This window comes from Streptomyces sp. NPDC001902 (genome assembly GCF_042891295.1).
Lineage (GTDB): Bacteria > Actinomycetota > Actinomycetes > Streptomycetales > Streptomycetaceae > Actinacidiphila.
The window spans coordinates 1-110,503 of record NZ_JBIATA010000017.1; the positions used below are offsets into that span (position 1 = coordinate 1).

Consider the following 110,503-nt stretch of genomic DNA (forward strand, 5'->3'; position numbering starts at 1 on the left):
CGTCCGGTCTCGGTCAGGGGTGCATTACGGTGTGGCACGAGGGCCTTTCTGGTCGCCGGTGCAGATGTCGCAATCCACACCAGGCCAGAAGGCCCTCACCCATTTCAAGATCCCTCAACCGAGACCTACATCACCCGTCCACAACCTCCCCGGACAGAACACCTAGGCCGGGCCGCTAGGGTCGCGTGCCATGGCGATACAACTCTTCGGCGCCGACGAGGCCTTCGTGGACCGGATGATCGCTCTGGCGGACCTGCCGTGGAGCTGCCGGGCGGTCGAGGACGCGTTCGTGGCCAACGGCTGAAAGGTCCCGGAGGACGAGGAGGAGGGGCCGGTCATCGGCTGGTGGGAGGTCCAGTTCCTCCCCGGGCGTGAGGAGGGCGTCGACGACTGGTGGCTGGAGCTCGGGGAGGCTCCCGGCTGGATGGACGACGGCTCCCCCGACGCGGCGTGCGCCCACCCCGGGTGCGGTGAGGGGAGCTACGTCCTGCACCCCTTCGCGTACTTCGCCGACCCGGAAGACCCGGCCGAGTGGGACAACGAGTTCGGGCCCTGGCACAGCCGCCCCGACGTGCGGCGCGAGGCGACGGCGGAGGACTACGACGCCGAGTACCGGCGGGTGGCGGCACTGCTGCGCGACCGCCTGGGGGAACCGGAACCTGCGGGCCCCTGGCCGTACAGGGACATCGACGCCACCCGGCACGTCCGCTGGTCGCGGGGCGAGGCGTACGTGATCCTCCTCGACGGGAACGACGTCATGTCGTACGGCGCCTACCGCCGCGCGGGCGTCGCCGTCCGGCCGAAGCGGTAGGGGCGGCCGTGGCCGTGCACCTGCGCGACGTCGAGGACGACCTGCTGGACCGGCTCCTCGGACTGGCCGGCCTGCCCTGGAGCTACCGAGCCTACGAGGACGCGTTCGTGCGCAACGGCCGGCACCACGTGGGTGCGGCCGACGAACCGTTCACCGGCAACAGCCTGGACGGCGTGGGTTTCCTCAAGCTGACCCGGGGAGGCGAGATCCTCACCCGGTACGAGGCGACCGCGTCGGGTCTCTGCCGGGCTGGGGCGGACGTGGCGGCTGCGACCGCGCTGGAGGATCCGGAGCTGTGCTTCGCCGGCAGCCCGGGATTCCTCGACCGGCACCGGGTGCTCGCGGCGGTCGCGTACGACATCTGGCCGGAGGAGTCGCGGCACCTCCTGCTCGACGCGACGTCCCTGGAGCCGCTGGCCGAGATCGCGTACCCCTTCGCCGTGAGCCCCGAACCGGTTTCCCTGGGGGACGGCACCTGGATCACCGTGCGTGACGACGACGTGCTCAGGTGGCGCGCCCGATAGACAGCCCGGCATTTCCAAGCCAGTTGAGGAACTGGAGCCTCTCACGTAGCGTCAAATTCTCTGCTGCTGCAGTCAAGAAAAGACACGGGGGTGTCCGCGGTGGGTGTCGTACTGCCCGACGAGCTGGCGTACGTGCTCGACCTAATCGGCATCGCGTGGCCGAACGTCGACGAGGACGACTACCGCGAGATGGCCACGTCGTTGCGGGACTTCGCGGACGACATCGACGGCGGCGCCATGGACGCCCACACCGCCGTGCAGGAGCTGCTGGGCGCGAACGCGGGCGCCGCGATGGACGCCTTCGAGGCGCACTGGGGCAAGGTCAAGGGCACACATCTGGCCAATCTCGCCGAGGCCGCGCGGATGGGGGCGACAGCGCTCGACGGGGTGGCGATCGCGATCGAAGTCGCCAAGGTCGCGGCGATCGTCCAACTCGGCATCCTGGCGGTGGAGATAGCCGCGACCATCGCCTCCGCGCCCGTCACGCTCGGCCTGTCGAGCTTCGCCGGGGCCGCCGCGACGCAGGCGACCCGGATGATCGTGAAGAAGATCTTCCGCGAGGTCATCAACCAGGTCGTCGACCAGCTGATGTCCATCGCCACCGCCCCGATCTACGCCGCCTTGGAGTCGATGGCCGCCGACCTGATCATCCAGGTCGGTTCCAACGCCCTCGGCCTGCAGAAGGGCGTCGACCTCGGCCGGACCGCCGACGCCGGCAAGGAGGGCTTCGGCGAGGGCGTCGACGGCGCCAAGAAGCAGGCCGACAGCTTCACCCTCGCCAGCGCCGGAGGCGGCGGTGGCGGTGGCGGCGGGGGCGGGGGCACCGGCGGTGGGGGCGGCGGGGGCACTCATTTCCAGAGCGACGGGGACAGCTTCGACCGGATCGACACCCAGCTCGACGGCATCACCGGCTCCCTGCACGGCAAGTCGAAGGGTCACATAAGCCGAGCCCGCGACGCCAAGAACCGCACCGGCGGCCGCGGCGAGATCGCCGGGCACATCATGCCGATCGCCACGAAGATCGTGGACGGCATCGGCGAGGCGGCCGAGAAGGCCGTGGGCCATGTGCGCAACGACATGCGCAAGGGCCTCAAGCAGATGCACCAGAACCACCGCGACAACGACGACAGCATCGCGACCGAGCTGCAGCAGTTGCAGAAGACGGGCAGGGGCAAGCCGGTCTACGTCCTCGAGTCCGACGGGCAGATCAAGCGCCTGGACGACCAAGGCAAACTCGTCGACCTCACGGACGACGACAAGAAGTCCGGCATCACACGGCTCCTGCAGGACCGCGACGGCAACCCCACGGACCGGACGAGCGTCCCGAAGCCCGGCAAGCGGACCGTGGGCCAACTGCCCGGCGGCAAGCCCGCCAAGAAGAAGGAGTCCACCGAGGTCCCGCTGTCGTCCACGCCCCTCGCGGACGCCACCCGCAGGGCCCGCCACGCGAAGGGCCACTACGGGACGTACGAGAAGCAGGGCACCGACGAGGAGACCTTCAGCAGCAACAACTACGCGGCCGCCCACTACCGCGACGAGGCGAACGACCACGAATTCGTCCTCGTCACGTACAGCGAACGCCCGTACCACTCGGAGAAGCGCCTGGCGACACCGTTCATGGACAGGGGCATGGACGGAGACGTCACGCACATGTACACGGAGCGCGAACCGTGTTACGACAAGTCGCCCACCTGCGCCTACTGGCTGGAGGGGTACATGCCGCACGTCGACGTCAGCCACAGCGTGGAGTACGGCGATGCGGATTCCCAGGACCGGGGCAACGCGATCATGAAGGGCTACCTCGACGACCTCCGGGCGGGCCGCCGGTAGGATCGGCAGCCCGCGAACGACCGCCCACACCCATGACGTGCAGGAGAGGGGATCATGCCACCGACGGTGACACGCGCCCTGTTGGAGTCCGTCTTCCCTCCCGGTGAGCTGGTCACCCTGGACGACCCGGCGATGTCCCTGATCACCCACGAGCCTTCGCGGGAGTTCCTGCGGGACATCGGCCTGCCCCTCCAGGAGAGCGGCGTGTTCGTGCTGGACCCGGACTTCCCGACGCACATGACGACCATCCACGACTGGCACCTGGCCGACGACGCCCCTCCAGGCGCCGCGGGCTTCCTGTACCTGGCCCAGCTGCACTACGACCACGTGGTCCTGGACGGGACGTCCGGGCGGGTCTGGGCACTGCCCGAGGCGGAGCCGGAGGTGTTCCCCCTCCACGAGGGCCTGCATTCGCTCGCGTACTTCCTCTGCGCCGCCGAACGCGAACGCCCGGCCTACGACCCACAGTTCCCGGACGCCGCCGTGCGGGCGGCGCGTTGGGACCCGCGGGGGGCGGCGGACCGGCTCCTCGCAGAACTGCGTCCGCTGGAGCCCATGGCGTTCGAGAACGAGAACAGCCCGTGGTCCCTGTTCCTCCAGGACGCCTCGAAGGGTTTCGACGGCGTGGCCGGCTAGGGCGGCGCCGGAGGACCAGGAGAAGGAGACGACAGGCAATGGACGGCCGCCCAGAGGTGACGGCAAGCGTGGTGGCCCGGTTCGGCGACGGCGGGGTGCGGCGGTTCGCGGGGGCGCCCGAGGTGGTGGTGCCCCTGCAGGTGGGACCGTACTTCGCCACGTCGCCCGAGGAACCGGAGACCCTGGCCGCCTTCGCCGACGCATTGGAAGCGGAGGTGCCCGAGCGGGCGCGGGAGTACCTGCGCCTGGGCACCGACCGGGGGTACGAGATCTGCCTCGCCCCGGACGGCGCCGTGCGCGGGGTCCTCGTCGGCTACGACGAGCCCGAGCGGCATGTGAGCGGCACAGCGGAGGCGTTCGCCCGGAGCCTGGTGGCGCTGGACGAGGCCCTCACCGCGATCGCGGGCACCGACCGGCCCGAGGCGGCGTCACAGGCGTTCGCGGCGCTGGAGACGCGGCTGCGTGAACTGGACGCGACGGCGTTCGCTGACCGCGAGGACTGGTGGCCGCAGGTGCTGGACGACATCCGGGACACCGCGGGCGCGGAGTGGTTCGCGGCGTTCGAGGTCGTCGACGCCGACGGGGAGGCGAAGATCCTGACCTCCTCGGGCGGGATCTGCGTGCACCCCGAGGAGCGGCTGTGGGCGAACCTGCGGGCCGCCGGGGTGGAACCGGAGCAGGTCAAACGCATCCACACCGAACTGGAGTCGTGCTTCATGCCGGGGCACTACTGCTCGATGATGCTCGCGGACCTCTTCCCGGAGGCCGGGCTGACGCACAACTTCCCCTACGGGGAGACGGCCGAATCCCGGGCCGCCGGCATCCGGAAGTTGCGCGAGGCGGCGGCACAGGAGGGCTGAGGAAGATGACGGGGGAACTGGGGACGGCGGACCGGCCCGCTCTCGGGGCCGGCCGGGGGCCCGCCGGGCGGCGGATCCTGGAGTGGGCGACGTCGGGCACCAAGGCACCGCTGGCGGTGACCGGTTCCCCCGGGGCCGGCAAGAGCCATCTGCTGGCGTGGTTCGCGGCCGGCGCGCACCGGGACCCCGGCACCATGGTGCACGGGCTCGCCCCCGCCCACGGCCTGACCGCGGACGCCGTGTCCTGGGAACTGGGACGGCAGTTGGGGTACGGGCCGCTGTCCACGGAGGACCTGCTGGGGCGGATCCTGGTCGACCCGCGTCCGCTGACCCTCGGCTTCGCCGACCTGCACGGTGCCCGGCCGGGCTGCCGGGAGGCCCTCGTGGACCCCCTGCTGGGCTTCGCGCACGTGCGCGTGCTGCTCGAAGCGGGGGACACCGGGAACGTTCCGGACGGGGCCTTCGTGGTCGACCTGGACGACCCCGCGCTGACCGATCGCGCGGAGTTCACCGCCTGGTACGCCGGGCTGGTCCCCGCCGGCGCCGCCTTCACCGCGGACCAGGTGTTCCCGCACCCGGCGACGGCCCGCCTGGCCGCCACGGTCCCCGGGCCGCCTGCCGAGGGAGCCGTACCGTCCGTGTGGTGGGCGCGGCTGCCCGAGACGGCTCGTCCCGCGTTGCACACGCTGGCCGCGCTGCGCGGGCCGGTCCCCCTGGACGTGTGGGAGTTGCTGCACGCGCACCTGACGGGCGACCCGGCGGCGCGGGAGGCCGTCGCCGCCGCGGTGGAACGCCTGCCCGGGGGAGCCCGGTACGAGGTGCCGTCCGGTGGGCCCGTCGTCGCGGGCCTGGACCAACGCATCGTCGACGTCCTCAAGTCCCGTGCCCTGACCAGCTCCTACTCCCGGGAGCACGTGCTCGGCCACGCCGTCGCCGCCGGTACGGCGGACCGGCTGCTGCGTGACGCGGGCTTCCTCGTCCACGGCTCCGCGACGGCCGTGACGGCGGCCCTCTCGGACCCGGACACCGCAACCGCGGCCCCCGCGGTACTGGTCCCCCTGTGGCGCCGCGCGGCGCCCGTGCTGACGAACACCGGCATGAGCGACCCCGAGCGCGCCGCCGTCCTGCACGCCGCCGCGCTCGCCGACGCGCCCCAGATGGCCGCGCTGCTGCGCCCCGTCGCCGAGCGGAGCACCTGGACCGCCGAGTGGTTCCGCCCCGGCGAGTCCTTCACCGCCCTCGGCCCCGGCACGGTCGAGGGGGAGCTGCTCGCGGCCGATCCCCTCGGCCGGCTGCACGCCCTCGACCCCGTCACGGGCGCGGACCTGCGCAGGGTGCCCTCCCCCACCGAGGTACGGCCGCTGGCCCTGGCGGCTCTCGGCGATGGCATGCTGCTCCTCGACCGCGACCAGGTCCTGCATGCCTTCCCGCCCGGCACGGTCGCCTTCGGCGAGGCCGCCCACCGCCACAACCAGGACGGCCCCTCGGCCCTGGCCTCGGTGCCCGCCGCCGGTCTCCTGGCCGTCGGTGACGCCGAGGGCCGCGTCCACCTGTGGCGCTCCCCCGCGTACGACCCCGAGCCCCTCAGCCGCCCCCTGCACCAGGCCCCCGTCTCCACGCTCGCCCACGTCCACTCGGCCCGGCACGACCTGTCGTTCTGCCTCAGCGGTGGGCTGGACGGCACCCTGCGCCTGTGGGCGACCTCGGGCGAACCGATGCCGGACCCCGTGGAGCGGCGCGACTGCGTCATCACCGCCCTGGCCGCCGCGGACACCCCCGCCCACGGCCCGGTCGCCGTCGCCGCCTGGGCCGACGGCCGGGCCAGCGTCTGGAACCTGCTCGGCGCGCGCGTCCACCCCCTTCCGTTGCTGCACCGGGCCGACGGCATCGCCCTCACGCCCGACGGTGCCCTCACCGTCACCGGCCCCGGCGGGACGTACGGCCTCCGGCTCCACTTCGACCGGCTGTGGGCGTAGCGGTGGGCGAACCGTACGCGGGATTCCTCGACCACATCCAGGCTCACCTGGGACCGGTCCAGGATGTGGAGGGCCCCACGGCGGGAGGCGGAAACCGTGGTTTCGGCCTGTTCTTCTGCCGATCGGGAGACAGAGATCTGGTCACCGCCGTGACGAACGGTCTGAGGTTCCGGAACCTCACCGCGATCATGCCGTTGGAACTCGCCTGCACCCTGAGGTTGGAACAGCGGGCGGCCGCCCGCGCGTTGACTGTGCTGGCCGCGGCGCTGGCCCTGCGCACGGGGGAGGGGCCCACGTTCGACCAGGTCGTCCCGGCGCCGGAGCCGCTCGTCCCGGGCACCCGGATCGAAGGGGTGATGATCGCCCCGCATCCCTATGCCCTGGACGGTTTCGAGTCCCTGGTCAACGCCGACGGCCGCCCCGAGTTGCAGCTCCTCACCGTGGTCCCGGTGACCGCCGACGAGATCGCGTACGTGGGGGAACACGGCCCTGACGCGCTCTACGAGCAGTGGGAGGAGCAGGAGACCGATCTGCTCGACGTGACAAGGACGGCGGCGGTTTGACGCACGAGGCGACGGTCCGGCCGTGGCTGCGGGAGCACGGCTGGTACCCCGGGCGGGACGTGCGGGACCGGATCGGCGAGCATCTCGCCTTCCGGCTGCACGAGGCCGAACGCCAGGGGTTCCCGCTCACCACGTTCGCCGCCGCCCTGGGATTCCTGGGCTCCTACGGGCTGTTGCGCCTTCCGTACCAGGCGGCACCCGAGATCGCTCTCGTCGTCCGTCCGGACGTCGGTTACGAGGGCGACGCCGAGGATTTCGACGAGCTCGGCGGCAAGCTGCGCCGGCCGGTGTTCCCCGTCGGCTACGAGACCTCGGAAGGCGGGATCGTGCTGGTCGACGACCTGGGCCGGGTGTTCTGCCAGCACTCCACCGGGCCGTACTTCCTGGGCCACGACGCCTACGAGGCCTTCGCCCGCCGCCTTTCCGGGAGCGTCCTGCCGGACGCGGAGGAGTTCTACGTCTGACGAGGCCCCCGGCACAGCGGGGCGCGCCGGTTCACGCCGGCCGCGACTGCGCCTGCCTGCGCAGGAATTCGGCGACGTCCTTGCGCCGGGAGTACGGCTGGAGGGTCTGGGCCGTGGAGGAGAGCATGCCCCGCACGCGCGGGGACTGGACGCGGCCCAGGAGGTCCAGGACGCGGATGCCGGCGTCCGTGGCCTCGTCGACGAGTCGGGCGGAGGCGAGGTTGTCGGCGAGTTCCGCGGTGTACAGCGCGGCGTTGCGCGTGAAGTGCGGCGCCTGCAGGCCGACCGCGCGCCGCGCGTGCTCGACCGCGCGGTGGTGGTCGCCGAGGGCGGACCAGGACTGGGCCTCCAGCCCGGCGAGTTCGGCCTCGCCGTAGAAGGTCATCCACTCGGGGTCCGCGGCGCGGGGGCCGCTGCCGAACAGCGTCTGGGCGCGGGCGAGGGCGCGTTCGCAGCCGGGGCGGTCACCGAGGCCGGCCCAGCCGCCCGCCTCGCGGAGGGCGAGCAGCGAGAGCAGGCGCGGCGAGCCGAGGTGGCGGGCGGCCTGCTGGGCGGCCTGGGCCGCGCGGACGGCCTCGCGGGGGCGCCCGGCATCGCGGGCGAGGAAGGAGGCGTTGCAGAAGGCGTGCGCCTCCAGGGCGCGGTCACCGGCCATCCGGGCGGTTGCGAGGGCCTCGCCGTAGAAGGAGCGGGCGTCGGCGAGGCGCCCGGAGTCGTGGGCCAGCCAGCCCACGGAGATGGCGAGTTCACCGGCGCCGCCCATCAGGTCCTCGGCGACGGCCTGGCTGTAGGTGCCCTCGTCGAGGAGGCGGTAGGCGGCCCCGAGGGAGTGGCCGGCCTGGCGGTAGAGCGCGCCGGCGCCGTGCCGGTCGTCGTGCAGGCGGATCTCGCGGACCGCCGCGCGGACGGCCCGGGCCTGGGGTCTGCCGACCTTGTGCACCGGCTCCGCCGCGGTGGCGGGCCCCAGCATCAGGGTCGTGGCGATGGCGGCCGGGCCGCCGGTCATGAACGCGCGACGCAGCACGTCGCTCTCCTCGTCGGTTTCGGTCTCGTACGGGGCCGGCCGGGGAGCCGGGACCGCCGTGCCGCGCCGGCCGCGGACCAGCTCACGGGGCTCGAAGCCCATGTCGGCGAGGTCGCGGCCGGGGAACATGTGCCGGAAGACCCGCTCGTAGGCGTAGTTGGGGCAGCGGATCTCCCCCGACTCCACGCGGCCGATGTAGCGGGCGTCGCAGCTGACCTGTTCGCCGATGTCCCGCCCCGCGCGGCGCACGGCGGCGGCGAACTCACCGGGGGACCGGTCTCCGCGCAGGCGCCGGAAGGCTGTGTTGGGGGTGGAAGGTGACGAGTGCATCGCCGGGCTCCCGTTGGACGGTCGGTGCGGTGCCGGTTGGCGGCGCGACGACCGTACTCGCTGTGAGGGCCCGAGTACCGTGGGTTTGGCTACAAAAGGGATATCTCACCCTCCATTCGCCATGAAACGCCACCCCTGTCGGCGTCAAGCGGGCGTAGCCGTTGACGTCCGCGCGCGTTGGACACCGTGCAACCCACCGTCCGACCCCAAGGAGGATTCGCCTTGTTGGACGAACCATGGGATCTGGTCACCGTCCCGACCCGGCAGGGACTGGAGGCCGTGGACATCCTGCGCATGCGGACCGGTCTCGGACCCGTGCTGCACGACAGCTCCGGTCACAGCCTCGGCTTCCTGGTGCCGCCGGGCACGGCCGACGGCTGGGACATGCCGGGCAGCGCCTGCACGCAGACCGAGGGCGGCGGCTTCACCGTCCCCGGCGAGCTGCGGGAGCCGCCGGTGGCGGGCACCGGCTGGCTGGTGCCCCCGCACGACGACAGCGCCGTGACGGACCCGGCGGTGCTGCGCGACGCGCTGGGCGAGGCCGCCCGGATGATCGAGCTGGCCGACCGGCTCTGAGCCCCGCGTCGCCCGCCGCCCATACTGGGGTGCATGGCACCACGCAGGACGAGGACGACGAAGGCACCGGACGGCATACGCGAGCAGGTCGGCGGGGGTCTCGCCGAGCTCGTGCCGGACCGGGACCGGCCGCGGGGCTGGTCGCTGCTGATCGACGGGGCGCCGCAGTCGCACGTCGACCTCGGCGACCCGGAGCACCTGGACTTCTCCTACCAGCGCAGGCTCGGCCACGTCGTCGACCTCGCCGCGCCGCCCGGCCGCCCGCTGCGCGTGCTGCACCTGGGCGGCGGCGCGCTGACCCTGGCCCGCTACACCGCGGCGACCCGGCCGCGCTCGACGCAGCAGGTGGTGGAGCTGGACACCGCGCTGGTCGAGCTGGTGCGGCGGGAACTGCCCTGGGACCGCACCTGGCGCATCAAGGTGCGCGGCGGCGACGCCCGCGAGGGCCTGGCGAAGGTCCCGGAAGGCTGGGCGGACCTGGTCATCACGGACGTCTTCGGCGGGGCCCGTACGCCCGCCCACCTGACCAGTACGGAGTTCCTCGCGCAGGTGCGGCGCGCGCTGACGCCCGGGGGGCTCTACGCCGCCAACGTGGCGGACGGCGGACGGCTGGAGTTCCTGCGGGCGCAGATCGCGACGGTGCGGGCCTGCTTCCCGCACGCGTGCCTGGCGGCGGATCCCGCCGTCCTGCGGGGGCGGCGCTTCGGCAACGTCATCCTGGTGGCCGCGGACGGCGAACTGCCCGTGGCGGAGTTCACCCGGCGGGTGGCCTCGGACCCGCATCCGGGGCGGGTCGAGCACGGCAGCGAGCTGGACGCCTTCGCGGGCGGCGCGGCGCCGGTCACCGACGCCACGGCGGCGGCCTCGCCCGCTCCCCCGGAGTCGGTGTTCCGCTAACCGCCCGTGTTCTGCGCCTTGTAGGTGTCGACGGTGGGCGGATGCCCGTTCCAGGTGCAGAAGAGCGACGAGGTCGTGGTGGCCGAGACGAAGTCGACGCGGATCCACTCCGGTTGCTTCCAGACCTTCATCTCCCAGCCGGAGTCGGGCGTCGCCGAGACCAGGGTCGCCGAGGTCTCGCCCAGGTCGAGCACGACCCGTCCGCCCTCGACCGTGTAGCCGTGCACGTTGCCGGTGTCGGCGGAGGAGGTGGTGGCGGGGGTGGCCGAACCGGGCGGCCGGGCCGGGACGGTGGACGGGGTGCGCGGCGTGGCGGGGGCGGTCCGGGCCGGGCCGGTGGCCGTGGGCCCGGCCGCGCGGTGGGTGGCTCCGCCGTCCGGGGACTGCGTGGGGGCGGGGACCTTGTCGGAGACCGGCTCGGAGATCGGCAGGGCCCGGGGCGGGTCGTAGGCCGTGCCCGCCAGCACGTGGTGGACGCCGAACCACGACAGTGCGACGGCGGCGCTCGTGGCGAGCGTCCACGCTCCGGCGTGCGCCAGTCCTTTTCGCATCCGCCCATAGTGCCGGAAGCACCCGCCGAACGGAGCCGGGGGTTGCGCTTCAGGTTCTGACGTGCTCGCGCCCACCCGGCATCCCCCTCATGGGCTAAGTTGCGGGCCATGGCAAGTGTGCTCGTGGTCGAGGACGACCAGTTCGTGCGCTCCGCCCTCATCCGGCACCTCACCGAGGCCGCGCACTCCGTACGGAGCGTGGGCACGGCCCTGGAGGCGCTCCGGGAGGTCGCGCAGGTCGGCTTCGACGTGGTGATCCTGGACCTCGGCCTGCCGGACCTGGACGGGGCCGAGGCGCTGAAGATGCTGCGCGGCATCACGGACGTGCCGGTGATCATCGCGACGGCGCGGGACGACGAGTCGGAGATCGTGCGGCTGCTCAACGCGGGCGCCGACGACTACCTCATCAAGCCGTTCTCGGTCGAGCACCTGTCGGCGCGCATGGCGGCGGTGCTGCGCCGCTCGCGGTCGGCGGAGGCGGACCGCGTGCTGCGGGTGGGCGGCCTGCAGATCGACGTCCTGCGCCGCCAGGCCGTCCTGGACGGGGCGCCGCTGGACCTGACCCGCCGTGAGTTCGACCTGCTGTCCTTCCTGGCGGCCCGGCCGGGCGTGGTGGTGGCACGGCGCGAGCTGCTGTCGGAGGTGTGGCAGCAGTCGTACGGCGACGACCAGACCATCGACGTCCATCTGTCGTGGCTGCGGCGCAAGCTGGGGGAGACCGCGGCCCGGCCGCGCTACCTGCACACCCTGCGCGGGGTGGGCGTGAAGCTGGAGCCACCGCGGTGAGGTGGGCGCTGGTCAAGGTCTGCGTCGCGGTGACGGCCATGGTCGTCGTCGCCTTCGCGGTGCCGCTGGCGCTCACCGTCAAGGAGATGGCCCGGGACCGGGCGATCGGCAACGCGGAGCGGCAGGCCGCGGCCATAGGGCCGGCGCTGGCGATCACCACCGACCGCACCCAGCTGGAGCGGGCGGTGGCCTCGACGCAGGCGGGCGCCGACGGCCGGATCGCGGTGCGGGTGCCGGCGACGGAGGGCACGGCGGGGGTGGAGATCGGCGACCCGCACGCGCCGGACGCCGACCTGGACCGGGCGTCGGAACTGGGCCGGGCCTCCACCGTCCCGGTGGCCGGGGGCTACGCCCTGCTGCAGCCGACCGCGGTCGGTTCGGGCTCGGTGGCGGTGGTCGAGGTGTTCGTGCCGGACGGCGAGGTCAGCCGCGGGGTCACCGCCGCCTGGGCGGTGCTGGCGCTGGTCGGCGTGGGCCTGATCGTCGGCGCGGTGGCCGTGGCGGACCGGCTCGGCACGCGCCTGGTGCGGCCGGCCGAGCGCCTCGCGGAGGCGGCGCACGGCCTGGGGCGCGGTGACCTGACCGTACGCGTCCCGGAGGACGGACCGGCCGAACTGCGCTCCGCCGCCGTCGCGTTCAACGCGATGGCGGACCAGGTGGTGCAACTGCTCGCCAACGAAAGGGAGCTGGCCGCCGACCTGTCGCACCGGCTGCGGACCCCGCTGACCGTGCTGCGGCTCAACGCGGCCTCGCTCGGCGACGGCCCCGCCGGGGAGCAGACCCGGCACGCGGTGGCCCAGCTGGAGCGCGAGGTCGACCAGATCATCCGCACCGCGCGGGCCCAGCAGGCGCAGAGCCAGCCGGTCGCGGTGGGCTGCGACGCGGCCGAGGTGATCCGGGAGCGGATGGCCTTCTGGTCGGCGCTCGCCGAGGACCAGGGCCGCGAGGTGAGCACCGCGGGCGTCGAACGCCCGGTGCGGGTGCCGGTGGCGCGGGCCGATCTGGTGGCGTCGCTGGACGCCATGCTCGGCAACGTCTTCCGGCACACCCCCGAGGGCACGGCCTTCGCGGTGGACGTGCACAGCAGCCAGGAGGCGGTGATCGTGCTGGTCTCCGACGCGGGCCCGGGCATCAAGGACCCGGCGGCCGCACTGCGGCGCGGCCAGGGCGCGGGCGGCGACGGTTCCACGGGCCTCGGGCTGGACATCGTACGGCGCCTCGCGGAATCCACCGGGGGCGACGTCCGGCTCGGCTCCTCGGTGCTGGGAGGCGCGGAGATCCGGGTGTGGATCGCGCTGCGGCCGCTCGCCGCGGGCGGGAAGCGGAACCACCGCGTGGTGCGCCGCAGGCGGCTGAAGCGGACCGCCGCGGCCACGGGGCTCTGAACGATCGAGGCCGGGTGGCTCCCACCACCCGGCAGGTATGCGAGCCGGATTTCGCGACGGCCGTTCCGGGTCAGCCCCAGTAAATGTCGCAGGCCTCTTAGTAGTAATAGTATGCGTCCTCCCCGGAATAGCAGTAGTCGTCACTGACGTAGCCGCTGACGGCGCCGGCCCGCTGCTGGGAGGTCTGCGTCACCACGGAGCCGGCCTGCGCCGACGCCGGGGCGGCGAACGCCGTGGTGGGGATCAGGGCACCTCCCGCGGCCAGGGCGGCGGAAGCGGTGAGGACCACCAGACGTCGTGTGCGAGTCATCGGGATTCTCCTTGCGTGAGGAATTACGGGGAGGGATGTACGGCGAACGGTCCTGTCCGGAATTTCACTCCGAATTCCCGGCTCTGCGTGCACCCATGTCTCCATTAGCCCCGGCCCGGCGCCCCGCGTCATGCCCCCGGATTTCGGGGCTTGACAAAGGCCGCCTGCCCCCCGGGCGGCGGGGACCGGCCGACTGGCCGACCGGCCGCGAGCAGCACCGCGCCGCCCGCAGAGGTCTGAACCTTTAACCGGCCCCGATGGCTCCCTTAAGCGCGCCATAAGAAGTCGAACGCCCGCACGGAACTGGGCATTTGTCCGAATCGGCATCGCTAGCGTGCGGCCTCATGAGGAACTCACATCGTCGTCGTCCCACCCGCAAGGTCGCCCTCCTCGGGAGCGTGACCGCGGGCGCGGTCGTCGCGGCCGGGGCCTTCGCGCTCGCGGGCTCGGCCCAGGCCGCCACCGTCGGTGCCGCGTACAGCAAGACCAGCGACTGGAGCACCGGGTACACCGGCCGGTACGAGATCACCAATTCCTCGAACGCGACGCTGTCCGACTGGACGCTGAAGTTCGACCTGCCCGCGGGCACGAGCATCAGCTCGCTCTGGAACGCCACCTACACGGCGTCCGGGCAGCACGTGACCGTGCGCCCCGCGAGCTGGAACAAGGACATCGCCGTGGGGAAGACGGCCGAGTTCGGCTTCGTGACGAAGTCCGCCGCGAAGGCGGGCGATCCGGTCAACTGCCGGATCAACGACGTGAAGTGCTCCGTCGACGACGGCGTGACCGCCTCCCCCAGCGGGCGCCCCACCGCCACCATGAGCCCGACGGCGACCGCCACCCCCACGAAGACCTCCTCGCCCACGGCCACCGCGACCCCGACCACGACCGCGACCGCGAGTCCGACCTCGGGCACCGGCTCGCCGTCCTCCGCAGGCTTCGCGCCGTACGTCGACACCTCGCTCTACCCGGCCTTCGACCTGCTCGCCCACTCCCGGGCGACCGGCGTCAAGCAGTACAACCTGGCCTTCGTCACCGACGGCGGCGGCTGCACGCCCAAGTGGGGCGGGGTCAGCGACCTGGCGAACGACGGCGTCGCGGCCCAGATCGGCGACCTGCGCAGGGCGGGCGGTGACGTACGGGTCTCCTTCGGCGGCGCGTCCGGCTCGGAGCTGGCGACGACCTGCTCCTCGGTCTCCGCGCTGACCGCGGCGTACGCCAAGGTCGTCGACACCTACAAGCTCACCAAGGTGGACTTCGACGTCGAGGGCGGCGCCATCGCCAACACGGCCGCCAACACCCGCCGGGCGCAGGCCGTCTCGCAGCTCCAGGCGAGCCACAGCGGCCTGGAGGTCTCCTACACCCTGCCGGTGATGCCGACCGGCCTCACCCAGGACGGTGTCGGCCTGCTGGCGGACGCCAGGTCCCACGGTGTGCGGATCACCGCGGTCAACATCATGGCGATGGACTACGGCGCCTCCTTCAGCGGCGACATGGGCGGCTACGCGATCGACGCCGCCACCGCCACCCAGGGACAGCTCAAGGGCGTGCTGGGGCTGTCGGACGCCGCGGCGTGGAAGGCCGTCGCGGTCACCCCGATGATCGGCGTGAACGACGTCACCACGGAGGTCTTCAGGGTCGACGACGCGACGCAGCTGGTGACCTTCGCCCGGTCCAAGGGCCTGGGCTGGCTGTCGATGTGGTCGGGCACGCGGGACAAGCAGTGCCCCGGGGGTGCCAAGAACGTCGCCGACGCGACGTGCAGTTCGATCCTCCAGGAGGCGGGCGCCTTCTCCAAGGCCCTCGCGGCCTACGGCGGCTGAGGCCGCACGCGACCATCCCCCTCCCCCCACACGGGCGCCCCGGCCGGCAGTTCAGCACCCCGCCCCGGCCGGGGCGCTCCCGTGCGCGCCGCGCTCAGGAGCGGAGCAGACCGTCCAGCAGCGCGGACAGCCCGGCCTCGTACTGCGCGCGGCCGGACTGCTGCGCCGCGACGAGTTCGGGGGCCAGCCCCACGAGCGAGGGGTAGCTGTCCGGCGGCAGGTCGGCGAGCCGGCTGCGGATCCTCTCGCGCAGCCCGGCCTCGGCCTCCTCGCACTCCGCGCGTTTGCGCCGCACCACCCACAGCGCGGCGCCGACCGTGTACTGCATCAGCGCCACCTGGGCGCGCGCGGCGGCGGGCGGGTCCAGTCCCGCCGTGATCAGCAGGCAGAGCATCCGGTCGATGACGGCGATGGCCTCGTCGCCGCGGAGCGGGCGGCTCGTCAGCAGTTGCAGCGCGGAGGGATGCTCACTGAAAAGCCGGTACACACCGACACAGAGTTCAATAAGCTGCTCGCGCGGCACGCCGGAGCCGGGGGGCATCTCGATCTCGGCGAGCAGCCGTTCGTTGACCGCGTCGATGATCTCGTCCTTGCCCTTGAAGTGGGAGTAGACGGCCATGGTCGCGACGCCGAGCTCCTGAGCGAGCACGCGCATGGTGAAGGCCTCGGGCCCGTGGCGGTCGAGGAGCCCGACCGCGGCGTCGAGGATGCGGTCGGGGTTGAGGGTGTTGCGGGGGACGCGGCGCCGTGGGGAGCGGGCCGGCGGGGTGACAGTCATGAGGGATGTGTGTCCGGTCGGGGGGAATCCTGCGCGAGCGGTCGGAAGGTCGAGCGGTTTCCTTGATTCTCCCGCGTTTTCGGGCAACCCGGGGAGGAAGCGGGGCGTCTTTTCGCACGTCTTCCCGAGCACGGCTCCGTGAATCCAGGACGAATCGGTGGTGAAGGGAATAGTCGGGGGCGCTGCCCGGGTTGCCTAGCGTACGTCGTACGGTAGATCGAAGCGACTCTCAATGGGAGAGATGGGGGGAGAACGGCCGGATGACGATGAGCACCACCGCCCCACGGGCGTCCGCCTACCGGGGCGGGCTCCGCTGGTGGACCGAGCTACCGCTGATCGCGGTGGTCTACGGCCTCTACACCGCGGGCCGCCTCCTCGTACGCGGCGACGTGGGCCGGGCAGTCGACCACGGCATCGCCATACTCCACCTGGAACGCGCGCTCAGCATCGACCCCGAGCGCTCGCTCAACTCCCTCTTCAGCCGCTACCGGTCGCTCGGTGTTCCCGCCGACTTCTGGTACGCCTCGCTCCACTACCTGGTCACCCCACTGGTGCTGGTCTGGCTGTGGCGCCGGCGGCCGACCGTCTACCGCTTCGCGCGCACATGGCTGCTGATGTCCACCCTCGTCGGGCTGATCGGCTTCACGCTCATGCCGACCGCGCCGCCGCGGCTGCTGGCCGCAGGTCACGGCTTCGTCGACACCATGGCGCAGTACGGTTCGTACGGCTGGTGGGGCGCGGAGGCGAGCGCGCCGCGCGGGCTGGGCGGGATGACCAACCAGTACGCGGCCATGCCGAGCCTGCACGTCGGCTGGTCCCTGTGGTGCGGCATCATGCTCTGGCGCCATGGCCGCACGCCCTTCGTCCGCGCCCTGGGCGTCCTCTACCCCCTCGGCACGACCCTCGTGGTCATGGGCACCGCCAACCACTACCTGCTGGACGCCCTCGCCGGGATCGCCGTGATGGGGATCGGCTTCCTGCTGGCGCGGCCCGCGCTGCGTGTGGTGGACCTCATACGCGACGGGGCGCGCAGCCGGTTCGCGACGCCGCGGCCCGCCTCCTCCACCGTCGTCGCGACCTCCCGCGACGTCGCCCCGGCGGACGTGGGGTTCCTGCCGGGAACCGCGGTCGAACCGCGGCGCTGACCCTCCGGCGGAGGCCGCGGACCCGCGGCCTCCGCATTGTGGCCCGCGTTGTCGGTGGGGGGTGCGAGACTTGCCCGGGTGAGCACTACGCACGATCTGCGAGAGCGGCTGGCCGCGTTGCGCGGCCCGACGACCGTGCCGCGCCCGATGGACGCGCGCGCCCTGGCGGCGCTCGCCGCGAACCCCGGGTGCCGCCGCCGGGCGCTGCTGGACGCCGCCGGGGTGGACAAGGCGGCGGTGGCGCGCGTCCTGGGCAACCCCGCGCCCTTCGGGCAGTCGCAGTTCGCGTTCGTACGGGGCCATGCCTTCGAGGCCCGGGTGAAGGCCGCGGGGTGCGCCGAACTGCTGCGCCTGCTGGGCGCGCCCGAGACCGCGGACGCCGTGCTGCCCGATCTGTCCGCCCCGGGCCCCGAGGGCCGGGTGGCCCGTACCCGCCTCGCGCTCAAGGAGGCGACCGCGGCGGGCCGGTGGACGCTGCTCGACCACCCCCTGCTCGTGCTCGAGGTCGCCGATTCCCCGGTCTACCTCGAGCCGGACGCCATCGCCGTGCGGCCGGACGGCTCGTGGACCGTGGTGGAGGTCAAGTCCTTCCCGATCCTCGACGGTTCCGCGGACGCCGTGAAGGTCGGCGCGGCGGCCCGCCAGGCCGCGGTGTACGTCCTGGCGCTGGAGCGGCTGGGGTTCGGCACCCCGGAGCACCGGGTGCTGCTGGTGTGCCCCAAGGACTTCTCCAACCTGCCCGCCGCCGAGTTCGTCGACGTGCGCAAGCAACTGGCGGTCACCCGGCGGCAGCTGGCCCGGCTGACCCGGATCGAGGAGATCGCCGCCGCCCTCCCGGAGGGCACGACCTTCGACCTGCGGCTCACCGACGACGGACGGACCGCGACCCGCCCCGCCGCGGAGCTCTCCGATGCGGTGGACCGGCTGCCCGCGGCGTACGCGCCCGAGTGCCTGGCCAGTTGCGAGCTGTCCTTCCACTGCCGCGACCAGGCCCGGGCCTGCGGCGCGGTCGAGGTCCTCGGCCGCGGCGTGCGCGGTGAACTGGGCGCCCTGACCGAAGTGGAGCAGGTGCTGGCGGCCGCGCTGGGCACCGAGGGCGATCCGGCGGATCCCGCGGTCGCCGCGCTGCGGCGGGCGCAGGCCCTGCGGGAGGAGGCGCTGGGATGTCGCTGATCTCGGTGCTGGCCCGCGCGGAGGCCATGGCGACCGGCCGGGCGACCCCGCTCGCGACGGTGCGCCACCGCCATCTGTCGGACCGGCCGCTGGTCCTCGTCCCGCTGACCACCGCGGGTGAGGTAGGCGCCCCGCTGGGCGCCCTGGTCGGCACGGACCGGGACGAGCCCCGGCTGCTGGCGGTGCCGCAGCCGCGCGACCGCGATCTGCGCTTCGCCTTCCTGGCCGAACTGGCGCAGGTCGTGCTGCCCTACCTGGAGTCCTACGCGGACGACACGGAGACCGAGCCGGCGACCCGCAACCGGGAGGAGTCGGAGGTCTGCGCCGACGCACCCCAGATCGTGGTCGCGAACACCCCCGCGGTGGAGTACGTGCGCCTGCTCGGCCGCTCCACCCGCTTCCGCCGCACCGCCGAGGACGACCCCGACGAGCCGCACCCGGTCCCCGCCCGGGTGCCGCTGCTCGGCCGCTGGCTCACCCACTACGGGGAACGCGCCCGCACCCCCGGCTCCGCGCTGCTGCTGTCCGCCACCGAACTGCTCACCCGGCACTGGGCGACCGGCCAGAGCAACCTCGAGGACCAGCACCTGGGCGCCCTGCTGGCCTGGATCGAACCCACCGACGGCATGACGGGCATGGAGGCGGCCCGCCGCGCGGAGTCCCACCGCGGCCCGGACGGCCTGCTGACGTTCCCGCCGGCCGGCCCCGCGACGGACCCGGTCTTCGACAACACGGTGCTCGCCCCGGCCACCGCCCGCTACGACGCCGGGATCACCGGGGCCGGCGAGGACATCGCCCGCCTGCTGGCCTGCCAGATGCGCCCCACCTGGGACGCGGTGTGGCGGTCACTGGACCTGCTGCGCGAGCTGCCCGAGGGCGCCCGCGTCGCGGACCGCTGGAAACGGGACCGCTGGTCGTACACCTCCCACCGGGACCGCGTGCGCGCCGGGGAGCCGCCGCAGCCCCGCCGTGACGACGCCGTGTCGGCGGCGCAGAAGCTCGCCGGCCGGGAGACCGCCCAGGTGCGGCTGGAGGCCCAGGAAGCGCTGGACGACCCGCTGGTGATGGCCGGGCGGCGACTGGCCGGCGAGGCCTTCGCGGGCCGGGTGGACCGGGTGGAGATGGCGATGAGCGAGGGCAAGGTGCCCAAGCCGCGCCCGCTGGTGACGGTCCTCACACAGGACCGGCCGCATCTGGACGAGGACGCGAAGCTCTACCGCGCGCTGCCGGACGGCCGTACGCAGCAGGCGCAGTTCGTGGAGTGGGCCGGGCCCGGTGCGGTGCTCCTGCGGGTGGTGAACGGCATGGGCCGCGGCAAGGTCCCCGAGCCCGGCACGGTGCCGGAGGAAGGGGACGAGGTGTGCTGGACGTTGTTCGAGCACGCGCCGCGTGGCGGCGCCGGGCTGCCGGAGCCCGAGGACACCCCGTGGACGCACGGCGGACCCCCGGGCACCGCGGCCGCGAGCGTGACCGCCGGCACGACCGCGGGCACGACCGCGGCCGCCGTCGCCGAGAGCCCTGACCCCGCGACCACGGAGGACTATCTGTGAGCCCGGTGAGCGACGCCGCCCGGGCGGCCGGCACCGCGACCGAGCGGATCCTGCACGACACCCTGCACGGGACGCACCGCGGCGTCGTGGTGGACTCGCCGCCCGGCGCGGGCAAGTCCACGCTGGTGGTGCGCGCCGCCCGTGAGCTGGTCGCGGCGGGCGAGACCCTGATGGTGGTCGCCCAGACGAACGCCCAGGTGGACGACCTGGTGGACCGGCTGGCCACCGCCGAACCCGGACTGCCGATCGGCCGGCTGCACGGCAGCGACTCGCCCCCGGACCCGGTGCTCGACCGCCACGAGGCCGTGCTCAAGTCGAGCAAGGCGGCCGACCTCGCCGGGGCCAAGGTGGTGATCGCGACCGCCGCGAAGTGGGCCTTCGTGAAGGACACCGAGCCCTGGCGGCACGCCATCGTCGACGAGGCCTACCAGATGCGCTCGGACGCGCTGCTGCAGGTGGCGGGGTTGTTCGAGCGGGCGCTGTTCGTCGGCGACCCGGGTCAGCTGGATCCGTTCAGCGTGGTCGGCGCCGAGCAGTGGGCGGGGCTGAGCTACGACCCGTCGGCGAGCGCGGTGGTCACCCTGCTGGCCCACAACCCGGGACTGCCGCAGCACCGGCTGCCGGTCTCCTGGCGGCTGCCGGCCTCCGCCGCGCCGCTGGTCTCCGACGCCTTCTACCCGTACACCCCGTTCCGCAGCGGCACCGACCACGGTGACCGGCGGCTCTCCTTCGGCGTGCCCGGTGACGGCTCGGGCCCGGACCGGGTGGTGGACGAGGCCGCGGCGTCCGGCTGGGGCCTGCTGGAGCTGCCCGCACGGCGCACCCCGCGGACCGACCCCGAGGCGGTCCGGGCGGTCGCACTGGTCGTACGGCGGCTGCTGGACCGCGGCGGCGTGGCGGTCTCCGAGCAGGGCACCGCCCCGGTGGGCCCGGACCGGATCGCCGTGGGCACCGCCCACCGCGACCAGGCGGCGGCGGTCCGCGCGGCGCTGGCCGACCTGGGCGTGACCGGGGTCACCGTGGACACCGCCAACCGGCTGCAGGGCCGCGAGTTCGACGTCACCGTGGTGCTCCACCCGCTGTCGGGGCGTCCCGACGCCACCGCGTTCCACCTGGAGACGGGGCGGCTGTGCGTGCTGGCCTCGCGCCACCGGCACGCGTGCATCGTGGTGTGCCGTGCCGGGGTCTCGGAGCTGCTGGACGAGCACCCCTCGACGGAGCCCGTCCAGCTCGGGGTGACCGTGAAGTTCCCGGACGGCTGGGAGGCCAACCACGCCGTGCTGGCCCACCTGTCCGAGCACCGCGTGGCCTGGCGGCCGTAGCGCGCCGGCCGTCGCCCGGGGCACTCTTGCGCGGGGCGGGACAATGGAAGGCGCTGACGATCCTGGAGGTACGTTCATGTCCGAGCCGCAGTCGGCTCACAGCGCGGCGGGCAAGCAGCCCGCCCCGCGCCTGAAACCCGCCCAGCTGCTGTTCGAGCCCGCCGCCCTGGCCGAGGACGAGGAGCACTTCTTCGACCTGGAGTCCATCGAGGACCCCCGGGAGCTGCTGGCCCGTTCCACGGAGCTCACCCTCGCCTTCCGCGCGGCCGCGGACCGGGCGACGGAGTTCCAGGCCATAGCAGCGGCCCAGCTCGCCGACCCCAAGCGGTTCGACCGGCTGACCCCCGCCGCCATCGGTGCGCAGGCGGGCTGGTCGGAGGACTACGCCAAGCGGATGATCGAGTTCGGCGAGGGCCTGATGCGGGGCGGGGACGCAGCGCTGTCCTGACGACGCACCTGGCATATGCGTTGGGGGCAAGGTACCCGACACATGGCGGGCGTGTCCGGCCTTCGGGCGATGTCGCGTAGCGAAACGTTCACTCACGGTAGTTGTATGGGTCATGAGTGATTGGCAGTGGCACACATGGCCGGGGGGCGTGCCGGAGTCCGCCTCCCACCCATATCCGTACGCGCAGTACCCCACCCCCGACGGGGCCGACTGGCTGGCCTCCGCCAGCACCTTCCCGCGCAGCGTGCGGGCACTGTGGTCCGCACGGCCCACGGCGCCCAGCGTGCTGCCCTGCGGGACGGCCTTCGACGCGGTGAACCTGCCGGCCCTGTTCGGACGCCGGGTCCTGGAGCAGCTGTGGTCCTCGGGCCCCGGCTCGGGCCCGGCCGCCATGCTCCGCGGCAGGGTGCTGCTCCTCGCCGAGCCGGGCACCGCCGCACGCCTCCCCGGGCTGCTGACCTGGGAGGAGTGGGGGCTGACGGTGCCGCCGGTGCTCTGCCACGGCGAGGGGGACTCGGTGGCGCTGCCCCCGCCGTACGGCGACACCGGCCACGGGCGCTCCCGCTGGCTGGTCGCCCCCGACACGCGCCGCCCCTGGCTCCCCGGGGCCGACGTCCTGCTGTGGGCCTGCGTCCGGGCGGCCCGCGCGGAGGCCGGTTGATTATCGATTTTCACCCGCCCGCAAGCGGATGCTAATCTCTACGACGTCAGCGAGCGCCGCTAGCTCAACTGGCAGAGCAGCTGACTCTTAATCAGCGGGTTCGGGGTTCGAGTCCCTGGCGGCGCACTCACGGCACAGCCGTTGACCTGGGCGCTCTCCCATCGGGAGGGCGCCTTTCGTCATGTCGGGGCCATGGCCCTAGGGGCCGTCCCACAGGGGGCGCGAGGTGGTGATCCGCACCGTCCAGCCCTCGTCGTCCGGGTCCCGGCCGAGGACGTCGACGGTGAGGCCGCGGCCGCGGTCGGTGAAGCGTTCGCCGGAGGAGAACGGCGCGTCGTTGAGCGCGTTGAAGGTGGCGCTGCTGTACTCGCAGGCGGTGGTGCGCGGATGGGCGTCCTCGACGGTGACGGGTCCGTGTCCCGAGTCGACGTCGGTGCGCACCTGGTAGATCAGCACCCCTTCGCGGCAGGCCTCGCTGTCGTTGCCGCGGGCGGCGCGCGCCTCGATGACGTACGCGCGGGTCCGGCCGAGGGGGATGACGGCCACCTTGCGGCCGCCGGGCACCTCGACCGGCGTGAGGTGCACCGAGCGGGCGCCCGGGTCCCGGACGCAGACGACCTGCCAGTCCTCGAGCCAGCCCAGGCGCCACTTGTGCCAGGCGAAGAGGTCGCCCTGCAGCCCCCAGTCCAGGGACATGCCGTCCCACTGGCCCGCGAGGGTGTCGGTGTGCCCGAAGTCCTCGACGGAGTACAGGTCGGGCAGTCCGAAGGCATGGCCGTTCTCGTGGCTGAGCACCCGCGCGCCGGACTGGTCGTGGCCGTAGACCAGGGAGACCCGGTCCAGGCTCGTGCCGTCGTCGGTGGTGGCGGCCGAGGCGCCGGTCCAGGTCACCGAGAGGACGGCCTGTTCGGCGGGCGGCCCGGCGTTGGGCGTGACGAGGACGTTGACCAGGTCGTACCCGGAGAAGTCGATCTTCCGGTCGGCGACGCGCAGCAGGTCCCGCATCATGGCCGTGTGCGTGCGCCAGCCGTAGCCGCGCCCTATCCCGTACGACGTGAAGGGCTTCGGCATGCGGATGTAGCGCAGCACCGGCGTGGAGACGTAGCGCAGCTTCCCGTACGAGGCGCGGTAGAACCAGTGCCGCACGGCGGGGAAGAACTCGCGGTAGCGCTCGGCGGCGCTGTACGGGGCGGGCTTGTCCGGGAAGTCGACGAGCAGGGTGAGCGCCCGCACCTCGCCGGTGGCGCGGGCGAACTCGCTCCCGTCCGCGCCCCCGAACCCCTCGGACATCGTGACGCCCGGCGCGGCGCGCAGCGCGCAGGGACGGTCGGCCGGCGGGGCCGCTGCGGGTGCGCCCTCGGTGGCGGCGGTGCTGCCCGCCGCGAAGAGGAGCACCGATGCCAGGACCGCGAGCGCCCGGGGTCCTCGCATCGGCTCAGCCCTGGGTGACCTGGACGGTCCAGGACCCGTCGGAGTGGCGGTCCGCCACGTGGACGTGCGCCGAGCGGCCGATGGCGTACGTCTCCCCGCTGCGCAGCGGCGCGTCGGCGAGCGGCGGGTACACCGAGGACTCCCAGCAGTCGCCGCTGCCCGGGTGGCCGTCGATGACGTCCACGGGGCCGTCGCCTGACGACACGTCGGCCCGGACGCGGTACATCAGGACGCCCTGGCCGCAGCTGAGGCGGTCGTTGCCGAGGGCGGCGCGGGCCTCGATGGCGACGGCTCCGTCCAGGCCCGCGGGCAGCACCAGCAGCTTGGTGCCGCCGCGCTGCTCGACGGGGCTCAGGCGGAAGGTGTGCGTGCCGCCCTCGGTGACGCAGCGGACCTGCGAGCGCCCGAGCCAGCCCAGCTTCCACTTGTGCCAGGCGAAGAAGTCCGGGGCCAGCCCGAACTGACTGCCCATGAGGTCCCAGTCGCCGACGTGGGTGTCCCAGTCGGCGTTGCTGCCCTGGGGCGGCCGGTAGTAGAGGTCGGGCAGGTCGAAGGCGTGCCCGGTCTCGTGGGCGAGCACGTTGACGTCCGGCGGGTGGCCCTCGAAGACGGTGACGAAGCGGTGCAGGTCCGCACCGTCGACACGGACCGGTCTGCCCAGGTTGACCACCTTGGTGGCGTCCGGGTCGACGCCGGGCGCGTCGGGGTCGGCCACCAGGTAGACGACCCCGTACCGGGAGAAGTCCACCTCCCGGTCGGCCGCCACCACGGCGTCCCGCAGGTAGCGGGCGCGCAGGGCGGGGCTCCAGTCCCGGCCGATGCCGTACGCCGTGGACGCCGCGGGCATGCGCAGCCAGTGCGGCAGGATGCGCGGCCGCAGCCGGAAGGTGCCGTACGAGGCCCGGGCGAAGAAGTCGGCGGTGGCCGGGAAGTGATCGGCCGCCAGTTCGCCGGGGCTGATGGTGGGGGCGGCGTCGGGGAACGCCAGGAACACCATCAGCGCGTCAACGTCGCCACGGGCCCGCGGGTAGGCGGTGTTCCAGGCGCTGACGCCCTCGGAGTGGTGTGCCCGGGTCCGCGGCAGGGCGCACAGCGAGGAGTCGGAGCCCCCGGCCGCGGGGCCGGTGACCAGCGTCCACGCGACGACGGCCGCGAAGACGCTGACGGCGGCGATGGCCGCCCGGAGCCCGTCGGGGGCATGCCCGCGGACGCGCCGGCGGAAGCGCCGATGCGCACGTATGGGTAGCCCTGACAGCGGCACGTGGACCTCCCGTACGGGGTCGGGACACCCACATCACGCTGCTACGGTTTGCTATGTTTTGCCCTGTTGTGCTGCGCCGCCCGGGTTACCGTCCGATCACTACAGTGCGTAATGAGTGACGAAAAGCGATCAATGGAATTCAGTGGCCAATCACAAATGATCAAGATCGCATCCCACGTGCCGAGAATCACCACGACGGCGGTGGCCGCGGCAATTCCCCAACGTCTATGATCGGCACATTTCCAGCATGAACGCCGCCTCTTGGCGGCCATTCGATTCCTCCACGACCATGTGTGCGAGACGACACCTATGCGGGAGCAAGCGGTGGGCGGACCCTCGGGAAGCCCGGACCTCGAGCCCGAGGCGGCGGCCACGACGGTCACTCAACGTCACGCTTCGGCCCCGGAACGGTCAGCCCCGGAACGTCCGGCCTCGGAGGTGCGCGACTACCGCGCCGCCTTCAACGTCGCCCGGCTGCCGATGGCCCTGGTCGGTCCCGACGGCCGGGTGCGCGAGGCCAATCCGGCGCTCGGCGCGCTGCTCGGCGCGGACCCGGTGCTGCTCACCGCCCGCACCGCGGCGGAGCTGGTCGGCCTCACCGGCGCCGGCGGCGAGGTCCCCCCGCTCGGGGAGAACCCGGAGTACGCCGAGTACGAGGACGTGCTGACCGGCCGGCGCGGGGAGTTGCGCCGCACCAGACCCGTCCGCGGACCGGACGGCAGCACGGTCTGGGCCGAGGTCGTCGTGGTGCCCGTGCCCGGCGGCGCCCTGATGTCCGTCGAGGACCTGGGCGAGACCCGTGAACTGCGCGAGCAGCTACGGCACTTGCGGATGCACGACCCGGTCACCCGGCTCCCCAACCGGCAGTTGTTCTTCGAGCGCCTCGCCACCGCGCTGGAGGGCGCCGACAGCCGCACCGGCCGGATCGGCCTGTGCTACCTCGACCTCGACGGCTTCAAGGCCATCAACGACACCCTCGGCCACCGGGTCGGCGACCGGCTGCTCAAGGCCGTCGCCGGACGGCTGTCGGACTGCGCGGGCCGGCTCGGGCGCAGCGGGACGCTCGTCGCCCGGCTGGGCGGGGACGAGTTCGCCGTCCTCGTCGAGGACTCCACCGGCACCGGGCAGGCCACCGGGCTCGCCGAATCCGTACTGACCGCGCTGCAGCTGCCGTTCGACCTCGCCGGGCAGCGGCTGGCGGTCTCGGCGAGCATCGGCGTCGTCGAGCGCGAGGCCGCCGGGGCCACCGCCACCGGCATCATGCAGGCCGCCGACACCACGCTGTACTGGGCCAAGGCCGACGGCAAGGCCCGCTGGACGCTCTTCGACCCCGAGCGCAACGCCCACCGGATGACCAAGCAGGCGCTGTCCAGCACCCTGCGGCAGGCCGTGGAGCGCGGGGAGTTCACGCTGGAGTACCAGCCCCTGGTGGAGCTCGGCAGCGGCAGCCTGCGCGGGGTGGAGGCCCTGGTGCGCTGGCGGCACCCGCACTTCGGGCTGCTCGGGCCGAACCGGTTCATCCCGCTGGCGGAGGAGAACGGCTCCATCGTCCAGCTCGGCCGCTGGGTGCTCGCCGAATCGTGCCGCCAGGCGCGGCAGTGGCAGAAGGACTGGCCCGACGACCCGATCTTCGTCAGCGTCAACGTCGCCGTGCGCCAGGTCTGGGACTCCGACCTGGTCGCCGACGTCGCGGAGATCCTGGACGACACCGGGTTGCCGGCCGGGCTGCTGCAACTGGAGCTCACCGAGTCGGCGGTGATGGGCTCGGCCGGACGGCCCCTGCAGGCGCTGCACGCCCTGCAGGAGATGGGCGTGCGCATCGCCATCGACGACTTCGGCACCGGCTACTCCAACCTCGCCTACCTCAGCCGGCTGCCGGTCTCCGCGCTCAAGCTCGACGGCAGCTTCGTGCACGGCTTCCGCGACGGCCTGCACCCCAACCCGGCCGACGAGACGATCGTCGAGGCGCTGGTGCAGCTCGCCCACCGGCTCGGCCTGACGGTCACCGCCGAGTGCGTGGAGAACGCCGAGCAGGCGGAGCGGCTGCGCCGGATCGGCTGCGACACCGGGCAGGGCTGGCTGTACTCGCGGCCCGTGCCGCCCGAGGGGATCGCCGCGCTGCGCGGCTACGGCCCGGCCCCCGGTTCCGCCCTCGGGGAATAGCCGCAGCCGGTCTCCGGTTGCTCGTTGCCGTAGACGAGGAACCGGCCGCAGGAGGCGACGCAGGAACGTGGACACGAACGACCCGGTACGAGGCACCACCCTCGGCAGCGCACCCGTCCCGCTCTCCGTCCTCGACCTGGCGGGCGTCGGCAGCGGACTGACCGCGGGGGACGCCCTCGCCGCCGGTGTCGCGCTGGCCCGGCTCGCCGAGGCCCGCGGCTACCACCGCTACTGGGTCGCCGAGCACCACTCGATGCCCGGGGTCGCGTCCTCCTCCCCCGCCGTGATCCTCGCCCACCTCGCCGCCCACACCGAGCGCATACGCCTCGGCTCCGGCGGCGTCATGCTGCCCAACCACGCGCCGCTGGTCATCGCCGAGCAGTTCGGCACCCTGGAGGCCCTGGCGCCGGGCCGGATCGACCTCGGCCTCGGCCGCGCCCCGGGCACGGACGGCGCCACCGCCGCCGCGCTGCGCCGCACCGACCGGCTGAACGAGGGCGCCGACGAGTTCCCGCAGCAGCTGTCCGAACTCATCCGCTTCCTGGACGACGACTTCCCCGACGGCCACCCCTACGCCCGGATCCACGCCATCCCCGGTCCCGTGCAGGGCACCGTTCCGGGCGGCGTGCAGTCCGCCGCGCGGCCGTCGATCTGGCTGCTCGGCTCCAGCACCTTCAGCGCCCGGATGGCCGCGGTCCTCGGGCTGCCCTTCGCCTTCGCGCACCACTTCTCCGCGGCGAACACCGAACCGGCGCTGGAGCTGTACCGCAGGTCCTTCCGGCCCTCGGAGGTGCTGGACGAGCCGTACGCGCTGATCGGCGTCGCGGCGCTGGCGGCGGACGAGGAGAAGGACGCCCGCCGGCAGGTGCTCAGCGGCGCCCTGGCCATGCTGCGGCTGCGCATGGGACGCCCCGGCCTGGTGCCCACCCCGGAGGAGGCGGAGGCGTACGAGTTCAGCCCGGCCGAGCGGGACTTCGTGGACGCCTGGCTCGGCAACGTGGTGCACGGCACGCCGGACGCGGTCCGGGACGGCCTGGACGCGCTGGTGCGCCGCACGGGTGCGCAGGAGCTGATGATCACGGCCAACGCCCACACCCCCGCCGCGCGGCTGCGCTCCTACGAGCTCATCGCCGACGCGTACGGCCTGCCCGGCGGCGCCTGACCCCGCGGGGTCCGGGCCCTAGACGTCCACCGCCACGTACTTTGTCTCCAGGTACTCGTCGATCCCCACGGCGCCGCCCTCGCGGCCGGTCCCGGACTGCTTGACGCCGCCGAAGGGCGCCGCGGGGGTGGAGACGACGCCCTTGTTCAGGCCGAGCATGCCCGTCTCCAGTTCCTCGGCGTAGCGGATGCCGCGCCGCAGGCTCTCCGTGAAGACGTAGCCGACCAGGCCGTACACGGTGTCGTTGGCCAGCCGGATCGCCTCGTCGTCGTCCTCGAAGGTGACGACCGGTGCGACCGGCCCGAAGATCTCCTCCCGGAGCATCGCCGCGTCCGGCGGCACGTCGGCCAGCACGGTGGGCGGGTAGAAGTACCCGGGGCGGTTCGAGAGCGGGGCGCCGCCGGTGACCGCGCGGGCCCCGGCCGAGACGGCGTCCTGCACGAGGCGGTCCACCTTGTCCAGGCCCGCGCCGTCGATGAGCGGGCCGACCTGGGTGCCGGGCTCGGTGCCGCGGCCGACGACCATGGAGCCCAGCTTCTCGGCGAGGCGCCCGGTGAAGGCCTCGGCCATGTCGCGGTGGACGTAGATCCGGTTGGCCGCCGTGCAGGCCTCCCCGATGTTGCGCATCTTGGCGATGGCCGCGCCCTCCACGGCCTTCTCCAGGTCCGCGTCCCGGCAGACGATGAGGGGGGCGTTGCCGCCCAGCTCCATGGAAGTGCGCAGCACCTGTCGCGCGCTGAGCTCGATGAGCTTCTGCCCGACGCCCGTGGAACCGGTGAACGAGAGCTTGCGCAGCCGCGGGTCCTCCGTCAGGGGGCCGCTGATCTCCGCGGGGTGCGAGGTGGTGAGGACGTTGAGCACGCCGTCCGGCAACCCGGCCTGGCCGAGGATCTCGGCGAGGGCGAGCATGGACAGCGGCGTCTGGTGGGCCGGCTTGACGATCATGGTGCAGCCGGCGGCGACGGCGGGGCCGATCTTGCGGGTGCCCATGGCCATGGGGAAGTTCCACGGGGTGATCAGCAGCGCCGGGCCCACGGGCTGGCGCATCACCCAGATCCGGCCGTTGCCGTCGGGCGCGGTGCGCCAGCCGCCCTCGATGCGCACCGCCTCCTCGGAGAACCAGCGGAAGAACTCGGCGGCGTAGAGGATCTCGCTGCGGGACTCGGCGACCGGCTTGCCCATCTCCAGGGTCATCAGGAGGGCGAGTTCCTGCTGCCGCTCCACGATGAGCTCGAAGGCCCGGCGCAGGATCTCCCCGCGCTCACGCGGCGCCGTGGCCGCCCATCCCTCCTGCGCGGCGGCCGCGGCGTCCATCGCGGCCTTGGCGTCCTCGGCCCCGGCGTCCGGCACGGCGCACAGCGGTCGCGCGGTGGACGGGTCCTCCACCTCGTACTCGCGCCCGTCGCTCGCAGGCCGCCAGCGGCCGCCGACGAGCAGTGCCTTCGGCACCCGCTCCACGACCAGTTGCTCGCGCTTGCCGTTCCCTTCGGTGCTGTCGCTCATGGCAGCTCCCTGCCTCCCGCGGACGTTCCGTACATCGGGTACCCCACCAGATTCGCATGAATGCCCCCTGTGCGCCGGGGTAGGCGCGGCCCTCGTGCGGTCACCGCACCGCACGGAAGCGAACTACCGGAGGTCTGGTCCATGTCCGAGCGCAGTCCCCTGTCCCGCAGGGGTTTCCTCTCCCGTACCGCAGGCGTCGGCGGTCTCGTGGCGGTCCCCGGGCTGCTGGCGGCGTGCAGCCGTACGCAGGCCGGCACCGGCGCGCCCACCGGCGACGGGGACCTGCTGGCCAAGCTGAGGAAGCAGGGGTACGTGCGGGTCGGCTTCGCGGGCGAGGCGCCGTACGGGTACCGGGACGGCGACGAGCTGGCCGGCGAGGCGCCCACCCTGCACCGGGAGATCTTCACGGCGCTCGGGGTGCCGGAACTGCGGCCCACGCTCACCGAGTTCGGCGCGCTCATACCGGGCCTGACGGCCGACCGCTTCGACGTGGTCAGCGCCGGGATGGCGATCACGCCCGACCGCTGTCAGAAGGTGATCTTCTCGGAGCCGGAGTTCGTCTCGCCGACCGCCCTGATGGTCCGCGCGGGCAACCCCAAGGGGCTGAGCGACCTGGTGTCCTGCGCCCGCCAGAAGGTCACCGTCGGCGTGCTGAGCGCGGCGGTCGAGGCGGACTACGCGGATGCCGCCGGGGTGCCGCTGACCTCGGTGAAGTCCCTGGCCAAGCAGCAGGACGGGGTGGACGCGCTGCTCGCCGGCCGGATCGACGCCTTCGCGCTGACCGGGATCTCGCTGCGCTGGCTGGCCCGCACCAACAAGGGCGCCGCGGTGGAGGTGCTCGACCCCTTCCTGCCGGTGGTCGGCGGCCGCAAGCAGTACAGCCCGGGCGGCGCGGTGTTCCGGCAGGACGCGACGAACCTGCGCGACGCGTTCAACAAGGAGCTCAAGAAGATCACCGCCGACCCCGGCCGCTACACGTCCCTCATCGGGAAGTACGGCTTCACCAAGGCTGAGGTCCCGCCGGCGACGCTGCGCACGGCGCAGCTGTGCGCGGCGTGAGGCGGCGCCTTGTCCTCGTACCCCTTCCCCGCCGGTGACCTCGCCGGTGAATCCATGTCCGGCTTCACGCAGTTCACGCACTCGCTGCCCAGTGTGGGCGCGGGTCTGTGGGTCACCGTGCAGGCCACCGTCCTCGGCGCGGCCCTCGCGCTGCTGATCGCCTTCGTCCTCGGCTTCATGGCGCGCTCGCGGCGGATGCCCGTGCGCGGGACCTCCCGGGTGGTCGTGGAGTTCTTCCGCGGCACCTCGCTGTACGTCCAGCTGTTCTGGCTGTTCTTCGCGCTGCCGATCCTCGGCTTCAAGCTCGTGCCGCTCGCCTGCGCCGTGGTCGCCTTCGGGCTCAACTACGGGGCGTACGGCTCGGAGGTCGTCCGGGGCGCCCTGGACGCCGTGCCCCGCGGGCAGCGGGAGGCGGCCGTCGCGCTGAGCATGACGCCGTGGCAGCGGATGCGCCTGGTCGTCCTGCCGCAGGCCTGGCCGCAGATGATCCCGCCGTTCAACAACCTGCTGATCCAGTTGCTGAAGTGCACCCCGCTGATGTCGCTGATCACCATTTCGGACGTCACCTTCCAGATGGACCAGCTCCGTTCCACGACGGGCGACACCGCGACGGCGTACCTGCTGCTCCTGGTGATCTACTTCGTCCTCGCGTACGCGCTGACACTGGCCATGAACGGCCTGGAGGCCGTGGCCAAGGCACGGCTCGGACAGCCGGCGGGAGGTCGGGCCTGATGTGGGACTGGGAGACGGCCCGCGAGGGCCTGCCGCTGATCCTGCACGGCTTCGGGATCACCCTGCTGGCCACGGTGCTCGGCTCGCTGCTCGCCGTCACGCTGGGGCTGGGCATCGCGGTGCTGCGGCGCACCCCCAGCCGCTGGGTGACGCTCCCGCTGCGGACGGTCGTGGAGTTCGTGCGCTCCACTCCGGTGATGATCCAGCTCTTCGCGGTGTGGGTGCTGGTCCCGCGACTGGACCCGCTGGTGATCGGCATCACCGTGCTGGGCGTGCACTACGCGACGTACACCTCGGAGGTGTACCGGGCGGGCATCGAGGCGGTGCCGAGGGGGCAGTGGGAGGCGGCGGTCGCGCTGTCGCTGCCGCGGGCGCGCACCTGGTCCGCCGTGGTGCTGCCGCAGGCGGTGCGGAAGATCGTGCCGGCCCTCGGCAACTACGTGATCTCGATGTTCAAGGAGACACCGTTCCTGTCGGTCATCACCGTCGACGAGATGGTGCACGAGGCGAATCGTTTCGGCAGTGACCACTTCGCCTACCTGGAGGCGTTCACCATCGCCGCCGTGATCTTCCTGGTCGCGAGCTGCCCCACCTCGGTCCTCATGCGGAAGCTGGAGATGCGCCTTGCTCACTGACGAGTCCCCCACCCCCGCCAAGTCCGGCCCGGCGGCGCCCGCCGTCCGCTTCGACCAGGTGGTCAAGCGGTACGGGGACAACACCGTGCTGGACCACCTCGACCTGGAGGTCCGGCGCGGTGAGCGCGTCACCCTGATCGGCCCGAGCGGTTCGGGCAAGACGACCATCCTGCGGCTGCTGATGACCCTGGAGCGGCCCACCGAGGGCGTCATCCACGTGGACGGCGAGCCCTTCTCTCACATGCCGGGCCGCGGCGGCCGGCTCGTGCCGGCCGACGAGAGGCACCTGCGCGGCACGCGCCGCCGGATCGGCATGGTGTTCCAGCACTTCAACCTCTTCCCGAACATGAAGGTGCTGGACAACGTCACCGAGGCCCCGGTGCACGTCCTCGGCCTGGACCGGGACGAGGCCGCCGAGCGCGCCCGCGGGCTGCTGGAGCTGGTGGGCCTGGCCGACAAGCAGGACGCCCACCCCACCCGGCTCTCCGGCGGCCAGCAGCAGCGGGTGGCCATCGCCCGCGCGCTGGCGATGCGGCCCGACATCCTGCTGCTGGACGAGGTGACCTCGGCGCTCGACCCCGAACTGGTGGCCGGGGTGCTGGACGTGCTCAGGGACGTCGCCCGCAGCACGGACATCACCTTGCTCTGCGTCACCCACGAGATGGGGTTCGCCCGGGACGTCTCGGACCGCGTACTGATGTTCGACGGCGGACGGGTCGTCGAGTCGGGTCCGCCGGAGCGCATTTTCGGCTCCCCGGAGCACCACAGGACCCGGGAATTCCTCGGTGCGGTGCTCTGAGGAAAAGTGGGCCGTGCCGTTGGCATATGCCAGAGTGGCCCGTTCCTGCGTATACGCCTGCGGCCGCCCACATAAAGCTTCAACGGGCTCTACTGCAAACCGCATTGAGGCTATCGTGGAATCCGGCCCAGCTGCCGGGCCCGCTGTCGTGCCCGGCAGCCGTGACCAGTAGCTACAGCAAGGACGCAAACGGTCACACCTGTAGGGGGACACCGTGGCGCTTGAGCACCGACAGGTCGCGCCGGTCTACGCGGTCCAGCACGCGCTGCGCGTGCTGGAGACCGTGGACAAGCACAGGAACGGCGTCACCGCCGAGCAGCTCGCCCGTGAGATCGGAGTGCCCATCGGCTATCTCGGCCAACTCCTCGCCATGCTCAACCGCGAGCGCTACCTCAACGCGCTGCCCGGCGGCGGTTACGCCGTCGGCGAGTCGCTGGTCCTGCTCGGCAGCGCCAGCCGCGACCTGGCGCTCGGCGAGAAGATCAAGAAGATCCTGGCGGCGCTGCGCGACGAGGTCGGCGCCGCCGTCTACTTCAGCCGTTACGACGACGGCGAGGTCAAGATCGTCGACTTCGCGGACGGCCCGGAAGCACCCAAGGTCAACGAGTGGGTGGACTTCCGCTTCGCCGCCCACGCCAGCGCGGTCGGCAAGTGCCTGCTCACCCAGCTCGACCACAACGGGCGCCGCGACCACCTGTCCCGGCACAAGACCGTACGGCTCACCTCCAAGACCACGATCAGCGAGAAGGTGCTGCTGACCAAGCTGGAGAGCCAGCCGGCCAGCGCCCCCACCCTGGACCTGCAGGAGTACGCGATCGGCACGGTCTGCGCCGCCATCCCGATCACCGTCGGCAGGACGGTCGGCTGCCTCGCCCTCTCCCTCCCCGTCACCCAGGCCCACCGCCTCAAGGGCGCGGCCGACACCCTCAACGAACGCGCGGCGCCGGTGCTGCTGTCACTGGCCATCTGAGGCCCGGGGCCGTCCGGCGGACGAGGCACGACGCCCACCGGAACACGACGAAGGGCGCCCCTCCCGAAGGAGGGGCGCCCTCTCGCTGTGCGCCGCCAGGGACTCGAACCCCGAACCCGCTGATTAAGAGTCAGCTGCTCTGCCAGTTGAGCTAGCGGCGCGTGCAGGACAATCATACGGGGTCGGAGGGGGTGCTCATGACCGCTCCCTCCGACCCCGTACCGGACCGGATCAGCTCAGGCCGAACGCCCGGACGACCTCCTGCTCCACCGTGCCGCCCCGGCCGTCGGAGGCCGTGGCCCGCAGGGACACGAACCCGCCCGGGGTACGGGGAGTTCGCAGCTCGGCCGACCAGTGGCCGGTGCCGCCGGCGGCACGCCGCAGGGGCACGGGCCGCCAGGTCCTCCCGTCGTCGTACGACACGGACAGCGTCGCGGACGTGGCCCGCGTCACGTCGTCGAGCCACTCCTGGGTGGCGGCGGACAGGCCGAGCGGCACCTTGGCGCCGGCCCGTACGTCGCCGGCGAGGTCCGTGGTGACGTCGTAGTCCAGCTGGAGCAGCTCGATGTCCTGCTCCCAGACGCCGTCCGGGACCGCGCCGGAGCGGAAGCCCCACTCCGTACGGCTGCGCACCGAGGTGCGCCAGCGGTCGGCGTCGCGCGAGGCGTCCAGGACGAGGCGGTACGGCAGGGTCTGCGCGGGGACCGGGTCGAAGAGGTACAGCGCCCGGCCGGCGGACTTCCGCAGCAGCGTGTCGCCCTGGTACAGCGCGATGGTGCCGGTGTCGTACTCGTCGTCCGGCATGGAGCCCGAGTGGCCGGCGCCCGAGTCCGTCCACGGCGTGATGTTGAACTGCAGGCCACCGGCGGCGTCACGGCTGGGGCCCCAGAAGCCCTGGCCGAGGCGCGGACGCTGGACGGGGGCGAACCACTCGGTGCGGTAGTGACGGCCGGCCGTCACGCGGTCGTTGCCGCTGCGCATCTCCTGCAGGGTCTCGTCCTGCGGGCCGAGGACGGAGTGGTCCTCGTACCAGAAGGCCGCGCCGCGCAGCGGGGTCAGCCACTCGGTGCGCAGCGAGGGGTAGCTCTCGCGCTCGCCGAAGCCGAAGCCGGGGCCGTAGGCGGGGATGTTGTAGCGGAAGCCGCCGCCCGGGGCCTCCGTCCGGCCGTAGTAGGTGGCGTCGACCCGGGCGAGGTCGCGGTCCGGGTCCGGGGCGTAGGCCAGGGAGCGGTCCGGGATGGCGCCGTCGTGCTGGGAGACCAGGTCGTACAGGAAGCGGCCGTGGGCGCGCTGGGTGACGGTGACCCTCTTGCGCAGGACGCGCTCGCGGTCGCCGCGCATGGCGGAGACGACGGGCAGCCCGGTGGCCTCGCCGTAGTACTCGCTGAGCCTGCCGTCGCCGTCGTTGACGACGATCAGCAGGGCGGCACCGGCGGCCACCGCCGCGGCCGCGCGGTCGGCCGGGGCGACCGCGTCGGAGCGGTCCACCACGACGGCCTTGCCCTTCGCGTCCAGTCCGGCGTAGTCGGCGGCCGCGCCGTGGCCCGCGTACACCGTGGCGAGCTCGCGCCTGCCCTCCCGCAGGGTGCTGCCGGCCTGGACGACGAGGTCGTCCACGGAGTCGACGGCGACCTGCTTCTCGGCCAGCCGCCAGCGGGTGGAGAAGCTCATGGAGGCGCCAGTGACCTTGCCGGTCGGCTGGGCCCACAGAGTGTCGTACTTCAGGGGCACCTGGTAGCCGCTGCGGACGACCCCGCCGGCGGCGGAGACCACCGCGAAGTCCATCTGCCGCTGCGTGTCCGCCGTGTCCTTGGGCACGGAGGCACTGATCCTCCGCGCCCTGCTCGCGTCGAGCGAGACGGTGGCCGGCTCGTCCAGCACCGTACGCGGCGCGGACAGGAAGGCCAGGCCCAGCGAGTCCGGCTCGTCGCCCGGGACGTCCATGTAGGTGTACGCGGTGTACGTGCCCGGGGGCAGGCGCAGGGTGCGCCGGCCGTCGACGGCGTACTGGTACTGGTAGAAGTCGTTCTCCACGCCCAGGTACACCGTGCCGGAGGCGGGCTTGCCGTCCCGGTCCTTCAGCTCGACCGTGTAGTCGTAGAGTTCCTGCTCCTTGACCAGGGCGAAACCGGTGTGCGCCACGAGGGTCCCGGTGGCCCGGTCGGTGGCCAGGACCTGGCCGGAGAAGGTCGTGGCGGGTTCCACCGCGGACGGGTCGAGGCGCAGCGTGACGTCGGCGGTGCCCCCGGCGGGAACCGTGACCGACGGCGCCGAGAGCGTGTAGGCGGCCGCGTCGGCGTCGGTCGCCAGATCGAGGGTGACGCCCTCCGTGCCGGTGTTGCGGTAGGTGACGGTGCGGGTGGCGACCGGGTCGTCGGCGCCGTGCGGCCAGTCGTAGAAGGCGGTCGCGACGGAACCGGTGGCCTGGACCGTGCCGTCGACGGCCTTCAGCACGTCCACCCGGCCGGTGCCCTGCTGGTAGGGGGTGTAGCCGGTGAGCGGCGTGGACGAGCTCATCAGCGCGTCCTTCAGCTGCCGCCCGGACCAGTCGGGGTGGCGCTGCTTGAGGACGGCCGCCGCCCCGGCGACGTGCGGGGTGGCCATCGAGGTCCCGGACATCGTCTGGTACCCGCCGCCGGGCTTGGCGGCGGTGATGTCGGAACCGGGCGCGGAGATGTCCGGCTTGAGGCCGTAACTGCCGGTCAGCGGGCCCATGCTGGAGAAGTCCGAGCGCTCGTCGGACTTGGTGACGGAGGCGACCGTCAGGGCGGACACGGCCGAGCCGGGCGCCCCGATGGTGAACTCCCCGTAGGAGTTGCCCGCCGCGATGACGAAGAGCGGCCCGCCGTCGGCGGACAGCGTGTCGACGGCCTGGGCCATGGGGCTGGTCCCGTCGTCCGGCACCTGGGAGCCGAGGCTCATGCTCACCACGTCGGCGCCCTGGGCCCTCGCCCACTCCATGCCCGCGATGATCCAGGAGTCCTCGCCGTAGCCCTCGTCGGAGAGCACCTTTCCCACCAGCAGTTCGGCGCCGGGCGCGACGCCTCGGTAGGTCGAGCCGTCGCCCGCGACCGTGGACGCGACGTGCGTGCCGTGGCCGTTGCCGTCGGCGACCGCCTGGTCCGGTACGAAGCTCCGCTCGGCGGCTATCCGCCCCTTGAGGTCCGGGTGGGTGTCGTCCACGCCGGTGTCGAGCACGGCGACCTTCCGCCCGGTGCCGTCGTAGCCCTCCGCCCACGCCTGCGGGGCGTTGATCTGCGGCACGGACTCGGCGAGGTCGGCCTCCACCCGGCCGTCCAGCCACAGCTTCTCGACGCCCCCGTCCAGCGACCGGGCCCGGGGCGCGGTGCCGGCGACGTCCTTCCAGAAGGTGCGGGCGGTGGCCTTGGCGGCCCGCAGCGCGGCACCGTCGATGCTGGGCAGACGGCGCTCGACCGTGCTGCCCGCGGGTGCCGTCACGCCGCCCCGGTAGGTGGCGATCAGCGGGACCCCGCCGGTGCGGGTGTCGTCGTACCCCATCGCCACCAGCGTGGTCACGTCGAACAGCCGGCGGTCGAGCCTGCCCGCGGTCAGCAGGGCCTCGGCCTCGTCGGGGACCACCGAGAGGCGGCCGCCGCTCTGCTGGATCTTCACGCCCCCGGTCGCGCCCTCGGGGCGGTCCACGGTGACGGTGTCCTGCGCGGTACCGGGCCGGTCGGTGAAGTGCACGACGTCACCGGTGACGAGGGTGATGTCGTGGGCGGCGGCGCGCGGCACCGACGCGGCCGGGTCCTTGACCGGGGCCGCCGCGGCGGTCGTGGCGGGCAGCACGAGGGTGCCGCCGACCAGCGCGCACGCGGTGGCGGTCGCGGTCAGCAGGGCATGACGGGCAGCCCGAACGGGTCGTGCGTCTCGGGCACTTGGGGGGTGGGCGAATGTCATGCACAGGAGGTCTACCGGTGCCGCAACCGCTTGCGCACCGCTTCCGTGCGGCGTGAATCCGCCGTGGCGGATACCCGCCTCCTCCTGCACGCGGGCATGCTGAGGGGCCCGGCAAGAGGGGGGAGGTATGCCGGGCCCATCAGCGTGGGGGGAGGGGGTGTGGCTATTTGGGGGGTGTTGTTGTCTTTGGGGGTACTGCCCGCCTGATTTACCAGGTGAGGTCGTTGGCTACCGCCCAGGTGAGGTCACCCGGCATGGGCTGGGCGGAGGCCGTGGCCGCTCCGATCAGCCCCAATGAGACGGCGGCTACGACACCCACTACGGCACGAATGACGTTGCGGCGAATCGATGACATGGCAGACCTGTCCAGGAGGTGTGAGCTGGGGTTTTGCGGGGCCGAGGGCGCTACTCCGGTCTGGAGGAACCGTACGGCTGACTGAATTCTGTCGGATCACAAGCCGCTGGTCTGTAGTTTTCACGTTCCGGATTCGGACATGGCCCTATGCGGACACATGGGACCGGATGGGCCCCGAAGGGTTCATACACGAGCCCCGCCCCTTAACCTGATCGAAGCCGGGGGTGACGTGAAGCATTGGGGGTGCGGGCAGTGACCGACGACGACCTTCTGCGCGCCCGGGCGCAGGAACTCTACGCCCTGGCGCTGGCGGACGCCGACTGGACGCCGGAAAGCGTGTGTTCGCTCACCGGCTGGTCCCGCGCCGAACTCGACGACGCCCTCCATACCCTCGCGTCCTTCGGCCTCACGACCAGGTTCCCCTCCTCCCGCAGCGGCTGGTCGGTGCACTCGCCCGCCACGGCGATGGCCCAGCTGGTCGAGGGCAGCCGGCGGCGCACCGAGGAACTGGTCAGGACGATCACCGACGCGCACGCCGCGCTCAGCCAGGTGGCCGGCGAGTTCCAGCCAGTGCACATGCGGCACCTGGCCGAGGCCCGGATCGAGGTCGCCGCCCAGCCGGCACAGATAGCGGCGATCCTCGACGAGGGGGCCAGCACCGCCACCACCGAGATCCTCTCGATGCACCCGACCGTGCCGGGGGAGATCCCCCTGTTCAAGGCCGACGACCGCAACCGCGAACTCTTCAACCGCGGGGTCAGGCAGCGGTCGATCTACCTCGCGACGGCGGCGGCCGTGCCGAACGTCCGCGCCCATCTGCGGACCTACGCCAACGACGGCGGTGAGGTGCGGACGGCCGCGACGCTGCCCATGAAGCTGATCATCGTGGACCACACGCTCGCCGTCGTACCGGCCCTGGGCCTGGACGACCGGGCCGGCGAGGGGGTCGAGGGCTCCGCCATGGTCCTGCGCAGCCCCGCCATGGTGGCCGTGCTGCGCCAGATGTTCGAGCACTGCTGGGCGGCAGCCTCGGACCTGTTCACCGACGACGTCGGCGCCGCGCCCGCCGCACGGCACCGGGAGGTCGTCCGGCTGCTCGCCTCGGGGCTGACGGACGAGGCCATCGGCCGCAAGCTGGGCCTGTCCGACCGGACGGTGCGGCGGATAGTGGCCGAGCTGATGCAGCAGATAGGGGCCGACAGCCGGTTCCAGGCCGGGGTGAAGATGGTCCGCCTCGGCTGGCTGGACGACGACCCCGCGCTCCTGGACGAGGTGGTCGGGAGCACCGCCACTGGTCAGGTAGGATCCTCTCTGTCGGTGAGCGCCGCTAGCTCAACTGGCAGAGCAGCTGACTCTTAATCAGCGGGTTCGGGGTTCGAGTCCCTGGCGGCGCACAATGTGAGGGCGTCCTTCCTTCGGGAAGGGCGCCCTCGCTCATTTGTGGGGGAAGGACGGCGCCCAGGGTGACTCAGTGCGAAAATATCCCCTAACGATGATGTGAGAGCTCTACGGGGGCTCACGAGGAGGCCATGCGCGAGCACGATCCGCCGCCGCCCGGCACGGGCAGGGAGGCCCGGCCGAGTCCAGGGGCCGCCTCGCCCGGAGGTCTGCTCGACCTGCTGCAGGTGGCGGCGATGGTGCTGGACCGCACCGGCCACATCGTGCTGTGGAGCCCGGAGGCCGAACGCCTGTTCGGCTACTCGGCGGAAGAGGCCCTGGGCCAGAACGCCGGCCTGCTGCTGGTGGCGCCCGACAAGCTGGAGCTGGTCACCGAGCTGTTCAAGCAGGTCAGGGCGGGGGCCATCTGGCAGGGCGTGTTCCCGATCGTGCACGCCGACGGCACGACCCGTGACGTGGAGTTCCGCAACATGCGGATGCACGACGTGGACGGCGGCGTCTACGCGCTGGGCCTGGGCGCCGACCTCTCCACCGTGCGGCGCGTGGAGACGGACATGGCGCTGTCCAGCAGCCTCGTCGACCAGTCCCCGATCGGGCTGGCCGTCTTCGACACGGACCTGCGGATCGTGCGCGTCAACCGGGCCATGGAGGAGCTGCACGGCCTGCCCGCGGCGGCCATGCTGGGGCGCCGGGTGCGCGAGATCTCGCCGGGGGCGGAGTTCCGGGCGATCGAGTCCCGGATGCGGCAGGTGCTGGAGACCGGGGAGCCGCTGCTGGACCTGGACACCGTGGTCAGGACGTACGCCGACCAGGAGCACGACCACGCCTGGTCGATCTCGTACTACCGGATCCAGGACCCCACCGGGCGGGTGCTGGGCCTGGCCGCGTCGATCGCGGACTTCACCGAGCGCCACCAGGCGGCCGAGGAGATCGCCGAGGCCCGTGGCCGGCTCGCGGTGATCGCCGAGGCGGGGACCCGGATCGGCACCACGCTGGACCTGCAGCAGACCGCCAGGGAACTGGCCTCGGTGGTGGTGCCCACGCTCGCCGACATCGCCACCGTCGACGTGCTGGACGAGGTGCTGCGCGGCGGCCCGGTGCCCAAGGTGCGCGCCCAGCAGTCGGCCGAGTTCCGGGCGCTGGCGGTCGCGGCCGCCGAGTCCAGCGAGGCGATCGGCGCCGTCGACCCGGTCGGGGAGCTGGCCCGGTACGCGGACGACCGGCTGATCACCAAGGCCGTGCGGGAGGGCCAGCCGGTGGTCGTGCACCGGGTGAGCAGCCGCATGCTGCGCCGCATAGCCCGCGACGACCGAGCAGCCGCCCAGCTGAAACGGGCGGGTGCGCACTCGTACCTCGCCGCGCCGCTCATCGCCCGCGGCGAGGTGCTGGGGGCGGTCGGGATGTTCCGCACCCGCAACCAGAAGCCCTTCGACGACGAGGACCGCACGCTGGCGGTGGAGCTGGCCGCCCGCGCCGCGATATCCATCGACAACGCGCGGCTCTACGCGGGTGAGCGCAACGCCGCGCTCACCCTCCAGCGCAGCCTGCTGCCGCACGAGCCGCCACGCGTGGACGGGATGGAGATCTCCGCCCGCTACATCCCCGCCGTCCGGGAGGTCGGCGGGGACTGGTACGACGTCCTGCAGCTGCGGGACGGCAAGGTCGGGCTGATCGTCGGGGACGTGATGGGCAAGGGCCTGCACGCGGCGGCGATCATGGGCCAGCTGCGCACGGCGACCCGGGCCTTCGCCCGGCTCGACCTGCCGCCGGACGAGGTGCTGGCGCACCTCGACAACATCACCGGCAGCGCCGAGGGCGACTTCATCGCCACCTGCGTCTACGCCGTCTGCGACCCCGCGACGGGCCGCTGCCAGTTCTCCACCGCCGGGCACCTGCCGCCGGTGCTGGTGCCGCCCGGCGGCCGCGCCGAGCTGATCGACCTGCCCAACGCGGTACCGCTGGGCGTCGGAGGGATCCGCTTCCACACGGTGGAGCGGAAGCTCGCCGAGGGCACCTTGCTGGCGCTGTTCACCGACGGGCTGGTCGAGGACCGGCGCCAGTCGATCGACGTGGGGCTGCGCACGCTGATGCGCGTCCTCAAGCTCAAGAGCCGCCGCCGCTCGCTGGAGGACACCTGCGACGTCGTGCTGGGCGCACAGTTGCAGTCCCCCGACGACGACGTCGCCCTGCTGCTGGCCCGGATGGGGACGCCCGCAGCCGAGGACGAGGCCTCCGCCGAGCTGTGAGCCGACAACCGGACTAAATCGCTCATACGGCCTGTTAACAACTCGTTTCGCGCCTTGCCATCAAGACGGGCATTCCGGGACGCTGGGTCCGCGGGACATCCATGCGCCAACCGGACCCATGCGCCCTCACCGGTGAGCCAACGGGTCGGATTCCGGCGGCATTTCCGTGTGCGGGCCCAGGGGAGGGCCCCGGGGCGAGAGGGGTGGATTCAGGCGTTACCTCACGGTCGTCCGGTCGTTGACGAGTCATAGCCGGCCTCACGCGACCCGGAGGCCACAGAACGCCCACGCATGCCCCGGGGGCGGGGGGCCGCAGCGCCCGGGGCGCCAACACCGCCGCGACAGCGGCGCGACATGCTTCGGGGGGAGCATCCACATGCCGCCGACACCCGGCGCCCAGCAGTACACGACCGACCCTCGGGCCGGCACGCCCGTGCCCGTCATACCCCGGCGGTCCCGTCCCGGCCCGTCCCGGCCGGAACCCGGCGCAGTGGCGCCCCGGTACGACTACGAGCACTACAGCAGACTCGCCGGCCCGCTCACCGAGCCGGAACCCGGCGTCCCGTACCGGGTGAAGTACCGCAGCCTGCTCGCGGAGGAACCCCACCGGATCCGCGCGGCGCTGCTGCTCGGCGCGGCTCCGGTGCTCTCGGCGGTGCTGCTCGCCTGGCTGATGCAGCCGGCCCACTGGACCCGCCGGGAACACGCGCCGGGCTGGCTGGTCGCCGCCGACGCCGTGATGCTCATATCCATCGGCCTGATCGAGCTCTTCCGGCTGATCAACGTGACGTCCAACGCCCACGCGACGCTCGTCGCACGCGATCCGGTACCCGTCGTACCCGAGAAGGGCAGCAAGGTCGCCTTCGTGACCACCTTCGTCCCGGGCAAGGAGCCCCTGGCGATGGTGCGGGCGACCCTGGAGGCCGCGGTCCGTCTGCGCCACCGCGGCACGTTGCACATCTGGCTCCTGGACGAGGGCGACGACCCCGACGTCAAGCGCCTGTGCGAGCGCCTGAACGTACGCCACTTCACCCGCAAGGGCGTGGAGCGGTGGAACCGGCCCAGCGGCGCCTTCCGCGCCCGCACAAAGCACGGCAACTACAACGCATGGCTCGACGCCCACGGCGACGACTACGACGTCTTCGCCTCCGTCGACACCGACCACGTCCCGCTCCCCAACTTCCTGGAGCGGATGCTCGGTTACTTCCGGGACCCGGACGTGGCCTTCGTCGTCGGCCCGCAGGTCTACGGCAACTACGACAGCGCGGTGACCAAGGCCGCCGAGAGCCAGCAGTTCCTCTTCCACGCGCTCATCCAGCGGGCCGGCAACGCCTACGGCTCCCCCATGTTCGTCGGGACCAACAACGCGGTGCGCATCAGCGCCATCAGAAGCATCGGCGGGCTGTACGACTCCATCACCGAGGACATGGCCACCGGCCTGGAACTGCACCGGCACCGCAACCCCGCCACCGGCCGCAAGTGGCGCTCGGTCTACACCCCGGACGTCCTCGCCGTCGGCGAGGGACCGTCCTCCTGGACCGACTTCTTCACCCAGCAGCTGCGCTGGAGCCGCGGCACCTACGAGACGCTCATCAAGCAGTTCTGGAAGGTGCCGTTCACCCTCTCCCCTGGCCGCCTGCTCAACTACACGCTGATGGTCGTCTACTACCCGATGACGGCGGTCAACTGGCTCCTGGGCGGCCTCAGCTGCGCGCTGTTCCTCGGGCTCGGCGCCTCGGGCATCCAGATCGACTCCGAGGTCTGGATGATGCTCTACAGCGACGCCGCCGCGCTGCAGATCGGTCTGTACGTGTGGAACCGGCGGCACAACGTCAGCCCCCACGAGCCGGAGGGCTCCTCGGGCGCGGCGGGCATGGTGATGTCGGCGCTGTCCGCGCCGATCTACGCCCGCTCGCTGATGGACGCGGTGCTGCGGCGCAAGAGCAGGTTCGTGGTCACCCCCAAGGGGGACTCCGCGAGCCCCGACCGGCTGCTGTCCACCTTCCGCGTCCACCTGTTCTGGCTGCTCGTCTTCGGCGGCTCGCTCGCCGCCAGCTTCTTCAACGGCCACACCCACGTGGCGATGCGCACGTGGGCGACGCTGGCCCTCGTCCTGGCCCTGGCACCGATCGCCGTCTGGTCCCTGTCCCTCGTCCGTTCCAGGAGCGCCACCCGATGAGCTACCGACCCAGCCGCAGACTGCGGAAGATCGCCGTCGGGAGCACGGCCGTGGGGGTGCTCGCCGGGATGAACGCGCCCGCGATCTACGGCTACTCGGCGGAGAAGTACCACGACTACAAGATCAACCAGCCCGGGTACAAGGCCGCGTACGGCCACTGGGACCTGGTCGAGGTGCCCGAGGAGTTCCGCGTCAACGCCATCCACGCGGCGCTGCTGCGCACCGGGAAGGTGCTGCTGATCGCCGGTTCCGGCAACGACGAGCGGAACTTCAAGGCCAAGTCCTTCAAGAGCGTGCTCTGGGACCCGGTGGAGAACACCTTCAAGGAGATCGACACCCCCAAGGACATGTTCTGCGCCGGGCACACCCAGCTGGCCGACGGCACGCTGCTGGTGGCCGGCGGCACCGCCCGCTACGAGAAGCTCAAGGAGGCCGTGGACCGGGCGGGCGGCGCGATGCTCATCAAGAACGAGGACCCGGACAAGCCGCGGACCTTCCCCGAGGGCACGGTCTTCGTCAACGACGAGAACGGCCGGGCCTTCCGGTCGGAGTTCCCCGTCAACGTGCCCCGCGCCAGGAAGACCGTCGACGCCAGGACCGGCAAGGTCACCGTGACCGCGAGCGAGGCACGGGTGTTCGTGCAGTCGCTGGTCAAGGGCGAGAAGGGGATCGTCAACACCGCCGCGCAGTACGGGATCCGGGGCCTGGAGGGCGAGGACCGGGAGAACCTCTACGGGCTGGCCACCAAGCTCGGCCTGGACAAGAAGGACTTCCAGGGGATCAAGAACGCCTACGAGTTCGACCCGGTGGCCGAGGCCTACGTCCCGGTCGACCCGATGAACGAGGCCCGCTGGTACCCGACGCTGGTCACCCTCGCCGACGGCCGGGTGCTCTCCGTCTCGGGGCTGGACGACATCGGCCAGGTCGTCCCGGGCAAGAACGAGGTCTACGACCCGAAGACCCGGACCTGGGCGTACACCGGCGAGCGCTACTTCCCGACCTACCCCGCGCTCTTCCTGATGAAGGGCGGGAAGATCTTCTACTCGGGCGCCAACGCGGGGTACGGGCCGGCCGACGAGGGCCGTGTCCCGGGCGTGTGGGACCTGCGCACCAACCGCTTCACCGAGGTCCCCGGGCTGGAGGACGCCGAGGACCTGGAGACGGCCGGCTCGGTGCTGCTGCCGCCCGCGCAGGACCAGAAGGTGATGGTGCTGGGCGGCGGCGGGGTCGGCGAGTCGCACTCCTCGACCACCCGCACCGCCGTGGTGGACCTGGACGCCGCGGAGCCGCGGTACACGACGGGCCCCGACCTGCCCGAGCCCACCCGCTACCTGAACACGGTGATCCTGCCGGACGACACCGTGTTCACCACCGGCGGCTCCCGTGACTACCGGGGCCGCGGCGGCAGCGACATCCTGCGGGCGCAGATCTACGACCCGGCGGACGACACCTTCCGGGAGGCCGCCGACCCGTCGGTGGGCCGCAACTACCACTCCGAGGCGCTGCTGCTGCCCGACGGCCGGGTGGCGGTCTTCGGGTCCAACCCGCTCTTCGGGGACCCTGCCGACACCAAGCCGGGCTTCTTCGAGCAGCGGATCGAGGTCTACACTCCGGCGTACCGCTACCGGGACTCCCGGCCCTCGCTCGGCGCGGGCCCGCAAGCCCTCCGGCGCGGCGGCACGGCCACCTTTCGTGCCGCGCACGCGCAGCGCATCAAGGCGGCACGGCTGATGCGGCCGAGCGCGGTCACCCACGCCACCGACGTGGAGCAGCGGTCGATCGCGCTGGACGTGGAGCGCGGCGAGGGGTCGGTGAGCGTGACCGTCCCCGAGGACCCGTCGATCGTGCCGCCGGGTTGGTACATGCTGGTCGTCACCGACGACGAGGGCACGCCGTCGCAGGCGCGCTGGGTACGGGTGACCTGACGGGAGGGGCCCGGCGGGCGGTCAGGAGGCCGCGCGCCGGGCCAGTCCCAGGGCGTACTCCGGCCACCAGTCACCCGCCCGCGGGCCGCCCTTGCAGGTGCCGTCGGAGTCGCCGGGTCGCTTGATCCACAGGTAGGCGTCGACGAGTTCGTCACCGGTGTCGGTGGTGGGCGGGGTGCCCAGACCGCGGCCGGGCGGGTTGCACCAGGCCTCGTCGTGGGCGCCGTCGAGGGGGCCGCGGCCGTTGCGGCTGGTGTCGATGACGAAGTGCTTGCCGCCGAGCCGCGCGGACAGCTTCCTGCCGTACGCGGTGTTCGCGGCGGTGCTGTAGAAGTTCGAGGTGTTGAGGGCGAAGCCGTCCGCCGCGGCGACGCCGGCCGCCCGCAGCGGGCCGGCCAGGCGGGCGGGGTCGCTGACCCAGCCGGCGTTGCCGGCGTCGAGGTAGACCCGCACGCGGGGCAGCGCGCCCAGGGTGTCCACGGCGTGGGTCAGCAGGGCGTAGCGCTCCTCCTGGAACTCGCGGGGCGTGCAGCCGTCGACGATGTGGGTGAGGGCGTCCGGTTCGAGCACCACCAGCGCCTCGCGCTCACCGATGCCGGCGGCGACCGCGTCGATCCAGGCGCGGTAGGCGGCGCCGTCGGCGGCGCCGCCCTGGGAGTACTGACCGCAGTCGCGGTGCGGGATGTTGTAGAGCACGAGCACGGGCGTCCGGCCGTCGCGGGCGGCGGCCTCGGTGTAGCCCCTGGCCCGGTCCTGTGCGTCGTCCTGGCCGATCCACTCGGCGACGGGCCTTCCCGCGATCCGTTCCAGCAGCGCGGCGTCGGCCTCCCGGCCTTCCCGGCGCCACTGCGCCGCCTGACGGGCCGCGGCCGTGTCCGGGTTGACCCAGAACGGCGCACCGGCGGTGCTCCTGGGGCTGCTGCCGCCGCCCTTGTCCTGGCTCCCCCCGGGCTTGCCGGTGCCGAAGCAGCCGCCCAGCGCCACGGAGAGCAGTCCGGCGGCGGACACGGCGCAGGCCGCCCTGCGCAGCGGGCCGGTGTTGGTGCCGAACATCCACTCCCCCTTGGATGGCGGGACGAGACCGGTCGCCGCCAATCCTGACATACCGAACGGTCAACGGGCCCTCAGATCAGGGCAGTCGGTGTCTTTCCCGTCGAATGCCGCGTCTGCTCCCCATGGCAGAATCCCCCGGCGAAGCCGTGTCCGCCGAGGGCTGGAGCCGGACGTGACAGAGCACCCGACGCACCGTGCGCGCGAGCTGCGGCTCGCCGAGGTCCTCGTGGACCTCGCCGACACCCTGGACGGCGACTTCGACGTGGGCGTCTTCCTGGAGCGGGTGGCCGACCGCTGCGTGGAGCTGCTGGACGTCACGGCGGCCGGACTGCTGCTGGACGACGGGCGTGGTGAGCTGCGGACCGCGGCCGGCTGCGGCGGCGCGGGCGAACTCCTGCGCCGGCAACGGGAGGAGGGGCCCTGTCTGGACTGCTACCGGGGTTCGGACGTGGTCACCGCCCCGGACCTCGCGCGCTGCGACGACCGCTGGCCGCGCTTCGCCCCGCTCGCCCGCGACCGGGGCTTCCACGCGACGTACGCCGTACCGCTGCGGCGCCAGGCCGAGGTGATCGGCGCGCTGAACCTGTTCCGCGGGGTGCCCGGCGATCCCCCGGGCGGTGACGTGGCACTGGCCCGGGCCTTCGCGGACGCCGCCGCCATCGGGATACTCCAGGAACGGGCCCGGCAGCGGCAGGAGGCGCTGGCCGCCCAGTTGCAGGCCGCACTCGACAGCCGGGTCGTCGTGGAACAGGCCAAGGGCGTCCTGGCGGAGCGCTGGGGCGTCGGCGTCGACGAGGCGTTCACGGCGCTGCGGCGGTACGCACGGACGCACCGGGTGCGGCTCGCGGAACTTGCCCGGGGTGTCGTGGCGGGCACGGTGGACTCCGACGCGCTGTGCGGGGCCGGTGACTGACCCGCCGGCGGGGCACGTCACGGGTTCGTCCTCGGCCGGGCCGGTGACGGCGCGTCGGGCATAGGCTGGGCCCACCACCCCGGACCCCGGTGGCGTCCCGTCCCCGTCCCGTTCCCGTCCCCGTGCCGCTTGCGCCAGGCTCCCGTCCCCGGAGACGTCCCATGTCCGACGACGCCACAGACACCATGCCCCGGATCGACCGGCGCACCGACGGGTCCAGCACCCTGGTGACGCTCGGCGGCGAGGTGGACGCGCTCACCGCGCCCGGGGTGTCCGCCGCCCTCGACGCGCTGACCGGGGCCGACCGCCCGGACATCGTGGTGGACCTGCGGCCGGTGGAGTTCATCGACTGCAGCGGCCTGTCGGCGCTGGTGCGCGCCCGGCGCCGCGCCGAGGAGCACTCCGGGCGGGTACGGCTGGTGTGCCGGGACGAGTTCACGCTGCGCACGCTTCGGGCGACCCGGCTGACCCGGTGCTTCACGATCCTGCCGGACTGGCCGGAGCCCACGAACTGACACGCGCCCCGTACGCGCGCCCCCAACACGCCCTAGCCCGGCCGCGTTCAGGTGTCCTAGCCTGACAGGGCGGCCCAGGACCCCGGTCGCCGGAAGTGCTTCCTACGCCTCCAGGACGTGGTCCGGCCATGGCCAAGCTCGCGGCCTCCTCACGACTGTCCCTGTCCGATCCGCGAAGATCCGCACCCGACGTCTCCTGGACCTCGCCCCTGGGGCGCGCGGCGGTGCCGGAAGTCCTGGCGTACGGCACGTCGGCGACACGGGTGGCCGGGGCGGTCGGGGTCGCCCGTGGCCACGTCCTCGCGCCCACCGTGTCCGTCGGCGTGCCTGCGGAGCCGCCGGACGGCCCGGGGCGGGTCCACCGTCTCTCCCCTGACGCACCGGACCACTCCCGCGGTCCCGGCGCCCGAGGGTGAGGAGCGCCCGGCCGGCGGCTCCGGGAGGAGCGGACCGCGGGCCGGGCGCTGTACGCCCCGGGGAAGAGCCTGGGGTCAGGCCTTCGGGGTGAGCCGCACGGCCCGTCCCTCGCGGGCCGAGACGGCGGCCGCCTCGATGACCGTGAGCGCGTCGGCGGCCTCGCGGGCGGTGACCGGCGGCGCGGTGCCGTCCCGCAGGGCGGCGGCGACGGCGGCGTAGTACGCGGGGTAGTCGCCCGGCACGGTCGGCACGGGGCGTACCTCGTCATCGGCGCCCAGCACGCCCCACTCGGCCTCCGGTTCGGTGCCCCACACGGCGCCGGTGGCGGGGCGGGCGCCGTCGCGCAGCGCGGCCTCCTGCGGGTCCAGGCCGTGCTTGACGTATCCGGCGGCGCTGCCGAGCACCCGGAAGCGGGGGCCGAGCTGGGCGCTGGTGGCGCTCATCCACAGGTGGGAGCGGACGCCCCCGGCGTGGGTCACGGCCACGAAGGCGTCGTCGTCCACCTGGGCGCCGGGCCGGCGCACGTCCAGCTCGCCGTACACGTGGACGGCGGGCCCGAAGAGGGTCAGCGCCTGGTCGACGAGGTGGCTGCCGAGGTCGTAGAGCAGGCCGCCGATCTCGGCGGGGTCGCCGGACTCGCGCCAGCCGCCCTTCAGGCTCGGCCGCCACCGCTCGAAGCGGGACTCGAAGCGCCACACCTCGCCCAGTTCGCCGCGCTCCAGCAGCCCGCGCAGGGTGAGGAAGTCGTTGTCCCAGCGGCGGTTCTGGAAGACCGAGAGCAGCAGGCCGCGCTCGTCGGCGAGGTCCGCGAGGGCGTGCGCCTCGGCCGCGGTGCCGGCCACCGGCTTGTCGACGACGACCGCGAGTCCGGCCTCCAGCGCGGCGGTCGCGAACGGGACGTGGGTCTTGTTCGGCGAGGCCAGGACGATCAGGTCGAGCTCGCCCGCGCGCTTCCACAGCTCGTCCGGGTGACCGGCGATGCGGACGTCCGGGTGCTCGGCGCGTGCCTGCGCCTGGCGCTCCGGGTTGCCGGTGACGACGGTGTCCAGGACGAGGCCGTCGGTGGTGGAGATCAGCGGGGCGTGGAAGACCGAGCCGGCCAGACCGTAGCCGACCAGCCCGACGCGAAGAGGTGCGGGAGCCATGGCACCACTTAAGCAACGCTGTTGCCAAAGTGCAAGCGAAGCTGACAATGGGAGATGTGAACAGGGGAATCTCCGGGGCCAACCTGCCCGCGCTGCGCAGCCACAACGCCGCTCTCGTCCTGGGCCTGCTGCGGACGGCGACCGTGGGCGGGGGCGCCGGCATCAGCCGCCTGGAGCTGGCCGAGCGCACCGGGCTCACCCCCCAGGCCGTCAGCAAGATCACCGCACGGCTGCGGGCGGACGGCCTGGTCGACGAGGCGGGGCGCGGCGCCCCCACCGGCGGCAAGCCGCGCACCCTGCTGCGGCTGGCGCGCCGCGCCCGGTACGCCGTGGGGGTGCACCTGGACCGCGACGAGTTGACGGTGGTGCTCGCCGACCTGGCGGGCGGCGTGGTGGACGCCGGGACCGTCCCCCTGGACCTGCGCCGCCCGGCCGGGGAGGTGCTGGAGGCGGTGGCGGGACTGGTCCGGGAGACCGTCGGCGCCACGCCCGGCGCGGACGGGGCGGTGCTCGGCGCCGGGCTGGCCTGCCCGGGCCCGCTCGACCACACCGCGGGGGTGCTGCACCGCGTCACGGGCCTGCCGGGATGGGACGGCTACCCGCTGCGCGACGCGCTGGCCGAACGCCTCGGGCTGCCCGTCGTGCTGGACAAGGACACCAACGCGGCGGCCCTCGCCGTGCTCCCGCCCGGCGGGGACGTGGATGGGGACCGGGACGGCGCGGACGGTGCACACGGCGCGGGGGCGGGCCTGGGTGCCGGGGACTCGTTCGGCTACCTGCACCTGGGGACCGGCCTCGGCGCGGGCCTCGTGCTCGACGGCACCCTGCACCGCGGCGCCCGCACCGGCGCGGGCGAGTTCGGCCACCAGGCGGTCGCCCTGGACGGCCCGGTGTGCGCCTGCGGCAACCGGGGCTGCCTGGAGGCGCTGTGCCTGGCCGCCGTCGGCCGCGGCGACACGGCACAGGCCGCGCGGCTGCTCGGCGTCGGCGCCGCCAACCTGGTCTCCCTGCTGGACATCGACCGGGTCGTGCTCGGCGGCCGCACCGTGCTGGCGGACCCCGCGCTCTTCGCGCGCGAGGTGGCCGCCGCCATGGACCCGCGCACCCTGCGCGCGGCCGGCCGCACGGTGCCCGTCACCGTCGCCGCGGCCGGGCGGCGCGTGGTCGCCGAGGGGGCCGCGCTGCTGGCGCTGGCGCCGCTCTTCGGCCAGACGGCGGCCGGCTAGCCGCCCGTACGGGTGCGGGGGCGGGCCGTCGCCGCGTCGCGCGGTGATATCAGCGGATGACCGTGAGAGCTTCGCTGCCCATGAGGTGGTGCAGCGCTCTGGCCGTCGCGGCGGCAGCGGTCGTGGCGGCGGCCCCCCAGTCGGCCGCGGAGCCCTTCCCGGTCACCGCCCGGCTGCTGGGCGGCCCCCACACCTACACGGCGGGGGCCGGGCCCGAGGAGTTCCGGGTGGAACTGGAGAACACGTCGAGCGGGCCGCTGCGCGACGTGCACCCGGTCCTCGTCTTCGTCGACCGCGGACGGAAGCTGGCGCCCGATCAGATCCGCCTGGAGTACCGGGTGCCGGCCCCCGTCGCGGGATCGCGGAGCGCACGGGACCGCTCGTGGCGGCCGGTGGCCGTCGAGCGCACGGACAACGACGAGAACATCGCCGTGGTGGGCGGCAAGGACGGGCCGGGCACCACACTGCCGTCGCGCCGCAAGGTGGCGATCGCCCTGCGGCTGCGCTTCACCGCGCCCACGCCCGCCGGGCCGGTCACGGCGTCGGCCACGATCATGGAGCGCCGCGGCACGGACGGCGACTGGGTCGGGGAGTCCGCCGGCTACGACTTCGACGTCGTCCCCCACCGGGACGCAACGGCCGAGCCGCAGTCCCCGCGCCCCGGCCGGCCGGGAGACGAGGGGCAGCCGGACGGCGGCGAAGGCGGGGACGGCGGCGAAGGCACCGGACCGGGTGACGGGCCGGGCACGCGCCCGGGCGGGTCCCCGGCACCGGATCCCTCCGTGGGCGCCGGGCCGGGCACCGGTCCGGGCACCGGTCCGGGAACCGGTCCGGGCACCGGACCGGGTACGGGTCCCGGTACGGGATCCGGGCCGGCGCCCGTACCCGGCAAGGGCGACGAGACCGCCCCGGGCAGCGCACCGGGCACCCCACCGCGTCTGGCCGCCACGGGCGAACAGCACCGGGCGCCCGCGCTGATGCTCACGGGCGCCGGGGTGCTGCTGGTCATGGGCGGTGCGGCCCTGCGGTTCAGCCGCCGAGGGTGAACCAGGTGCTGCGGGACTTCTGCCACTCGGGGTGGCTGAGGTCCTTGGCCTCCTTGCCGTCCCCGTAGAGGTCGGCGGCGCCGTTGTCGGTCATCAGCTGCGCCCGGGCACCGGCCGCGGTCAGGTCCGGGACGTCCACGATGGCCTCCCAGGCACCCGGGTCGGAGGTGGGCAGGTCGAGCAGCTTGACGGGCGTGCTGCCGGCGTTGCCGTCCCAGGAGTAGAGGGCGTACGGGTCGCTGTTGTCGTCGGCGGCCCAGGAACCGGCCAGGATCAGGTACTGCCCGGCGGCGTTGCGGCGGATGTCACGGACGCTGAGGCCGCCGAGGTCGACGGTGACCGGGGTGCCGAAGGTGGCGTGGACGGAGGTGTTGGGCCTGCCGCCGACCAGCTTGTCGAGGTTGGTGACCGGCACCAGCAGCGCCTTCCCGCCGGAGGCCGGGGGCACCAGCGGCGCGCGGAAGCCGATGTAGGCGGTGCTGGTCGAGCCGGGGGCGAACTCCATGCCCTCGGCGTTGAAGCCGTCGATGGCCTTGGGTATCTCACCGGAGGCGGCGCCCGCGGCGAAGCCGTAGCGGTTGCCGGCCGCCTTGTCCCAGGCGATCAGGTCGGCGCGCAGGCCCTCGTAGTATCCGGAGACGGTCAGCTGGGTGTCGGCGCCGCTGCCGGTGACGGTGGTGGCGAAGAGCGTGGAGCGGTCGGCCTTCACCTCACCGTCCTTGTTGTTGCCCATGGAGCCGGTCCAGTAGATGGTGTCCCCCGCCCGGGTGCCGGCCTCGATGTCGATCTCGGAGGAGGCGCCGGCCTTGGAGCCGATGTCCCAGGTGCGCACGGGGGCGCCGGAGCCGTCGCGCCGGTACAGCCGCAGCACGTTGCTCTCGTCGTCGGCGACGACCATGTAGCCGCCGCCGACGTCCACGGCGGCGGAGGCGGCGCTGGAGCCGGTGGTGTACCGCGTGTCGGCGGCGTGGGTGACGGCGGCGGAGGCGGCGAAGTGCAGCGTCTTGGTGGCGGTCTTGCCGCCGAGGCCGGTCACCTTGACCGTCAGGTCGGCGTAGCCGCGGGCGCGGGGGGCGACCGCCAGGGTGCGGCTGCCGCCCGTGCCCGTGACGGTCACGTCGCCGGTGCCGGCGACCGAGGTCCTGGTGCTGGCGGAGGCGGCGACGGTGAGCGCCGAGGCGTCCGCACCGCTCTGCGCGACGGTGACCGTGACGGTCGGGTCGGCGGTGGCACCGACCGCGCCGGAGAGGTAGGAGGCGGACAGGGAGATCGTCGGGGTGCCGTACGAGGCGGCGCCCGCCGGGGTGCCGAGGAGCGGCACCATCGTGGCGGCGAGCACGGTGGCGACCGCGCCGGGGACGAGGGTGGCCGTGCGGGTGCGGGACAGCATCGGTGGACGCCCTTCCAAGATCGCTGAGGAAATGCGGGGAGAGCCTGCTCCGCCGCCCCCAACTCCCGCCGCCCGGCGGATGATCATCCGGTGAACGTCCCGCGGCGCGGCGTCACCGTGCGGCCGCACCGGATCGTGGAGGGTGCCACCGCCCCCGGCCGGTCGCGGCCGGGGGCGCACCGTCGTCAGACGAGGTCGACGAGGTCCGCGATGGAGTCCACGACGGTGGTCGGCCGGTAGGGGAAGCGGTCGATGTCGCCCGCCTTGGTCAGGCCGGTCAGCACCAGGAAGGTCTGCATCCCGGCCTCCAGGCCCGCCAGCACGTCGGTGTCCATGCGGTCGCCGATCATGGCGGAGGTCTCCGAGTGCGCGCCGATGGTGTTGAGGCCGGTGCGCATCATCAGCGGGTTCGGCTTGCCGACGAAGTACGGGTCCTTCCCCGTCGCCTTGGTGATCAGGGCGGCGACCGAGCCGGTGGCGGGCAGCGCCCCCTCGGGCGAGGGCCCGGTGTTGTCGGGGTTGGTGGCGATGAACCGGGACCCCGCGTTGATCAGGCGGATGGCCTTGGTGAGGGCCTCGAAGGAGTAGGTCCGCGTCTCGCCCAGGATCACGAAGTCGGGCTCGTGGTCGGTCAGCACGTAGCCCGCGTCGTGCAGGGCCGTGGTGAGGCCGGCCTCCCCGATCACGTACGCCGTCCCGCCGGGGTGCTGGTCGTCCAGGAAGCGGGCCGTGGCCAGCGCCGAGGTCCAGATGTTCTCGGCCGGCACGTCCAGGCCGATGCGGCTGAGCCGCGCCGCCAGGTCGCGGGGCGTGTAGATCGAGTTGTTCGTCAGGACGAGGAACGGGCGGCCCGAGTCCCGCAGCCGCTTGATAAAGGCGTCCGCGCCGGGCACCGGGATGCCCTCGTGCATCAGGACGCCGTCCATGTCGGTGAGCCAGGATTCGATGGGCTTGCGCGCTGTCATGGCTGCGGACTCTAGTCCGGCCGGGTGACCTGTGCACATGCGTGCGGCGTCCGCCCCTTGTCCCCGGTCCGGGCGACCCCCCGACCCGTCCGGACCACCACCGCATGCGAGGGCCCGCGCGGGAAGGGACCTTCGAAACACCGGGGCCGACCAATCCGACGACGTGAGCCCGGTTGAGTGGAGGTTGTGATCATGGGCTCTGTCATGGGAGCCGCCCGCGTTCCCTTGTGCGCCGCCGCGGCGGCGACGCTGATCGCGCTGTGCGGTCCCGCCGCCGTGGCCGACGACGGACCGGACGACTCCAGCGGGACCTCGTTCCAGTTCGGCGGCGGCGGAGGTGGCGGAGGCGGGGGTGACGGGGACCAGGACGGCGGCAGCAACAACCCCCTCCTGCAGTTCGGCAACAAGGGCGACGACGACGGCCAGGACAACGGCCGGCAGAACAACAACAACGACGACGATGACGATGACGACGACAGCGGGCGCGGCAACGGCGACAACAACAGCGACAACGACCGCGAGGACTCAGGCCGCGACAACGGCGGCCGTGACGACTCCGGACGCGACGACTCCGGTCGGGACGACGACGACCACGGGGACAACGGCTCGGACAACGGCCCGGACAACGACGGCGGCACCGGCGGCGTCGGCGGGACCGGGGGCATCGGCGGGACCGGGGGCGTCGGCGGCGTCGGCGGCACCGGAGGCATCGGCGGCACCGGAGGCACCGGAGGCATCGGCGGGACCGGGGGCGTCGGCGGCGTCGGCAGCGGCCCGGTGAAGATCACCCCCGGCACGGCCGGCCCCGGCGGCGACGTCGACGTCCGCACCGACCAGTGCGACCGCGCCAAGACCGGCACCGTCAGCTCCTCCGCGTTCGTCACCCCGGTCACGCTCGCCCCGGCCAGCGACGGCGGGATGTACGCCTCCGCCGTGGTCCGCTCCGGGCTGACCCCGGGCTCCTACCGGGTCTCCATCACCTGCGACGGCAAGTCCCACGAGGGCACGCTGGAGGTCACCGAGGCCGCCTCCGGCTTCCCGTCCGCTCCCGTTCCCGCGGGCGGCGGCGCCATGGCGGCGCACCCGGCCGCGGCGGAGGAGCAGCAGCCGGCGGGCGTGCCCGGCATCGTGGCGGCCGGGGTCCTGGCCGTGGCAGGGGCCGCGGGACTGGTCGTGCACCGTCGCCGCACCCGGGACTGACCCGGTGCAGGGACGTACCGTCGCGACCCTCGCGACCATCGTGGTGCTCGGCGCGGCGTGGCTGAGGGGATACGTCCACCCGGGCCCACCGGGCTCCGGGTCGGGCGCCCCCGCGACCGCCGCGACCGCGGACGCCGCAGCCGCGGGGCGGCCCGCCCAGGTCTACGCGGCGCACACGCCGCTGTCCCCGGCGCGCCCCCTGCGGATCGACATCCCCTCGGCCGGCATCCACGCCAAGCTGGTGGAACGGGGGCTCACCGCCGACGGCGCGGTGGACCCGCCGCCGTTCACCACGCCGAACGTGGCCGGCTGGTACGGGCGCGGTCCCGCCCCCGGGGACGCGGGGGCGGCGCTGATCGTCGGGCACGTCGACACCCGCACCAAGGCGGCGGTCTTCTACGCCCTGAGCACCGTCACCCAGGGCGACCTGGTGGAGGTCACCCGCTCGGACGGCTCAGTCGCCGAGTTCGCCGTCGAGGGCGTGGAGATCGTCGACAAGACGGGCTTCCGCCCGGACCGGGTGTACGGCTCGGGGGTCCGCCCCGAGCTGCGGCTGATCACCTGCGGCGGCACCTTCGACCACGCCACCCAGTCCTACTCGGCGAACGTCGTGGTGTACGCGGCGCTGACCGGCTCGCACACCCGGGCGTGACCGGCCCCGGCCCGACGGGGCGTCAGATGCCCAGATCGCGGATGAGCTTGGCGACGTGGCCGGTGGCCTTGACGTTGTACCAGGCGTGCTCGACCTTGCCCTGCTCGTCGACGACGACGGTGGAGCGGATCACCCCGGTCACCACCTTGCCGTACAGCTTCTTCTCGCCGAAGGCGCCGTACGCCTCCAGCACCGACTTGTCGGGGTCGGCGAGCAGGGTGACCTTCAGGGACTCCTTCTCGCGGAACTTGGCCAGCTTCTCCGGCTTGTCGGGCGAGATCCCGATGACGTCGTAGCCGGCGCCCGCGAGCAGGTCGAGGTTGTCGGTGAAGTCGCAGGCCTGCTTGGTGCAACCGGGCGTCAGGGCGGCCGGGTAGAAGTACACGACGACCTTGCGGCCCGCGTGGCCGGCGAGGGAGACCTCGTTGCCGTCGGCGTCGGGAAGGGTGAAGGCGGGGGCGGTGTCGCCGGGCTGGAGGCGCTCGCTCATGGTGCAGTTCTCCGATTCGGGGTGCCGACGGGCATCGGCACGGACGGGCTGACAGACTGTCTGCACGGTACCGGTCGACAAGGACGATGGAGGCGGAGCAGTGTCAGATGGCAGGAGCCCTGCTCAGATCGAGGCGGACATCGCCCTCAAGCGGCAGGCGCTCGCCGCGACGCTGGACGAGATCGCGGTGCGGGTGCACCCCAGCACGATCGCGGCGGACGCCAAGGCGAAGGTCGCCTCCGCGGTGGACCGCACCGCGGGCCGTGCGTACGTGGCGGTCAACCGGGGTGTGACCGAGCTGCGGGGCCACTTCGTGGCGGAGGACGGCGCGCCGCGCGTGGAGCGCATCGTGCCGGTCGCGGTGGCGGCGGTGGCGCTGGTCGCCGTGGTGGCCGGGCTCTCACTGCGCCGGCGACGCCGGTAACGTCGTACCTGTGAGTTCGAATACGCATGACAAGCTGCCCATCCGCATGCTGCACGACCGCGTGCTGGTGCGCTCCGACGTCCCCGAGGGTGAGCGGCGCTCCGGCGGCGGCATCCTGATCCCCGCCACGGCGGCCGTCGGCAAGCGGCTCGCCTGGGCCGAGGTCGTCGCGGTGGGACAGAACGTACGGACCGTGGAGGTCGGCGACCGGGTGCTCTTCGACCCGGAGGACCGGGCCGAGGTCGAGGTGCGCGGCACGGCGTACGTGCTGATGCGTGAGCGGGACCTGCACGCGGTGGCGGCGGAGCGGCTGCAGGGCTCGGAGGACTCGACCGGCCTCTACCTCTGATTTGTTATCGTCGTGTTCGTCCCCTGACGAGACGCGCCGTACCAGGGCCCATGCAAAGACGACGCCTTCTGACCCCTTGAGGATCGTGGAGGTGCCCGTCATGGCATGGGTCCTGTTGTGTGCCGCCGGCCTGCTCGAGGTCGGCTGGTCGATCGGCATGAAGTACACCGACGGCTTCACCCGGCTGTGGCCCAGCGTCGGCACGGGGCTCGGCATTGTGGCGAGCATGCTGCTGCTGTCGTACGCGGCGAGGACGCTGCCGATCGGCACCGCCTACGGGGTGTGGGTCGGGATCGGGGCGGCCGGCGCGGCGGTGCTCGGCATCGTCGTGCTGGGTGAGCCGGCGACCGCCGCCCGGATCTTCTTCATCTGCCTGCTGCTGGTGTCCGTGGTCGGTCTGAAGGCGACCACGGGGCACTGACCTGCGCTGACCAGGCCGCACCGGGCCACGCCGGGCGCCGTCGGGGGAACCCCGGCGGCGCCCGGCCCCGTGCCTACGGGAAGTCGTCCCCGCCGCCGGGGTCGCCGTCCAGGCCGCCGATGGGCAGTCCGCCGCCCTCGGTGCCGCCGTCCTCGCCGGGGCTGGCTGGGCCGCTGGGCTCGGTCGGCGCCTCGCTGGTGGGCGGTTCCTCCGTGCCGGGGGGCTCGGAGGACTCCGGCGGGGCCGAGGTCGTCGGCGGGGCCGAAGTGGTGGGCGGGGCGGAGGTGGCCGGCGGGGCGGAGGTCGGCGGGGCCTGGGCACCGGGCTCCAGCCGCAGCTTGAAGTTCTTCGCCGGCTTACCCTCCAGCGCGTCGGCCGTGTACTGGGCCCAGATCTGCGTGGGGTAGCCGCCGCCGTTGACCCGGGACAGTCCCGTGACGTTGTAGAGCTTCTTCTGGGCGCCGGTCTGGGAGTCCTGGCCCATCACGGCGACGACGGTGGCCAGGTCCGGGGTGTAGCCGGCGAACCAGGCGGCCCTGTCCTCCTCCGCCGTGCCGGTCTTGCCCGCGGCGGGCCGCCCCGCGGCCTGCGCCGCGGTGGCGGTGCCGCCCCGGACCACCGAACGCAGGATGGAGGTCGTGGTGTCGGCGGCCTCGCGGTGGACGGCCTGGGTGGGCCGGCGCGTGGGCAGCTGCACGTCGTGCCCGTTCTTGGTGATCTTCACCACCATGGTGTACGGGACGTAGCGGCCGTGGTTGGCGAGCGTCGCGTAGGTCTGCGCCATGTCCAGCGGGCTCGCCGTCATCGTGCCGAGCGCCATCGCCGGGGTGGTCACCAGCTTCACCTTCTCCGGCATGCCCAGCGCCCGCACCGTGTCGTTGACCTTGCCCGGGCCGACGTCCTGCGCCATCTGGGCGTAGACCGAGTTCACGGACTTGTCCATGGCGTTGGTGACCGTGATCGACCCGTACGAGACGCCGTCCTCGTTGCCCGGGGCGTAACCGGTGGGGCCGTCGGGACCGATGACCTCGCGCTTGTTCCGGCCGTCGTAGACGGTGTAGGGGGTGATGCGCCGGCCGCTCTGGGTGGTGGAGTCGTTCTGGACGGCGGAGGCGAAGATGAACGGCTTGAAGGTGGAGCCCACCTGGTAGTCCGTGCGGGTCGCGTTGTTGACGAACTGCTTGGTGTAGTCGACGCCGCCGTACATCGCGACGACCTTGCCCGTGGCCGGGTCGATGGACGCGCCGCCGACCCGCACGAACTTGTCCACCGGGTGCTTCTTCGGGTCCAGCTTGTCCAGGAGTTGCTCCTCGGCCGCCTTGACGAAGGCCTTCTCCTTCTTGCGGTCGATGGTGGTGGTGATCCGGTAACCGCCGGAGCGCAAGGTCTCCTCGTCCAGGATCCCGGCCCCGTACAGGTAGTCCTTGACGGCCTCGACCAGGTAGCCGCGCTGGCCGGACATCCCGGTGGCGGCCTTGGCCTTCTGCGGCGTCGGGAACTTCAGCCCGGCGCGCTCGCCCTCGCTCAGCCAGCCCTCCTTGACCATGCCGTCCAGCACGTAGTCCCAGCGCGCCTCCGCCTTGGCCTTGTTCTCCGGGTGGGCCACGATGTCGTACTCGCTGGGCGCGTTGAGCAGGGTCGCCAGGTACGCGCCCTCGGCGGCGTCGAGTTCGTCGGCGTCCTTGCCGAAGTAGGCCTGGGCGGCGGCCTGGATGCCGTAGGCGTTGCGGCCGTAGTAGCTGGTGTTGAGGTAGCCCTCGAGGATCTCCTCCTTGGTCTTCTCGCGGTCCAGCTTGATCGCGATGAAGAACTCCTTGGCCTTGCGGACCGCCGTCTGCTCCTGGTTGAGGTAGTAGTTCTTGACGTACTGCTGGGTGATGGTCGAACCCGACTGCTTGCCCTTGCCGGTGACGGTGTTCCACGCCGCGCGCAGCATCGCCTTCGGACTGATCGCGGACTCGTGGTAGAAGTTGCGGTCCTCGGCGGCCAGCGTGGCGTGCTGGGCGACCTCGGACACCTGGTCCAGGCCCACGTTCTCGCGGTTGACCGCACCGTCCCGGGCGAGCTGGGTGCCGTCGGAGTACAGGTAGACGTTGCTCTGCGCGACCGCACCCGCGTTCGCCTTGGGGATGTCGACCAGCTGGTAGCCGATGATGAACGCCCCCGCGCACGCCAGCACGACCAACAGGAACGCGCCGAGCACCGCGCGCCAGCTCGGGATCAGTCTGCGGGCACCGGTGCGCTTCGGCTTCTTGCCGGAAGGCCGGTTCTCCCAGCCGCCGGGGGAAGCGTTGCTGCTGCTCATGTCTGTACTGACTCCTCCGCGGCCGCCGAGGGTTGTGCCGCCGGCGGAACATCTTGGGTCAATCGTGCCGTACGGCCCGCCGGACACTCTCCCACCATCTGGACAAATGGGGTCATCGCGGCGCATCCGTGACAAGCCTGTGACAGGCCGAAAGCGTGACGCCCACCACCCCGGCGGGTGAAATCTTTGCGGCACCCGGCGGTCACCGCGCGTAAGACCGGGCGCTTGCGCGCCAACGGGTGGAGCCGTTCCCCGCACCGGGAGGAGGGACCGCGCTCCTGTGCGCGACCGTGGCGGCGGACGGCTTCCGGCGCCACGCCACCTACCGGGTGGCCCCCGCGGCCGGCGTCCTCACCGACACCGCCTTCGGCTCCGTCGCCGCATACACCTAGCTCGCCCTCCGGCACGAACGCCCCACGAGGGGGGCTACGCCCCGTCCATGACGTTGACGTACGTCCGCACCGGCCAGGCGCTGCCGGTCAGCGCAGCGAGGCCAGCGCGGCGCGTACGCGCTCCACGGCGCCCGTCGTGGTCGACGCGTGGGCCGACAGCCGGACGGAGTCCGCCCGCACCGAAGGGGTGACCCCGTGCGCGTGCAGCGCCTTGGCGATCTGGTCCGGGTCCACGTCCGGCAGCGCGAAGGACACGATGCCCGCCCGCTCGGCACGGGCCACCGGGGACAGCACCTGCCCGCCGGCCGAGCGGACCACGTCGATCAGCTCGTCGACCCGGCGCGCGACGTGCGCCTCGACGGCGGCCACCCCCACACCCTCGACGAGCTCCAGCGCCGCCGCGAAGGCCGCGGCCGTCACCGGGCTCAGATTGGTGATGCTCCAGCGCAGCGCGTCCGGCGCGACCGGGTGCTCGGTGTCGTCGAAGACGGCGACGTCCTCGACCCCGGTCCAACCCGTCAGCGTGGGCTCAAGCCGCTCCAGGGCCCGGTCCGACAGCGCCGCGAACCCGGTCGCCCAGCTGGCCCGCAGCCACTTCTGGCCGCCCGCCACGACCACGTCCGCCGCCTGCCATGGCTGCTCGACGACGCCGAACGCCTGCATCGCGTCCACCACGAGCAGCCGGTCGCCGATCACCTCGCGCAGCGCCGCGAGGTCGGCCCGGTAGCCGGTGCGGAAGTCCACGGCGCTGATCGAGACCGCCACCACGTCGTCCGTCAGCGCCTCGCGCACCGCGTCCGGGGTCGGCGCGCCGTCCAGCCAGCGCGGCACCGCCCGGCCGAGGGCGGCCGTGCGCCGCCACGGGTAGTGGTTGGCCGGGAAGTCGGCCGAGGGCACCAGGACGGCGCCGCCGGGCACGCCGAAGGCGGCGTGGAAGATCCCGGTGGAGGCGTTGGGCAGCAGCGCCACGTGCCCGGTGTCCGTACCCGCCAGCCGGGCCGCCGCGGCCCGGGCGCGCGGCTCGGCCCGCATCAGGTCGTTGACGGTGGTGTGGTCGGCCTCGGCCGAGGCCGCCAGCGCGGCCGCCGTGGCGTCGAGGACGTCCCGCGAGGGCGGACCGTAGCGGGCGAAGTCCAGGTAGCCCTCGGGCTCGCTGAAGTGCTCCGCGTAACCGGGCAGACCGCCCGTGTGCTCCGTCATGGGTGTCGCCGTCCGTCCGTACTCGTCACACCTTGGCCGCCGCGCCGCCCTTGAGCAGCGACAACTCCACAGTTTCCGCCATGCGCAGGTAGCCGGCGTCACTGGGGTGCAGATGGTCGCCGGAGTCGTAGGCGGGCAGCAGCGCGGAGGGGCGGCCGGGGTCGCGCAGCGCCCGGTCGAAGTCGATCACCTCGTCGAAGACCGTGCCCGCCCGGATCGCGGCGTTCACCTGCTGCCGCACCGCCTCGGTGTGCGTGTTGGAGCCGGGGTGGCCGCCGCACGGGGTCAGCGTGGCACCCAGCACCCGCAGCCCGCGCTCATGACCGCGCGCCACGATCTCCCGCAGCCCGGAGAGGATCTCCTGCGCGCCGGTCCGCTGCGGCGGTCGCATGACGTCGTTGATGCCCAGCTCGACGACGAGCGTGCGGACGCCGGCCTGGGAGAGCGCGTCACGGTCGAGGCGGCTCAGGCCGCTGGGATTGCCGCCGTTCTCGCCGTCGCGCAGCACCCGGTTGCCGCTGATCCCCTGGTTGAGGACGCCCAGCCGCAGCCCCCGGTCCCCCGAGCCGCGCAGCCGCGTCGCCAGGCGGTCCGGCCAGCGGTGGTTCGCGCCGGAGGTGGAGGTGATGCCGTCGGTGATCGAGTCGCCGAACAGCACCACCGACCCGGCCGCCTGCCGCGTGAAGACGTCGACCCCCGTGACGTAGCGCCAGTAGGGGGTCAAGGTGGTGTACCCGGAACCGTCGGTCCGCGCGGTGCGCTCACCGGCCGCCATGAACGAGGTCTGCTGCGCCCGCGGGTGGTACGTCACCGGGCCCGAGGCCTTCGGCGTGTACGTCGTGACGAGCAGGTCCGTCGCGTGCGGCACGGCCAGTTGGACGGGATCGCTGACGACCTCGCCGCCCGCGGGGATCCGCACCGACGTCCGCCCGCCGAAGGTCAGCGACCGCATCGTGCCGTCCGCCGCCGCCGGCGACCCCGGGTCCGCCGCGACGGCGACCGTCGCCCGGCCGATCAGCAGGGACGACCGGCCGAAGAGGTTGGAGAGGTGGACGCGCGCCGAGGTGCCGCCGACACTGGTGTGCACGACGTTGCGGATCGACCACCCGGCGTAGCCGTCCGGCCTGTTCGGCTCGCCCCCGACGGGAGACGTCGACCAGGTGCCCACCCACGCACCCGACGCCGCGGGCGCAGCCTGGTTGGGGACACCCGGGAGTCCGGCCCCCACCGTGTCCTGCCCGGAACGGCCGGAGCCGTCGGCGCGGCTGACGGTGACGAAGATCGCGGCGGAGATGACCGCGACCAGCGCGACAATTCCGGCGAGCAGTGCATAACCCGTCGATCTGGCCATGCGGTGCTTCACTCCTGGGATCAAAGGGCGGGAAACCGGCGCGATCCGCTGCCGCCATGATCCCATGGAGACGTCGGGCCTGCCCGTCTGCATTGTCGGACGCCGGGAACTCGTTGTTCGTTCCACTCGAAGAGTGTGGTGTGGACGATACGCGGAAGGAGTGGATACGACGGATGGAAACGGCCCCGGTGACCGGATCGGACCAAGACCCGACTCCGGCGTTCTCATACAGCCCCGCCGACGAGGGCCGGCGGCGGGGCGTACGACGCATGAAGGTGATCGCCACCGGCCTGCTGCTGGTGGCCACCGCGGTCTACGCGCTGGCCAAGTGGGCCGAGTCGGCGGGAGCCGGCGGATGGTCCGGCTACGTCGCGGCCGCCGCCGAGGCCGGCATGGTCGGTGCCCTCGCCGACTGGTTCGCGGTGACCGCGCTCTTCCGCAGGCCGCTCGGCCTGCCCATCCCGCACACCGCGATCATCCCCACCAAGAAGGACGCGCTCGGCCGCACCCTCGGCGACTTCGTCGGCGAGAACTTCCTGTCCCCGCAGGTCGTCCGCACCCGGCTGCGCAAGGTCGGCATCGCCCGGCGGCTCGGCGCCTGGCTGGAACACCCCGAACACGCCGACCGCGTCACCGAGCAGGGAGCCGCGGCGCTGCGCGGCGCCCTGACCGTGCTGCGCGACTCCGACGTCCAGGCGGTGGTCGGCGAGGCCATCACCCGGCGCGCGGACGCCCAGGAGATCGCCCCGGGGATAGGGAAGATGCTGGAGCGCGTCGTCGCCGACGGCGGGCACCGGCGGGTGGTCGACCTGGTCTGCGTCCGGGCGCACGACTGGCTGGTCGAGCACTCCGACTCGGTGATGCACGCCGTCCAAGAGGGCGCCCCCGGCTGGACACCGCGCTTCGTGGACCGCCGCGTCGGTGAACGCGTCTACAAGGAACTCGTGCGCTTCACCGCCGAGATGCGGGACATGCCCGAGCACCCCGCCCGCGGCGCCATCGACCGCTTCCTGGCCGACTTCGCCTTCGAGCTGCAGTCCGACCCGGACACCCGGGCCCGCGTCGAACGGCTCAAGAAGGACCTGATCGCCCGCAGCGAGGTCCAGGACCTCATCGAGTCCGCGTGGGGCTCGGTCCGCGGCATGATCGTCGCCGCCGCCGAGGACGAGCGCAGCGAGCTGCGGCTGCGGGCCCGTGCCTCACTGCTGTCGCTGGGGGCGCGGATGACCGAGGACCCCCGGCTGACCGCCAAGATCGACGGCTGGCTGGAGGACGCCGCCACGTACGTGGTCACCACCTACCGCGACGAGATCACCGCGCTGATCACCGACACCATCGCCGGCTGGGACCCCGAGCAGACCACCCGCAAGATCGAGGCCAACGTCGGGCGCGACCTGCAGTTCATCCGGATCAACGGCACCGTCGTGGGCGCCCTGGCGGGCCTTGCCATCTACAGCGTGTCCCGGCTCCTGGCCGGGTGAGGGAGCCCGCGGGCGGGGCAGCGGGCTCAGCCGCGACCCTGGGAATCTGACGCGGCGTCATCTACGGTGCCCGCATGCCCACCCGCGCCCACGCCCACGCCCCGCTGCGCTGGCAGGGACGCGCGCTGTGGGGCGCCGGCGAAGCCGCCCTCACCCTCGGCGCCGTCCTCCTGCTGCTCGTCGCCCATCAACTGTGGTGGACCAACCTGCGGGCGCAATCCGCCGCCGCACACCGGGTGACCGCCCTGGAACGGCAGTGGGACGACGCCGACACCTCCGATACATCGGAGGAATCCACGGCGGCCGTCGCCGCCGGTACCGCACCCACAAACCGCTCCCAGGCCGACGGCACCACCACCCGCACCGGGAACGCCACCGCCGGCCCACGCCCCTCCCAGGCCTACGCCGTCCTCCGCATCCCCCGCATCGGCGTCACCGCCCCCATCGCCGAAGGCATCAGCCGCGCCAAAGTCCTCAACCACGGATACGCCGGCCACTACCCGCACACCGCCGGGCCCGGACAGCCCGGCAACTTCGGCCTCGCCGGCCACCGCAACACCCACGGCGAACCCTTCCGCCGCATCGACCGGCTCCGCCCCGGCGACACCCTCATCGTCGAGACCGCCACCACCCGCTACACCTACGTCGTCCAGCAGACCGTCCCCCGCACCACCCCTTCCGACGGCACCGTCATCGCCCCCGTCCCCCACAGCACCGTCCACCCCCGCCGGCACATGACCGGACCCGGCCGCTACATCACCCTCACCACCTGCACCCCCGAGTTCACCTCCACCCACCGCCTCGTCGTCTGGGGCGGACTCGCCGCCGCGGAACCACGCTGACCCCCCGTTCGTCATCCCCTGCAGAACGAACGGAAGGAGCAGCCCACGTGATCCGCAGGACCGCCGCGGCCGCACGCCTGCACGGCGCCGCACTCCTGCTCCTCCTCACCGCACTGCTGCTCACCCACACCGGCCTCACCACCGCCGTCGCCGCCGCCGCGACCACCGCCGCCGTCGCCCTCCTGCTCGGCAGCGCCCTCCGCCTCACGGCCACGGCACCACCCGTACCCCGCGGACGCGTCCGCACCGCGCTGCGCGACCGGCAACGCCGCACCGCCTTCCTCCCCCAGCGCGACCCCGACGCCTCCGGCCGCCCACGCCCCAGGGCCCCCGGCCGCCCCCTCCCGACGGCCGCCTAGGGGCAACGCGACCGCCACCGCACCCCGGCACCCGCTGCCCCACCGCGCCCCGTCACGCCGCGCCCACCCCGACCGGCACGACGACACCCGCGGAGGGTCCCACCCCCATGTCCGTGTTCACGCACCTCCTGCTCACCCTCACCCACGCCGTCACCCCCCTCACCGGACCCGCCGCCGCACCAGCCGCCGCGATCGTCCTGTTCACCGTCCTCGTCAGGCTCGCCCTCCACCCGCTCGCCCGCGCCGCCGCCCGCGGCGAGAAGACCCGCGCCGCCCTCGCCCCGCGCGTCGCCGAACTGCGCCGCAAGCACGGGCGCGACCCGCAGAAACTCCAGCGCGCACTGACCGACCTCTACGCGGACGAGGGCTCCTCCCCCTTCGCCGGCATGCTCCCCACGCTCCTCCAACTCCCCGCCTTCTTCGTGCTCTACCACGCCTCCTCCGCCGCCCGGATCGGCGACGAGCGCGCCGGAGCCCTCCACATCGCGATCCTCGTCGTGGTCGCCGCCGTCGCCTTCTGGTCCTACCGCCGCGCCCGCAAGGCCGCCCCCGACGCCCAGGGCCTCGCCAAGCACCTGCCGCTGCTCTCCTTCGGCACCCTCCTCACCGCCGCGATCGTCCCCCCGGCCGCCGGGCTCTACATCGCCACCTCGACCGCCTGGACCGCCGCCGAACGCACCTGGCTGCACCGTCCACACCATGGTCAAGGGGTTGCGGACGCCACCCCCGCCGCTGGAGGATCAACCAAGACCTCCGATGACCGCCCCCATCGGACATGACCCCGGACATGACCTCGGCCACGACCACCACCACCCCCGACCACACCCGGAGAGTCTTGTGAAGCTGCTGCGAGTCGGCCCCGCCGGAGCCGAACGCCCGGCCCTGCTCGACCAGGACGGCACCCTGCGCGACCTGTCCTCCCTCACCCCCGACATCGACGGCCCCCTGCTCGCCGACGCGGACGCCCTCGCCCGCATCCGCACCGCGGCCGCCGACGGCACCCTCCCCGCCCTCGACCCCGAGGACCTGCGCGTCGGCCCCCCGCTCAGCCGCATCGGCAAGATCGTCTGCATCGGCCTCAACTACCACGACCACGCCCGCGAGACCGGCGCCGCCGTCCCCGACGAGCCCATCCTGTTCATGAAGGCCCCCGACACCGTCGTCGGCCCCGACGACACCGTCCTCGTCCCCCGCGGCAGCCTCAAGACCGACTGGGAGGTCGAACTCGCCGTCGTCATCGGCCGCGAACTGCGCTACGCGGCCGACGGCACCGAGGCCCTCGCCGCCGTCGCGGGCTACGCCGTCGCCCACGACGTCTCCGAACGCGCCTTCCAGATCGAACGCGGCGGCCAGTGGGACAAGGGCAAGAACTGCGAGACCTTCAACCCCCTCGGCCCCTGGCTCGTCACCGCCGACGAGATCCCCGACCCCCAGGCCCTGGGCCTGCGGCTGTGGGTCAACGGCGACCTCAAGCAGGACGGCAGCACCGCCGACCAGATCTTCCCGGTCGCCGAAGTCGTCCGCTACGTCAGCCAGTTCATGACCCTCTACCCCGGCGACGTCATCAACACCGGCACCCCTGCCGGCGTCGCCCTCGGCCGCCCCGAGCCCAAGCCCTACCTCCGGGCCGGCGACGTCGTCGAGCTCGAGATCGACGGCCTCGGCCACCAGCGCCAGGTCCTCAAGGACGCGTAGCCCCACCTCTTCCGCCGAAGGGCGCCCGGTGTGTCGTTCCGGGCGCCCTTCGGCGTATCCCGGTCGGCGTAACCGTCGTACGAACGGGTCGTTAAAACGTGCGAAAGTGCAACACACGATCGCATGGGGGATATGTGACCGCGAGATACACACGCGAACTCGTCGAAGAGGCCGCCGCCCAGTGCACGTCGCTCTCCGACGTGATCACCAGGCTCGGGGGAACGCCCACCAACGGCAGCCGCGCCTACCTGCGCAAGCTCATCAGCGCCTGGGGCGTCGACTGCTCGCACTTCGAGCCCGAGGGAATCCGCCACACCGAACGCCGGTTGCGCGCCGTCGTTGGCGAGTCGACCAGCATCGCCGAGGTGGTGAGACGCCTGGGCGTCAGTCCGGTCGGCGGCAATCAGGCGCACATCGGGCGCCGCATCGCGCGGTTGGGAATCGACACCTCACATTTCACGCCGAACAGCGGTGCCCGCCGCCCGAGGCGGTCACTGAGCGACCGACTGGTACTCGGCACACCGAACGACGGGCGGATCCAGAGCGACCGTCTGCGCAGACATCTGCTCCGTCAAGGGCTCAAGGACCTGTGCGCGATGTGCGGCACCGGACCGGTGTGGAACGGTGCGCCACTGCGCCTGGAGGTCGACCACATCAACGGGGACTGGTGGGACAACCGGCCTGAGAACCTGCGGTTGCTCTGCCCGAACTGCCACGCGGCCACCGACACTTACCGGGGCCGCAAGCGCCGTGGGGCGGTGCGCTAGATGTCCCGTCTCTACGACAGTCCGGGCTACACCCGCACCTCGCTCACGGCCTGCGCTGCCCGGTCCCGCAGTCTCGTGGACATGCTCACGCGCCTCGGCCAACCCCTCGGCAGCGGCCCGCTGGGTTACCTGAAGGAGCGACTCCGGCACTACGGCATCGACACGGAACACTTCGTCGACGAAGCGCTGCCCAGCAGACCACCCCGCAGGTACACGAGGTCGGTCCTGGAGGATGCCGCGGCCCGCTGCCGGTCCATCCGCGAAATCCTGGAAGACCTTGACGTGCCTCCGTACGACAGTGCCTACCGGCACATTGAGCGCCGACTCGCCCACTTCGGGATCGACACCTCCCATTTCGCGCGACCGGTCGCCAAGGAACAACGGCCCATCGACGTGCACCGGCTGTGTGCGGCCGTCGCCGGGTCGACGAGCCTCGCGGGCGTCGTTCGCCTCCTGGACCTGCCGGACAACGGGACGACCAGGAGGCGGCTCAAGAGCCTCATCTCGGAGCGGGGGCTGTCGACGGCGCACTTCACGGGTCAGGCGCACGCTCGCGGCGTCCCCTCCACGCGCCGCAAATCGGCAAAGCAGATCCTGCGGCTGCTCGCCCCCGGCAGCCCGCGTACCGGTCGGCGCATGCCGCACCGCGCGCTCCAGGAGAAAGGCGTGCCCTACGAATGCGGTGCCTGCGGCACGGGCCCGGCATGGCAGGGGCTGACGATCACGCTCGAGATCGATCACGTCAACGGCGACCGGCTGGACAACCGGATCGGCAACCTCCGGTATCTGTGCCCCTCGTGCCACAGCCAGACCGCCGGCTTCGCGGGCCGCGCAGTCTCCGGCACCGTACCCGCGCAGGTCGGCTCCCCCACCAAGTAGAGTGGCGCCGCGGGCCCGTATCCCAGCTGGCCAAGAGGACGCCGGTTTAGATCCGGTGTGTCGTGGGTTCGAGTCCCACCGGGCCCACCGCCGGGGGCGCGGCATCTCCAAGATGCCGCGCCCCTTCGTCATGTCACCCCACCAGTTCCCGCACCACCGGCACCAGGCCCCGGAAGGCCAGGCCGCGGTGGCTGATGGCGTTCTTCTCCTCCGCGGTGAGTTCGGCGCAGGTCCGGGACTCGCCGAGCGGCTGGAGGATCGGGTCGTAGCCGAAGCCGTTCGCGCCGTGGGGCTCGAAGCGCAGCGTGCCGAGGAGGCGGCCCTCGACGACGCGTTCGGTGCCGTCGGGGAGGGCGAGGGCGGCGGCGCACATGAAGTGGGCGGCGCGGTGGGGGGTGTCGATGTCGGAGAGCTGGGCGAGGAGGAGTTCGAGGTTGGCGCGGTCGTCGCCGTGCTTGCCGGCCCAGCGGGCGGAGAAGATGCCGGGGGCGCCGCCGAGGACGTCGACGCAGAGGCCGGAGTCGTCGGCGACGGCGGGGAGGCCGGTGGCCTGGGCGAGGGCGTGGGCCTTGAGGAGGGCGTTCTCGGCGAAGGTGACGCCGGTTTCGCGGACGTCGGGGATCTCGGGGTAGGCGTCGGCGCCGACGAGCTCCACGCCGAGTCCGGCGTCGGCCAGGATGGCGTGGAGTTCGGCGACCTTGTGGGCGTTGCGGGTGGCGAGGACCAGGCGGGTGTGCGGCATGGTCCGATTATCCCGTCAGCCGGGGGTGCAGACCTTGGAGAGTTCGGATGCGGCGTCGGCGACGGGGGTGATGTCGGGGACGTCGCCGTTCTCGGCGGCCTTCTGTGCGTTCTCGACGGCCTTCTGGAGGTCGCCGACGGCGGTGTTGACGTCGGCGTTGCCGGTCTTGTCGCCGAGGTCGGCGAGGTCGTCGGCGATCTGGTCGAGGGCGTTGGCGGCGTCCTGCGGGCTGTTGCCGGCGTTGCTGACGGCGTTCTGCAGGTTCTGGACGTCGGTGGCGACCTGGGCTGCGACGTTGGCGCAGTCGAGGGCCTTGTCGACCGCGTCGACGGCGCTGCAGCCGATGAGGACGGTGGTGCCGAGGGCGGCCGCGGTGGCGAGCGCCGCGAGGCGGCGGGTGCGTGGGTGCATACCTTTACATACGCACCGCGCCGTCCTCGGGTTGCGTTTTGCAGACGTGCTCTTTGTCAGTTCTTGGTGATCTGTTCGAGGTCGGTGAGGGCGGCGCGCTGGAGCGCGTCGAGTTCGGCACAGCCGGCGACGGCGAGGTCGAGGAGGCTGTTGAGTTCCTTGCGGTCGAAGGGCTGGCCCTCGGCGGTGCCCTGGACCTCGACGAAGCGGCCGTCGCCGGTGCAGACGACGTTCATGTCGGTCTCCGCGCGGACGTCCTCCTCGTAGCAGAGGTCGAGCATGGGGACGCCGTCGATGATGCCGACGCTGACGGCGCTGACGGTGCCGCTGAGGGGCTGGGCCTTGGCGCGGACGAGCTTGCGGCCGTGCATCCAGGTGACGGCGTCGGCGAGGGCGACGTAGGCGCCGGTGATGGCGGCGGTGCGGGTGCCGCCGTCGGCCTGGAGGACGTCGCAGTCGAGGACGACGGTGTTCTCCCCGAGCGCCTTGTAGTCGATGACGGCGCGCAGGGAGCGGCCGATGAGGCGGGAGATCTCGTGGGTGCGGCCGCCGATCTTGCCGCGGACGGACTCGCGGTCGCCTCGGGTGTTGGTGGCGCGGGGCAGCATGGCGTACTCGGCGGTGACCCAGCCTTCGCCGCTGCCCTTGCGCCAGCGGGGGACGCCCTCGGTGACGGATGCGGTGCAGAGGACCTTGGTGTCGCCGAAGGAGACGAGGACGGATCCTTCGGCGTGCTTGCTCCAGCCGCGCTGGATGGTGACGGGGCGGAGCTCTTCGGGGGTGCGGCCGTCGATACGAGACATGGCGTCGAGCCTAGTCGTAGCGCGGCCCGGGGCCCGTGCCGGTCCGGGAACGGGCCCCTTGCGGGTGAGGTGGGGGTGGCCCCGGCGGTCAGCGCCGGGTCACATCATGTCCTCGATGTCGGCGGCGATGGGGTCGGCGTCGGTGCCGATGACGACCTGGATCGCGTTGCCCATCTTGACGACGCCGTGCGCTCCGGCGGCCTTGAGCGCGGCGTCGTCGACGAGCGAGGCGTCCTTGACCTCGGTGCGGAGACGGGTGATGCAGCCCTCGACTTCTTCGATGTTGTCGAGTCCGCCGAGCCCGGCGACGATCTTCTCTGCCTTGCTGGCCATCTGTACTCCTGGTTGGTCTCGGCCGTTCGGTCCGATTTCACACCGTAATGCAGTGGCGGACCGCTTTTGCGGGGATGCATGGGTGACGCAGCCGTGCCGCAACTGGTCTACACCACATTACCTGCCGGGAGGTAGTCCCATGGGTCCGGACGCCGCCGCAGCCGCCCCGCGTCCGAGCCGGAAGTGGAGCGGTGTCCTGTTCCAGGGCCTGCAGAAGATGGGACGGAGCCTGCAGCTGCCGATCGCGGTGCTTCCGGCGGCGGGCATCCTGAACCGGCTGGGCCAGGACGACGTCTTCGGCCCGAAGGGCCTGGGCTGGGACAACGTGGCGAAGGTCTTCGACGGCGCGGGCGGGGCGCTGCTGGACGGTTCGCTGGGGCTGCCGCTGCTGTTCGCGGTGGGTGTCGCGATCGGGATGGCGAAGAAGTCGGACGGTTCGACGGCGCTGGCGGCGGTCGCGGGTTTCCTCGTCTACTACGGGGTGCTGCACCAGTTCCCGCAGGACTGCCCGCCGGGGACGGCCTTCCTGGCGACGAGCACCATCAGCGGGGCGTGCATCCCGCCGGGGACACCGTCGGCGGCGGCTCCGGCGGCGTACCAGAACCCGGGGGTGTTCGGCGGGATCGTGATCGGGCTGCTGACGGCGTTCTTCTGGCAGCGCTACCACCGCACGAGGCTGGTGGACTGGCTGGGCTTCTTCAACGGGCGCCGGCTGGTGCCGATCGTCATGGCGTTCGTCGCGATCGCCTTCGCGGTGCTGTGCGTGTTCGTCTGGCCGCCGGTCGGTGCCGGGCTCACCGCCTTCAGCCAGTGGCTCACGGACCTGGGCTCGTACGGGGCGGGGATCTTCGGCGTCGCGAACCGGGCGCTGCTGACGGTGGGGCTGCACCAGTTCCTCAACGTCTTCGTGTGGTTCCAGTTCGGCAGTTTCACCAAGCCGGACGGGACGGTGGTGCACGGGGACATCACGCGTTTCCTGGCGGGTGACCCGACGGCCGGGCAGTTCACCTCCGGCTTCTTCCCGATCATGATGTTCGCCCTGCCGGCCGCCGCGCTGGCGATCACGCACTGCGCCCGCCCGGGGCGCCGCAAGGAGGTCGGGGGCCTGATGCTGTCGGTGGCGCTGACCTCGTTCGTGACGGGCATCACCGAGCCGATCGAGTACTCGTTCCTGTTCATCGCGCCGGCGCTGTACGCGATCCACGCGGTGCTGACGGGGGTGTCGATGGCGGTGACGTGGGCGCTGGGCGTGCACGACGGCTTCAGCTTCTCGGCGGGGCTGATCGACTACGTCATCAACTGGCACCTGGCGACGAAGCCCTGGTTGATCGTCCCGATCGGTCTGGTCTTCGCGGCGGTGTACTACGTGCTCTTCCGCTTCGTGATCACCAGGTTCGACCTGGCGACGCCGGGGCGTGAGCCGGAGGAGGTCGCGGAGGAGATGGAGCGGGGCAACGTCAAGGCGTAGCGGGGACGCCACGCTCAGGAGTGTGGTCTAGACCACACCGGAGGAGCCTTTCCTTGACGCGTCGCTTACATTTAATACTGGTCTACACCACTCGGTGGTTTAGACCAGGAGGACCCCCCATGACAACCGCCACCGCATCGGCGGCCCCCGCAGCGAAGAAGCGGGGCTCCGGCCTTTTCCAAGGCCTGCAGAAGGTCGGCCGCAGCCTGCAGCTGCCGATCGCCGTCCTGCCGGCGGCGGGCCTTCTGCTCCGTCTCGGCCAGTCCGACGTGTTCGGCGCGGACGGCCTCGGCTGGGACAACGTGGCCAAGGTGTTCGCCGGCGCAGGTGGCGCTCTGCTCGATTCGTCGCTCGGCCTGCCCCTGCTCTTCGCGATCGGCGTCGCCATCGGATTCGCCAAGAAGGCCGACGGTTCCACGGCGCTGGCCGCAGTGGTCGGCTTCTTCACCTACTACCTGGTGATCCACCAGTTCCCGATCGAGGACGGCGTGCCCGACGGCGCGACCTTCATCGGATCGGGATTCGGCGGCGGGGTCTGGCAGAAGGGCTCCGACGTCATCCCGGCCTCCTACCAGAACCCCGGTGTGCTCGGCGGCATCATCATCGGCCTGCTCTCGGCCGTGATCTGGCAGCGCTTCCACCGCACCAAGCTGGTGGACTGGCTGGGCTTCTTCAACGGCCGCCGCCTGGTGCCGATCATCATGGCGTTCGTGGGCACCGCGCTCGGCGTGCTGGTCGTCCTGGGCTGGGAGCCCATCGGCGACGTCATCAGCAACTTCGGCGAGTGGATGACCGGTCTCGGTTCCTTCGGCGCCGCGCTGTTCGGCCTGATCAACCGTGCGCTGATCCCGATCGGCATGCACCAGTTCGTGAACTCGGTGGCCTGGTTCCAGCTGGGTGACTTCACCAACTCCAGCGGCGCCGTCGTCCACGGCGACCTGACCCGCTTCTTCGCCGGCGACCCCTCCGCCGGACAGTTCATGACCGGCTTCTTCCCGATCATGATGTTCGGCCTCCCGGCCGCCGCCCTGGCCATCGCCCACACGGCCCGTCCGGAGCGCCGCAAGGCCGTCATGGGCATGATGCTCTCCCTCGCCCTGACCTCCTTCGTCACCGGTGTCACCGAGCCGATCGAGTTCTCCTTCATGTTCATCGCGCCGCTGCTGTACGCGATCCACGCGGTGCTGACGGCCGTCTCCATGGCGGTGACCTGGGCCTTCGGGGTGCACGCAGGCTTCACGTTCTCGGCCGGTGCCATCGACTACGCCCTGAACTGGAACCTGTCGACCAAGCCGTGGCTGATCATCCCGATCGGACTCGTCTTCTCGGTGATCTACTACGTGGTCTTCCGCTTCGCGATCACCAAGTTCAACCTCCCCACCCCGGGCCGCGAGCCCGAGGAGGAGAACGAGGACCTCGTCAAGGCGTAGCGCCCGGCGCGGCACACGACGAAGCCCCCGGAACCGAAGGTCTGGTTCCGGGGGCTTCGTGCTGCTTCGGGCGGGGGCGCTCAGACCTCGTAGACCGCTCCGGCCTTCGCCACCTCGACCGGGCCGTCGTAGACCTCGCGGGCGTGCTCGAGGTTGGTCCGCGGGTCGGTCCACGGCGGGATGTGGGTGAGCAGCAGCCGCCCGGCGCCCGCGCGGTCCGCGTACTGGCCGGCCTCGCGGCCGTTGAGGTGCAGGTCGGGGATGTCCTCCTTGCCGTGCGTGAAGGAGGCCTCGCACAGGAAGAGGTCGGTGCCCTCGGTGAGCGTCAGCAGCGCGTCGCAGGGACCGGTGTCCCCCGAATAGGTGATGGCGCGACCGGCGTGCTCGACACGGAAGCCGTACGCCTCGACGGGGTGGCTGACGACGTCCGCGGTGATGGTGAAGGGGCCGAGGCGGAAGGTGCCGGGTTCGAGGGTGCGGAAGTCGAAGACCTCGCTCATGCACTTCTCGTCGGGCACGTCCCCGTACGCGCTGGCCAGCCGCCGTTCGGTGCCCTCGGGCCCGTAGACGGGGATGGCGTGGGCGGGGCCGCCCTCGTGGCGGTAGTAGCGCGCGACGAAGTAGGCGCACATGTCGATGCAGTGGTCGGCGTGCAGATGGCTCAGCAGGATGGCGTCGAGGTCGTACAGACCGCAGTGGCGCTGCAGCTCGCCGAGGGCGCCGTTGCCCATGTCGAGGAGCAGCCGGAAGCCGTCGGCCTCGATGAGGTAGCTCGAGCAGGCCGATTCCGCGGACGGGAACGACCCCGAGCAGCCGACGACGGTGAGCTTCATGTGCAGAAACCTCCGTGGATTGTTCCGGGGGTCTTGCGTTGGCGCGCCACGACGCCCCCGCTCCGCAGGGGGAGGGGGGAGGGGCGGGAGCGACCCGCCATGTGCTCTTGAGCGTAAGGCGCACGGCGTGCGCGTGCTCCTCTGCGGAGCCCCGTTGTGGGCGGAATCACCAGTACGGCGCCCTCGTTGCCGGAAGTCCGGCGGGGCGAGGGCGCCGTGGGGGGAGGATCAGGCCCAGAGCTGGCCGTGCAGGGCGGCGACGGCCGCCTCGGTGGACGCGGCGGTGTAGATGCCGGTCGACAGGTACTTCCAGCCGCCGTCGGCGACGACGAACACGATGTCGGCGCGCTCCCCGGCGCGTTCGGCCTTGCGGGCCACGCCGAGGGCGGCGTGGAGGGCGGCTCCGGTGGAGACGCCGGCGAAGATGCCCTCCTGCTGGAGCAGTTCGCGGGTGCGGCGGACGGCGTCCTCGGAGCCGACGGAGAAGCGGGTGGTGAGGACGGACTCGTCGTAGAGCTCGGGGATGAAGCCCTCGTCGAGGTTGCGCAGTCCGTAGACGAGGTCGTCGTAGCGGGGCTCGGCGGCGACGATCTGCACGCCGGGGACCTTCTCGCGCAGGTAGCGGCCGACGCCCATGAGGGTGCCGGTGGTGCCGAGCCCGGCGACGAAGTGGGTGACGGAGGGGAGGTCGGTCAGGATCTCCGGGCCGGTCGTGGCGTAGTGGGCGCCGGCGTTGTCCGGGTTGCCGTACTGGTAGAGCATCACCCAGTCGGGGTGCTCGGCGGCCAGTTCCTTGGCGACGCGGACGGCGGTGTTGGAGCCGCCGGCGGCCGGGGAGGGGATGATCTCGGCGCCCCACATCGTGAGCAGTTCGCGCCGCTCGGACGAGGTGTTCTCGGGCATGACGCAGACCATGCGGTAGCCCTTGAGCCGGGCCGCCATGGCGAGCGAGATGCCGGTGTTGCCGGAGGTGGGTTCGAGGATCGTGCAGCCGGGGGTGAGCCGGCCGGCGCGTTCGGCCTGCTCGATCATGTGCAGCGCCGGGCGGTCCTTGACCGAGCCGGTGGGGTTGCGGTCCTCCAGCTTGGCCCAGACGGACACCTCGCCGGAGGGTGACAGGCGCGGCAGCCGTACCAGCGGGGTGTTGCCGACGGCTGCCAGCGGGCTGTCGTACCGCATCAGCGCCCGCCGACGCGGTCGGCCGGCAGGCCGCTGCCGCCGGCGACCGCGGGGAGGATCGTCACGCTGTCGCCGTCGGTGAGCTTGGTGGCGATGCCGTCCAGGAAGCGGACGTCCTCGTCGTTGAGGTAGACGTTGACGAAGCGCCGCAGCTCGCCGCCGTCGACGATGCGCTCGCGGATGCCGGTGTGGCGGGTGTCGAGGTCGGCGAGGAGTTCGTCGACGGTGCTGCCGCTGCCTTCGACGGCCTTGGCGCCGTCGGTGTACGTGCGGAGGATGGTCGGGATGCGGACCTCGATGGCCATGCGTCGGCTCCAGTGGGTGCGTGAGTACGGCGGGAAGCGGGGTTGCGCGGGCTGACGGTGCTCAGGCGCACGTACATGCCGCGCTGGCGAGGCGGCACAGGTCGACGTGCAGCCGCGCCACGAGCAGCGTGCCCGGCGCCCTGTCGCTCACGTCGTGGGAAACCATGGGCTCATCGTATCGATTCCCCCCGGGCCCCAGAGACGGTCGTCCCAGGATACGGACCGTCGCGTCTCAGATGGACGGGTCGACGACCTCCACCGGCTCCTCGGTGACCTCGCCGTCCACGATGCGGAACGAGCGGAACTGGAAGGGGCCGGCGCCGTCGGTGTCGGCGGTGGAGACCAGTACGTAGTGGGCGCCGGGCTCGTTGGCGTAGGAGATGTCGGTGCGCGAGGGGTAGGCCTCGGTGGCGGTGTGCGAGTGGTAGATGACCACCGGCTCCTCGTCGCGGTCGTCGAGTTCCCGGTAGAGCTTGAGCAGGTCGGTGGAGTCGAACTCGTAGAACGTGGGCGAGCGGGCCGCGTTGAGCATCGGGATGTGCCGCTCGGGCCGGCCGCTGCCGGCCGGACCCGCGATCACGCCGCAGGCCTCGTCCGGGTGGTCGGCGCGGGCGTGGGCGACGAGTGCGTCGTGCAGGGCACGGGTGATGGTCAGCATGGTCGTCAGGATAGAGAAGGTGACCGCCGTACGGCTGTACGGCGGTCACCTGCTGAGACGCCGGGCCCGGGACTACTCCTGGGCGAGGGCCAGGGCGCGGTCGCCGGGGGTGCGCCGCTTGAGGACCGCGTAGCCGATGCCGAGCAGGGCCGACCAGACGAGCCAGACGTACAGGCCGAGGCGGGTGTCTGCGTCGGTCGCCATGAGGACGACGACGGAGAGCAGCGCCACGATGGCGATCCAGTTGGTGACCGGGGCGCCCGGCATCCGGAAGTCGGCGGCGGGCAGCAGCCCGGCGCGGACCTTGGCGCGGTAGCGCAGGTGCGCGGCGAGGATCACGATCCAGGTCCACAGGCCGGCGCAGGTGGCGACGGAGGTGATGTAGACGAACGCCTTGTCCGGGGAGACGACGTTGACGATGACGCCGATGCCCATGAAGAGGGTGGACATGACGAGCGCGGGCAGCGGGAGTTGCCGGTCGCTGAGCTTGGCCACGGCCTTGGGCGCCTCGCCGTTGACGGCCAGGCCGCGCAGCATCCGGCCGGTGGAGTAGATGCCGGAGTTGCAGGAGGACAGGGCGGCGGTGAGGACCACGAAGTTCATGATCCCGGCGGCGCCGGGGATGCCGACCTGGGCGAAGACCTGGACGAAGGGGCTGACGCCCGCGGTGTACTTGGTCCAGGAGAAGACCGACAGCAGGACGATCAGCGTGCCGACGTAGAAGATGCCGATGCGGACCGGCAGGGTGTTGATCGCCTTGCGCAGGGTCTGCTTGGGGTTCTCGGCCTCGCCCGCGGTGATGCCGACCAGTTCGACGCCGAGGTAGGCGAAGATCACGCCCTGCATGGCGAGCATGGCCTGCCAGGCGCCGTTGGGGGCGAAGCCGCCGTCGGCCCACAGGTGGGTGACGGATGCGGTGTCGCCGGCGGAGGAGAAGCCGAAGGTCAGGATGCCGACGCCGATGACGATCATCGCGACGATCGCGGTGACCTTGATCGTGGAGAACCAGAACTCCAGCTCGCCGAAGATCTTGACCGAGACGAGGTTGCCGACGAAGAGCACCACGAGGGCGACCGCGGCGGTGGACCAGACGGGGATCGACGGCCACCAGAAGTTGATGTAGGCACCCGCGACGGTGACCTCGGACATGCAGGCGGTGACCCACAGGGCCCAGTACGACCAGCCGGTGGCGAAGCCGGCGAACGGCCCGAAGAACTCACGGGCGTAGTCGGCGAAGCTGCCGGAGGTGGGGCGGTAGGTGAGGAGCTCGCCGAGGGCCCGCATGATGAAGAAGATCACGATGCCGGCGGCCGTGTAACAGGCGATCAGGCTGGGCCCGATGGCGGCGATGCCCTTGCTGGACCCGTAGAACAGGCCCGTGCCGATGGCGCCGCCGATGGCGATCATCTGGACCTGACGGGCGCTGAGTCCCCGCTTGTAGCCCTCTTCCGGCGCGGCCCCCGTGGCGCCGTCGCCCGATTCGTACTGCTCGACCTGCGTCGAGGTCATGGTGCTGTGCCTTTCTCCATGCCCGTCCGGCCGCGACGGCCCGGATCGGGTTCCGATCCCCCCGGATGGTGGAGGTGCACGCCGGGGTCAGCCGGCCACGCGACCGACCGGGACAGGGGTGGCGTCACGGCCGGTGGTCGAGGATTCGTATCACGGGGTGTGCGCCGGGCACGCAGCGCAAATGTGGCACATGGCACAGGAAGAAGCGGACAGAAGGTGCGCCGAATGGGAATGCGGTCCGCTGCGGTGACGTGATCGTTATCCGGAATTGAGCGTCGTCTGAGCGAACGGACGCCCCCCGGATCACGGCATGAGGGTCTCCACGAGGCTCTCCTGGAGCGCCCCGAGCCAGAGGTAGGCCATGACGAGCGGTTTGCGCGGGTCGGAGTCCGGCAGCCGGTACAGCTCGCTGTCCTCGTCCTCGCTGACCTCCAGCCGGGTCCCCATGGTCAGCCGCAGGTCGTTGAGGGTGCCGAGCCACCGGCGCGCCTGCTCCGCGTCGAGGCTGAGCACCGCTCCCCCGTCACCGCCGGGGGTCAGCGCGTCGAGGCTGCGGACGACGGCGAGCGCGTCGCCGCGCTTGCGGGTGCGCAGGTCGTTCTCGGTGTAGCGGCGGAAGTCCGAGGAGTCCGCCTCCTCCTCGTAGGCGTCGGGGAAGAGCCGGGCGAGCGCCGGGTCCTGCGGGGGCCGGGTGGGGCCCTCGGCGAAGAGCTCGGCCAGCGGGTCGGCCGGTTCGGCGCCGTCGGCGGCGTCGCCGGGGCCGATCAGCTCCAGGAGCTGCACGGCCAGGCTGCGCAGGATGGAGATCTCGACCTCGTCGAGCGCGACGGCGGCGCCGCCTGCGGCGGCGGTCTGGAAGTAGCCGGGCATGTCGGTATCAGCCGTCCCTCAGGGGCTCGGTGGTCTTCTCGGTGGTCTCGCGGCCTCGGTGGTCTCGCGGCCTCAGCGGTCCTGCGTCAGGGTGGCCCACAGCCCGTAGCCGTGCATGGCCTGCACGTCGCGCTCCATCTCCTCGCGCGTGCCGCTGGAGACCACGGCGCGGCCCTTGTGGTGCACGTCGAGCATGAGCTTGGTGGCCTTGTCCTTCGGATAGCCGAAGTACGCCTGGAAGACGTAGGTCACGTAGCTCATCAGATTGACCGGGTCGTTGTGGACGACAGTCACCCAGGGAACGTCCGGGGACGGCACCTCGAAGGGGGCCTCGCTCGACTCGGTCCGTTCGATCTCTGCGGGGGCGACACTCACGGGACCCATGCTGTCACCAGACCGTGCCGACAGGGAAACCGGCCCTCCGAGAAATCGTCACTCTGACGAGAGTTGGGGGTAGCATCCTCGGACATGAGCACTGCAGACCTGGGGCTGCCCGTCACTGTCCCCTCCACCGCGCTGTTCACCGACCGGTACGAGCTGACCATGCTGCAGGCCGCGCTGCGCAGCGGCGCCGCCCACCGTCGTTCGGTGTTCGAGGTGTTCACCCGCCGGCTGCCCGAGGGGCGCCGGTACGGGGTGGTGTGCGGTACCGGACGGGTACTGGACGCCGTGGAGAACTTCCGCTTCGACGACCGCATCCTGGCCTTCCTGGAACGGGAGCGCGTCGTGGACGCGCCCACCCTGGAATGGCTGGCCGGCTACCGCTTCCGAGGCGACGTCCTCGGGTACCCCGAGGGCGAGGTGTACTTCCCCGGCTCGCCGGTCATGCGGATCGAGGGCACCTTCGCCGAGGCGGTGCTGCTCGAGACGGTGGTGCTGTCGATCCTCAACCACGACTCCGCGATCGCCGCCGCCGCCTCCCGGATGGCCGTGGCCGCCGGGGGCCGCCCGCTGATGGAGATGGGTGCCCGCCGCACCCACGAACTGGCGGCGGTGGCGGCCTCCCGCGCCGCCTACGTCGGCGGCTTCGCCTCCTCCAGCAACCTCGCCGCAGGGTTCCGCTACGGCCTGCCGACCATCGGCACCAGCGCGCACGCCTTCACCCTGCTCCACGACGACGAGCGGGACGCCTTCACCGCCCAGGTCGAGTCGCTCGGCCGGGGCACCACCTTGCTGGTCGACACCTTCGACGTGGCGACGGCCGTCCGGGCCGCCGTGGAGATCGCCGGGCCGGAGCTCGGCGCGGTGCGCATCGACTCCGGGGACCTGCTGCTGCTCGCCCACCGGGTGCGGCAGCAGTTGGACGACCTGGGGGCGAAGAACACCCGGATCGTGGTGACCTCGGACCTGGACGAGTACGCGATCGCCTCGCTGGCCGCGGCGCCGGTCGACGCGTACGGGGTCGGCACCTCCCTGGTGACCGGCAGCGGGCAGCCGACCTGCTCGATGGTCTACAAGCTGGTCGCCCGGGCCACCTCCGACGACCCGGGCGCGCCCCTGGTGCCCGTCGCCAAGAAGTCCATGGGCGGCAAGACCAGCATCGGCGGACGCAAGTGGGCGGCCCGGCGGCTGGACGCCGACGGGGTCGCCGAGGCCGAGGTGATCGGCACCGGACCGGTCCCGGGACCGCTGGCGGACCGGCAGTTGCTGGTGCCGCTGGTGCTGGGCGGCGAGACCGTGCACCGGGAGCCGCTGGACGCGGCCCGCACCCGCCACATCGAGGCGCGCGCCGCCCTGCCGCTGTCCGCGACCCAGCTGTCGCGCGGCGAGCCGGCGCTGCACACCGAGTACATCACCCACTGATCCGCCGGGGCACCCTGCCGCGGCAGGGCCGCCGCTCACTAGAGTCGACAAGCGACAGCGACCGGAAGGACCGACCACCATGCACCGCGCACTGATCGTCGTGGACGTGCAGAACGACTTCTGCGAGGGCGGCAGCCTGGCGGTCGCCGGCGGCTCCGAGGTCGCCGCCGCCATCACCGACCTCATCGGGGACGCCACGGCCGGCTACCGGCACGTCGTGGCCACCCGCGACCACCACGTCGCCCCCGGCGACCACTTCTCCGACCACCCCGACTACGTCCACACCTGGCCGGTGCACTGCGCCGCCGGCACCGAGGGCGTCGGTTTCCACCCCAACTTCGCTCCGGCGGTCGCCTCGGGCGCGGTGGAGGCGGTCTTCGACAAGGGCGCGTACGCGGGCGCGTACAGCGGCTTCGAGGGTGCCGACGAGAACGGCACCGGGCTGGCCCGGTGGCTGCGCGAGCGCGGGGTGGCGGAGGTCGACGTGGTCGGCATCGCCACCGACCACTGCGTGCGGGCGACCGCGCTGGACGCCGTGCGGGAGGGCTTCCGCACCCGGGTGCTGCTCGACCTGACGGCGGGCGTCATGGCGAGGACGACCGCGTCGGCGCTGGAGGAGCTGCGCGCCGCCGGCGCCGAGCTGTCCGGGAAGCCGGTCGTCCGCGAACAGGCCTGACGGCCAGTGGCGGGAGGACGGCCCCCGGGGCCGCGCCCCGGGTTCAGCGGCGCACCGTCGGGCCCAGCAGCGCCGCGATGGACTGCCAGGGGGCGGCCGGGGCCGAGGGGATGCGGCGCCAGACGAGCCCGTCGGGGTGGTGGAGGACGGCGTTGATCTCGTCGGACGTGGGGGGCTCCATGTTGCCGACGAGACGGACGGTACGGAAGCCCAGGTTCCGCAGGCGGGTCAGCGCGCGCTGGCGGTTGGCCGAGACGACGAGCACCCTGATGTACTCGTCCGGGGCCCCGCCGGGCGAGGGCAACCGGAGGGCCACGACGACGTCGCCGCTCGGAAGCCTGGTGAAACCGCCGCTGGCCATAAGCACATGATCGGCAGATCGGCCCCCGTCCACCAGGGGACGGGGGCCGATCAGGTCACTTCGTGCGGAGCGTGATCACTTCTTGGAGGGACCCACCCGGACGGTGATGGTGCTGCCGTCCCGGGCCTCGTGGAGGATCGTGATGCTGGTGTTCGTCGGGCTCACCTTCACGCTGCCCGTGGGGTTCTCCGAGGACCAGTAGGAGTTCTTGTCGTCGAAGACCGTGTTGCCGGGCAGGCTCGGGAGCTTGGTGGCAACGCCGTTCTTGTGCAGGGTGATGGCGTCGGTGCGGGCCTTGGTGAACGTGGAGTCGTAGGACTGCACGCGGTTGCGCTGCAGCGTGCCGTCGCTCCACTTCAGCGCCTTGGGGTGGGCGTCGATCGGGAGGATCCGGCCGGAACCGGCGTGCTCACTGACGTTGTTGTCGTCCTGCGAGGTGTCCCACAGCCAGATCAGCAGGCCGTTCTGGTACGCGTAGTGCTCGACCCAGTTCTCCTTGGTGGTGCCCCAGCCGAAGTTGTAGGGGCCGACCTTCAGGGTCTTGTCGTACGAGACGTACTGCCGGTTCTCCGCGATGTAGTACTGCGGGTAGTCCTCGGAGAACGTGGAGCCCTTGGCCGTGAAGCCGTTCACGGTCCAGCCGTTGTCACCGGCCTCGGCACCGTCGCTGAGCAGGGTGGCCCCGTCCGCGGTCACGGTGATGGCGTCGGCGAGGAAGCCCTTCATCGCCAGTCCACCGTCGGTCTGGTAGCGGAAGCGCAGCTTGACCGACTGTCCCGCGTAGGCGTCCAGCGGGACGACCATGTCCTGGTAGGAGGTCGCGCTGCCGGTCAGCGCCGGCTTGTCGCTGGCGTCGCGCGGGAGCGGGGCACCGCCGATGGTGCCGTCGAGCGCCGTCCAGGTGGCGCCGCCGTCGGTGGACACCTCGGTGTAGAGGTAGTCGTAACTGCGCTCGATGTCGTACCAGGCCTTGAGGGACAGGCTCGCCGAGGTCTTGCCCGTGAGGTCGACGTCGCGGGTGAGGGTGTTGCTCAGGTTGTTGCCCTTGCTGCTCCACCACTGCTTCGCGCCCTCGGCCGGCGTCGCCAGCTCGGTGGTCACGGTCTTCTTCGGCAGCGTGACGACCAGGCCCTGCTTCCTCGCGGTGTTGTACTCCGCGACACCGAGGGTGCTGATCCCGACCTTGCCGGCCTTTGCGGTGCTGTAGTTCAGCCAGCCCAGCTGCAGCTTGTCCCAGGCGGTCATGTCGCCGGGCAGGTCGCCGATGGAGTCCTTGCCGGCGCCGAGCCAGGAACCGGACGACATCAGCGTCCAGAAGCCGGTGGAGTTCTCGGCGGTGTTGGTGGTGTCGTAGTGGTCCGGCAGACCGAGGTCGTGGCCGAACTCGTGGGCGAAGACGCCGAGGCCGCCGTTCTCCGGCTGGACGGTGTAGTCGCCGACCCAGACGCCGGTGTCGCCGATCTGGGTGCCACCGAGCAGGTTGCCCGCCGGGCCGGTGGCGCCGGCGTCGGTGCCGAACGCGTACCAGCGGTGGGCCCAGATCGCGTCCTCGCCCTGGGCGCCGCCGCCGGCGGACTCGTCCTCACCGGCGTGCACGATCTGGAAGTGGTCGATGTAGCCGTCGGGCTCGTTGAAGTTGCCGTCGCCGTCGTAGTCGTAGCGGTCCCACTGGTCGTACTCGGCCAGCTTCGCCTTGATCGTGGCGGCGGAGTCACCGGCGGCCTTGCGCGCGGCGACCCACTTGTTCACCGCGTCCGCGACGAGGTTCCAGGTGCAGGTGTCGCACTGGTTGCTGCCGTACCGGGCCTCGTTCCAGTCGACCTTGACCCAGTCGGCGACCTCGCCGGCGACCGAGTAGCGGCCGGAGGACTGCTTCTCGTAGTACTTCGCCATCGACTCCTTGCCGGAGGCCTTGGAGAAGTACAGGTCCTGGAAGTGCTGCTTGTTGTAGTCCGCCTGCCACGCCGTGCTGTTGTCCTTGCGACGGTCGGGCTTGGCTATCTGGTTGTGCGCGGGACCGGCCGTACCGCCGTACTGGGGGTCGGTCTTGGTCCCGAACTCGGCGAGGATCACGAAGATCTTGTCGGTCTTCTCGCGCCCGAGTTCGACGTACTTGTTCTTGCCGAGCTTGACCACGTCCGAGGCACCGCGGTCCTCGACCTTGGACTTGCCCGAGATGACCTGCTCGATCGCCTGCTGGCGCTGGGCGGACTGGCGCTCGCTCAGCGGGCCCTTCAGATCGTGCTCGACGCGCTCCGCCTTCGCCGGGTCGTGCCGCACGACGCGACCGGCCTGCGGGTCGGCCTGGGCTGCCGCGACGGGGAAGGCGGTGGCGCCTATTGCGGCGATCGCCACGGCCAGAGCGGCGGATCTGATGGTCCGTCGTTGGCTTATCACGATGTATTGACCTCCCTAGGGTGAAGCCATTGCACCGGAGTGACGGATGAAAAGACAGATCTTGACTTGCCCATGACCGGCAAGTACGGTGAGCGACCGATCCGTTGCACATAGCGGACACATCGGCCTGCGCAACTCCACTTCGCCGCAGGCTCGTTGCCTCCCGGGGAAGATCGCGATGCGACCCCGTGCGCCCCCCGTGCTTCCGCACCGTGGGTTAGGTCACGCTTACCGGGCGTTCCGTGCGGGCATCTCGCACCATAGAGTCGGTGGTTGGCGTGCCACGTCTGAACCACCGGGAAGACGGCCCTGGCCGACGCTCCGCCACAATCGTCGTATATGAGGACGGATCAGCCATGCCACGTCCCACCCCCGCACAGCTGACCTACGGTTCCGCGACCGTGGTGCTCTCCACCCTCGCGATGCTGCTGCTCTCCGAGGCGAGATCGGGCGTCGCGGTGGCGGTCATCGCCGCGGCAGGACTGACGCTCGGTGTCCTGGTCGCCGTGACGGCGGCGATCCCGGCCGGCACGCGCCGCACGAGGCGCGAACTGCCCGCCGCACAGCAGCCGGTGCCACGACCCCGCGTCCGCGGTGCCGCCGAAACCCGGCTGGGCGAGCACTCGCTGCGGCGCTGAACGCACCCGCGCAGAACACGCCGACGGCCCCGGAGCGTCCACTCCGGGGCCGTCGTCTTCGTCTTCGTCGGTGCGGGTGTCAGGCCTGGACGACGACGGTCTTGGCCGCCTTGTCGTGCCAGCACTGGCGGTACGGCTTGTCCCACAGGTGCCACAGGACGTTCAGCAGCGACAGGATGGAGCCCACGCACGGCACGATGCCGATGAAGGAGTAGACCGCCGCGCGACCCCAGGCGGCGCTGCCGGGCGGGCTGCCGTCGGCCAGCTTGGCGACGCGGATCTTCATGACCTTCTTGCCGATGGTCTGACCGGTCGACTGGAGCATCAGGCCCTCGTACGCGAACGCGCCCGCGAAGACGAGCAGCTCGATCACGAGGAACGCGCCGGTGTCCGTGAAGGAGGTGCCCGTGGCGACCATCAGGATGATGAGCGCGACGAGGAAGATGCCGCCGTCGATGAGCCGGGCGAGGAAGCGCTGGCCGCTGCCGGCCAGCGGGGGCATGCCCGCCAGGGCCGGGTCCGTCGGCATCTGGCCGTAACCGGGCGCCTGCTGCGGATAGGCGTAGGGCGACTGCTGCTGCGGGAACGGCTGCTGGTCGTAAGGGTTCTGGCCCTGGGGGTGCGGCTGCTGTCCGTACGGGTTCTGCCCGTACGGGTCCTGGCCCCCCGAGCCGCCCTGCGGGTAACCGTAGCCGGGCGGTTGATTCGAACTCATGGAGTGAGTAAATCAGCCGGGCATGACGGCGCATAGACGGTGATGGTCACGGCCCTGCGACGATCACCCCACAGCGTGCCTTACTCCACCGAAACCACCACGGTTTGCCCCGCTTTGTCGTGCAGGCACTGACGGTACGGCTTGTCCCAGGTGCACCAGAGCACTTCGATGATCCAGAAGATCTCACCACAGCACGGGATGATCGGCACCAGGGAGTAGACCGACTCCCGCTTCAGCGCCGCCGGGGCCGTCGGATTGGTGCCGTCGGCGAGCATGCCGACCCGCACCTTGAGCAGCTTCTTGCCCAGGCTCTGCCCGGAACGGGTGAGCATGAACACCTGGTAGGCCAGGTAGATCACGGCGTAGATGACGCCCTGGGAGAACACCGCGCCGGTGGCGTTGTAGTCGTAGTCCCAGATCAGCCCGGTGAGGCCGTAGACCGGGATGCCGATGATCAGCCCGTCGACGATGCGCGCGAGCAGCCTGCGCCCCCGGTGCGCCAGCGGGGGCATCCCGGCCAGGGGATCGGGCTCGCCCGCTCCGTACGGGCCACTGGCGTAGGGGTCGCCGCCGCCGTAGCCCGGGGGCGGCTGGTCGTAGGGCGAGCCGCCGGGCGGGGGCTGGTACGGGGGCGGCGGGTAGGGCTGCTGCCCGGGCGGCGGCGGCTGCTCCGCAGGCGGCGGTGACTGCCCGGGCGGCGGCTGCGCGGGCCCGGACGGCTCCCGGGGCGGCTTGGCGAACGGGTCCTCGGGCTGGTCGGTGCTCATGCCCCGAGTGAAACCCGGACGATTCGGCCGCGCCTCCGGCGGGGGCCGTTCGGGTGTCAGCTGTCGCGGGCCACGAAGGTGCGTGCCGCCTTGTCGTGCCAGCACTGCCGCCACGGCCGGTCGAACAGGCACCACACCAGCCCGAGGAGGCCGATCACGAGCGCGTCCAGCACCGTGTGGGTGAGCCAGCGCAGCAGCGCCTGCCCGAAGCCGGGCTCGTACCGGCTCTCGACGTCCACCACGCGCAGGCCGAGCAGCTTCTTGCCCAGGGTGCGGCCCCACTTGGCGGTGGGCAGCACCTCGTACAGCACTCCGGTGACGAGCGCGACGGCGGCGAGGATGCCCAGTTGCACGCCCGTCGTGCCGTCGACCAGCCAGACCGTCACCTCCTCGCCGGTCAGCCGGGCGGCGTCCACCTTGTCGCGCAGGTGCTCGTACGCCGCCGTGCCCAGCGGCAGAGCGGCGGCCGCGACGACCGCGCCCACCACCGCGCTGTCGATCAGCCGGGCCACCAGGCGCCTCCCCGGCGACGCGGGGCGCGCCTGCCGCCGCGCGGGGGCCGACGGGTCGTCGGCCGCCGGCCGCCATGACGCGGGGGCGGCGGCCTCCCCGCCCTGCGGCGGGACCTGACGGGCCAGGTCGTGCACCTGCTGCGCCCACGGGACGGGAGCGGGCTGCTGCTGCCCGGGCACCGCGCTCTCGGTCGGCGCGGACGCCGTGCTCCCGGCCGCGCCCGCGGCGGCCGCACGGGCGGCCGCGGGAGCCGGGGCCGGCGACGGGGCGGGGGCGGCGGTCCGCAGGGGGGCCGGCGAAGGGGCCTGGACCCGGTCGGGTGCGGCGGGCTGCTCCGCACGCTCGGGGGTGCCCCACGACACGCGGGGCGCGGGGGCCTGACGGGCCGGGTCGGCGGCCCACGCCCGCTCCGGGGCGGGATCCGGACGGGACTCCTGCCGCGGCTGCTCCGCGGGGCGCGACTGCGGCTGCGGCTGCGCCTGTGCCTGCAGCCCGGTGAAGGTGCCGGGTCCGCGTTCGGCCCTCGGCGCCAGCGGGTCCTCGTCCAGGAACATCGGCCCGGACTCCTCCAGCGCAGGGGTCCACGGCGTCGCCGCCGGGGTCTGCGGCACCGGGGGCGCGGGCGGCGGTGCCAGCACGGGGCCGGCCGCTGCCACGGCGGCACCGGACGGCGGCGCGAGGTCCTCCCCGGGCTGCGGGGCGGGGCGGCTCGTACCGGGCACCCAGGAGGACCCGTTCCAGTACCGGATGTAGCCCGGGATGGACGGGTCCGGGTAGTACCCGGGACCGGGCAGACTCCCGCCGCTGCTACCGGAGGTCATCCGAGACAACTCCCCTCACGACCGACACGTTCGGACCAGCCCGCCGTCCCCGGCGTGCAAGGGACGACACTAACGAAGAACGCGGCGGGCGGACGAAAGAAACGATCCTTGGGCGAGGATCGGTATTCCGGGGCAAATCCCGTCGACCGAACCGATACGCTTCCGAACTGACACCGCCTCGGACGGACGGGGACGTGCGCGCCGCGGAGCCGTGGGCGCGGCGGGGGCGGGAACGGGAGGGCCGTCGTACGGCCGGACGCACCCAGGGCGGGGCGGACGGCGACGTTCCGTGTGTACCGCATCCATCTCACGCGTGCCGGGCCTTCGGGAAAAGTCTTCCCGATCGCCCGGACCCGCGTAATGGTGAAGGCCGTATGCGCTCTCTCCCGGTGCGGGCCCCGCGCAGCACCCGCCGCGCAGCACCGCCAGGGGCCTTCGCGCCGAGGAAAGGACGACGAGATGCACACCGTGGTCGAACGGGAACTGGAGATGCACCTGGTGCTGTCGCCCGAGCGCAGCATCGCCGTCCCGGCCAAGCTGTCCTACCGGGCGGAGGATCCCTTCGCCGTGCACATCACCTTCCACATCGGCTCCGACTGCCCCGTCAACTGGACCTTCGCCCGGGAGCTGCTGGTCGAGGGGGTGTTCCGGCCGAGCGGGCACGGTGACGTACGGATCTGGCCGACCAAGACGGACGGACGGAGCGTGATCTGCATGGCCCTCAGCTCGCCGGACGGCACCGCCCTGCTGGAGGCGTCCTCGCACCCGGTGGCGGCGTGGCTGGAGCGCACGCTGCGGGCGGTGCCGCCGGGGACGGAGCTGGACCACCTGGCCATGGACGAGCGGCTGGACGAGCTGCTGGCCCCGGCCGCCGGGGAGGGCGCGCGCGACGAGCGCCGCACGCCCGACCCCTGGCACGGCGCCGACGAGCCGCCGGACGCGTAGGGCGGCGGCCCGCGGGCCGGGTGGCCGGAGCCGTGGGCTCAGAACACCTTGCCGGGGTTGAGGATGCCGAGCGGGTCGAAGACGGCCTTGACACCGCGCTGCATCTCCACGCCGACCGGGCCGAGTTCGCGGGCCAGCCACTCCTTCTTCAGGACGCCGACGCCGTGCTCCCCGGTGATCGTGCCGCCGAGCTCCAGGCCGAGCGCCATGATCTCGTCGAAGGACTCGCGGGCCCGGCCGGACTCCTCGGGATCGGCGGCGTCGAAGCACACCACGGGGTGGGTGTTGCCGTCCCCGGCGTGCGCGCACACGCCGATCGTCAGGTCGTGCTTGCGGGCGATCGCCGCGACCCCGTCGAGCATCGCGGCGAGCCTGCCGCGCGGCACGCACACGTCGTCGATCATCGTGGCCGTGGAGACCCGCTCCAGTGCGGGCAGCGCCATCCGCCGTGCCTGCAGCAGCATTTCGGACTCCGCCGCGTCCTCGGCGGGCACCACCTGCGTCGCCCCGGCGGCCGTGCACAGCGCCCCCAACGCGGCCAGGTCGGCGGCCGGGTCGGGGGTGTCGAAGGCGGCGAGCAGCAGTGCCTCGGTCGACTCGGGCAGCCCCATGCTGGTCATGTCGTTGACCGCGCGCACGGTCGTGCCGTCCATCAGCTCCAGCAGCGAGGGCACGTGGCCGCCGGTCATGATGTCGCAGACCGCCGCGCAGGCCGCCTCGGCCGAGCCGAACTCCGCCACCAGCGCCAACTGGGCGGGCGGCGCGGGCTTGAGTGCCAGCACGGCCCGCACGACGACGCCGAGGCTGCCCTCGGAGCCGACGAACAGCCGGGTCAGGTCGTAGCCGGCGACGCCCTTGGCGGTGCGCCGGCCGGTGCGCAGCAGCCGTCCGTCGGCCAGGACGACCTCCAGGCCGAGGACGTACTCGGCGGTGACCCCGTACTTCACGCAGCACAGGCCGCCGGAGCCGGTGCCGATGTTGCCGCCGATGGTGCACTGCTCCCAGCTGGAGGGGTCCGGCGGGTAGTACAGGCCCCGCTCGGCGACGGCGCGGGAGAGGGCGGCGTTGACGACGCCCGGCTCGACGACGGCGACCCGGTCGACGGGGTCGATCTCCAGGATGCGGTCCATCCTGGTCAGGGAGAGCACGATGCAGCCGTCGGAGGCGTTGGCGGCGCCCGACAGGCCGGTGCGGGCCCCCTGCGGCACGACGGGCACCCGCAGCGCCGTGGCGGTCCGCATGACGTGCTGGACCTGCTCCACGGTGCGCGGCAGGACGACCACCGCGGGCGCCCCGGCCGGGCAGAAGCTGGCCATGTCGTTGGCGTACGAGGCGGTGACGTCGGGATCGGCGAGGATGGCCTCGTCGGGGAGTCCGGCGCGCAGCCGGTCGATGAGATCGCCCATGCGTCCAGCTTCGCACCGCGCCGCCGCCCGGGGAAGATCACGTCACCGCGCGGTTCACGGCTTCCTGAGTATCCGTACGGATGGTGGCGCGGGCGGGGGCGCGGCGAGGATGGCCGCCGTGACGGACACGACGGACCCCGGGGGCACGGCGCAGGCGCGGCGACGCCACGGGCGAAGGATCGTGGTGCGCTGCGTGTGGGCGGTCGTGCTGCTTGCCCCGCCGGTGGTGCTGTGGGTCATGGGCGCGGCGGACGCGGCGCAGCACAAGAGCCCCACGGACTGGGTGGGCAACCACCGCGCCAAGGTCGCGCTGGAGAACGCCGCCCTGCTCATCGCGGGCCTGCCGGCCGCCGGGGTGGTGATCGGTGCCCTCGCCGGGGCGCTGCGGCGGCCGCCGCGCACGGGGCTGTGGGCGGCGACGGGGGCGGTGCTGGGGGCGCTGGCGTTGTGGGCGTTCGGCGCGTACGCGTTTCTGACGGCCCTGCGCCACCTCACGATCGTCTTCTGACGGCGACCGGCGCCGGCCGCGCCCTCCCCCGCGGGGGCACGGTCCGGCGCCGGAGTCGGCGGCGGTGGCGATCAGAGGTTGCCGCGGCGCTCCTGCTCGCGCTCGATCGCTTCGAAGAGCGCCTTGAAGTTGCCCTTGCCGAAGCCCATCGAACCGTGCCGCTCGATCATTTCGAAGAAGACGGTCGGGCGATCCTGGACAGGCTTGGTGAAGATCTGCAGCAGGTAGCCGTCTTCGTCCCGGTCTGCCAGGATCTTCAACTCCCGCAGGGTGTCGATCGGGACACGGGTGTCGCCGACCCACTCGCCGAGGGTGTCGTAGTAGGAGTCGGGCGTGTCGAGGAACTCGACGCCCGCGGCGCGCATGGCGCGGACCGAGGCGACGATGTCGTTGGTGGCGAGGGCGATGTGCTGGACGCCCGGGCCGCCGTAGAACTCCAGGTACTCGTCGATCTGGGACTTCTTCTTGGCGATCGCGGGCTCGTTGATGGGGAACTTGACCTTCAGCGTGCCGTCCGCGACGACCTTGGACATCAGGGCCGAGTACTCGGTGGCGATGTCGTCACCGACGAACTCCTTCATGTTGGTGAAGCCCATGACGCGGTTGTAGAAGGTCACCCAGTCGTTCATCTTGCCGAGCTCGACGTTGCCGACGCAGTGGTCGATCGCCTGGAAGAACCGCTTGGCCGGCGGCTCCACGATCGGCTCGGCGGCGACGTAGCCGGGCAGGTACGGGCCCTTGTAGGCGCCGCGCTCGACCAGGGTGTGGCGGGTCTGGCCGTAGGTGGCGATGGCGGCCAGCACCACGGTGCCGTACTCGTCGCCGACCTCGTGGGGCTCCTCCAGGCCGGTGGCGCCGTGGGCGAGGGCGTAGTCGTAGGCGGCGCGGACGTCCGGCACCTCCAGGGCCAGGTCCACGACGCCGTCGCCGTGGGCTGCGACGTGCTCCTCCAGGAAGCGGCCGTGGTCGGTGGCGGCCCTGACGACGGAGGTGAAGACGAAGCGGGCGCTGCCGGACTCCAGGACGTAGGACGCGGTCTCGCGGCTGCCGTTCTCCGGTCCGGAGTAGGCCACGCGCTTCATGCCGAACGCGGTCGAGTAGTAGTGGGCGGCCTGCTTGGCGTTGCCCACCGCGAAGACGACCGCGTCCATTCCCTTGACCGGGAACGGGTCCGCGTCGCCGGGGGTGGGGGAAGTGTGATCCAGGGTCTCAGTCATGGCAGCAGCCTCGCCCGGCACCTCAAGGTGCGCAATAGTTTGCAGAACGACTGGACAACCTGTACAGCAGTCGGCGGAAATCAGGCGGCATTCTGTGCACGGTGACCACCGTCACAGGAGGGACTGGGGTGTCATGGGGATCGACCGGCTGGACGGACGGCTGATCAAGCTGCTCGCCGAGGAACCGCGGATCGGCGTGCTGGAGGCCTCGCGGCGCCTGGGAGTGGCGCGCGGGACCGTGCAGGCACGGCTGGACCGCCTTCAGGCCAATGGGGTGATCCGCGGCTTCGGACCGCAGGTCGACCCGGCCGCGCTGGGCTACCCGGTGACGGCCTTCGCCACGCTGGAGATCAAGCAGGGGCAAGGCCCGGACGTGCGGGCGCATTTGGCCGGCGTCCCGGAGGTCCTGGAGCTGCACACCACGACCGGGCAGGGGGACATGCTGTGCCGGCTGGTGGCCCGCTCGAACGCCGATCTCCAACGTGTGATCGACCGGGTTGTGGGCTTTGATGGCATCGTGCGGGCCTCCACGGCGATCGTCATGGAGAACCCGGTCCCGTTGCGGATCATCCCGCTGGTCGAGCAGGCGGCACAGGACGCGGACACGTAGCCGAGGGACGGCAGGGGTGATGCCCGGTGAGCTTCTGGGAGTACCTCGCCAGCCGTCACGAGCAGCTGCTGATCGACGCGTACCAGCAGGCCAGCCTCGTCTTCCAGTGCATGGTGCTGGCGACCGCGATCGGGGTGGCGATCGGGGTCCTGTCCTACCGGCGCGACTGGGCCGCGGCCCTGGCCGTCACCTCCACCGCGACGATCCTCACCATCCCCTCCCTGGCCCTGATCGGCCTGCTGATCCCCTGGCTGGGGCTCGGCGTCCCCCCGACGGTGACGGCCCTGACGCTGTACGGGCTGCTGCCGGTGGTCCGCAACGCGATCGTGGGGCTGCGCGGGGTCGACCCGGCGCTGGTCGACGCGGCCCGCGGCATCGGGATGTCGCGGACGGCCGCCCTGGCGCGGGTCGAGCTGCCGCTGGCGTGGCCGCCGATCCTGACCGGCATCAGGGTGGCGACGCAGATGCTGATGGGCATCGCGGCGATCGCGGCGTACGCCTCCGGGCCGGGGCTCGGCAACGAGATCTTCCGCGGGATCGCCTCCCTGGGCGGCGCCAACGCCCTCAACCAGGTGCTGGCCGGGACGGTCGGCATCGTCGTCCTGGCGCTGCTCTTCGACGCCTGCTACGTGCTGCTCGGGCGACTCACCGTCCCCCGGGGGATCCGTGGCTGAGGCGTCGGGCGCGACCATCGAGCTGGAGCAGCTGACCAAGCGGTACCCGGGCAGCGCGGAACCGGCCGTGGACGGCGTGAGCATGGAGATCGGGGCCGGCGAGACAGTGATCTTCGTCGGTCCCTCCGGGTGCGGGAAGTCCACCACCCTGAAGATGATCAACCGGCTGATCGAGCCGACCTCGGGCCGCATCCGCATCGGCGGCGAGGACGTCACCGACATGGACCCGGTGAAGCTGCGCCGCAAGATCGGCTACGCGATCCAGTCCTCCGGGCTGTTCCCGCACATGACGGTGGCCGAGAACATCGGGCTCGTCCCCCGGATGGTGGGCTGGTCCAGGGCGCGGGTCCGGGACCGCGTCGAGGAGATGCTGGACCTGGTCGGGCTGGACCCGAGGGAGTTCCGGGGCCGCTACCCGCGCCAGTTGTCGGGCGGTCAGCAGCAGCGCGTCGGGGTGGCGCGGGCGCTGGCGGCCGATCCCCCGGTGCTCCTGATGGACGAGCCCTTCGGCGCCGTCGACCCGATCACCCGTGACCATCTCCAGGACGAACTGATCAGGCTGCAGCACGAACTGCACAAGACGATCGTCTTCGTCACCCATGACTTCGACGAGGCGATCAAGCTCGGGGACCGCATCGCGGTGCTGCGGGAGCGCTCGCACATCGCCCAGTTCGACACCCCCGAGGCGATCCTGACCAATCCGGCCGACGACTTCGTCTCCGGGTTCGTGGGCGCCGGGGCCGCCCTGAAGCGGCTCAACCTGACCCGGGTGCGGGACGTGGGCGTCGCCGACTTCCCGACCGTGCGCCTGGACGACCCCCTCCAGTCGATCTTCGACCGGCTGCGGGAGGTGACCACGACCAACGAACTGCTGCTGCTGGACCGCAGGGGCCGCCCCTACAAGTGGCTGCGGCGCGGCGACCTGATGCGCGCCAAGGGCTCGCTCGCCCGCGCCGGGACGCTGGTGGGCGACACGGTGACCCGGGACGCGACCCTGCGCGACGCCCTGGAGGCGGTGCTCACCGACAGCAGCGGACGGGTCGCGGTGACCGGCCGGCGCGGCGAGTTCACCGGGGTGGTGGACATGGAGACGCTGCTCAACTCCGTGCACCAGCTGCTGGAGGAGGACCGGCTGGCGGCCCTGGAGCACCGTCACGAACTGGAGGAGCTGCGCGCCCCGCAGACCCGGGCCGAGCAGGAGGGCGCCGACCACGAACCGGGGGCGCGGGCATGAGCCCCGCCACCGGCGCACCGCCGGGCGGGACGGACGGGACGGGCGGGCCGGGCGGGCCCGCGACGGCTCCCGGGGCCGGGCAGGGCCCGGCCGGCCCGGAGGAACCCGCGGGCGGCGAGGGCCTCGGCGACCGGCCCCCCGGGCCCGCCGCCGGACCGCCGGCCCGGCGGCTGACCTGGCGGAGACTGCTGGTCACCCCGGTCGTGCTGGCCCTCGTCCTGCTCGCCACCTACCTGTGGATCACCGGCATCACCCTCGACTCCATCGCCGAGAACGCCCTCGTCGGCGACACCGTCAGGGTGCGGCTGTGGCAGCACGTCAAGCTGACCGCGATCTCCACCTTCTGGGTGCTGGTCATCGCCGTCCCGCTCGGCATCGCACTGACCCGGCGGCGGCTGCGCCCCGCCGCGCCGGTGGTCACGGCGATCGCCAACATCGGGCAGGCGACGCCCGCCATCGGGATGCTGGCGCTGCTGGTCATCTGGCTGGGCATCGGGCCGCGCACGGCGCTGATCGGCATGGTGGTCTACGCGGTGCTGCCGGTGCTGTCCAACACCATGGCGGGGCTGCGGGCCATCGACCCCACCCTGATCGAGGCCTCGCGCGGCATCGGGATGTCGGCGGCCGGGACGCTGTCCCGGATCGAACTGCCGCTGGCGGTACCGCTGATCCTGGCCGGCGTGCGCACCGCGCTCGTGCTCAACGTGGGCACCGCCACGCTCGCCACCTTCGTCGGCGGAGGCGGGCTCGGCGACATCATCACCACCGGGATCGTCACCCAGCGCATCCCGGTGCTGGTGCTGGGTTCGGTGCTCACCGTGGTGCTGGCCCTGCTGGTGGACTGGCTGGCGTCGCTGGCCGAGCAGGTGCTGCGGCCGCACGGTCTGGACACGGGCTGATGCGCCGCCGGGCCCTGGCCGCGGGCCTCCTGGTGCTGCTCGCCTGCGCCCCGGGCTGCGGGCTCAAGAGCGGCAGCCCGCTCGTCGACGACGTGCGCCCCGGCTCCCTGGGACAGGGGCTCCCGCTCAAGGGCGCCTCGCTGACGGTGACGTCCAAGAGCTTCAGCGAGCAGATCATCCTGGGCTCGATGATCGGCCTGGTCTTCAAGGCGGCCGGCGCCGAGGTGCTGGACCGCACCAACATCCAGGGCTCCATCGGGGCGCGGGAGGCGGTCAAGTCCGGTGCCGCGGACGCCATGTACGAGTACACGGGCACCGCCTGGATCACCTACCTCGGCCACGACGAGCCCATCGCCGACCCCATGGAGCAGTGGCGGGCCGTCCGGGACGCCGACCTGCGCAACGGCATCACCTGGCTGCGGCCGTCCACCCTGGACAACACCTACGCCCTCGCCATCAGCCGGGACAAGAACCGCCCGTACGGACTGCGGACCCTGTCCGACGTGGCAGCCCTGTCGCGGAGGGACCCCAAGGCCGTCACCCTCTGCGTGGAGAACGAGTTCGCCTCGCGGGACGACGGCCTGCCCGGCATGGAGAAGGCGTACGGCATGGACCTGCCCTCCGCCAACATCCGCAAGATGGACACCGGGATCATCTACACCCAGATCGCCAAGCCCGGTTCCTGCCTGCTCGGCGAGGTCTACACGACCGACGGCCGGATCGCCTCCCTGGACCTGCAGGTCATGGAGGACGACAAACGCTTCTTCCCGAACTACGACGCCGCACCCGTCGTCAACAGCGAGGCCCTGGAGCGCTGGCCGGCCATCCGCTCCCTGCTCGACCCGCTGTCGGAGAAGCTGACCACCGACGTCGGCCGGGAGCTCAACGCGAAGGTGGACGTGGAGGGCGAGGACCCGCACGAGGTCGCCAAGGAGTGGCTGGTGAAGGAGGGCTTCATCAGGGCGGGGTGAGCGGGCGGGGTGAGCGCGTCGGGCGGTGCATGCAAAGAAAGCGTTGCAAAGGAGCCTTTGCAACGCCTACGGTGGGACCGTGCCAGACGACCCCACCGCCGACGCGACCGACCCCGGCGTCATCAGCCTCGACCCGCGCACCCTGCGCGGCCTCGCGCACCCGCTGCGCATCCGGCTGCTCGCCGCGCTGCGCGAGCACGGCCCCGCCACCGCCTCCGGCCTGGCGGCCCGGCTCGGCGAATCCAGCGGCGCCACCAGCTACCACCTGCGGCAACTGGCGGCGTACGGCTTCGTCGAGGAGGAACCGGACCGCGGCACCGCACGCGAGCGCTGGTGGAGGGCCGCGCACCGCGGCACGCACTTCGACGCCGGGGGCTTCCTCGGCCACGCCGACCCCGAAGTGCGCGCCGCCATCGGGCTGTTCGGGCGCGAGGTCGCCGCGCACCACGCCGCGGAGCTGGAGACCTGGCTCGCCACCGTCGGCGACTGGCCCGCGGAGTGGCGCCGCAGCTTCGACCTCAGCGACTTCGCCCTGCGGCTCACCCCGGCCGGAGCCCGCGCCCTGCGCGACGAACTCCACGCCGTGCTGGAGCGCTACCGCACCTCGGAAGGCGGGCACCGCTCGGACCACGAGGACGCCGGGGACACCGAGGACGCCGTGCCCGTCCGCGTCCACCTGCACACCTTTCCGCGCACCGCGGACTGACCGCACCGACCACGGGGGACACACATGGAGACCGGAACCGGCATATCCGACGGCACCGAGCGGGCCACCGGGCCCGTGCCCGCACCCGATCCGCGGCCGCTGCGGCTGGTCCTGGCCGCCAATGTCGTGTCGATCAGCGGCAATTCGCTCACCGTGCTCGCCGTCCCCTGGTTCGTGCTGCAGACCACCGGCAGCGCCGCCCGCGCGGGCCTGGCGGCCTTCTGCGCGACCCTGCCGGTCGTGGTCTCCGCGCTCGTCGGCGGGCCGGTCATCGACCGCTTCGGACGGCGCAGGTCCTCGGTCCTGTCGGACGCCGTGTGCGCGGTGGCCGTCGTGGCGATCCCGCTGCTCCACTTCGCGGGCGTGCTGCGCTTCTGGCAGTTGTGCGCGCTGATGGCCGTCAGCGGGCTCTTCCACGGCCCCGGCGAGACCGCGCGCGAGGTCCTGCTGCCCGTGCTGGCCGAGCGGGCCGGGACGCCACTGGGGCGCGCCGCGGGCTACTTCGACGGCGCCTCACGCGGCGCCCGGATGCTCGGCGCCTCGGCCGGCGGTGTGCTCATCGCCGTCCTGGGCGCGGAGGCGGTGCTGCTGCTGGACGCGGCGACCTTCGCCGTCTCCGCGCTGCTGATCGCCTTCGGCGTCCGCGGGCTGCCGGGCGCCGAACCCGCCAAGGACACGGCACCGGTCTCCCTGCGCACGTACCGGGCCGAACTGCGCGAGGGCTACGCCTTCCTGATCCGCACCCGCCTGCTGCTCGCCATCACCTTGATGGTCATGGTCACCAACGGCCTCGACGCGGGCTGGAGTTCGGTGCTGCTGCCCGTGCACGCCGACCGGGAGCTCGGCGGCTCCGTCCAACTCGGCCTACTGTCGGGGCTCTTCGGGGCCGGCGCGTTCGCCGGGGCGCTGCTGTACGGCGCGATGGGCCACCGCCTGCCGCGATGGCCGGTCTACACGGTGTGCTTCCTGCTGTGCGGCGCGCCCCGGTTCCTGGTCGCCGCATGGGTGCCCGGATGGGGTGCCCTGGCGGTGACCATGGTGGCCGGCGGCATCGCGGCGGGGGCGCTCAACCCGATCCTGGCGACGGTGACCTTCGAGAACATCCCGGACGAGCTGCGCACCCGCGCCCTGGGCACCCTGGGCGCCGGGGTGCTGCTCACCACCCCCGTGGGCGGCCTCGCCGCGGGCTACCTGGTGGACGGCATCGGCCTGGCCGGCGCGCTGCTGCTGACCGGCGGGGCGTACTTCCTCGCGACGCTGTGCCCGCTGGTCTTCCCCTCCTGGCGCCACATGGACGCCCGGCGGGGCACCTGACCTCGCACTAGCAGCTGGGCACCTTGCCGCCGCTGTCGAGGGCGTCCAGGGCGTCGATCGCGCCGTCCAGGGTGGTGACGGGCACCAGGCGCAGCCCCTTGGGCAGTTCGGCCCTGGCGTCGGCGCACTCGGCCTTCGGGACGAGGAAGACGGTCGCGCCGTCACGCCGGGCGGCCTGCTCCTTGAGCGGGACGCCGCCGACCGGGCCGACCTTGCCGCCGGCGGTGATCGTCCCCGTACCGGCGATCCTGCGGCCGCCGGTGAGGTCGCCGCCGCGGCCGTTGCCCTCGATCTTGTCGATGATGCCCAGGCTGAACATCAGGCCCGCGCTGGGCCCGCCGACGTCCGCAAGATGGAGGGTGACCTTGACGTCCGAGGGGGACAGCCGCAGCTGCCGCAGGGCCGCGGCGGTGGCGTCCTGCTGGGACTCGGTCATCTCCGCCTGGTTGTGCCGCTCGATCTCCTTGACGGTGCCGCCGGTCGGGTAGACCGCGTCGCGCGGCATCACGGCCTGGTCCGTGGCGAACCAGGCCTTGAGGACGTCACCGAAGCGGACGGCCGCGTCCGGGTTCGTCGCCGCGATGGTCGTCATCCGCAGCTGCCCCGAGGTGTCGCGGGTCCCTGTCCCGGAGATCGTGATCACCGGCTTGCCCTGGTCGTCGCCGAGGACGTCGGCCGTCAGGCCCGGCACGACGATCGAGATCGGCAGCGGCGCGAACAGGGCCACCGCCAGCAGCGCGGCCACGAGCGCGGCGCAGACGGCGAGGATCCGGTTCCGGGCGGAGACGAAAGGCATGGGGTGAATGTAGTTCACGGCGGCGGCCCGGCGTGCCGGGGCCCGGGGCGCCGGGGCGCCGGGGCCGCTAGCGCAAGGCGTCGGCGACCTCCAGCGCCGCCTCGACGACCCGGGGACCCACCCGTTCGGGTATCGCGTCGGCGAGCATCACCACGCCCACGCTGCCCTCGATGCCCGGGACGCCCACCAGCGGGGCCGCCGCACCGCTCGCCCCGGCCTCCAGCTCGCCGTGGGTCAGCACGTACCCGGGGCCCTCGGAACACCGTGAATCGGGCTCGTACGGCTGCACGCTGCGCCCGGCGAGGATCGCCCGGCCCGCGGCGCCGCGGTCGAGGGAGTGCCGGAAACCGGTGCGGTAGGCGACGTGGTAGTCGGTCCAGCTCGGCTCGACGACCGCCACGGCCAGCGCCTCGGTGCCGTCGACCAGGGTGAGGTGGGCGGTGGCGCCGATGTCCTCGGCGAGGGAGCGCAGGGCGGGGAGCGCGGCCTCGCGCAGCAGCGGGTGCACCTGGTGCGCCAGCCGCAGCACGCCGAGCCCGACCCGGGCGCGGCCGCCGAGGTCGCGGCGGACCAGGGAGTGCTGCTCCAGCGTGGCCAGGAGGCGGTAGACCACCGTACGGTTGACGCCCAGCTTCACCGCCAGCTCCGTGACGGTCAGTCCGTGGTCGGTGTCGGCCAACAGCTTCAGGACCCGCAGGCCCCGATCGAGCGTCTGAGAGGTCTCCGCGGTCACGACGCCCCCTTCTCGTGTGAGTGGCGGCTCATCTCTCACGGCGGGAGCACTGCCGGTCCCGCGGCAGAGCGCGGAGAGGCCACCGGTCTGGCGGTACCGGCTGGCGCCCCGAGGCTGCTCTGCCACGGCGCGTTGCGTGACCGGAACGGTAGCGATGCGTACCGCTCAGCGGAAGACTTCGTCCACAATCCGGTCACGTGACCGGGGTAGCGGGGGCGCACGACGTAAATCTTCCGCGGAATCACCTCTCGCACCGCAAGATTCACAGCGCCACTGACGTACCATCAGCACCCGGCGCGGGCACCGCGGATGAGCGGACGGCCGCCGCTCAGCGCATTCGCGTCGCCCACTCCTGGACCTTCTTGATGCGTTCGTTGAGCTGCCCCGCCGTCGCCTCCGCGCTCGGCGGTCCGCCGCACACCCGGCGCAGCTCGTTGTGGATGACGCCGTGCGGCTTGCCGCTCTGGTGGTTGTACGCGGCGACCATCGTGTTCAGCCGCTTCCGCAGCTCCAGCAGCTCCTTGTGCGTGACGATCGGCCGCCGCTCGGCGGGCAGTTCCAGCAGGTCCGCCTCGCTGTCCGGCTTCTTCCGGCTGTGCGCGATCTGCCGGGCCTGCCGCTTCTGCAGCAGCAACTCCACCTGGTCCGGCTCGAGGAGGCCCGGAATGCCCAGGTAGTCCTGCTCCTCCTCGCTGCCCGGGTGCGCCTGCATGCCGAACTCGGCGCCGTCGTAGAGCACCCGGTCGAAGACGGCGTCGGACTCCAGCGCCTCGAAGGGCAGCATGTCCTGCTCGCCGGTGTCCTCGTCCTGCTGCTTCTCCGCCTCCGCCAGCTCCTTCTCGGACTCCGCGTACGGGTCCTCCTCGCCCTCCTTCTTCGGCTTGTCGAGGGCGTGGTCGCGCTCCACCTCCATCTCGCCCGCGAAGCCCAGCAGCATGGGGATGGTCGGCAGGAAGACCGAGGCCGTCTCACCGCGGCGGCGGGACCGCACGAAACGGCCCACCGCCTGTGCGAAGAACAGCGGCGTGGAGATGGTCGTCGCGTAGACTCCGACGGCCAGCCGCGGGACGTCCACGCCCTCCGACACCATGCGGACCGCGACCATCCAGCGGTCCTGGCTCGCGCTGAACTCCTCGATCCGCGAGGACGCCCCGGCGTCGTCGGAGAGCACCAGGGTCGCCTTGTGCCCGGTGATCTCCCGGATCAGCTTGGCGTACGCGCGGGCCGAGTCCTGGTCGGTGGCGATCACCAGCGCGCCGGCGTCCGGGATGGACTTGCGGACCTCCGTCAGCCGCTGGTCGGCGGCGCGCAGCACGTTCGGGATCCACTCACCGGTCGGCGCCAGCGCGGTCCGCCAGGCCTGGCCGATCGCGTCCCTGGTCATCGGCTCGCCGAGCCGTGCGGAGATCTCGTCGCCGGCCTTCGTGCGCCAGCGCATGTTGCCGCTGTAGGAGAGGAAGATCACAGGACGCACGACGTGGTCGGCGAGCGCGTTGCCGTAGCCGTAGGTGTAGTCGGCGGAGGACCGGCGGATGCCATCGTTGCCCTCCTCGTACGTCACGAACGGGATCGGGTTCGTGTCCGACCGGAACGGCGTCCCGGTCAGCGCCAGCCGCCTGGCCGCCGGCTCGAACGCCTCCAGGCACGCCTCGCCCCAGGACCGGCTGTCGCCCGCGTGGTGGATCTCGTCGAGGATCACCAGCGTCTTGCGCTGCTCACAGCGGTTGCGGTGCAGCATCGGGCGCACGCCGACGCCCGCGTAGGTCACCGCGACCCCGTGGTACTCCTTGCCGACCGGCCCCGCGCTGTACTCCGGGTCGAGCTTGATGCCTATCCGGGCCGCCGCCTCCGCCCACTGCTTCTTCAGGTGCTCGGTGGGGGCGACGACGGTGATCTGCTGCACGAGGTGGTTGTGGAGCAGGTACGAGGCCAGGGTGAGCGCGAACGTCGTCTTGCCTGCGCCGGGCGTCGCGACGGCCAGGAAGTCACGCGGCTGCGTCGCCACGTAACGGTCCAGGGCACCTTGCTGCCAGGCGCGCAGCTTGCCGGCCGTGCCCCAGGGGGCGCGGCCGGGGAAGGCGGGCGACAGGTGGTGCGAGTGCGAGCTGCTTGCGCTGTGCGGGGCGGTGGTAGTCACGGTCTCCGGTGACGGGTCGGGTACGACAACCGTCACAGCCTACTGGCGCGCGGCGGGGGGTCGTGGTTGCGGCCCGTTGTCGTGTGCGGCGCCGCGGTGGTTGCGGTTGCGGTTTCTCCCCCGCCCTCCCGCCCTCCCCCAGCCTTCGGCCGGGGGAGGGCGGGAGGGCGGGGGATGCCTGCCGCAGGCGCAAACAACCCGCACACAACAACGGGCCGCGAGGGACCGCGTCAAGGGGAGGCGAGCCGCGCCAGGGCGCGCCCGATCGCTTCGGGGGCGGAAAGATCCCCCGCCGCGACCGAGACGACCAGGGCGTACGCCACGTCCTGGTCGGCCGACCGCAGGTCGACCCCGTTCAGGCCCAGGAACACCGCCGCCGCCAGCCACGCCGTCCGCTTGTTCCCGTCGACCAGGGGATGGTTCGCCGCGATCGCGTGCAGCAGCGCACCCGCCCGCTCGTACACGTCCCCGTACGCCTCGACGCCGAACATCCGCGCCCGCGGCCGGTGCACGGCCGACGCGAGCAGCCCGGGCTCGCGCACCGCGGGCGGTTGGCCGCCGCAAGCGAGGCGGGCGAGGCCGGTGACCTCGGCGAGTGTGAGGTGGCGCACGGTCATGTCACTCCCCCAGCCTGCGCAGCAGGTCCGCGTGGGCGGCGGCGTACGCCTCCCCCGCGGCGAGGACGCGCGCGGCCTCGGCCGCCTCGTACGCCCGCACCGCCGTGCGCACGAACTCCGCGACGGGCACGCCGTGCGCGTCGGCGAGGTCGCCCAGGGACTCCCACTCGGCGTCGGTGAAGACGAGGGTCAGCTCTTTCACACCGGGACGGTAACCCCCCGGCGCGCCCGTCTCACCCGGTTTTCGGGCGGAGGCGGGCCGCGACGGCGACGCCCGCGAGGGCGAGGACGGACATGGGGAGGAGGACGGCCGTGAAGGCGCCCGCCGCGCCGCCGAGGGCGGCGAAGACGGTGCCCGCGGCGGCGACCAGGACGACGCTGGAGAGCGCGTCGGAGACCTGGAGGGCGGCGGAGTTGGCGCCGGCCTCGGAGGGGGCCGAGAGCTTGAAGAGGATGACGCTCAGGGACGAGATGACCAGGCCCGCGCCGAGGCCACCCACGGCCCACGCGGCGGCCGCGCTCCAGGCGGGGGCGGCGTCCAGGAGCGGCAGGGCGGCGCCGGCGATCGCCGCGGCCATGAGGAACATGCCGAGGACGACGAGGCGTTCGCGGTGGGGTTCGAGGCGGGGACGGCCCTGGATCCAGGAGCCGATGCCCCAGGTGACGCCGCCGCTGGCCAGGGAGAGCCCGGCGAGGGTCGGGGACATGTGCCGCTGCGTGACGAGCATGAGCGGCACGAAGCTCTCGGCGCCGAGGAACGTGCCGGACGCCACACCGCGCAGCAGCACCACGGACGGCAGTCCGCGGGCCGCGCGGAAGGTGCCGCGGGGCAGCAGCCGCAGCGCGGCGGGGACGACGAGCGCGGCGCCCGCCACGGCGAAGACCAGCGACAGCGGCCTCAGGTCCTGCCCCGCGTACTGGAGCAGCCCGGCGCCGGCGGAGACGGCGAGCGCGAGGCGCAGCCGGCGGCCGTCGGGGGCCGCGCGGTCGTCCGGGGGGCGCTGGAGGGAGGCGCGGCGCAGCGCGGGCAGGCCGGTGAGGAGCGGGAGCACGACGAGCAGGGGGATGGCGAGGAAGACCCAGCGCCAGCCGAACTGCTCGGTGACCGTGCCGGCCACGAGCGGGCCGACGATGGAGGGCAGCACCCAGGACGCGGCGAAGGCCGCCATCACCGCGGGCCGCAGGCGTTCGGGATAGGCGAGGCCGACGACGACGTACAGGGCGACGATGACGAGCCCGCCGCCGATGCCCTGCACGGCCCGGCCCAGCACGAACGGCCACATGGACTGGGCGGTGCCGGAGACGACCAGGCCGGCCGCGAAGGCGCCGATGCCGGTGACGAGCGGCGCCAGCGGCCCGGTGCGGTCGCACCACTGGCCGCTGACGACCATCGCGAAGAGCGAGGTGGTGAAGTAGCCGGAGAAGGCGAAAGCGTACAGCGGCAGCCCGTCCAGCTCGCGGGCGGCGATGGGCATGGCGGTGCCGACGGCGGTGGCCTCGAAGGCGATGAGCAGGACGACGGAGACCATCGCGAGGGTCAGCGCGCGGTAGCGGCTGCCCAGGACGGTGTCGGCTCCGGTGTCCGGCCCCGCGAGGGGCATGCCTGCATGGCCGGATACCGGCTCGGTGTCTGCGGTGGTCACCACGACAGGGTAAGGGGTCAACCGGCTCGTTGCCCCTGGCACCCGGGTCGGCCTTTCGGCCTAGGGCCGGGAGAAGCGGGCCCGGGCCGGGAAGGCGTAGGCCATGCCGCACTACACCTCGTACGACGGAACCGAGCTCGCCTACCAGGACCGGGGCGAGGGGCCCGTACTGCTCGCGCTCGCCGGCGGGCCGGGGCGGGACGCCGCCTACCTGGGCGACCTCGGCGGCCTGGACCGGGGCCGGCGCCTGGTGGTCCCGGACAGCCGGGGCACCGGCGCCAGCCCGCCGGCCGGCGACCCGCTCGCCTACTCCTTCCCTCGGCTCGCCCAGGACCTGGAGGCGCTCCGCGCGCACCTGGGCCTGGAGCGCTTCGCGCTGCTCGCGCACGACGCGGCCGCCGCGACCGCGCAGGTGTACGCCGCCGCCTACCCGGAGCGGCTGACGCACCTCGTGCTGGTCACCCCGGGCTCCCGGCTGCAGGGCGAGCTGCCCGACGACGCCCGCGAGATCTTCGAGGGCCGCGTGCGCGAACCCTGGTGGCCGGAGGCGGTCGCCGCCCTCGCCGAGCTGGAGACCGCCGACGACCTCGACCGGGTCCGTACGCTGCTGCTGCAGGTCGCGCCGATGGCGTACGGCCACTGGGACGAGCCCCAGCGCGTCCACGCCGCCGCCGAGGGCGGCCAGTTGCACCCGGTCCCCCGCGCCGGGTTCTGGCAGGGCGTCGACGAACCGGCCCGGCTCGCCGTCCTGGCCCGGCTGCGCGAGGTGACCTGCCCGGTGCTGGTCCTCACCGGCGACCGTGACGCCATCACCGGGATGCGCGCGGGCGAGGTCGTCGCGGCCTGCTTCCCGCAGGCCCGCCTGCGTCCGCTGCACGCCGTCGGGCACTTCCCGTGGGTGGACGAACCCGGGCTGTTCCGCCCGGTGGTGGAGGAGTTCCTCGCGTCGCCCGGCGGTTCGTGAACGGCGTGTGGCAGTCCTGTTGCAGGCCCCCGGGAAGCGTTGACCCCCTCCTGGGGGCCGCGTCTATGGTCGAGTCACGTCGACGACGCAAGGCCGTGTGCCCGAGTGGTTCAGGGGCTCGACTGCAAATCGAGTTACGTGGGTTCGATTCCCGCCACGGCCTCTACTGGCTGGACCAGGCAAAACGATAGGGCGGCGCCTCGATGGAGGCGCCGCCCCATGGCCGTCCGGAGGGGCTGGGACGGATCGGCGTCGGCTGTCACCGTTCGCAGCGGACTTCGTCGTCAACGGCGCACCCGGTAGCACAGGTGGAGCACCCGGTCGCCCTGAATCGCCACCTCAGGATCCTCCAACAGGTGCTGCGCGTGGACCGACCCGAAGTAGCGCTTGCCGGACCCGAACACGACGGGCACGACGTCCATGCGCACCTCGTCGATCAGGCCCGCGGCAAGCACCTGGCCACCGACGTCGCCGGCGGCGACCTCGACCGTGCGGTCACCCGCGAGCTCCTGCGCCTTGGCCACGGCTGCCTCGACGCCGTTGACGAAGTGGAACGGCGCCTCGGGGTCCCAGCCCTCGGGCTCCGGCCGGTGCGTCACGACGACCACGTGGTCGATCCCGCCCGGCGGCTTCCCGTCCCAGCCGTCCGTCAGGTCGAAGACGTGGCGGCCGACGATCGTGACCCCGATCTGGTCCCAGTACGGCCGGGTGTGGTCGTAGGACGTCTGCGACACCTTCAGCACGCCGCTCTCGTCCAACGGGACGTCACCGCTGGACAACCAGTCGAACAGCGGTCCCGGCTGGTCATTCTCGTCCGCGACGAAGCCGTCCACCGACACCGAGCTGTACATGACCACCTTGCCCACGGGGCCCTCCTCAGCTTTGGGGTGCCCCAAATTAGCGGGTCGTGAGCTGTCGCTCCTGTAGGAAATCAATCGGCCGGCAGAGGCCGCCGTCCGGCGCGTGGCCGGGGCACGCCTGCACATCGAGTGACGTGGGTTCGATTCCCGCCACGGCCTCCCCATGAAGGGCCCGGTCCGCACGGACCGGGCCCTCGATCGTGATTGGCGGGGCGTCAGCCCTGGGGGCGGGCCACCGCGTGCTGGGGGCGGATGGGCAGCCGGCTGACCGGACGTCCGGTGGCCGCGCGGACGGCGGAGGCGACGGCGGCCGGGGAGACGACGACGGGGACCGCGCTGGCGGCCTTGGCGCCGAAGGGGGCGAGCACGTCGCGTTCCTCGACGAGCCGGACCACGCGGATCGCGGGCGCGTCGAGCGCCGTGGGCAGCGAATAGCCGGTCAGGCTGGGCCGCTTGATGACGCCGCGCGGCGCGCGGAGGTCCTCCATGAGGGCCATGCCGACGCCCTGGGTGACCCCGGCCTCGATGCGCGCCAACAGCTGCGCGGGGTTGAGGATCCGGCCGACGTCCTGGGCGACGGCCATCTCCACGACCCGGATCGCGCCGAGTTCGATGTCGACGTCGACCACGGCACGCACGGCGCAGAAGGCGAGGCCCACGAAGGCGTCGCCCTGGCCGGTGTCGTCGAGCCCCTCGGTGGGGTGCGGGCGGCACTGGGCGGTGGCCCACAGCTCCTTGCCTGCCAGCTCCTCCTCGACGGTGGTGGAGAGCACGCCGTCGTACGAGGTGATCTTGCCGTCGGCGATGGAGAGCAGCTCCGGCGACATGCCGAACTTCCCGGCGAGCGGCTGCAGCAGCTGGGTGCGCACCATCTTGGCGGCGCGTTCGACGGCGCCGCCGGAGACCCAGGTGTGACGGCCGCGCGCGGCGGCGCCGGCCGGGGGCTGGTCGGTGTCGGACGGCAGGACGCGGACGTCCTCGACGCCGAGCACCTCCTGCACGATCTGCCGGGCGAGGGTGGCGAAGCCCTGGCCGGTGTCGACGGCGGCGCAGATGACGGTGGCGGCTCCGTCGTGGACGCGCACGGTGGCGGTGGAGACCTCGTCGGTGCCCTCGGCGCCGAGCATGTGGACCATGCCGAGCGCGTAGCCCACGCCGCGGCGCACCGCGCCCGGCTCGCCGGCGCCCTCCAGGCCGCCGGGGAGCAGCCATTCGGACTCGTCGTCGTCCATGGGCAGCGGCGGCAGGTCGGTGTCGCGCACGGCCTTGAGCAGTTCGCCGACGGGCGCCGGGCAGGTGACCGTCTGGCCGGTGGGCAGCAGGTCGCCGGTGGCCATGACGTTGCGCATGCGGATCTCGGCCGGGTCCAGGCCGAGTTTGGCGGCGAGCTTGTCCATCTGGCCCTCGTAGGCCGCGCAGACCTGCATCGCGCCCTCGCCCCGGACGTGGCCCGACGGCGGGTTGTTGGTGCGCACCGCCCAGCCCTCGACGAAGACGTGCGGCACGACGTAGGGGCCGGCGGCGAAGGCGACGGCCGCGGCCAGGGCGTCGGCGGAGGTGTCGGCGTACGCGCCGGCGTCCAGCAGGACCTGGGCCTCGACCTTGACCAGCCGTCCCTCGGCGTCCGCGTGGTGGCGGTAGCGCAGCAGCGTGGGGTGGCGGTGGCTGTGGCTGAGGAAGGACTCCTCGCGGGTGGCCACGAACTTCACCGGGCAGCCGGTCTTCAGCGCCAGCAGCCCGAGCGGGATCTGCACGCCGGAGTCCTCGCGGTCGCCCATCGCCCCGGGCACGCCGGTGACGACGACCTTGACGCGGTCCTGCTCCAGGCCGAAGCAGGCGGCGGCCAGGTCGCGGTCGGTGTGCGGGTCGGTGGAGGCGACGTACAGCTCCACGCCGCCGTCGGGGCGGGGCACGGCGAGTCCGGCCTCGGCGCCGACCGGGGCCGGGTCCTGGCGGCCGACCCGGTACAAGCCCTCGACGACGACCTCGCCGACCGCGTCCGGGTCGCCGAACTGCAGCGGGATGTGCCGGATCAGATTGCCGTCGGGGTGCAGGGGGGGCGCCGAGAAGGCCCGCTCGGGGTCGATGACGGGCTCCAGGACCTCGTACTCGACCTGGATGGCCGCGGCGGCCAGCCGGGCGGTGTCGGGGTGGTCGGCGGCCACGGCGGCGATGGCCTCGCCGTGGTGCCGGACGGTGTCCTTGGCGAAGACCGGACGGTCGGCGACCCGCCGGCCGTGCATCGCGTCGCCGGGCACGTCCTCGTGGGTCACCACGGCCCGCACTCCGGGCAGGGCGACGGCCTCGGAGGTGTCGATGGACAGGATGCGGGCGTGCGGGTGCGGGGAGCGCAGCACGGCCGCCCACAGCAGGCCCTCGGCCCACAGGTCGGCGGCGTAGGGGTACGTCCCCTGGGCCTTGGCCATCCCGTCGGTGGCGGGGAGGGACGCGCCGATGCCCTGCGGTGTGGACTGCTGCTCGGCGGCGCCGGTCGCGACCGTCGCGGGGGTGCCCACGGCCGGGGTGGCCGTCGCGGCGTCGGGGCCCGTCATCGCGCGTACCTTTCGCTGCCGCGAGGGGGGAGGTGGTGCCGGGTCAGGAGGTGCGGGGTGCTCACGCCGGGCCTCCGGAGGAGGGGCGCGGGTGCGGGACGCGGATGCCGTCGGCCGGGTCGCCGACGGTGTCGTCCGCGGCGCCCTCCGCGGTCTCCTCGCGCTCGGCCACGACCTGGCGCACGGCCTCCAGGACGCCCTGATACCCGGAGCAGCGGCAGAGGTTGCCGCTGATGGCCTGCCGGGTCTCCAGCTCGGTCGGGCTGTGGTTGCCCTCGAGCAGGTCGTGCACGGTCATCGCCATGCCGGGGATGCAGAAACCGCACTGCACGGCCCCGCACTCGGCCAGCGCGCGCTGGACGTCCGAGGGCCCGCCGTCGGCGGACAGCCCCTCGACGGTGCGGATGTCGCTGCCCGCGGCGGTCGCGGCGGGCACGAGGCAGGAGGCGACGAGACGGCCGTCGACCTTGACCGAGCACGCGCCGCACTCGCCCTGCTCGCAGCCGTCCTTGGCACCGGCGAGGCCGAGGCGCTCGCGCAGCACGTACAGCAGGGACTCGCCGAGCCAGGCGTCGGTGACCGGCCGGTCGGTGCCGTTGACGTTGAGGACGTAGGAGTCCACCGGGTGCTCGCTGTGCGCGTCGGCGCCGGGCCCGTCGCCGTGCTCCTCGGCCGCCTCCTCCGCCGCCGGGGGCTCTTCGGCGGCGAGGTCCGCGCCGTGGTCCGACGCGGGCTCCCGCGGGTGCGCGGTGTCGCCGGGGGCTGGCTCGGACCGGAACTCCTCGGCCGCGCCGTCCAGTGCGGGGGCGGACACGGGCGGGAAGCCGTACTCACCGGACTCCCCGG

At 72.6% G+C, this 110,503-nt stretch carries 108 protein-coding genes and 5 tRNA genes (1 of these 113 cut by a window edge); 66 read left to right on the plus strand and 47 right to left on the minus strand.

Translation table 11 applies throughout. The features are described from left to right. Nucleotides 1–424: 424 nt before the first annotated feature. From ACFYYN_RS25560 to ACFYYN_RS25595, 8 genes are all read left to right on the plus strand, one after another. The gene (locus ACFYYN_RS25560; RefSeq protein WP_500547658.1) at nt 425–811 is read left to right on the plus strand and encodes a hypothetical protein; all 387 of its coding nucleotides are present in this window, start codon (nt 425–427) and stop codon (nt 809–811) included. An 8-nt stretch (nt 812–819) separates the two neighbouring features. After that, complete coding sequence (locus tag ACFYYN_RS25565) at nt 820–1,335, plus strand: hypothetical protein (protein WP_500547659.1); 516 nt, start codon at nt 820–822, stop codon at nt 1,333–1,335. Nucleotides 1,336–1,434: 99 nt separating this feature from the next. Further along, nucleotides 1,435–3,165 carry a WXG100-like domain-containing protein gene (locus tag ACFYYN_RS25570; protein WP_500547660.1) on the plus strand — a complete coding sequence of 577 codons (1,731 nt, stop codon included), beginning with the start codon at nt 1,435–1,437 and terminating at the stop codon, nt 3,163–3,165. Between the two features lie 54 nt (nt 3,166–3,219). Continuing rightward, nucleotides 3,220–3,801: an SUKH-4 family immunity protein gene (locus ACFYYN_RS25575; RefSeq protein ID WP_500547661.1), complete on the plus strand. Its 582-nt coding sequence runs from the start codon at nt 3,220–3,222 to the stop codon at nt 3,799–3,801. A gap of 38 nt (nt 3,802–3,839) precedes the next feature. Then, on the plus strand, nt 3,840–4,661 hold the full coding sequence (locus tag ACFYYN_RS25580) for a nucleic acid/nucleotide deaminase domain-containing protein (RefSeq protein ID WP_500547662.1): 822 nt from the start codon (nt 3,840–3,842) through the stop codon (nt 4,659–4,661). 5 nt (nt 4,662–4,666) lie between these two features. Beyond that, nucleotides 4,667–6,637 (plus strand): hypothetical protein, encoded by a 1,971-nt coding sequence (locus ACFYYN_RS25585; RefSeq protein WP_500547663.1) that lies wholly within the window; start codon nt 4,667–4,669, stop codon nt 6,635–6,637. A 65-nt stretch (nt 6,638–6,702) separates the two neighbouring features. Next, nucleotides 6,703–7,200 (plus strand): suppressor of fused domain protein, encoded by a 498-nt coding sequence (locus ACFYYN_RS25590; RefSeq protein ID WP_500547747.1) that lies wholly within the window; start codon nt 6,703–6,705, stop codon nt 7,198–7,200. After that, nucleotides 7,197–7,664, plus strand: a complete 468-nt coding sequence (locus ACFYYN_RS25595) for an SUKH-3 domain-containing protein (RefSeq protein WP_500547664.1) — start codon at nt 7,197–7,199, stop codon at nt 7,662–7,664. The genes ACFYYN_RS25590 and ACFYYN_RS25595 overlap by 4 nt, the downstream gene beginning before the upstream one ends. Before the next feature lie 31 nt (nt 7,665–7,695). Here ACFYYN_RS25595 and ACFYYN_RS25600 read toward each other — a convergent pair whose 3' ends face one another. Continuing rightward, nucleotides 7,696–9,018, minus strand: coding sequence for an NsdA family TPR-like regulatory protein (locus ACFYYN_RS25600; RefSeq protein WP_500547665.1), 1,323 nt, complete (start codon nt 9,016–9,018; stop codon nt 7,696–7,698). A 177-nt stretch (nt 9,019–9,195) separates the two neighbouring features. Here ACFYYN_RS25600 and ACFYYN_RS25605 point away from each other — a divergent pair, with 177 nt between their 5' ends. Next, nucleotides 9,196–9,594: a hypothetical protein gene (locus tag ACFYYN_RS25605; RefSeq protein WP_500331366.1), complete on the plus strand. Its 399-nt coding sequence runs from the start codon at nt 9,196–9,198 to the stop codon at nt 9,592–9,594. Nucleotides 9,595–9,627: 33 nt separating this feature from the next. Beyond that, nucleotides 9,628–10,491 (plus strand): spermidine synthase, encoded by an 864-nt coding sequence (locus tag ACFYYN_RS25610; protein ID WP_500547666.1) that lies wholly within the window; start codon nt 9,628–9,630, stop codon nt 10,489–10,491. On the opposite strand, the gene ACFYYN_RS25615 is transcribed toward ACFYYN_RS25610, so the two are convergent. Beyond that, nucleotides 10,488–11,042, minus strand: a complete 555-nt coding sequence (locus ACFYYN_RS25615; RefSeq protein WP_500547667.1) for a hypothetical protein — start codon at nt 11,040–11,042, stop codon at nt 10,488–10,490. The genes ACFYYN_RS25610 and ACFYYN_RS25615 overlap by 4 nt on opposite strands. Before the next feature lie 108 nt (nt 11,043–11,150). On the opposite strand from ACFYYN_RS25615, the gene ACFYYN_RS25620 reads away from it, so the two are divergent. Both ACFYYN_RS25620 and ACFYYN_RS25625 read left to right on the plus strand, forming a co-directional pair. Then, on the plus strand, nt 11,151–11,828 hold the full coding sequence (locus tag ACFYYN_RS25620) for a response regulator transcription factor (protein ID WP_500331372.1): 678 nt from the start codon (nt 11,151–11,153) through the stop codon (nt 11,826–11,828). Continuing rightward, a complete protein-coding gene (locus ACFYYN_RS25625; RefSeq protein ID WP_500331374.1) occupies nt 11,825–13,213 on the plus strand; it encodes a sensor histidine kinase in 1,389 nt (462 codons plus the stop codon). Before ACFYYN_RS25620 ends, ACFYYN_RS25625 begins: the two co-directional genes overlap by 4 nt. 97 nt (nt 13,214–13,310) lie before the next feature. Here the strand turns inward: ACFYYN_RS25625 and ACFYYN_RS25630 are convergent, their stop codons facing one another. Continuing rightward, nucleotides 13,311–13,523, minus strand: coding sequence for a hypothetical protein (locus tag ACFYYN_RS25630; protein ID WP_500547668.1), 213 nt, complete (start codon nt 13,521–13,523; stop codon nt 13,311–13,313). 344 nt (nt 13,524–13,867) lie between these two features. Here ACFYYN_RS25630 and ACFYYN_RS25635 point away from each other — a divergent pair, with 344 nt between their 5' ends. After that, nucleotides 13,868–15,346, plus strand: a complete 1,479-nt coding sequence (locus ACFYYN_RS25635) for a cellulose binding domain-containing protein (protein ID WP_500547669.1) — start codon at nt 13,868–13,870, stop codon at nt 15,344–15,346. Nucleotides 15,347–15,440: 94 nt separating this feature from the next. Here the strand turns inward: ACFYYN_RS25635 and ACFYYN_RS25640 are convergent, their stop codons facing one another. Further along, nucleotides 15,441–16,124: a TetR/AcrR family transcriptional regulator gene (locus ACFYYN_RS25640; RefSeq protein WP_499512030.1), complete on the minus strand. Its 684-nt coding sequence runs from the start codon at nt 16,122–16,124 to the stop codon at nt 15,441–15,443. A gap of 260 nt (nt 16,125–16,384) precedes the next feature. Between ACFYYN_RS25640 and ACFYYN_RS25645 the strand changes: the two genes are divergently transcribed. From ACFYYN_RS25645 to ACFYYN_RS25675, 7 genes are all read left to right on the plus strand, one after another. Next, nucleotides 16,385–17,269 (plus strand): phosphatase PAP2 family protein, encoded by an 885-nt coding sequence (locus tag ACFYYN_RS25645; protein ID WP_500331411.1) that lies wholly within the window; start codon nt 16,385–16,387, stop codon nt 17,267–17,269. Between the two features lie 78 nt (nt 17,270–17,347). Then, nucleotides 17,348–18,442: a hypothetical protein gene (locus ACFYYN_RS25650; RefSeq protein ID WP_500547670.1), complete on the plus strand. Its 1,095-nt coding sequence runs from the start codon at nt 17,348–17,350 to the stop codon at nt 18,440–18,442. Further along, entirely contained in the window at nt 18,433–19,992 is a 1,560-nt protein-coding gene (locus tag ACFYYN_RS25655; protein ID WP_500547671.1) for a hypothetical protein, read from the plus strand. Before ACFYYN_RS25650 ends, ACFYYN_RS25655 begins: the two co-directional genes overlap by 10 nt. Continuing rightward, nucleotides 19,989–21,314: an AAA domain-containing protein gene (locus ACFYYN_RS25660; protein ID WP_500331416.1), complete on the plus strand. Its 1,326-nt coding sequence runs from the start codon at nt 19,989–19,991 to the stop codon at nt 21,312–21,314. Before ACFYYN_RS25655 ends, ACFYYN_RS25660 begins: the two co-directional genes overlap by 4 nt. 76 nt (nt 21,315–21,390) lie before the next feature. After that, nucleotides 21,391–21,762 (plus strand): DUF8844 domain-containing protein, encoded by a 372-nt coding sequence (locus tag ACFYYN_RS25665; RefSeq protein WP_499512035.1) that lies wholly within the window; start codon nt 21,391–21,393, stop codon nt 21,760–21,762. 112 nt (nt 21,763–21,874) lie between these two features. After that, nucleotides 21,875–22,423, plus strand: coding sequence for a bifunctional DNA primase/polymerase (locus ACFYYN_RS25670; RefSeq protein WP_500547672.1), 549 nt, complete (start codon nt 21,875–21,877; stop codon nt 22,421–22,423). Between the two features lie 53 nt (nt 22,424–22,476). Next, nucleotides 22,477–22,549: transfer RNA gene (locus ACFYYN_RS25675), tRNA-Lys, on the plus strand. 72 nt (nt 22,550–22,621) lie between these two features. Here ACFYYN_RS25675 and ACFYYN_RS25680 read toward each other — a convergent pair. Then, nucleotides 22,622–23,854: a M6 family metalloprotease domain-containing protein gene (locus tag ACFYYN_RS25680; RefSeq protein ID WP_500547673.1), complete on the minus strand. Its 1,233-nt coding sequence runs from the start codon at nt 23,852–23,854 to the stop codon at nt 22,622–22,624. 4 nt (nt 23,855–23,858) lie between these two features. Beyond that, complete coding sequence (locus ACFYYN_RS25685; protein WP_500547748.1) at nt 23,859–25,109, minus strand: M6 family metalloprotease domain-containing protein; 1,251 nt, start codon at nt 25,107–25,109, stop codon at nt 23,859–23,861. Nucleotides 25,110–25,424: 315 nt separating this feature from the next. Between ACFYYN_RS25685 and ACFYYN_RS25690 the strand changes: the two genes are divergently transcribed. Both ACFYYN_RS25690 and ACFYYN_RS25695 read left to right on the plus strand, forming a co-directional pair. Then, nucleotides 25,425–27,278: a putative bifunctional diguanylate cyclase/phosphodiesterase gene (locus ACFYYN_RS25690; RefSeq protein ID WP_500547674.1), complete on the plus strand. Its 1,854-nt coding sequence runs from the start codon at nt 25,425–25,427 to the stop codon at nt 27,276–27,278. A gap of 67 nt (nt 27,279–27,345) precedes the next feature. Further along, nucleotides 27,346–28,440 carry an LLM class flavin-dependent oxidoreductase gene (locus ACFYYN_RS25695; RefSeq protein ID WP_500547675.1) on the plus strand — a complete coding sequence of 365 codons (1,095 nt, stop codon included), beginning with the start codon at nt 27,346–27,348 and terminating at the stop codon, nt 28,438–28,440. Between the two features lie 18 nt (nt 28,441–28,458). Here the strand turns inward: ACFYYN_RS25695 and ACFYYN_RS25700 are convergent, their stop codons facing one another. Next, entirely contained in the window at nt 28,459–29,943 is a 1,485-nt protein-coding gene (locus ACFYYN_RS25700; RefSeq protein WP_500331425.1) for an NAD-dependent succinate-semialdehyde dehydrogenase, read from the minus strand. 141 nt (nt 29,944–30,084) lie between these two features. Between ACFYYN_RS25700 and ehuB the strand changes: the two genes are divergently transcribed. From ehuB to ACFYYN_RS25725, 5 genes are all read left to right on the plus strand, one after another. After that, nucleotides 30,085–31,002: an ectoine/hydroxyectoine ABC transporter substrate-binding protein EhuB gene (gene ehuB / locus ACFYYN_RS25705; protein WP_500547676.1), complete on the plus strand. Its 918-nt coding sequence runs from the start codon at nt 30,085–30,087 to the stop codon at nt 31,000–31,002. 54 nt (nt 31,003–31,056) lie between these two features. After that, nucleotides 31,057–31,734, plus strand: coding sequence for an ectoine/hydroxyectoine ABC transporter permease subunit EhuC (gene ehuC / locus ACFYYN_RS25710; protein WP_500547749.1), 678 nt, complete (start codon nt 31,057–31,059; stop codon nt 31,732–31,734). Next, nucleotides 31,734–32,369 (plus strand): ectoine/hydroxyectoine ABC transporter permease subunit EhuD, encoded by a 636-nt coding sequence (gene ehuD, locus ACFYYN_RS25715; RefSeq protein ID WP_500547677.1) that lies wholly within the window; start codon nt 31,734–31,736, stop codon nt 32,367–32,369. The genes ehuC and ehuD overlap by 1 nt, the downstream gene beginning before the upstream one ends. After that, nucleotides 32,359–33,168: an ectoine/hydroxyectoine ABC transporter ATP-binding protein EhuA gene (gene ehuA / locus ACFYYN_RS25720; RefSeq protein ID WP_499512043.1), complete on the plus strand. Its 810-nt coding sequence runs from the start codon at nt 32,359–32,361 to the stop codon at nt 33,166–33,168. Before ehuD ends, ehuA begins: the two co-directional genes overlap by 11 nt. Nucleotides 33,169–33,382: 214 nt before the next feature. Beyond that, nucleotides 33,383–34,138, plus strand: a complete 756-nt coding sequence (locus tag ACFYYN_RS25725; RefSeq protein ID WP_500438815.1) for an IclR family transcriptional regulator — start codon at nt 33,383–33,385, stop codon at nt 34,136–34,138. 88 nt (nt 34,139–34,226) lie between these two features. Here ACFYYN_RS25725 and ACFYYN_RS25730 read toward each other — a convergent pair. The 4 genes from ACFYYN_RS25730 to ACFYYN_RS25745 form a co-directional block, all read right to left on the minus strand. Further along, nucleotides 34,227–34,299 (minus strand) — tRNA-Lys (locus tag ACFYYN_RS25730). Nucleotides 34,300–34,369: 70 nt separating this feature from the next. Continuing rightward, the gene (locus ACFYYN_RS25735; RefSeq protein WP_500547678.1) at nt 34,370–38,059 is read right to left on the minus strand and encodes a S8 family peptidase; all 3,690 of its coding nucleotides are present in this window, start codon (nt 38,057–38,059) and stop codon (nt 34,370–34,372) included. A 648-nt stretch (nt 38,060–38,707) separates the two neighbouring features. Continuing rightward, nucleotides 38,708–38,992 (minus strand): hypothetical protein, encoded by a 285-nt coding sequence (locus ACFYYN_RS25740; RefSeq protein WP_500331346.1) that lies wholly within the window; start codon nt 38,990–38,992, stop codon nt 38,708–38,710. A gap of 246 nt (nt 38,993–39,238) precedes the next feature. Beyond that, complete coding sequence (locus ACFYYN_RS25745) at nt 39,239–39,538, minus strand: hypothetical protein (protein ID WP_500331344.1); 300 nt, start codon at nt 39,536–39,538, stop codon at nt 39,239–39,241. Between ACFYYN_RS25745 and ACFYYN_RS25750 the strand changes: the two genes are divergently transcribed. The 5 genes from ACFYYN_RS25750 (at nt 39,537) to glxA (ending at nt 46,162) form a co-directional block, all read left to right on the plus strand. Continuing rightward, nucleotides 39,537–39,773, plus strand: coding sequence for a hypothetical protein (locus tag ACFYYN_RS25750; RefSeq protein WP_499516844.1), 237 nt, complete (start codon nt 39,537–39,539; stop codon nt 39,771–39,773). The two genes, ACFYYN_RS25745 and ACFYYN_RS25750, sit on opposite strands and share 2 nt — an antisense overlap. Continuing rightward, nucleotides 39,736–39,808, plus strand: a tRNA-Lys gene (locus ACFYYN_RS25755). The genes ACFYYN_RS25750 and ACFYYN_RS25755 overlap by 38 nt, the downstream gene beginning before the upstream one ends. Before the next feature lie 135 nt (nt 39,809–39,943). After that, nucleotides 39,944–42,058, plus strand: coding sequence for a SpoIIE family protein phosphatase (locus ACFYYN_RS25760; RefSeq protein WP_500547679.1), 2,115 nt, complete (start codon nt 39,944–39,946; stop codon nt 42,056–42,058). 376 nt (nt 42,059–42,434) lie between these two features. Further along, complete coding sequence (locus ACFYYN_RS25765) at nt 42,435–44,237, plus strand: glycosyltransferase family 2 protein (RefSeq protein WP_500547680.1); 1,803 nt, start codon at nt 42,435–42,437, stop codon at nt 44,235–44,237. Continuing rightward, entirely contained in the window at nt 44,234–46,162 is a 1,929-nt protein-coding gene (gene glxA / locus ACFYYN_RS25770) for a radical copper oxidase GlxA (protein ID WP_500547681.1), read from the plus strand. The genes ACFYYN_RS25765 and glxA overlap by 4 nt, the downstream gene beginning before the upstream one ends. Nucleotides 46,163–46,183: 21 nt before the next feature. Here the strand turns inward: glxA and ACFYYN_RS25775 are convergent, their stop codons facing one another. Beyond that, nucleotides 46,184–47,215 (minus strand): glycoside hydrolase family 6 protein, encoded by a 1,032-nt coding sequence (locus ACFYYN_RS25775; RefSeq protein ID WP_500547682.1) that lies wholly within the window; start codon nt 47,213–47,215, stop codon nt 46,184–46,186. Nucleotides 47,216–47,387: 172 nt separating this feature from the next. On the opposite strand from ACFYYN_RS25775, the gene ACFYYN_RS25780 reads away from it, so the two are divergent. Continuing rightward, nucleotides 47,388–48,128 (plus strand): GAF and ANTAR domain-containing protein, encoded by a 741-nt coding sequence (locus tag ACFYYN_RS25780; RefSeq protein WP_500547683.1) that lies wholly within the window; start codon nt 47,388–47,390, stop codon nt 48,126–48,128. A 161-nt stretch (nt 48,129–48,289) separates the two neighbouring features. Then, nucleotides 48,290–48,643 (plus strand): STAS domain-containing protein, encoded by a 354-nt coding sequence (locus ACFYYN_RS25785; protein ID WP_500331334.1) that lies wholly within the window; start codon nt 48,290–48,292, stop codon nt 48,641–48,643. 491 nt (nt 48,644–49,134) lie between these two features. Here ACFYYN_RS25785 and ACFYYN_RS25790 read toward each other — a convergent pair whose 3' ends face one another. Further along, the gene (locus ACFYYN_RS25790) at nt 49,135–50,205 is read right to left on the minus strand and encodes a Gfo/Idh/MocA family oxidoreductase (protein WP_500547684.1); all 1,071 of its coding nucleotides are present in this window, start codon (nt 50,203–50,205) and stop codon (nt 49,135–49,137) included. A gap of 47 nt (nt 50,206–50,252) precedes the next feature. Between ACFYYN_RS25790 and ACFYYN_RS25795 the strand changes: the two genes are divergently transcribed. Next, a complete protein-coding gene (locus ACFYYN_RS25795) occupies nt 50,253–51,431 on the plus strand; it encodes an ROK family transcriptional regulator (RefSeq protein ID WP_500547685.1) in 1,179 nt (392 codons plus the stop codon). Between the two features lie 80 nt (nt 51,432–51,511). Further along, nucleotides 51,512–52,477, plus strand: coding sequence for a hypothetical protein (locus tag ACFYYN_RS25800; RefSeq protein WP_500547686.1), 966 nt, complete (start codon nt 51,512–51,514; stop codon nt 52,475–52,477). Here ACFYYN_RS25800 and ACFYYN_RS25805 read toward each other — a convergent pair. Further along, a complete protein-coding gene (locus tag ACFYYN_RS25805) occupies nt 52,461–53,867 on the minus strand; it encodes a hypothetical protein (protein WP_500547687.1) in 1,407 nt (468 codons plus the stop codon). The two genes, ACFYYN_RS25800 and ACFYYN_RS25805, sit on opposite strands and share 17 nt — an antisense overlap. Nucleotides 53,868–54,052: 185 nt before the next feature. Further along, nucleotides 54,053–54,832 (minus strand): HAD-IIA family hydrolase, encoded by a 780-nt coding sequence (locus ACFYYN_RS25810; RefSeq protein WP_499512058.1) that lies wholly within the window; start codon nt 54,830–54,832, stop codon nt 54,053–54,055. 192 nt (nt 54,833–55,024) lie between these two features. Between ACFYYN_RS25810 and ACFYYN_RS25815 the strand changes: the two genes are divergently transcribed. Both ACFYYN_RS25815 and ACFYYN_RS25820 read left to right on the plus strand, forming a co-directional pair. Next, nucleotides 55,025–56,032, plus strand: coding sequence for a hypothetical protein (locus ACFYYN_RS25815; RefSeq protein WP_500547688.1), 1,008 nt, complete (start codon nt 55,025–55,027; stop codon nt 56,030–56,032). Nucleotides 56,033–56,036: 4 nt separating this feature from the next. Then, nucleotides 56,037–56,684, plus strand: coding sequence for a class F sortase (locus ACFYYN_RS25820; protein ID WP_500331322.1), 648 nt, complete (start codon nt 56,037–56,039; stop codon nt 56,682–56,684). 22 nt (nt 56,685–56,706) lie between these two features. On the opposite strand, the gene bcp is transcribed toward ACFYYN_RS25820, so the two are convergent. Continuing rightward, the gene (gene bcp / locus ACFYYN_RS25825) at nt 56,707–57,174 is read right to left on the minus strand and encodes a thioredoxin-dependent thiol peroxidase (protein ID WP_499512061.1); all 468 of its coding nucleotides are present in this window, start codon (nt 57,172–57,174) and stop codon (nt 56,707–56,709) included. 100 nt (nt 57,175–57,274) lie between these two features. On the opposite strand from bcp, the gene ACFYYN_RS25830 reads away from it, so the two are divergent. From ACFYYN_RS25830 to ACFYYN_RS25840, 3 genes are all read left to right on the plus strand, one after another. Then, the gene (locus ACFYYN_RS25830; protein WP_361801395.1) at nt 57,275–57,598 is read left to right on the plus strand and encodes a DUF3618 domain-containing protein; all 324 of its coding nucleotides are present in this window, start codon (nt 57,275–57,277) and stop codon (nt 57,596–57,598) included. Between the two features lie 10 nt (nt 57,599–57,608). Beyond that, nucleotides 57,609–57,947: a GroES family chaperonin gene (locus ACFYYN_RS25835; protein ID WP_026251892.1), complete on the plus strand. Its 339-nt coding sequence runs from the start codon at nt 57,609–57,611 to the stop codon at nt 57,945–57,947. 100 nt (nt 57,948–58,047) lie between these two features. Continuing rightward, on the plus strand, nt 58,048–58,368 hold the full coding sequence (locus ACFYYN_RS25840; protein ID WP_500547689.1) for a DMT family transporter: 321 nt from the start codon (nt 58,048–58,050) through the stop codon (nt 58,366–58,368). A 73-nt stretch (nt 58,369–58,441) separates the two neighbouring features. On the opposite strand, the gene ACFYYN_RS25845 is transcribed toward ACFYYN_RS25840, so the two are convergent. Continuing rightward, complete coding sequence (locus tag ACFYYN_RS25845) at nt 58,442–60,673, minus strand: transglycosylase domain-containing protein (protein ID WP_500547690.1); 2,232 nt, start codon at nt 60,671–60,673, stop codon at nt 58,442–58,444. A gap of 239 nt (nt 60,674–60,912) precedes the next feature. Between ACFYYN_RS25845 and ACFYYN_RS25850 the strand changes: the two genes are divergently transcribed. Further along, nucleotides 60,913–61,065, plus strand: coding sequence for a hypothetical protein (locus ACFYYN_RS25850; protein WP_500547691.1), 153 nt, complete (start codon nt 60,913–60,915; stop codon nt 61,063–61,065). Nucleotides 61,066–61,152: 87 nt separating this feature from the next. On the opposite strand, the gene ACFYYN_RS25855 is transcribed toward ACFYYN_RS25850, so the two are convergent. Further along, a complete protein-coding gene (locus tag ACFYYN_RS25855; RefSeq protein ID WP_500547692.1) occupies nt 61,153–62,265 on the minus strand; it encodes an aminotransferase class V-fold PLP-dependent enzyme in 1,113 nt (370 codons plus the stop codon). A 25-nt stretch (nt 62,266–62,290) separates the two neighbouring features. Beyond that, nucleotides 62,291–63,616 (minus strand): SGNH/GDSL hydrolase family protein, encoded by a 1,326-nt coding sequence (locus ACFYYN_RS25860; RefSeq protein WP_500331313.1) that lies wholly within the window; start codon nt 63,614–63,616, stop codon nt 62,291–62,293. A 173-nt stretch (nt 63,617–63,789) separates the two neighbouring features. On the opposite strand from ACFYYN_RS25860, the gene ACFYYN_RS25865 reads away from it, so the two are divergent. The 8 genes from ACFYYN_RS25865 (at nt 63,790) to ACFYYN_RS25900 (ending at nt 69,726) form a co-directional block, all read left to right on the plus strand. Then, a complete protein-coding gene (locus ACFYYN_RS25865; RefSeq protein ID WP_500547693.1) occupies nt 63,790–65,097 on the plus strand; it encodes a DUF445 domain-containing protein in 1,308 nt (435 codons plus the stop codon). A 74-nt stretch (nt 65,098–65,171) separates the two neighbouring features. Further along, nucleotides 65,172–65,939 carry a class E sortase gene (locus tag ACFYYN_RS25870; protein WP_500547694.1) on the plus strand — a complete coding sequence of 256 codons (768 nt, stop codon included), beginning with the start codon at nt 65,172–65,174 and terminating at the stop codon, nt 65,937–65,939. Nucleotides 65,940–65,989: 50 nt separating this feature from the next. Further along, nucleotides 65,990–66,298, plus strand: a complete 309-nt coding sequence (locus ACFYYN_RS25875; protein WP_500331351.1) for a DUF6412 domain-containing protein — start codon at nt 65,990–65,992, stop codon at nt 66,296–66,298. A 107-nt stretch (nt 66,299–66,405) separates the two neighbouring features. Beyond that, nucleotides 66,406–67,077 (plus strand): YidC/Oxa1 family membrane protein insertase, encoded by a 672-nt coding sequence (locus tag ACFYYN_RS25880; protein WP_500547695.1) that lies wholly within the window; start codon nt 66,406–66,408, stop codon nt 67,075–67,077. Between the two features lie 58 nt (nt 67,078–67,135). Then, entirely contained in the window at nt 67,136–67,993 is an 858-nt protein-coding gene (locus ACFYYN_RS25885; RefSeq protein WP_500331307.1) for a fumarylacetoacetate hydrolase family protein, read from the plus strand. 134 nt (nt 67,994–68,127) lie between these two features. Then, the gene (locus ACFYYN_RS25890) at nt 68,128–68,760 is read left to right on the plus strand and encodes an HNH endonuclease signature motif containing protein (protein WP_500547696.1); all 633 of its coding nucleotides are present in this window, start codon (nt 68,128–68,130) and stop codon (nt 68,758–68,760) included. Further along, the gene (locus tag ACFYYN_RS25895; protein ID WP_500547697.1) at nt 68,761–69,639 is read left to right on the plus strand and encodes an HNH endonuclease signature motif containing protein; all 879 of its coding nucleotides are present in this window, start codon (nt 68,761–68,763) and stop codon (nt 69,637–69,639) included. An 11-nt stretch (nt 69,640–69,650) separates the two neighbouring features. Then, nucleotides 69,651–69,726, plus strand: a tRNA-Leu gene (locus ACFYYN_RS25900). A gap of 46 nt (nt 69,727–69,772) precedes the next feature. On the opposite strand, the gene rdgB is transcribed toward ACFYYN_RS25900, so the two are convergent. The 4 genes from rdgB to ACFYYN_RS25920 form a co-directional block, all read right to left on the minus strand. Continuing rightward, entirely contained in the window at nt 69,773–70,381 is a 609-nt protein-coding gene (rdgB, locus tag ACFYYN_RS25905) for a non-canonical purine NTP pyrophosphatase (RefSeq protein WP_499512071.1), read from the minus strand. A 15-nt stretch (nt 70,382–70,396) separates the two neighbouring features. Further along, complete coding sequence (locus tag ACFYYN_RS25910) at nt 70,397–70,792, minus strand: hypothetical protein (protein WP_500547698.1); 396 nt, start codon at nt 70,790–70,792, stop codon at nt 70,397–70,399. A gap of 56 nt (nt 70,793–70,848) precedes the next feature. Further along, complete coding sequence (gene rph / locus ACFYYN_RS25915; RefSeq protein ID WP_500331297.1) at nt 70,849–71,595, minus strand: ribonuclease PH; 747 nt, start codon at nt 71,593–71,595, stop codon at nt 70,849–70,851. Nucleotides 71,596–71,694: 99 nt separating this feature from the next. After that, nucleotides 71,695–71,928, minus strand: coding sequence for a PTS sugar transporter subunit IIB (locus ACFYYN_RS25920; RefSeq protein WP_499512074.1), 234 nt, complete (start codon nt 71,926–71,928; stop codon nt 71,695–71,697). Between the two features lie 139 nt (nt 71,929–72,067). Here ACFYYN_RS25920 and ACFYYN_RS25925 point away from each other — a divergent pair, with 139 nt between their 5' ends. Then, nucleotides 72,068–73,396 (plus strand): PTS transporter subunit EIIC, encoded by a 1,329-nt coding sequence (locus tag ACFYYN_RS25925; RefSeq protein WP_500547699.1) that lies wholly within the window; start codon nt 72,068–72,070, stop codon nt 73,394–73,396. A 119-nt stretch (nt 73,397–73,515) separates the two neighbouring features. Continuing rightward, nucleotides 73,516–74,826 carry a PTS transporter subunit EIIC gene (locus tag ACFYYN_RS25930; RefSeq protein ID WP_500547700.1) on the plus strand — a complete coding sequence of 437 codons (1,311 nt, stop codon included), beginning with the start codon at nt 73,516–73,518 and terminating at the stop codon, nt 74,824–74,826. An 80-nt stretch (nt 74,827–74,906) separates the two neighbouring features. Here the strand turns inward: ACFYYN_RS25930 and ACFYYN_RS25935 are convergent, their stop codons facing one another. From ACFYYN_RS25935 to clpS, 8 genes are all read right to left on the minus strand, one after another. Beyond that, on the minus strand, nt 74,907–75,659 hold the full coding sequence (locus tag ACFYYN_RS25935; RefSeq protein WP_500547701.1) for an MBL fold metallo-hydrolase: 753 nt from the start codon (nt 75,657–75,659) through the stop codon (nt 74,907–74,909). Between the two features lie 228 nt (nt 75,660–75,887). Next, nucleotides 75,888–76,838 (minus strand): PLP-dependent cysteine synthase family protein, encoded by a 951-nt coding sequence (locus ACFYYN_RS25940; RefSeq protein ID WP_499512078.1) that lies wholly within the window; start codon nt 76,836–76,838, stop codon nt 75,888–75,890. Next, complete coding sequence (locus ACFYYN_RS25945) at nt 76,838–77,143, minus strand: MoaD/ThiS family protein (protein ID WP_499512079.1); 306 nt, start codon at nt 77,141–77,143, stop codon at nt 76,838–76,840. Before ACFYYN_RS25945 ends, ACFYYN_RS25940 begins: the two co-directional genes overlap by 1 nt. Before the next feature lie 61 nt (nt 77,144–77,204). Next, nucleotides 77,205–77,309, minus strand: coding sequence for a putative leader peptide (locus tag ACFYYN_RS25950; RefSeq protein WP_500359501.1), 105 nt, complete (start codon nt 77,307–77,309; stop codon nt 77,205–77,207). 66 nt (nt 77,310–77,375) lie between these two features. After that, entirely contained in the window at nt 77,376–77,801 is a 426-nt protein-coding gene (locus ACFYYN_RS25955) for a M67 family metallopeptidase (RefSeq protein WP_500331285.1), read from the minus strand. Nucleotides 77,802–77,873: 72 nt separating this feature from the next. Beyond that, entirely contained in the window at nt 77,874–79,310 is a 1,437-nt protein-coding gene (locus tag ACFYYN_RS25960) for an amino acid permease (protein WP_500547702.1), read from the minus strand. Between the two features lie 303 nt (nt 79,311–79,613). Further along, nucleotides 79,614–80,180, minus strand: coding sequence for a DUF2017 domain-containing protein (locus tag ACFYYN_RS25965; RefSeq protein WP_499512083.1), 567 nt, complete (start codon nt 80,178–80,180; stop codon nt 79,614–79,616). 72 nt (nt 80,181–80,252) lie between these two features. Continuing rightward, nucleotides 80,253–80,564 carry an ATP-dependent Clp protease adaptor ClpS gene (clpS, locus tag ACFYYN_RS25970; RefSeq protein ID WP_499512084.1) on the minus strand — a complete coding sequence of 104 codons (312 nt, stop codon included), beginning with the start codon at nt 80,562–80,564 and terminating at the stop codon, nt 80,253–80,255. An 84-nt stretch (nt 80,565–80,648) separates the two neighbouring features. Here clpS and ACFYYN_RS25975 point away from each other — a divergent pair, with 84 nt between their 5' ends. Both ACFYYN_RS25975 and ACFYYN_RS25980 read left to right on the plus strand, forming a co-directional pair. After that, nucleotides 80,649–81,983: a nicotinate phosphoribosyltransferase gene (locus ACFYYN_RS25975; RefSeq protein ID WP_500438832.1), complete on the plus strand. Its 1,335-nt coding sequence runs from the start codon at nt 80,649–80,651 to the stop codon at nt 81,981–81,983. Between the two features lie 79 nt (nt 81,984–82,062). Further along, a complete protein-coding gene (locus tag ACFYYN_RS25980) occupies nt 82,063–82,659 on the plus strand; it encodes an isochorismatase family protein (RefSeq protein ID WP_500547703.1) in 597 nt (198 codons plus the stop codon). A gap of 43 nt (nt 82,660–82,702) precedes the next feature. Here ACFYYN_RS25980 and ACFYYN_RS25985 read toward each other — a convergent pair whose 3' ends face one another. Further along, nucleotides 82,703–83,020, minus strand: a complete 318-nt coding sequence (locus ACFYYN_RS25985) for a hypothetical protein (protein WP_499512087.1) — start codon at nt 83,018–83,020, stop codon at nt 82,703–82,705. Between the two features lie 75 nt (nt 83,021–83,095). Continuing rightward, a complete protein-coding gene (locus tag ACFYYN_RS25990; RefSeq protein WP_500547704.1) occupies nt 83,096–85,417 on the minus strand; it encodes an immune inhibitor A domain-containing protein in 2,322 nt (773 codons plus the stop codon). Between the two features lie 356 nt (nt 85,418–85,773). Here ACFYYN_RS25990 and ACFYYN_RS25995 point away from each other — a divergent pair, with 356 nt between their 5' ends. Further along, a complete protein-coding gene (locus ACFYYN_RS25995; RefSeq protein ID WP_500547705.1) occupies nt 85,774–86,055 on the plus strand; it encodes a hypothetical protein in 282 nt (93 codons plus the stop codon). 79 nt (nt 86,056–86,134) lie between these two features. Here the strand turns inward: ACFYYN_RS25995 and ACFYYN_RS26000 are convergent, their stop codons facing one another. The 3 genes from ACFYYN_RS26000 to ACFYYN_RS26010 form a co-directional block, all read right to left on the minus strand. Beyond that, nucleotides 86,135–86,770, minus strand: a complete 636-nt coding sequence (locus ACFYYN_RS26000) for an RDD family protein (RefSeq protein WP_500547706.1) — start codon at nt 86,768–86,770, stop codon at nt 86,135–86,137. 80 nt (nt 86,771–86,850) lie between these two features. Then, complete coding sequence (locus ACFYYN_RS26005) at nt 86,851–87,537, minus strand: RDD family protein (protein WP_500547707.1); 687 nt, start codon at nt 87,535–87,537, stop codon at nt 86,851–86,853. 56 nt (nt 87,538–87,593) lie between these two features. Further along, a complete protein-coding gene (locus tag ACFYYN_RS26010; RefSeq protein ID WP_500547708.1) occupies nt 87,594–88,871 on the minus strand; it encodes an RDD family protein in 1,278 nt (425 codons plus the stop codon). Between the two features lie 459 nt (nt 88,872–89,330). On the opposite strand from ACFYYN_RS26010, the gene ACFYYN_RS26015 reads away from it, so the two are divergent. Then, the gene (locus ACFYYN_RS26015; RefSeq protein WP_500330046.1) at nt 89,331–89,816 is read left to right on the plus strand and encodes an SsgA family sporulation/cell division regulator; all 486 of its coding nucleotides are present in this window, start codon (nt 89,331–89,333) and stop codon (nt 89,814–89,816) included. A 38-nt stretch (nt 89,817–89,854) separates the two neighbouring features. On the opposite strand, the gene ACFYYN_RS26020 is transcribed toward ACFYYN_RS26015, so the two are convergent. Next, entirely contained in the window at nt 89,855–91,222 is a 1,368-nt protein-coding gene (locus ACFYYN_RS26020; protein WP_500547709.1) for an FAD-binding oxidoreductase, read from the minus strand. 118 nt (nt 91,223–91,340) lie between these two features. Between ACFYYN_RS26020 and ACFYYN_RS26025 the strand changes: the two genes are divergently transcribed. Then, entirely contained in the window at nt 91,341–91,730 is a 390-nt protein-coding gene (locus ACFYYN_RS26025) for a hypothetical protein (protein WP_500330048.1), read from the plus strand. Nucleotides 91,731–91,801: 71 nt separating this feature from the next. On the opposite strand, the gene hppD is transcribed toward ACFYYN_RS26025, so the two are convergent. Continuing rightward, on the minus strand, nt 91,802–92,947 hold the full coding sequence (gene hppD / locus ACFYYN_RS26030) for a 4-hydroxyphenylpyruvate dioxygenase (protein WP_500330049.1): 1,146 nt from the start codon (nt 92,945–92,947) through the stop codon (nt 91,802–91,804). Nucleotides 92,948–93,080: 133 nt separating this feature from the next. Between hppD and ACFYYN_RS26035 the strand changes: the two genes are divergently transcribed. From ACFYYN_RS26035 to ACFYYN_RS26065, 7 genes are all read left to right on the plus strand, one after another. Continuing rightward, nucleotides 93,081–93,557 carry an Lrp/AsnC family transcriptional regulator gene (locus ACFYYN_RS26035; protein WP_499512096.1) on the plus strand — a complete coding sequence of 159 codons (477 nt, stop codon included), beginning with the start codon at nt 93,081–93,083 and terminating at the stop codon, nt 93,555–93,557. 26 nt (nt 93,558–93,583) lie between these two features. Beyond that, nucleotides 93,584–94,231 carry an ABC transporter permease gene (locus tag ACFYYN_RS26040; protein ID WP_499512097.1) on the plus strand — a complete coding sequence of 216 codons (648 nt, stop codon included), beginning with the start codon at nt 93,584–93,586 and terminating at the stop codon, nt 94,229–94,231. Beyond that, nucleotides 94,224–95,465 carry a betaine/proline/choline family ABC transporter ATP-binding protein gene (locus ACFYYN_RS26045; protein ID WP_500330052.1) on the plus strand — a complete coding sequence of 414 codons (1,242 nt, stop codon included), beginning with the start codon at nt 94,224–94,226 and terminating at the stop codon, nt 95,463–95,465. The genes ACFYYN_RS26040 and ACFYYN_RS26045 overlap by 8 nt, the downstream gene beginning before the upstream one ends. Next, nucleotides 95,462–96,364: an ABC transporter permease gene (locus tag ACFYYN_RS26050; protein WP_500547710.1), complete on the plus strand. Its 903-nt coding sequence runs from the start codon at nt 95,462–95,464 to the stop codon at nt 96,362–96,364. Before ACFYYN_RS26045 ends, ACFYYN_RS26050 begins: the two co-directional genes overlap by 4 nt. Beyond that, nucleotides 96,364–97,335 (plus strand): glycine betaine ABC transporter substrate-binding protein, encoded by a 972-nt coding sequence (locus ACFYYN_RS26055; RefSeq protein WP_500547711.1) that lies wholly within the window; start codon nt 96,364–96,366, stop codon nt 97,333–97,335. Before ACFYYN_RS26050 ends, ACFYYN_RS26055 begins: the two co-directional genes overlap by 1 nt. Nucleotides 97,336–97,414: 79 nt before the next feature. Further along, nucleotides 97,415–98,041, plus strand: coding sequence for an ArsR/SmtB family transcription factor (locus tag ACFYYN_RS26060; RefSeq protein WP_500330057.1), 627 nt, complete (start codon nt 97,415–97,417; stop codon nt 98,039–98,041). 24 nt (nt 98,042–98,065) lie between these two features. Next, complete coding sequence (locus tag ACFYYN_RS26065) at nt 98,066–99,355, plus strand: MFS transporter (RefSeq protein WP_500547712.1); 1,290 nt, start codon at nt 98,066–98,068, stop codon at nt 99,353–99,355. A gap of 7 nt (nt 99,356–99,362) precedes the next feature. Here ACFYYN_RS26065 and ACFYYN_RS26070 read toward each other — a convergent pair whose 3' ends face one another. From ACFYYN_RS26070 to ACFYYN_RS26095, 6 genes are all read right to left on the minus strand, one after another. Then, nucleotides 99,363–100,151, minus strand: a complete 789-nt coding sequence (locus ACFYYN_RS26070) for a S16 family serine protease (protein WP_500330061.1) — start codon at nt 100,149–100,151, stop codon at nt 99,363–99,365. Between the two features lie 67 nt (nt 100,152–100,218). Then, complete coding sequence (locus ACFYYN_RS26075) at nt 100,219–100,884, minus strand: IclR family transcriptional regulator (protein ID WP_500330063.1); 666 nt, start codon at nt 100,882–100,884, stop codon at nt 100,219–100,221. A gap of 328 nt (nt 100,885–101,212) precedes the next feature. Further along, nucleotides 101,213–103,021: a DEAD/DEAH box helicase gene (locus tag ACFYYN_RS26080; RefSeq protein WP_500330064.1), complete on the minus strand. Its 1,809-nt coding sequence runs from the start codon at nt 103,019–103,021 to the stop codon at nt 101,213–101,215. A 230-nt stretch (nt 103,022–103,251) separates the two neighbouring features. Then, nucleotides 103,252–103,638, minus strand: a complete 387-nt coding sequence (locus ACFYYN_RS26085) for a type II toxin-antitoxin system death-on-curing family toxin (protein ID WP_500547713.1) — start codon at nt 103,636–103,638, stop codon at nt 103,252–103,254. Between the two features lies 1 nt (nt 103,639). Then, entirely contained in the window at nt 103,640–103,840 is a 201-nt protein-coding gene (locus ACFYYN_RS26090) for a hypothetical protein (RefSeq protein WP_500330068.1), read from the minus strand. Between the two features lie 31 nt (nt 103,841–103,871). Beyond that, nucleotides 103,872–105,239, minus strand: coding sequence for an MFS transporter (locus tag ACFYYN_RS26095; RefSeq protein WP_500547750.1), 1,368 nt, complete (start codon nt 105,237–105,239; stop codon nt 103,872–103,874). A 145-nt stretch (nt 105,240–105,384) separates the two neighbouring features. Between ACFYYN_RS26095 and ACFYYN_RS26100 the strand changes: the two genes are divergently transcribed. Together ACFYYN_RS26100 and ACFYYN_RS26105 are read left to right on the plus strand one after the other, a co-directional pair. After that, on the plus strand, nt 105,385–106,245 hold the full coding sequence (locus ACFYYN_RS26100; RefSeq protein ID WP_500547714.1) for an alpha/beta fold hydrolase: 861 nt from the start codon (nt 105,385–105,387) through the stop codon (nt 106,243–106,245). Nucleotides 106,246–106,336: 91 nt separating this feature from the next. Beyond that, a tRNA-Cys gene (locus ACFYYN_RS26105) sits at nt 106,337–106,408 on the plus strand. Between the two features lie 121 nt (nt 106,409–106,529). Here the strand turns inward: ACFYYN_RS26105 and ACFYYN_RS26110 are convergent. From ACFYYN_RS26110 to ACFYYN_RS26120, 3 genes are all read right to left on the minus strand, one after another. Then, the gene (locus ACFYYN_RS26110; RefSeq protein ID WP_500547715.1) at nt 106,530–107,111 is read right to left on the minus strand and encodes a dihydrofolate reductase family protein; all 582 of its coding nucleotides are present in this window, start codon (nt 107,109–107,111) and stop codon (nt 106,530–106,532) included. Between the two features lie 209 nt (nt 107,112–107,320). Next, a complete protein-coding gene (locus ACFYYN_RS26115; RefSeq protein ID WP_500547716.1) occupies nt 107,321–109,657 on the minus strand; it encodes a xanthine dehydrogenase family protein molybdopterin-binding subunit in 2,337 nt (778 codons plus the stop codon). A gap of 61 nt (nt 109,658–109,718) precedes the next feature. Beyond that, a protein-coding gene (locus ACFYYN_RS26120) for a (2Fe-2S)-binding protein (protein WP_500547717.1) crosses the window boundary here: on the minus strand, nt 109,719–110,503 show its 3' portion. Its footprint extends 541 nt past the window's final position; the window shows 785 of its 1,326 coding nt (coding positions 542–1,326); its start codon lies beyond the right edge, outside the window; it ends in the stop codon at nt 109,719–109,721.

Coding starts and splice junctions, on each gene's coding strand:
- ACFYYN_RS25560 (WP_500547658.1), top strand. CDS start 425: ATGGACGACGGCTCCCCCGACGCGGCGTGCGCCCACCCCGGGTGCGGT.
- ACFYYN_RS25575 (WP_500547661.1), top strand. CDS start 3,220: ATGCCACCGACGGTGACACGCGCCCTGTTGGAGTCCGTCTTCCCTCCC.
- ACFYYN_RS25580 (WP_500547662.1), top strand. CDS start 3,840: ATGGACGGCCGCCCAGAGGTGACGGCAAGCGTGGTGGCCCGGTTCGGC.
- ACFYYN_RS25585 (WP_500547663.1), top strand. CDS start 4,667: ATGACGGGGGAACTGGGGACGGCGGACCGGCCCGCTCTCGGGGCCGGC.
- ACFYYN_RS25600 (WP_500547665.1), bottom strand. CDS start 9,018: ATGCACTCGTCACCTTCCACCCCCAACACAGCCTTCCGGCGCCTGCGC.
- ACFYYN_RS25610 (WP_500547666.1), top strand. CDS start 9,628: ATGGCACCACGCAGGACGAGGACGACGAAGGCACCGGACGGCATACGC.
- ACFYYN_RS25615 (WP_500547667.1), bottom strand. CDS start 11,042: ATGCGAAAAGGACTGGCGCACGCCGGAGCGTGGACGCTCGCCACGAGC.
- ACFYYN_RS25620 (WP_500331372.1), top strand. CDS start 11,151: ATGGCAAGTGTGCTCGTGGTCGAGGACGACCAGTTCGTGCGCTCCGCC.
- ACFYYN_RS25630 (WP_500547668.1), bottom strand. CDS start 13,523: ATGACTCGCACACGACGTCTGGTGGTCCTCACCGCTTCCGCCGCCCTG.
- ACFYYN_RS25635 (WP_500547669.1), top strand. CDS start 13,868: ATGAGGAACTCACATCGTCGTCGTCCCACCCGCAAGGTCGCCCTCCTC.
- ACFYYN_RS25640 (WP_499512030.1), bottom strand. CDS start 16,124: ATGACTGTCACCCCGCCGGCCCGCTCCCCACGGCGCCGCGTCCCCCGC.
- ACFYYN_RS25645 (WP_500331411.1), top strand. CDS start 16,385: ATGACGATGAGCACCACCGCCCCACGGGCGTCCGCCTACCGGGGCGGG.
- ACFYYN_RS25655 (WP_500547671.1), top strand. CDS start 18,433: ATGTCGCTGATCTCGGTGCTGGCCCGCGCGGAGGCCATGGCGACCGGC.
- ACFYYN_RS25665 (WP_499512035.1), top strand. CDS start 21,391: ATGTCCGAGCCGCAGTCGGCTCACAGCGCGGCGGGCAAGCAGCCCGCC.
- ACFYYN_RS25670 (WP_500547672.1), top strand. CDS start 21,875: ATGAGTGATTGGCAGTGGCACACATGGCCGGGGGGCGTGCCGGAGTCC.
- ACFYYN_RS25680 (WP_500547673.1), bottom strand. CDS start 23,854: ATGCGAGGACCCCGGGCGCTCGCGGTCCTGGCATCGGTGCTCCTCTTC.
- ACFYYN_RS25690 (WP_500547674.1), top strand. CDS start 25,425: ATGCGGGAGCAAGCGGTGGGCGGACCCTCGGGAAGCCCGGACCTCGAG.
- ACFYYN_RS25700 (WP_500331425.1), bottom strand. CDS start 29,943: ATGAGCGACAGCACCGAAGGGAACGGCAAGCGCGAGCAACTGGTCGTG.
- ehuB (WP_500547676.1), top strand. CDS start 30,085: ATGTCCGAGCGCAGTCCCCTGTCCCGCAGGGGTTTCCTCTCCCGTACC.
- ehuC (WP_500547749.1), top strand. CDS start 31,057: ATGTCCGGCTTCACGCAGTTCACGCACTCGCTGCCCAGTGTGGGCGCG.
- ehuD (WP_500547677.1), top strand. CDS start 31,734: ATGTGGGACTGGGAGACGGCCCGCGAGGGCCTGCCGCTGATCCTGCAC.
- ACFYYN_RS25735 (WP_500547678.1), bottom strand. CDS start 38,059: ATGACATTCGCCCACCCCCCAAGTGCCCGAGACGCACGACCCGTTCGG.
- ACFYYN_RS25740 (WP_500331346.1), bottom strand. CDS start 38,992: ATGTGCACTGGCTGGAACTCGCCGGCCACCTGGCTGAGCGCGGCGTGC.
- ACFYYN_RS25745 (WP_500331344.1), bottom strand. CDS start 39,538: ATGGCCTCGTCCGTCAGCCCCGAGGCGAGCAGCCGGACGACCTCCCGG.
- ACFYYN_RS25760 (WP_500547679.1), top strand. CDS start 39,944: ATGCGCGAGCACGATCCGCCGCCGCCCGGCACGGGCAGGGAGGCCCGG.
- ACFYYN_RS25765 (WP_500547680.1), top strand. CDS start 42,435: ATGCCGCCGACACCCGGCGCCCAGCAGTACACGACCGACCCTCGGGCC.
- glxA (WP_500547681.1), top strand. CDS start 44,234: ATGAGCTACCGACCCAGCCGCAGACTGCGGAAGATCGCCGTCGGGAGC.
- ACFYYN_RS25775 (WP_500547682.1), bottom strand. CDS start 47,215: ATGTTCGGCACCAACACCGGCCCGCTGCGCAGGGCGGCCTGCGCCGTG.
- ACFYYN_RS25785 (WP_500331334.1), top strand. CDS start 48,290: ATGTCCGACGACGCCACAGACACCATGCCCCGGATCGACCGGCGCACC.
- ACFYYN_RS25790 (WP_500547684.1), bottom strand. CDS start 50,205: ATGGCTCCCGCACCTCTTCGCGTCGGGCTGGTCGGCTACGGTCTGGCC.
- ACFYYN_RS25795 (WP_500547685.1), top strand. CDS start 50,253: ATGGGAGATGTGAACAGGGGAATCTCCGGGGCCAACCTGCCCGCGCTG.
- ACFYYN_RS25800 (WP_500547686.1), top strand. CDS start 51,512: ATGAGGTGGTGCAGCGCTCTGGCCGTCGCGGCGGCAGCGGTCGTGGCG.
- ACFYYN_RS25805 (WP_500547687.1), bottom strand. CDS start 53,867: ATGCTGTCCCGCACCCGCACGGCCACCCTCGTCCCCGGCGCGGTCGCC.
- ACFYYN_RS25810 (WP_499512058.1), bottom strand. CDS start 54,832: ATGACAGCGCGCAAGCCCATCGAATCCTGGCTCACCGACATGGACGGC.
- ACFYYN_RS25815 (WP_500547688.1), top strand. CDS start 55,025: ATGGGCTCTGTCATGGGAGCCGCCCGCGTTCCCTTGTGCGCCGCCGCG.
- bcp (WP_499512061.1), bottom strand. CDS start 57,174: ATGAGCGAGCGCCTCCAGCCCGGCGACACCGCCCCCGCCTTCACCCTT.
- ACFYYN_RS25840 (WP_500547689.1), top strand. CDS start 58,048: ATGGCATGGGTCCTGTTGTGTGCCGCCGGCCTGCTCGAGGTCGGCTGG.
- ACFYYN_RS25845 (WP_500547690.1), bottom strand. CDS start 60,673: ATGAGCAGCAGCAACGCTTCCCCCGGCGGCTGGGAGAACCGGCCTTCC.
- ACFYYN_RS25855 (WP_500547692.1), bottom strand. CDS start 62,265: ATGACGGAGCACACGGGCGGTCTGCCCGGTTACGCGGAGCACTTCAGC.
- ACFYYN_RS25860 (WP_500331313.1), bottom strand. CDS start 63,616: ATGGCCAGATCGACGGGTTATGCACTGCTCGCCGGAATTGTCGCGCTG.
- ACFYYN_RS25865 (WP_500547693.1), top strand. CDS start 63,790: ATGGAAACGGCCCCGGTGACCGGATCGGACCAAGACCCGACTCCGGCG.
- ACFYYN_RS25870 (WP_500547694.1), top strand. CDS start 65,172: ATGCCCACCCGCGCCCACGCCCACGCCCCGCTGCGCTGGCAGGGACGC.
- ACFYYN_RS25880 (WP_500547695.1), top strand. CDS start 66,406: ATGTCCGTGTTCACGCACCTCCTGCTCACCCTCACCCACGCCGTCACC.
- ACFYYN_RS25895 (WP_500547697.1), top strand. CDS start 68,761: ATGTCCCGTCTCTACGACAGTCCGGGCTACACCCGCACCTCGCTCACG.
- rdgB (WP_499512071.1), bottom strand. CDS start 70,381: ATGCCGCACACCCGCCTGGTCCTCGCCACCCGCAACGCCCACAAGGTC.
- ACFYYN_RS25910 (WP_500547698.1), bottom strand. CDS start 70,792: ATGCACCCACGCACCCGCCGCCTCGCGGCGCTCGCCACCGCGGCCGCC.
- rph (WP_500331297.1), bottom strand. CDS start 71,595: ATGTCTCGTATCGACGGCCGCACCCCCGAAGAGCTCCGCCCCGTCACC.
- ACFYYN_RS25920 (WP_499512074.1), bottom strand. CDS start 71,928: ATGGCCAGCAAGGCAGAGAAGATCGTCGCCGGGCTCGGCGGACTCGAC.
- ACFYYN_RS25925 (WP_500547699.1), top strand. CDS start 72,068: ATGGGTCCGGACGCCGCCGCAGCCGCCCCGCGTCCGAGCCGGAAGTGG.
- ACFYYN_RS25930 (WP_500547700.1), top strand. CDS start 73,516: ATGACAACCGCCACCGCATCGGCGGCCCCCGCAGCGAAGAAGCGGGGC.
- ACFYYN_RS25935 (WP_500547701.1), bottom strand. CDS start 75,659: ATGAAGCTCACCGTCGTCGGCTGCTCGGGGTCGTTCCCGTCCGCGGAA.
- ACFYYN_RS25940 (WP_499512078.1), bottom strand. CDS start 76,838: ATGCGGTACGACAGCCCGCTGGCAGCCGTCGGCAACACCCCGCTGGTA.
- ACFYYN_RS25945 (WP_499512079.1), bottom strand. CDS start 77,143: ATGGCCATCGAGGTCCGCATCCCGACCATCCTCCGCACGTACACCGAC.
- ACFYYN_RS25950 (WP_500359501.1), bottom strand. CDS start 77,309: ATGGTTTCCCACGACGTGAGCGACAGGGCGCCGGGCACGCTGCTCGTG.
- ACFYYN_RS25955 (WP_500331285.1), bottom strand. CDS start 77,801: ATGCTGACCATCACCCGTGCCCTGCACGACGCACTCGTCGCCCACGCC.
- ACFYYN_RS25960 (WP_500547702.1), bottom strand. CDS start 79,310: ATGACCTCGACGCAGGTCGAGCAGTACGAATCGGGCGACGGCGCCACG.
- ACFYYN_RS25965 (WP_499512083.1), bottom strand. CDS start 80,180: ATGCCCGGCTACTTCCAGACCGCCGCCGCAGGCGGCGCCGCCGTCGCG.
- clpS (WP_499512084.1), bottom strand. CDS start 80,564: ATGGGTCCCGTGAGTGTCGCCCCCGCAGAGATCGAACGGACCGAGTCG.
- ACFYYN_RS25975 (WP_500438832.1), top strand. CDS start 80,649: ATGAGCACTGCAGACCTGGGGCTGCCCGTCACTGTCCCCTCCACCGCG.
- ACFYYN_RS25980 (WP_500547703.1), top strand. CDS start 82,063: ATGCACCGCGCACTGATCGTCGTGGACGTGCAGAACGACTTCTGCGAG.
- ACFYYN_RS25985 (WP_499512087.1), bottom strand. CDS start 83,020: ATGGCCAGCGGCGGTTTCACCAGGCTTCCGAGCGGCGACGTCGTCGTG.
- ACFYYN_RS25995 (WP_500547705.1), top strand. CDS start 85,774: ATGCCACGTCCCACCCCCGCACAGCTGACCTACGGTTCCGCGACCGTG.
- ACFYYN_RS26000 (WP_500547706.1), bottom strand. CDS start 86,770: ATGAGTTCGAATCAACCGCCCGGCTACGGTTACCCGCAGGGCGGCTCG.
- ACFYYN_RS26005 (WP_500547707.1), bottom strand. CDS start 87,537: ATGAGCACCGACCAGCCCGAGGACCCGTTCGCCAAGCCGCCCCGGGAG.
- ACFYYN_RS26010 (WP_500547708.1), bottom strand. CDS start 88,871: ATGACCTCCGGTAGCAGCGGCGGGAGTCTGCCCGGTCCCGGGTACTAC.
- ACFYYN_RS26015 (WP_500330046.1), top strand. CDS start 89,331: ATGCACACCGTGGTCGAACGGGAACTGGAGATGCACCTGGTGCTGTCG.
- ACFYYN_RS26020 (WP_500547709.1), bottom strand. CDS start 91,222: ATGGGCGATCTCATCGACCGGCTGCGCGCCGGACTCCCCGACGAGGCC.
- hppD (WP_500330049.1), bottom strand. CDS start 92,947: ATGACTGAGACCCTGGATCACACTTCCCCCACCCCCGGCGACGCGGAC.
- ACFYYN_RS26035 (WP_499512096.1), top strand. CDS start 93,081: ATGGGGATCGACCGGCTGGACGGACGGCTGATCAAGCTGCTCGCCGAG.
- ACFYYN_RS26050 (WP_500547710.1), top strand. CDS start 95,462: ATGAGCCCCGCCACCGGCGCACCGCCGGGCGGGACGGACGGGACGGGC.
- ACFYYN_RS26055 (WP_500547711.1), top strand. CDS start 96,364: ATGCGCCGCCGGGCCCTGGCCGCGGGCCTCCTGGTGCTGCTCGCCTGC.
- ACFYYN_RS26065 (WP_500547712.1), top strand. CDS start 98,066: ATGGAGACCGGAACCGGCATATCCGACGGCACCGAGCGGGCCACCGGG.
- ACFYYN_RS26070 (WP_500330061.1), bottom strand. CDS start 100,151: ATGCCTTTCGTCTCCGCCCGGAACCGGATCCTCGCCGTCTGCGCCGCG.
- ACFYYN_RS26085 (WP_500547713.1), bottom strand. CDS start 103,638: ATGACCGTGCGCCACCTCACACTCGCCGAGGTCACCGGCCTCGCCCGC.
- ACFYYN_RS26095 (WP_500547750.1), bottom strand. CDS start 105,239: ATGCCCCTCGCGGGGCCGGACACCGGAGCCGACACCGTCCTGGGCAGC.
- ACFYYN_RS26100 (WP_500547714.1), top strand. CDS start 105,385: ATGCCGCACTACACCTCGTACGACGGAACCGAGCTCGCCTACCAGGAC.
- ACFYYN_RS26115 (WP_500547716.1), bottom strand. CDS start 109,657: ATGACGGGCCCCGACGCCGCGACGGCCACCCCGGCCGTGGGCACCCCC.